The 114,310-nt window shown below is 65.7% G+C and carries 98 protein-coding genes and 1 pseudogene (1 of these 99 running past the window's edge); 57 read left to right on the forward strand and 42 right to left on the reverse strand.

All coding sequences use genetic code 11. The features are described from left to right. Positions 1-10 precede the first annotated feature (10 nt). On the reverse strand, positions 11-898 hold the full coding sequence (locus ACSYAO_RS10575) for a LysR family transcriptional regulator (RefSeq protein ID WP_006367409.1): 888 nt from the start codon (positions 896-898) through the stop codon (positions 11-13). Between the two features lie 168 nt (positions 899-1,066). On the opposite strand from ACSYAO_RS10575, the gene ACSYAO_RS10580 reads away from it, so the two are divergent. Genes ACSYAO_RS10580 through ACSYAO_RS10595 form a run of 4 tightly spaced genes read left to right on the forward strand, consistent with a single transcriptional unit; the run spans position 1,067 to position 4,830 of the window. Beyond that, positions 1,067-2,296 (forward strand): MFS transporter, encoded by a 1,230-nt coding sequence (locus tag ACSYAO_RS10580; protein WP_049463415.1) that lies wholly within the window; start codon positions 1,067-1,069, stop codon positions 2,294-2,296. A gap of 11 nt (positions 2,297-2,307) precedes the next feature. After that, positions 2,308-3,294, forward strand: a complete 987-nt coding sequence (locus ACSYAO_RS10585; RefSeq protein WP_049463416.1) for an aldo/keto reductase — start codon at positions 2,308-2,310, stop codon at positions 3,292-3,294. A gap of 25 nt (positions 3,295-3,319) precedes the next feature. After that, positions 3,320-3,796, forward strand: coding sequence for a (R)-mandelonitrile lyase (locus ACSYAO_RS10590; protein ID WP_197655506.1), 477 nt, complete (start codon positions 3,320-3,322; stop codon positions 3,794-3,796). Beyond that, positions 3,793-4,830 carry an alpha/beta hydrolase gene (locus ACSYAO_RS10595; RefSeq protein ID WP_049422285.1) on the forward strand — a complete coding sequence of 346 codons (1,038 nt, stop codon included), beginning with the start codon at positions 3,793-3,795 and terminating at the stop codon, positions 4,828-4,830. The genes ACSYAO_RS10590 and ACSYAO_RS10595 overlap by 4 nt, the downstream gene beginning before the upstream one ends. Positions 4,831-4,852: 22 nt before the next feature. On the opposite strand, the gene ACSYAO_RS10600 is transcribed toward ACSYAO_RS10595, so the two are convergent. The 7 genes from ACSYAO_RS10600 to ACSYAO_RS10630 all read right to left on the reverse strand — a co-directional run bounded on the left by ACSYAO_RS10600 (position 4,853) and on the right by ACSYAO_RS10630 (position 13,845). Next, a complete protein-coding gene (locus tag ACSYAO_RS10600) occupies positions 4,853-6,736 on the reverse strand; it encodes a PepSY-associated TM helix domain-containing protein (RefSeq protein ID WP_197655507.1) in 1,884 nt (627 codons plus the stop codon). 46 nt (positions 6,737-6,782) lie between these two features. Further along, positions 6,783-9,239 carry a TonB-dependent siderophore receptor gene (locus ACSYAO_RS10605; RefSeq protein ID WP_262220574.1) on the reverse strand — a complete coding sequence of 819 codons (2,457 nt, stop codon included), beginning with the start codon at positions 9,237-9,239 and terminating at the stop codon, positions 6,783-6,785. Positions 9,240-9,347: 108 nt separating this feature from the next. Then, positions 9,348-10,391 carry a FecR family protein gene (locus ACSYAO_RS10610; protein ID WP_049463420.1) on the reverse strand — a complete coding sequence of 348 codons (1,044 nt, stop codon included), beginning with the start codon at positions 10,389-10,391 and terminating at the stop codon, positions 9,348-9,350. After that, complete coding sequence (locus ACSYAO_RS10615) at positions 10,388-11,074, reverse strand: RNA polymerase sigma factor (protein WP_197655509.1); 687 nt, start codon at positions 11,072-11,074, stop codon at positions 10,388-10,390. Before ACSYAO_RS10615 ends, ACSYAO_RS10610 begins: the two co-directional genes overlap by 4 nt. A 120-nt stretch (positions 11,075-11,194) precedes the next feature. Further along, positions 11,195-11,875, reverse strand: a complete 681-nt coding sequence (locus tag ACSYAO_RS10620; RefSeq protein ID WP_049463422.1) for a DUF3313 family protein — start codon at positions 11,873-11,875, stop codon at positions 11,195-11,197. A 265-nt stretch (positions 11,876-12,140) separates the two neighbouring features. Beyond that, positions 12,141-12,551, reverse strand: a complete 411-nt coding sequence (locus ACSYAO_RS10625) for a hypothetical protein (protein WP_049463423.1) — start codon at positions 12,549-12,551, stop codon at positions 12,141-12,143. 175 nt (positions 12,552-12,726) lie between these two features. Then, positions 12,727-13,845, reverse strand: a complete 1,119-nt coding sequence (locus ACSYAO_RS10630; RefSeq protein ID WP_223224614.1) for an AraC family transcriptional regulator — start codon at positions 13,843-13,845, stop codon at positions 12,727-12,729. A 346-nt stretch (positions 13,846-14,191) separates the two neighbouring features. Between ACSYAO_RS10630 and ACSYAO_RS10635 the strand changes: the two genes are divergently transcribed. The 5 genes from ACSYAO_RS10635 to ACSYAO_RS10655 all read left to right on the forward strand — a co-directional run bounded on the left by ACSYAO_RS10635 (position 14,192) and on the right by ACSYAO_RS10655 (position 21,221). After that, on the forward strand, positions 14,192-15,280 hold the full coding sequence (locus ACSYAO_RS10635) for an efflux RND transporter periplasmic adaptor subunit (RefSeq protein ID WP_223224615.1): 1,089 nt from the start codon (positions 14,192-14,194) through the stop codon (positions 15,278-15,280). After that, positions 15,277-18,324: an efflux RND transporter permease subunit gene (locus ACSYAO_RS10640; RefSeq protein ID WP_049463425.1), complete on the forward strand. Its 3,048-nt coding sequence runs from the start codon at positions 15,277-15,279 to the stop codon at positions 18,322-18,324. Before ACSYAO_RS10635 ends, ACSYAO_RS10640 begins: the two co-directional genes overlap by 4 nt. Continuing rightward, positions 18,321-19,856, forward strand: coding sequence for a TolC family protein (locus ACSYAO_RS10645; RefSeq protein WP_440566932.1), 1,536 nt, complete (start codon positions 18,321-18,323; stop codon positions 19,854-19,856). The genes ACSYAO_RS10640 and ACSYAO_RS10645 overlap by 4 nt, the downstream gene beginning before the upstream one ends. 76 nt (positions 19,857-19,932) lie before the next feature. Beyond that, positions 19,933-20,508 carry a TetR/AcrR family transcriptional regulator gene (locus tag ACSYAO_RS10650; protein WP_223224617.1) on the forward strand — a complete coding sequence of 192 codons (576 nt, stop codon included), beginning with the start codon at positions 19,933-19,935 and terminating at the stop codon, positions 20,506-20,508. A gap of 119 nt (positions 20,509-20,627) precedes the next feature. Next, complete coding sequence (locus ACSYAO_RS10655; protein ID WP_239684317.1) at positions 20,628-21,221, forward strand: TetR/AcrR family transcriptional regulator; 594 nt, start codon at positions 20,628-20,630, stop codon at positions 21,219-21,221. 9 nt (positions 21,222-21,230) lie between these two features. Here the strand turns inward: ACSYAO_RS10655 and ACSYAO_RS10660 are convergent, their stop codons facing one another. From ACSYAO_RS10660 to ACSYAO_RS10670, 3 genes are all read right to left on the reverse strand, one after another. Further along, a complete protein-coding gene (locus ACSYAO_RS10660) occupies positions 21,231-22,535 on the reverse strand; it encodes an NADH-quinone oxidoreductase subunit D (protein WP_049463453.1) in 1,305 nt (434 codons plus the stop codon). A gap of 244 nt (positions 22,536-22,779) precedes the next feature. After that, positions 22,780-23,187, reverse strand: a complete 408-nt coding sequence (locus tag ACSYAO_RS10665) for a Rap1a/Tai family immunity protein (RefSeq protein WP_080356587.1) — start codon at positions 23,185-23,187, stop codon at positions 22,780-22,782. A gap of 32 nt (positions 23,188-23,219) precedes the next feature. Beyond that, the gene (locus ACSYAO_RS10670; RefSeq protein ID WP_049463433.1) at positions 23,220-24,233 is read right to left on the reverse strand and encodes a LacI family DNA-binding transcriptional regulator; all 1,014 of its coding nucleotides are present in this window, start codon (positions 24,231-24,233) and stop codon (positions 23,220-23,222) included. A gap of 157 nt (positions 24,234-24,390) precedes the next feature. On the opposite strand from ACSYAO_RS10670, the gene ptsP reads away from it, so the two are divergent. The 4 genes from ptsP (at position 24,391) to ACSYAO_RS10690 (ending at position 30,903) form a co-directional block, all read left to right on the forward strand. Further along, a complete protein-coding gene (gene ptsP / locus ACSYAO_RS10675; protein WP_049463436.1) occupies positions 24,391-26,901 on the forward strand; it encodes a phosphoenolpyruvate--protein phosphotransferase in 2,511 nt (836 codons plus the stop codon). Then, a complete protein-coding gene (gene pfkB / locus ACSYAO_RS10680; protein ID WP_049463437.1) occupies positions 26,898-27,854 on the forward strand; it encodes a 1-phosphofructokinase in 957 nt (318 codons plus the stop codon). The genes ptsP and pfkB overlap by 4 nt, the downstream gene beginning before the upstream one ends. 74 nt (positions 27,855-27,928) lie before the next feature. Next, positions 27,929-29,635 carry a PTS fructose transporter subunit IIC gene (locus ACSYAO_RS10685; RefSeq protein WP_049463440.1) on the forward strand — a complete coding sequence of 569 codons (1,707 nt, stop codon included), beginning with the start codon at positions 27,929-27,931 and terminating at the stop codon, positions 29,633-29,635. A gap of 14 nt (positions 29,636-29,649) precedes the next feature. Continuing rightward, on the forward strand, positions 29,650-30,903 hold the full coding sequence (locus ACSYAO_RS10690; RefSeq protein ID WP_049463443.1) for a carbohydrate porin: 1,254 nt from the start codon (positions 29,650-29,652) through the stop codon (positions 30,901-30,903). A 75-nt stretch (positions 30,904-30,978) separates the two neighbouring features. On the opposite strand, the gene ACSYAO_RS10695 is transcribed toward ACSYAO_RS10690, so the two are convergent. Together ACSYAO_RS10695 and ACSYAO_RS10700 are read right to left on the reverse strand one after the other, a co-directional pair. Further along, positions 30,979-31,506, reverse strand: a complete 528-nt coding sequence (locus ACSYAO_RS10695; RefSeq protein ID WP_049463444.1) for a DUF6622 family protein — start codon at positions 31,504-31,506, stop codon at positions 30,979-30,981. Between the two features lie 88 nt (positions 31,507-31,594). Further along, positions 31,595-32,428 carry a S1 family peptidase gene (locus tag ACSYAO_RS10700; RefSeq protein WP_197655512.1) on the reverse strand — a complete coding sequence of 278 codons (834 nt, stop codon included), beginning with the start codon at positions 32,426-32,428 and terminating at the stop codon, positions 31,595-31,597. A 189-nt stretch (positions 32,429-32,617) separates the two neighbouring features. On the opposite strand from ACSYAO_RS10700, the gene ACSYAO_RS10705 reads away from it, so the two are divergent. Continuing rightward, positions 32,618-32,896 (forward strand): hypothetical protein, encoded by a 279-nt coding sequence (locus ACSYAO_RS10705; RefSeq protein WP_049463454.1) that lies wholly within the window; start codon positions 32,618-32,620, stop codon positions 32,894-32,896. Between the two features lie 31 nt (positions 32,897-32,927). On the opposite strand, the gene ACSYAO_RS10710 is transcribed toward ACSYAO_RS10705, so the two are convergent. Further along, positions 32,928-33,797, reverse strand: coding sequence for a methylenetetrahydrofolate reductase (locus ACSYAO_RS10710; RefSeq protein ID WP_414574382.1), 870 nt, complete (start codon positions 33,795-33,797; stop codon positions 32,928-32,930). Further along, entirely contained in the window at positions 33,797-34,711 is a 915-nt protein-coding gene (locus ACSYAO_RS10715; RefSeq protein WP_049461154.1) for a LysR family transcriptional regulator, read from the reverse strand. Before ACSYAO_RS10715 ends, ACSYAO_RS10710 begins: the two co-directional genes overlap by 1 nt. Positions 34,712-34,886: 175 nt before the next feature. Here ACSYAO_RS10715 and msuE point away from each other — a divergent pair, with 175 nt between their 5' ends. Genes msuE through ACSYAO_RS10730 form a run of 3 tightly spaced genes read left to right on the forward strand, consistent with a single transcriptional unit; the run spans position 34,887 to position 37,577 of the window. After that, positions 34,887-35,468, forward strand: coding sequence for an FMN reductase (gene msuE / locus ACSYAO_RS10720; protein WP_049461152.1), 582 nt, complete (start codon positions 34,887-34,889; stop codon positions 35,466-35,468). A 58-nt stretch (positions 35,469-35,526) separates the two neighbouring features. Further along, entirely contained in the window at positions 35,527-36,504 is a 978-nt protein-coding gene (locus tag ACSYAO_RS10725) for a DUF1852 domain-containing protein (RefSeq protein ID WP_049461150.1), read from the forward strand. A gap of 38 nt (positions 36,505-36,542) precedes the next feature. Further along, on the forward strand, positions 36,543-37,577 hold the full coding sequence (locus ACSYAO_RS10730; protein WP_049461148.1) for a methionine synthase: 1,035 nt from the start codon (positions 36,543-36,545) through the stop codon (positions 37,575-37,577). A 55-nt stretch (positions 37,578-37,632) separates the two neighbouring features. Here the strand turns inward: ACSYAO_RS10730 and ACSYAO_RS10735 are convergent, their stop codons facing one another. From ACSYAO_RS10735 to ACSYAO_RS10745, 3 genes are all read right to left on the reverse strand, one after another. Then, a complete protein-coding gene (locus ACSYAO_RS10735; RefSeq protein ID WP_049461146.1) occupies positions 37,633-38,661 on the reverse strand; it encodes an SEL1-like repeat protein in 1,029 nt (342 codons plus the stop codon). 114 nt (positions 38,662-38,775) lie between these two features. Next, complete coding sequence (locus ACSYAO_RS10740; RefSeq protein ID WP_223224618.1) at positions 38,776-39,297, reverse strand: hypothetical protein; 522 nt, start codon at positions 39,295-39,297, stop codon at positions 38,776-38,778. A gap of 24 nt (positions 39,298-39,321) precedes the next feature. Then, positions 39,322-39,534 carry a hypothetical protein gene (locus tag ACSYAO_RS10745; protein WP_049461143.1) on the reverse strand — a complete coding sequence of 71 codons (213 nt, stop codon included), beginning with the start codon at positions 39,532-39,534 and terminating at the stop codon, positions 39,322-39,324. Between the two features lie 245 nt (positions 39,535-39,779). On the opposite strand from ACSYAO_RS10745, the gene ACSYAO_RS10750 reads away from it, so the two are divergent. Further along, positions 39,780-41,027: an arsenic transporter gene (locus ACSYAO_RS10750; protein WP_049461141.1), complete on the forward strand. Its 1,248-nt coding sequence runs from the start codon at positions 39,780-39,782 to the stop codon at positions 41,025-41,027. 26 nt (positions 41,028-41,053) lie between these two features. On the opposite strand, the gene ACSYAO_RS10755 is transcribed toward ACSYAO_RS10750, so the two are convergent. Continuing rightward, the gene (locus ACSYAO_RS10755; RefSeq protein WP_223224619.1) at positions 41,054-42,205 is read right to left on the reverse strand and encodes a serine hydrolase domain-containing protein; all 1,152 of its coding nucleotides are present in this window, start codon (positions 42,203-42,205) and stop codon (positions 41,054-41,056) included. A gap of 104 nt (positions 42,206-42,309) precedes the next feature. Next, on the reverse strand, positions 42,310-44,103 hold the full coding sequence (locus ACSYAO_RS10760; RefSeq protein WP_440566940.1) for an ABC transporter ATP-binding protein: 1,794 nt from the start codon (positions 44,101-44,103) through the stop codon (positions 42,310-42,312). Here ACSYAO_RS10760 and ACSYAO_RS10765 point away from each other — a divergent pair. From ACSYAO_RS10765 to ACSYAO_RS10780, 4 genes are read left to right on the forward strand one after another with little or no spacing between them, the layout of a single operon-like run. Beyond that, positions 44,076-46,466 (forward strand): TonB-dependent receptor plug domain-containing protein, encoded by a 2,391-nt coding sequence (locus ACSYAO_RS10765; RefSeq protein ID WP_223224620.1) that lies wholly within the window; start codon positions 44,076-44,078, stop codon positions 46,464-46,466. The genes ACSYAO_RS10760 and ACSYAO_RS10765 overlap by 28 nt on opposite strands. 6 nt (positions 46,467-46,472) lie before the next feature. Next, positions 46,473-47,936, forward strand: coding sequence for a DUF3526 domain-containing protein (locus ACSYAO_RS10770; RefSeq protein WP_049461133.1), 1,464 nt, complete (start codon positions 46,473-46,475; stop codon positions 47,934-47,936). Continuing rightward, positions 47,933-49,288: an ABC transporter permease subunit gene (locus tag ACSYAO_RS10775; protein ID WP_049461131.1), complete on the forward strand. Its 1,356-nt coding sequence runs from the start codon at positions 47,933-47,935 to the stop codon at positions 49,286-49,288. The genes ACSYAO_RS10770 and ACSYAO_RS10775 overlap by 4 nt, the downstream gene beginning before the upstream one ends. A gap of 12 nt (positions 49,289-49,300) precedes the next feature. Further along, positions 49,301-50,011: an ABC transporter ATP-binding protein gene (locus ACSYAO_RS10780; protein WP_049461129.1), complete on the forward strand. Its 711-nt coding sequence runs from the start codon at positions 49,301-49,303 to the stop codon at positions 50,009-50,011. Here the strand turns inward: ACSYAO_RS10780 and ACSYAO_RS10785 are convergent. The 3 genes from ACSYAO_RS10785 to ACSYAO_RS10795 form a co-directional block, all read right to left on the reverse strand. Continuing rightward, the gene (locus tag ACSYAO_RS10785) at positions 50,008-51,849 is read right to left on the reverse strand and encodes an asparagine synthase-related protein (protein WP_049461127.1); all 1,842 of its coding nucleotides are present in this window, start codon (positions 51,847-51,849) and stop codon (positions 50,008-50,010) included. The genes ACSYAO_RS10780 and ACSYAO_RS10785 overlap by 4 nt on opposite strands. An 11-nt stretch (positions 51,850-51,860) precedes the next feature. Further along, positions 51,861-52,562 (reverse strand): lasso peptide biosynthesis B2 protein, encoded by a 702-nt coding sequence (locus tag ACSYAO_RS10790; RefSeq protein WP_049461126.1) that lies wholly within the window; start codon positions 52,560-52,562, stop codon positions 51,861-51,863. 75 nt (positions 52,563-52,637) lie between these two features. Continuing rightward, positions 52,638-52,799, reverse strand: a complete 162-nt coding sequence (locus ACSYAO_RS10795) for a hypothetical protein (protein WP_162292259.1) — start codon at positions 52,797-52,799, stop codon at positions 52,638-52,640. A 205-nt stretch (positions 52,800-53,004) separates the two neighbouring features. On the opposite strand from ACSYAO_RS10795, the gene ACSYAO_RS10800 reads away from it, so the two are divergent. The 3 genes from ACSYAO_RS10800 (at position 53,005) to ACSYAO_RS10810 (ending at position 55,087) form a co-directional block, all read left to right on the forward strand. Further along, positions 53,005-53,931 (forward strand): hypothetical protein, encoded by a 927-nt coding sequence (locus ACSYAO_RS10800; protein WP_049461125.1) that lies wholly within the window; start codon positions 53,005-53,007, stop codon positions 53,929-53,931. A 133-nt stretch (positions 53,932-54,064) separates the two neighbouring features. Continuing rightward, the gene (locus tag ACSYAO_RS10805) at positions 54,065-54,187 is read left to right on the forward strand and encodes a hypothetical protein (RefSeq protein WP_256200927.1); all 123 of its coding nucleotides are present in this window, start codon (positions 54,065-54,067) and stop codon (positions 54,185-54,187) included. 45 nt (positions 54,188-54,232) lie between these two features. After that, positions 54,233-55,087, forward strand: a complete 855-nt coding sequence (locus ACSYAO_RS10810) for an AraC family transcriptional regulator (RefSeq protein WP_100437629.1) — start codon at positions 54,233-54,235, stop codon at positions 55,085-55,087. 58 nt (positions 55,088-55,145) lie between these two features. Here the strand turns inward: ACSYAO_RS10810 and ACSYAO_RS10815 are convergent, their stop codons facing one another. Then, complete coding sequence (locus ACSYAO_RS10815) at positions 55,146-56,150, reverse strand: extracellular catalytic domain type 1 short-chain-length polyhydroxyalkanoate depolymerase (RefSeq protein WP_149908506.1); 1,005 nt, start codon at positions 56,148-56,150, stop codon at positions 55,146-55,148. 221 nt (positions 56,151-56,371) lie between these two features. Between ACSYAO_RS10815 and ACSYAO_RS10820 the strand changes: the two genes are divergently transcribed. Genes ACSYAO_RS10820 through ACSYAO_RS10835 form a run of 4 tightly spaced genes read left to right on the forward strand, consistent with a single transcriptional unit; the run spans position 56,372 to position 63,284 of the window. Next, the gene (locus ACSYAO_RS10820) at positions 56,372-58,534 is read left to right on the forward strand and encodes a TonB-dependent receptor (protein ID WP_049461119.1); all 2,163 of its coding nucleotides are present in this window, start codon (positions 56,372-56,374) and stop codon (positions 58,532-58,534) included. A 32-nt stretch (positions 58,535-58,566) separates the two neighbouring features. Next, positions 58,567-59,445, forward strand: a complete 879-nt coding sequence (locus ACSYAO_RS10825) for an alpha/beta fold hydrolase (RefSeq protein ID WP_049461116.1) — start codon at positions 58,567-58,569, stop codon at positions 59,443-59,445. Beyond that, on the forward strand, positions 59,442-59,918 hold the full coding sequence (locus ACSYAO_RS10830; protein ID WP_049461114.1) for a MaoC family dehydratase: 477 nt from the start codon (positions 59,442-59,444) through the stop codon (positions 59,916-59,918). Before ACSYAO_RS10825 ends, ACSYAO_RS10830 begins: the two co-directional genes overlap by 4 nt. Positions 59,919-59,954: 36 nt before the next feature. Then, complete coding sequence (locus tag ACSYAO_RS10835) at positions 59,955-63,284, forward strand: hybrid sensor histidine kinase/response regulator (protein WP_049461112.1); 3,330 nt, start codon at positions 59,955-59,957, stop codon at positions 63,282-63,284. A 4-nt stretch (positions 63,285-63,288) separates the two neighbouring features. On the opposite strand, the gene ACSYAO_RS10840 is transcribed toward ACSYAO_RS10835, so the two are convergent. Continuing rightward, the gene (locus tag ACSYAO_RS10840; RefSeq protein WP_049461109.1) at positions 63,289-63,963 is read right to left on the reverse strand and encodes a response regulator transcription factor; all 675 of its coding nucleotides are present in this window, start codon (positions 63,961-63,963) and stop codon (positions 63,289-63,291) included. A gap of 129 nt (positions 63,964-64,092) precedes the next feature. Here ACSYAO_RS10840 and ACSYAO_RS10845 point away from each other — a divergent pair, with 129 nt between their 5' ends. Then, positions 64,093-65,739, forward strand: a complete 1,647-nt coding sequence (locus tag ACSYAO_RS10845; protein ID WP_049461108.1) for a fatty acid--CoA ligase — start codon at positions 64,093-64,095, stop codon at positions 65,737-65,739. A 144-nt stretch (positions 65,740-65,883) separates the two neighbouring features. Here the strand turns inward: ACSYAO_RS10845 and ACSYAO_RS10850 are convergent, their stop codons facing one another. The 3 genes from ACSYAO_RS10850 to ACSYAO_RS10860 form a co-directional block, all read right to left on the reverse strand. Continuing rightward, a complete protein-coding gene (locus ACSYAO_RS10850) occupies positions 65,884-66,375 on the reverse strand; it encodes a hypothetical protein (RefSeq protein WP_049461106.1) in 492 nt (163 codons plus the stop codon). A gap of 179 nt (positions 66,376-66,554) precedes the next feature. Further along, positions 66,555-67,298, reverse strand: coding sequence for a FadR/GntR family transcriptional regulator (locus tag ACSYAO_RS10855; RefSeq protein ID WP_049461104.1), 744 nt, complete (start codon positions 67,296-67,298; stop codon positions 66,555-66,557). Between the two features lie 102 nt (positions 67,299-67,400). Further along, entirely contained in the window at positions 67,401-70,292 is a 2,892-nt protein-coding gene (locus ACSYAO_RS10860; RefSeq protein WP_149908507.1) for a TonB-dependent receptor, read from the reverse strand. A 241-nt stretch (positions 70,293-70,533) separates the two neighbouring features. Here ACSYAO_RS10860 and ACSYAO_RS10865 point away from each other — a divergent pair, with 241 nt between their 5' ends. Genes ACSYAO_RS10865 through ACSYAO_RS10890 form a run of 6 tightly spaced genes read left to right on the forward strand, consistent with a single transcriptional unit; the run spans position 70,534 to position 78,544 of the window. Beyond that, positions 70,534-71,973 (forward strand): polysaccharide lyase 6 family protein, encoded by a 1,440-nt coding sequence (locus ACSYAO_RS10865; RefSeq protein WP_049461100.1) that lies wholly within the window; start codon positions 70,534-70,536, stop codon positions 71,971-71,973. Further along, positions 71,970-74,198, forward strand: coding sequence for an oligoalginate lyase (locus ACSYAO_RS10870; RefSeq protein WP_049461097.1), 2,229 nt, complete (start codon positions 71,970-71,972; stop codon positions 74,196-74,198). Before ACSYAO_RS10865 ends, ACSYAO_RS10870 begins: the two co-directional genes overlap by 4 nt. Next, positions 74,195-75,499, forward strand: a complete 1,305-nt coding sequence (locus ACSYAO_RS10875) for an MFS transporter (RefSeq protein ID WP_049461096.1) — start codon at positions 74,195-74,197, stop codon at positions 75,497-75,499. Before ACSYAO_RS10870 ends, ACSYAO_RS10875 begins: the two co-directional genes overlap by 4 nt. A gap of 60 nt (positions 75,500-75,559) precedes the next feature. After that, entirely contained in the window at positions 75,560-76,312 is a 753-nt protein-coding gene (locus ACSYAO_RS10880; protein ID WP_049461094.1) for an SDR family NAD(P)-dependent oxidoreductase, read from the forward strand. 14 nt (positions 76,313-76,326) lie between these two features. Continuing rightward, on the forward strand, positions 76,327-77,514 hold the full coding sequence (locus ACSYAO_RS10885; protein WP_049461092.1) for a GDSL-type esterase/lipase family protein: 1,188 nt from the start codon (positions 76,327-76,329) through the stop codon (positions 77,512-77,514). 10 nt (positions 77,515-77,524) lie between these two features. Next, positions 77,525-78,544, forward strand: coding sequence for a sugar kinase (locus tag ACSYAO_RS10890; protein ID WP_049461090.1), 1,020 nt, complete (start codon positions 77,525-77,527; stop codon positions 78,542-78,544). A 12-nt stretch (positions 78,545-78,556) separates the two neighbouring features. On the opposite strand, the gene ACSYAO_RS10895 is transcribed toward ACSYAO_RS10890, so the two are convergent. From ACSYAO_RS10895 to ACSYAO_RS10905, 3 genes are all read right to left on the reverse strand, one after another. Continuing rightward, a complete protein-coding gene (locus tag ACSYAO_RS10895; protein ID WP_157805904.1) occupies positions 78,557-78,709 on the reverse strand; it encodes a hypothetical protein in 153 nt (50 codons plus the stop codon). A 48-nt stretch (positions 78,710-78,757) separates the two neighbouring features. Beyond that, positions 78,758-80,209 (reverse strand): S41 family peptidase, encoded by a 1,452-nt coding sequence (locus ACSYAO_RS10900; RefSeq protein ID WP_049461088.1) that lies wholly within the window; start codon positions 80,207-80,209, stop codon positions 78,758-78,760. Positions 80,210-80,296: 87 nt separating this feature from the next. Next, positions 80,297-81,871 carry a S15 peptidase family protein gene (locus tag ACSYAO_RS10905; RefSeq protein WP_049461085.1) on the reverse strand — a complete coding sequence of 525 codons (1,575 nt, stop codon included), beginning with the start codon at positions 81,869-81,871 and terminating at the stop codon, positions 80,297-80,299. A gap of 152 nt (positions 81,872-82,023) precedes the next feature. Between ACSYAO_RS10905 and ACSYAO_RS10910 the strand changes: the two genes are divergently transcribed. Continuing rightward, entirely contained in the window at positions 82,024-83,328 is a 1,305-nt protein-coding gene (locus ACSYAO_RS10910) for a hypothetical protein (RefSeq protein ID WP_414574383.1), read from the forward strand. Between the two features lie 288 nt (positions 83,329-83,616). Next, positions 83,617-84,357, forward strand: a complete 741-nt coding sequence (locus ACSYAO_RS10915; RefSeq protein WP_049461082.1) for a DNA/RNA non-specific endonuclease — start codon at positions 83,617-83,619, stop codon at positions 84,355-84,357. A 77-nt stretch (positions 84,358-84,434) separates the two neighbouring features. On the opposite strand, the gene ACSYAO_RS10920 is transcribed toward ACSYAO_RS10915, so the two are convergent. Beyond that, positions 84,435-85,472 (reverse strand): zinc-dependent alcohol dehydrogenase family protein, encoded by a 1,038-nt coding sequence (locus tag ACSYAO_RS10920; protein ID WP_134951284.1) that lies wholly within the window; start codon positions 85,470-85,472, stop codon positions 84,435-84,437. Positions 85,473-85,588: 116 nt separating this feature from the next. Between ACSYAO_RS10920 and ACSYAO_RS10925 the strand changes: the two genes are divergently transcribed. Both ACSYAO_RS10925 and ACSYAO_RS10930 read left to right on the forward strand, forming a co-directional pair. Next, on the forward strand, positions 85,589-86,518 hold the full coding sequence (locus tag ACSYAO_RS10925; RefSeq protein ID WP_049461078.1) for a LysR substrate-binding domain-containing protein: 930 nt from the start codon (positions 85,589-85,591) through the stop codon (positions 86,516-86,518). Between the two features lie 34 nt (positions 86,519-86,552). Beyond that, the gene (locus ACSYAO_RS10930) at positions 86,553-87,248 is read left to right on the forward strand and encodes an HAD family hydrolase (protein WP_049401501.1); all 696 of its coding nucleotides are present in this window, start codon (positions 86,553-86,555) and stop codon (positions 87,246-87,248) included. A 7-nt stretch (positions 87,249-87,255) separates the two neighbouring features. On the opposite strand, the gene ACSYAO_RS10935 is transcribed toward ACSYAO_RS10930, so the two are convergent. From ACSYAO_RS10935 to ACSYAO_RS10950, 4 genes are read right to left on the reverse strand one after another with little or no spacing between them, the layout of a single operon-like run. Beyond that, on the reverse strand, positions 87,256-87,486 hold the full coding sequence (locus tag ACSYAO_RS10935; protein WP_049461076.1) for a hypothetical protein: 231 nt from the start codon (positions 87,484-87,486) through the stop codon (positions 87,256-87,258). Next, a complete protein-coding gene (locus tag ACSYAO_RS10940; protein WP_049461074.1) occupies positions 87,483-87,908 on the reverse strand; it encodes a VOC family protein in 426 nt (141 codons plus the stop codon). Before ACSYAO_RS10940 ends, ACSYAO_RS10935 begins: the two co-directional genes overlap by 4 nt. Before the next feature lie 10 nt (positions 87,909-87,918). Beyond that, the gene (locus ACSYAO_RS10945) at positions 87,919-88,380 is read right to left on the reverse strand and encodes a helix-turn-helix domain-containing protein (RefSeq protein WP_049401498.1); all 462 of its coding nucleotides are present in this window, start codon (positions 88,378-88,380) and stop codon (positions 87,919-87,921) included. Beyond that, positions 88,377-89,303 carry a LysR substrate-binding domain-containing protein gene (locus ACSYAO_RS10950; protein ID WP_049461072.1) on the reverse strand — a complete coding sequence of 309 codons (927 nt, stop codon included), beginning with the start codon at positions 89,301-89,303 and terminating at the stop codon, positions 88,377-88,379. Before ACSYAO_RS10950 ends, ACSYAO_RS10945 begins: the two co-directional genes overlap by 4 nt. A 91-nt stretch (positions 89,304-89,394) precedes the next feature. On the opposite strand from ACSYAO_RS10950, the gene ACSYAO_RS10955 reads away from it, so the two are divergent. The 5 genes and pseudogenes from ACSYAO_RS10955 (at position 89,395) to ACSYAO_RS10975 (ending at position 92,219) form a co-directional block, all read left to right on the forward strand. Beyond that, positions 89,395-90,435 carry a hypothetical protein gene (locus ACSYAO_RS10955; RefSeq protein ID WP_049461070.1) on the forward strand — a complete coding sequence of 347 codons (1,041 nt, stop codon included), beginning with the start codon at positions 89,395-89,397 and terminating at the stop codon, positions 90,433-90,435. Then, on the forward strand, positions 90,432-91,313 hold the full coding sequence (locus ACSYAO_RS10960; protein WP_049461068.1) for a TolB family protein: 882 nt from the start codon (positions 90,432-90,434) through the stop codon (positions 91,311-91,313). Before ACSYAO_RS10955 ends, ACSYAO_RS10960 begins: the two co-directional genes overlap by 4 nt. Before the next feature lie 68 nt (positions 91,314-91,381). Continuing rightward, positions 91,382-91,450: pseudogene (locus tag ACSYAO_RS10965) on the forward strand (hypothetical protein); the annotation flags it as partial. Positions 91,451-91,495: 45 nt separating this feature from the next. Then, complete coding sequence (locus tag ACSYAO_RS10970) at positions 91,496-91,918, forward strand: hypothetical protein (protein WP_223224624.1); 423 nt, start codon at positions 91,496-91,498, stop codon at positions 91,916-91,918. After that, on the forward strand, positions 91,911-92,219 hold the full coding sequence (locus ACSYAO_RS10975) for a DUF6958 family protein (protein ID WP_049461064.1): 309 nt from the start codon (positions 91,911-91,913) through the stop codon (positions 92,217-92,219). The genes ACSYAO_RS10970 and ACSYAO_RS10975 overlap by 8 nt, the downstream gene beginning before the upstream one ends. Here ACSYAO_RS10975 and ACSYAO_RS10980 read toward each other — a convergent pair whose 3' ends face one another. Beyond that, the gene (locus ACSYAO_RS10980) at positions 92,220-93,575 is read right to left on the reverse strand and encodes a sigma-54 interaction domain-containing protein (RefSeq protein WP_049461062.1); all 1,356 of its coding nucleotides are present in this window, start codon (positions 93,573-93,575) and stop codon (positions 92,220-92,222) included. It lies immediately after the preceding gene. A 396-nt stretch (positions 93,576-93,971) separates the two neighbouring features. Here ACSYAO_RS10980 and ACSYAO_RS10985 point away from each other — a divergent pair, with 396 nt between their 5' ends. The 6 genes from ACSYAO_RS10985 (at position 93,972) to ACSYAO_RS11010 (ending at position 99,382) form a co-directional block, all read left to right on the forward strand. Next, positions 93,972-94,502 carry a hypothetical protein gene (locus ACSYAO_RS10985; RefSeq protein ID WP_049422221.1) on the forward strand — a complete coding sequence of 177 codons (531 nt, stop codon included), beginning with the start codon at positions 93,972-93,974 and terminating at the stop codon, positions 94,500-94,502. After that, positions 94,499-95,116 carry a hypothetical protein gene (locus tag ACSYAO_RS10990; RefSeq protein WP_049461059.1) on the forward strand — a complete coding sequence of 206 codons (618 nt, stop codon included), beginning with the start codon at positions 94,499-94,501 and terminating at the stop codon, positions 95,114-95,116. Before ACSYAO_RS10985 ends, ACSYAO_RS10990 begins: the two co-directional genes overlap by 4 nt. 43 nt (positions 95,117-95,159) lie before the next feature. Continuing rightward, entirely contained in the window at positions 95,160-96,476 is a 1,317-nt protein-coding gene (locus tag ACSYAO_RS10995) for a hypothetical protein (protein ID WP_049461057.1), read from the forward strand. Between the two features lie 99 nt (positions 96,477-96,575). Further along, a complete protein-coding gene (locus tag ACSYAO_RS11000) occupies positions 96,576-97,280 on the forward strand; it encodes a C39 family peptidase (protein WP_032127221.1) in 705 nt (234 codons plus the stop codon). 13 nt (positions 97,281-97,293) lie between these two features. Continuing rightward, positions 97,294-98,043 (forward strand): hypothetical protein, encoded by a 750-nt coding sequence (locus ACSYAO_RS11005; RefSeq protein WP_049461055.1) that lies wholly within the window; start codon positions 97,294-97,296, stop codon positions 98,041-98,043. A gap of 46 nt (positions 98,044-98,089) precedes the next feature. Next, the gene (locus ACSYAO_RS11010; protein ID WP_049461053.1) at positions 98,090-99,382 is read left to right on the forward strand and encodes a transporter; all 1,293 of its coding nucleotides are present in this window, start codon (positions 98,090-98,092) and stop codon (positions 99,380-99,382) included. A gap of 12 nt (positions 99,383-99,394) precedes the next feature. Here ACSYAO_RS11010 and ACSYAO_RS11015 read toward each other — a convergent pair whose 3' ends face one another. Further along, the gene (locus ACSYAO_RS11015) at positions 99,395-100,750 is read right to left on the reverse strand and encodes a hypothetical protein (protein WP_134951522.1); all 1,356 of its coding nucleotides are present in this window, start codon (positions 100,748-100,750) and stop codon (positions 99,395-99,397) included. A 222-nt stretch (positions 100,751-100,972) separates the two neighbouring features. Between ACSYAO_RS11015 and ACSYAO_RS11020 the strand changes: the two genes are divergently transcribed. The 4 genes from ACSYAO_RS11020 (at position 100,973) to ACSYAO_RS11035 (ending at position 105,680) form a co-directional block, all read left to right on the forward strand. Beyond that, complete coding sequence (locus ACSYAO_RS11020; protein WP_049461049.1) at positions 100,973-102,112, forward strand: SPFH domain-containing protein; 1,140 nt, start codon at positions 100,973-100,975, stop codon at positions 102,110-102,112. A gap of 20 nt (positions 102,113-102,132) precedes the next feature. Then, on the forward strand, positions 102,133-103,485 hold the full coding sequence (locus tag ACSYAO_RS11025; protein ID WP_049461047.1) for a membrane protein: 1,353 nt from the start codon (positions 102,133-102,135) through the stop codon (positions 103,483-103,485). After that, complete coding sequence (locus ACSYAO_RS11030; protein WP_049461045.1) at positions 103,482-103,739, forward strand: hypothetical protein; 258 nt, start codon at positions 103,482-103,484, stop codon at positions 103,737-103,739. The genes ACSYAO_RS11025 and ACSYAO_RS11030 overlap by 4 nt, the downstream gene beginning before the upstream one ends. 276 nt (positions 103,740-104,015) lie before the next feature. Continuing rightward, a complete protein-coding gene (locus ACSYAO_RS11035) occupies positions 104,016-105,680 on the forward strand; it encodes a tyrosinase family protein (protein ID WP_149908509.1) in 1,665 nt (554 codons plus the stop codon). Between the two features lie 53 nt (positions 105,681-105,733). On the opposite strand, the gene ACSYAO_RS11040 is transcribed toward ACSYAO_RS11035, so the two are convergent. Together ACSYAO_RS11040 and ACSYAO_RS11045 are read right to left on the reverse strand one after the other, a co-directional pair. After that, positions 105,734-106,630, reverse strand: coding sequence for a tyrosine-protein phosphatase (locus ACSYAO_RS11040; protein ID WP_049461041.1), 897 nt, complete (start codon positions 106,628-106,630; stop codon positions 105,734-105,736). A 17-nt stretch (positions 106,631-106,647) separates the two neighbouring features. Then, positions 106,648-108,936 carry a TonB-dependent receptor gene (locus tag ACSYAO_RS11045; protein WP_065428845.1) on the reverse strand — a complete coding sequence of 763 codons (2,289 nt, stop codon included), beginning with the start codon at positions 108,934-108,936 and terminating at the stop codon, positions 106,648-106,650. A gap of 123 nt (positions 108,937-109,059) precedes the next feature. Between ACSYAO_RS11045 and ACSYAO_RS11050 the strand changes: the two genes are divergently transcribed. After that, positions 109,060-109,701 (forward strand): TetR/AcrR family transcriptional regulator, encoded by a 642-nt coding sequence (locus tag ACSYAO_RS11050; RefSeq protein ID WP_049461037.1) that lies wholly within the window; start codon positions 109,060-109,062, stop codon positions 109,699-109,701. 435 nt (positions 109,702-110,136) lie between these two features. Next, on the forward strand, positions 110,137-111,846 hold the full coding sequence (locus tag ACSYAO_RS11055) for a PAS domain S-box protein (RefSeq protein ID WP_149908510.1): 1,710 nt from the start codon (positions 110,137-110,139) through the stop codon (positions 111,844-111,846). A 77-nt stretch (positions 111,847-111,923) separates the two neighbouring features. Here the strand turns inward: ACSYAO_RS11055 and ACSYAO_RS11060 are convergent, their stop codons facing one another. Both ACSYAO_RS11060 and ACSYAO_RS11065 read right to left on the reverse strand, forming a co-directional pair. Continuing rightward, on the reverse strand, positions 111,924-113,867 hold the full coding sequence (locus ACSYAO_RS11060; RefSeq protein WP_049461034.1) for a MacB family efflux pump subunit: 1,944 nt from the start codon (positions 113,865-113,867) through the stop codon (positions 111,924-111,926). A gap of 2 nt (positions 113,868-113,869) precedes the next feature. Next, positions 113,870-114,310, reverse strand: partial view of an efflux RND transporter periplasmic adaptor subunit gene (locus ACSYAO_RS11065; RefSeq protein WP_049461169.1) — the final stretch only. Its footprint extends 741 nt past the window's final position; 441 of the gene's 1,182 nt are visible here — the last part of the coding sequence; the start codon falls outside the window, past its right edge; its stop codon occupies positions 113,870-113,872.

A 114,310-nucleotide genomic window follows, 5' to 3' on the forward strand; every position in this document is an offset into this window, starting at 1 on the left:
CAACATCGACCTAGACCCGCAATGCCTCGAGCACCAGGCTGAACGCCGGGGATGGCTGCCGTCTGCTCGGGTAATACAGATGATAGCCGGGGAACAGCGGGCACCAGTCCTCCAGTACCCGCACCAGGCGGCCGCTTTCCAGATGGGGTGCCAGCTCATCAACGGGCAGATGCACCAGGCCCAGGCCATCAAGCGCGGCATCGACCATGTGCGGTGACGTGCTGAACACCAGCGGGCCATCCACGCGCACATTGATCTCGCGACCCTTCTTCTCGTACTCCCACACATACAGTCCACCGCTGGTGGGAAGACGGATGTTGATGCACCGGTGACCAGTCAGATCGCCCGGCACCTTCGGCATTCCGTGCGCAGCGAAGTAGCCCGGCGTCCCTGCGGTGGCCATGCGCAGGCGTGGGCCGATGGGCAGGGCGACCATGTCCTTGTCGATGGATTCGCCAAGGCGAACACCGGCGTCGAAGCGGTCGGCAACGATGTCACGCAGTGCATAGCTGACGTCGAATTCGATGCGGATGTCCGGATAGCGGTGCAGCAGCGGCATCAGCTTGGGCAGCAGCACCGTGCGCAGTACGTGGTCGCCGCTGGTGATCCTGACCTGCCCGGCTGGCGTGTCCCTCAATGCAGTAAGTGCTTCGAGCTCCATCTCGATGTCGTCGAAGTGGTTGCCGATCGACTGCAGCAGGCGCTCGCCTGCCGTGGTCGGCGAAACGCTGCGCGTCGTGCGGGTCAGCAGCCGGATGCCGAGACTCTCTTCCAGGGTCTTGATGGCCTGGCTCAGTGCGGACTGGGTAACCCCGAGTACACCTGCCGCACGGGTGAAGCTGCCCTCCCGCGCTACGGTCACGAAAGCCAGCAGGTCATTGAAGTTGCGTCGTGCCATGCGTGCAGTGTGTCACAGGGATTGATTAGCGCAACTAATTGACCCATTCGAAATTGATTATCTAATCAAACGCCAGCGTGTGGTCCAGACTGGCGCCCTCCCCTACCACGGGAGGTCCGGCCGCCGGAGCCTTCCGCCGTCATCGTCCTTCTGGGCCTGGAAACCTTCATGAGTTCACTCAATCTCCCCCCGACCGGGGCGAGCACGGCCGCGCCTGTCCGCTCGGCATCCCCCAGGGAATGGGGTGCCGTGCTGGCCCTGTCACTCGGCGCCTTCGCGCTGGTCGCTTCCGAATTCATGCCGGTCAGCCTGCTGACGCCCATCGCCACCGACCTGCAGGTCAGTGAAGGCCAGGCAGGCCAGGCGATCGCGGTGTCCGGTGCATTTGCACTGGTCACCAGCCTGTTGGTCTCGCCACTGGCCGGGCAGCTGGACCGCAAATGGCTGCTGCTGGGCCTCACCACCGCGATGATCCTCTCGGGCACGCTGGCGGCAATGGCGCCCAGCTTCCCGGTGTTCATGCTGGGCCGTGCGCTGATCGGCGTGGCCATCGGTGGCTTCTGGGCCATGTCGGCCGCCACCGCCATGCGCCTGGTTCCTTCGCACCAGGTGCCCCGCGCACTGGCCATCGTCAACGGCGGCAACGCGCTTGCCACGGTCATTGCGGCGCCGATGGGCAGTTACTTCGGCGCCATCATCGGTTGGCGCGGTGCGTTCTTCTCGCTGGTGCCGGTGGCTGTGGTGGCCCTGTTGTGGAAGATCGCCGCGCTGCCATCGATGAAGGCGACCGCCGGGCGCGCTTCCTGGAATGTGTTCGCGCTGTTGAAGCGCCCGCCGGTGGCTTGGGGCATGGCGGGCGTGAGCCTGTTCTTCATGGGCCAGTTCTCGCTGTTCACCTACCTGCGCCCGTTCGTGGAAGGCACGCTGCACGTATCACCTTCGACGTTGTCGCTGTTGCTGCTGTTGATGGGTGCTGCGGGCCTGGCCGGCACGCTGTTGATCGAGCCCTTCGTGCACAAGGCACTCTTCCGCACACTGGTGCTGCTGCCCGCACTGATGGCCGTGGTGGCGGTGTGCATGATCCTGCTCGGCAACACGCTGCCGAGGGTGGCGGTGTTGTTCGCCCTGTGGGGCCTGCTTGGCACGTCGGCGCCCGTGGCCTGGTGGTCGTGGCTGGCCCGCACCCTGCCCGATGACGGCGAGGCCGGTGGCGGCCTGATGGTAGCCGTGGTGCAGATGGCCATCGCCATCGGTGCGACCGTGGGCGGCCTGCTGCTGGACCACCAGGGCTACCGCGCCACGTTCTGGTTCAGCGCTGTCCTGCTGTTGGGCTCGGTGGTCACGTCCTGCATCGCTGCGCGCTCGGCGCAGCACCATCGCCTGCCTGTCCATACCTGAAGGAGTCCCCCATGCACTACACCTGTCTGGGCCGATCGGGCCTGAAGATCAGCCGGCTGGGTCTTGGCACCATGAATTTCGGCGAGCTTGCCGACGAGCCAACCAGTTTCGCCATCATGGATGCCGCCGTGGACGCCGGCATCAACTTCTTCGACAGCGCCGACGTCTACGGCGGACCGCAGTCGCCGGACATGGCGCAGGGCTTCGGCGTGTCTGAAGAGATCATCGGGCGCTGGCTCAAGCGCAGTGGCAAGCGTGATGGTCTGGTACTGGCGACCAAGGTGTACCAGCCGATGGGGCTGGGCCCGAATGATCGCCGGTTGTCGGCGTACCACATCCGCCGCGCCTGCGAGGCCAGCCTGCGCCGACTGCAGACCGACCACATCGATCTGTACCAGATGCACCATGTGGACCGGGCCACGCCATGGGAAGAAATCTGGCAGGCCATGGAACAGCTGATCCGCGAAGGCAAGATCACCTACGTGGGCAGCAGCAACTTTGCCGGCTGGGACATCGCCACCGCACAGGGCGTGGCCACCGCGCGGCACACCTTCGGCCTGGTGGCCGAGCAGAGCCTGTACAACCTGACCCAGCGCACGGTGGAGCTGGAAGTGATCCCGGCCCTGCGCTACCACGGGCTCGGCCTGATCCCCTGGAGCCCGATCGGCATGGGCCTGCTGGGCGGCGTGCTGAAGAATGTCGCCAATGGCCGACGCGCTACCCCGCACCTCCTGCAGCGTATCGAACAGCTGCGCCCGCAGCTGGAAGCGTATGAAGCGTTCTGCGATGAACTGGGTGAGGCGCCCGCCGACGTGGCGCTGGCCTGGCTGCTGCACAACCCGATGGTGACCACCGCGCTGAGCGGGCCGCGCACGGTGGACCAGCTTTTGCAGAACCTGAAGGCGCCTGCGCTGAAGCTCTCAGATGTTTCACTGGCTCGACTGGATGCGATCTGGCCTGGCCCCGGTGGCGAGGCGCCCAATGCCTACGCCTGGTAATCCCCCAACTCCTGGAGTACTCCCCATGTCCATGCTTCTCGGTACGTTGATATCCATGGCTGCGCCTGCGACCGGCGGCGGCCCGGCCAGCGATGATCTGAGCGTAACGCCTGCTGGCAGCGCATCGTCCGTGGCGGGCCCCGCTGACTACTTCACTGGCAACGTGCGCATCGATGGCGGGTTCCAACGCCCTGCGCCGGCACGCGTAGGAGGTGCAACGGTCACCTTTGAGCCCGGCGCACGCACGGCCTGGCACACCCACCCGCTGGGCCAGACCCTCATCGTGACCGCAGGCGTGGGCTGGGTGCAGCAGTGGGGTCAGCCACGCCAGCAGATCCGTCCGGGGGACACCGTGTGGATCGCCCCGGGCGTGAAGCATTGGCATGGTGCAAGTGCCACAGTGGCGATGACCCACATCGCGATTGCCGAGGCGGTGGATGGCAGCCCGGTGACGTGGCTGGAGAAAGTAAGCGACGAACAGTATTCGGAGATGCGCGAATGAAGACGCTGATGCTTTCTCTGGTCCTCGCGGCCATCCCCCTCACTGCAGTTGGACAGGACATGGCCCACGGCGCGGACAACTTCTATCGCAGCACCCAGCTCACCAGCGAGAAGGTGCGCTTCAACAACCAGTACCACATGCAGATCGTCGGCAATCTGTACGTACCGAAGAACCGCAGGCCTGGGCAAGCATTGCCCGCGATCATCGTGGGCCATCCCATGGGCGCGGTGAAGGAGCAGAGTGCGGATCTCTACGCACAGAAGCTGGCTGAACAAGGCTTCGTGACCCTGGCTATCGACCAGTCATTCTGGGGTGAAAGTGCGGGCGAGCCCCGCAATGCAGTTGCGCCGGACATCTATGCCGAGGCCTTCAGTGCAGCCGTCGATTACCTGGGCACGCAGCCACAGGTGGATCGCGAACGGATCGGCGTGCTTGGCATCTGCGGCAGTGGCAGTTTCGTGATCAGTGCGGCCAAGATCGACCCGCGCATGAAAGCCATTGCTACCGTCAGCATGTACGACATGGGCGCTGCGAACCGCAGTGCCCTCAACCGCTCGCAGAGCGTCGAGCAGCGCAAGGCCGTGATTGCTGCTGCCGCGCGCCAGCGTTGGGTCGAAGCCGAGGGCGGCGCCGCACAGTACACCTCCGGCACGGTGCATAGGCTTGAGGCAGATACTCATCCGATCCAGCGCGAGTTCTACGATTTCTACCGCACTTCGCGCGGCGAGTTCACGCCGACTGGTTCATCACCGCAGCTCACCACCCACCCGACGCTGACCAGCAACGTGAAGTTCATGAACTTCTATCCGTTCAACGACATCGAGACCATCTCACCGCGTCCGATGTTGTTCATTGCGGGTGATCAGGCGCATTCAAAGGAATTCAGTGAGGAGGCCTACCGGCTGGCGGGACAACCGAAGGAACTGCTGTGGGTGAAGGGTGCAGGCCATGTGGATCTGTACGACCGCACCGATCTGATTCCGTTTGCAGCGCTGGGGGCGTTCTTCCGGAAGAGCCTGGACGGAAGCATGTGACAGGCCAACGCCCCCCCTGGCCTCACCCCGTCCGCAGCATCGCCACCAGCAACCCCATCAGGGCACTCCCCGCCGCCAGACTCAGCCACACCCTCCCAACACTGCGGGCACTGAAGACGCCCGCAGCAACGGCAATGAACAGCACGAACCCCAGCAGTGAACTGGCCAGGACCGAAACGGACGTCCTTACCCCCACCAGCGCGGGCAGCAACAACGCCAGTGCCGCAGCGGTAACGGCGGTGAACACGTAGCCGCCCAGCGAGGCGGCCAGCACACGGCTCGCCACCTGCCAGCGATAGGCCGCTTCCCGCCCGGCCGGAGGCTTGGCCGTACGCGCCGCCTCCGGTGCCCGGGGCCAGCGGCGCTGCAGCATCAGGGCCATTCTTGCCAGCATCAACCCGAATGCCAGTGCGACCAGCTCCACGCCGGCCTGCTGCCACGCGCCCCGCTGCAGATACATCAGCAGCCCCTGCCCGGTGGTTGCCATGTTCACCAGCGGCAGCGCCAGGCACAGTGCTGCAGCCAGCCACAACTGCTCGATCCAGGCCAGGCGCGGTGGGCGCCACAGCGCGTGCAGCACCGAGGCAGCGCAGGCAGCAAGAAAAATGCGTATTTCCCATGCGCTGCGATCGCTCATTCCCAATGGCAGCAACCGATTGCCATGCAGGTAGACGATGCTTGCCAGCGCCACCCCGGCCAGCGATGCCACGTTGAAGGCTTCCACGCAGCGGTAGATGCCCGCCGTGGCCGCGCCGAACTCATGCTCGCTGCGCTTGCGCCGCTTGATGGAGAACAGCAGCGTGCCGATGGCGATCATCGCCGTGCCCAGCAGGCCGCTGATGAAGTACAGCCACTTCATCGGCCAGCCGCCGAAATCGGCCTTGTGCAGTGCTTCGATGGTTTCGTGCACCTGTACGGCGCCAATGACATGCGGATGTGCACCATGCTGTTGCAGCAGCGCGCCGCTGGCAGCATCGAACGCCGCCCGGCTGGCCTCGGTCAGCAGATGCCTGTCTGCGCGCCCCACGGGCTTGCGACCGATCACCTCCACCACGCTGTGCACGGTGCCGGGCGCCTGGATCACGATCAGTGCCGGTGGCTGCCCGCTGATGGCGTGCGCGCGTGCCAGCAGTTGCTGCAGGTCCGGCAGTTGCGCGGTGGATACCAGGATGCCTGGCGGAGCTGGCTGCACAGGCGCCAGCTCGGCTTCGTAGCGCGCATAGGCGTCATCGGCATCGCCATAGGCCGCATGCACCGGCCACGGCAGATAGCTGCTGTAGAAGAAGGTCAGCCCGGTGTAGCCGATCATGAACAGGAACGGCAGGGTCAGCACGGCACTCAGGTTGTGCGCATCCAGCCAACTGCGCTGTCCCTTGCCCGGGCGGAAGGAGAAGAAGTCCTTGAAGATGCGTTTATGCACCACCACGCCGGACACCAGCGCCAGCAGCATGCAGGCCGTGATCCAGCCGACCAGCCAGTAGCCGGCCATGCCGCCGTGCAGGGTGTAATGGAAGGACATGAAGTGGCGCCCGCCTTCGGTTTCCCGAAGACGAGGTGGAGGCTGTGGCATGCCGGTGCCGGCATCCACCCAGCGTTCGTGCGCAGTGCCGTCGCCATCCTCCCATGACAGCTCCAGCGGCCAGCCGTGCTGCGCAGGCCAACGGATCTGCCATGCCCGGGCATCGGCGGCGTTGGCGGCCAGCCAGTGCTGCGCACGCACCGCCTGCGTTGCGGTGTCCACCGCTGGCGAGGAGACCGACACGGGGCCGGCCTCCATCCATCGCGTGATCGGCTCGCGGAATACGCTGAGCGTGCCGGTCAGGAAGATCGCGCACAGCAGCCAGCCACAGGTAAGGCCGCACCACGTGTGCAGCCACGACATGCTCTGCCGGAAGCCTGCCTTCATGCCTGCCCCGTGGCGGGCAGGCCGTTGCCCCGCCGGTTGCGGAAGATCACAGCGAGCCGCGCAGCGTCAGCATCACGTTGCGGGGTTCGCCGAAGAAGTTGCCGCGGCGGATCTGGCTGATCATCGCGTAGTAGCGCGTGTCGAACAGGTTGGCCACGTTGAGGCCCACGCTCCAGCGCGGATTGATCCGGTAGCCGGCACGCAGGTCCCACACGGCTCGTCCTGCTGCACCCATGCGCCAGTCCGGGTCGTCGTAGGCCGGATAGGAGTAGCTGCTCTGTGCCGATACACCCCCGCCCACGGAGAACGCGTTCCACTTGCCGGGCAGCTGGTAGGACGTCGACAGGCGCAGCAGGTGGCGGGGCGTCTCGGCGCTGATGGTCGCGCCCTCATCGTCGCGGCTGGTGACGTGGGTATAGCCCGCCATCATCTGCCAGCCCGGCGCCAGTTCGCCGCTGGCCTCCAGCTCAAAGCCCTTGCTGCGCAGCTTGCCGCCATTGCGGTAGCAATCGGACGACGCCAGCGAGCCACGGCAGCTGCCCGGGTCGGATTCGTCCACCACGGCGTTGCCGGTCTTGCGGATGGAGAACACTGCGGCGGAGACATTCAGGCGGCCATCGTTCAACTCACCCTTCACGCCCAGCTCGTAGTTGGCGCCGATGGCCGGATCCAGCACCGAGCCGGACGCGGTGACGTACGAGCTCTGCGGCTGGAAGGTATCGGCGTAGCTGGCATAGACCGACCATTGCGGACCCAGGTCGTAGACAAGGCCGGCGTACGGGGTGAATTCGTGCTTCTGTTCGTAGTCGCGGCTCTTGGCGCCGGTGAAGCCATCGCTGGACTGGTACTTCACCCAGCTCAGCCGGCCACCCAGCGTGAGGTGCAGCGGTTCTGCCAGCTGCAGGCGCAGGTTGCTGTACACGCCGCTCTGCTGGGCGCGGGCGTTTTCTGACCAGTCCCACGCGGGCTGCAGCGGCTGCGCGATGGCGCTGTGGTCGGGTGCGTAGACATCAATCGGCACGTCGATGGCCAGGTCCGCCGAGCTCTGGCGGGTACGCTGGCGCGACCACATCGCGCCCAGCAGCAGCTGATGGCTGCGGCCGAAGGCGTCGAAACTGCCGGTGGTGTGCAGGTCGATGCCATCACTACGCACGCGCGAGCGGTTGAAATAGATGTCATAGAAGCGCGAACCGATGCCGGTGGCGCGGTCCACCCCGCCCAGCGGAACCGCGACACGCTGGTCCAGGTCCGACTCGGTGCGGTTCACCGACAGGCGTGCCTTCCAGCGTTCGTTGAAGCGGTGCTCCGCCTCTGCAAAGGCTTCGTCGACGGAGCCCTCCTGCCGATTCCAGTCCTGGATGAGCGAGGTGGAACGCTTGATGTCCAGCGCACCGCCATCGGTGTAGCGCGGCAGGCCGAACAGCCAGTAGCCGTCGGTGTTACTGGCCTGATGGCGCAGACCGAAGGTCAGCGTGGTATCCGTGCCCAGATCGGCATCGATCACCCCATAGGCCACCGGCGTCTTCGATGAGGTGCCCCGCTGGAAGTAGTCGCGGTCCTGATAGGCGGCGACCAGTCGGCCGCGCACGCTGCCGGTAGCATTGAGCGGGCCACCGCCATCCACCTCGACGCGGTAGTTGTCCCACGAGCCCACGGTTGCGGCCAGATCCAGATGAGCCTGGTCGCGCGGGCGCTTGCGCACCATGTTGATCGCCCCGCTGGGGTCGGCCGCGCCGAGCATCATGCCACCGGCACCGCGCAGCACTTCAACCCGTTCCAGCACGGCGGTGTCGATCGGCAGCCAGCCCACCGGGGCATAGACAATGCCGGCCACGCCATCGACCAGATAGTTGCTGTCGTCCACGGTGAAGCTGCGGATCGAGAACTTGTGGTTGCCGAAGTTGCGGGCGGTCGTGGTCACGCCGGTGGTCTGTGCCAGCGCTTCGTCCAGCGTGGTGAGGTTGCGGTCGTCCAGCTGCTGGCGGGTGATCACGCTGACCGACTGCGGGGTCTGGCGGATGCTCTGCCCCAGCTTGCCCAGGCTCAGCTCACGTGCCGTGTAAGCGCCATCGCTTGGGGCATTGGCGGTGACGTTCACCGTCTGCAGGGTGGTCTGGGCCTCCTTGCTGCGCGCAGGTGTTGCTGCTTCCTGCGCCAGGGTGAACACGCCCGGACGGGTGGCATTGACACGCACGCCACTCCCCTCCAGCAGGCGCGCCAGTGCCTCCTGCGGCGTGTAGCTGCCGGTCAAGGCCGGGGCGCGACGGCCCGCCACCGCCGATTCGCTGAACAGCACCTGCTGCCGGGACTGCTCGGAAAAGCGGCGCAGTGCGGCATCCAGCGGTTGCGCCGGAATATTGAACTGCACGCGCGCAGCCGGCTGCGCCTGTGCGATGGCTGGCCCTGCCAGCGCGCTGGAAATGCACAGCGCCAGCAACGGCAGCCGCTTGGCGTGTACCCCCGTAGAGAACGCGCCAGCAACAAGTGCGCGCTTGATCTTCATGTACCCCATTACCGCTCCATCATGCTTGGCCGCTACTGGCCTCACTGGGGTAAACGGAAAATGGCGATGGGGTGGGAACCCGCGCCGGAAGAAATTTTCGTTCCGGCGTCAGCGGGTGACAGGCCGTTCGTCGATGCGATAGCCGCCCTGGGCAGTGCGGGTCACCTGCACGGGCAACAGATCCGGCAGCGCTTCCAGGAAGGTGGCCGGGGCATCGGTGGCTGCGTAGCCGGAGACCGGCAGGAACTTCAGCCCTGGCTGGCCCAACGTGACGGGATGGCCCAGATACTGCCCGACCTCCTGCGCCACTTCGTCCAGCGGGGTGCGCCGGAACACCAGGCGCCCGTTGCGCCAGCCGCCAATGCTGTCTGCGCTGGCGGCAATGGAGCGGTAGGCGGCTGTAAGCGTGGTAACGGCCAGGCCTTGTTCAGCGTGCAGGCTGACCGGCGCGGTGCCTTCGGCGCGATCCGGCTGTACCCGCACGTGCCCATGCAGCACCTTGACCACGACTTCGCCCGGCCCATTGCGCACATTGAAGGCCGTGCCGACCACCGTCACCCGGCTGCGCTGGGCATCGACGGTGAAGGGCCGGTCGGCCGCCGGGGCGACCTCGAAGTACGCCTCGCCCTGGCTGAGCACCACTTCCCGACGGGATCGATAGAAATGCACCGCCAGCGTGCTGCGTGCATTGAGTGAAATCCGTGAGCCGTCCGGCAATTGAAGATCGCGTATCTCGCCCGCACCGGTGGCCACGTCCTGTACGTAGCTGGGCGCGGTGTACCAACCGTAGCCGACGTACCCCAAGGCCAGCGTCGCCACGGCCGCAGCCGCCGCAACGCGTGGCAGGCGCCACGACCGTGCACGCCGCGCCGCCCTGCCCCGCCGTGGAGCGGCAGGTGCAGGTACTGCTGGGGCGATCACCGCATGCGGGTCCGAGGCCAGCACGGGGCGCGGCAACTGGCCGAGGTCGTGCCAGGTTCTGGCCACGTCGGCGAACGCCTGTCGGTGCGCTTCGCTCTCGGCCAGCCAGTGCTGCAGGGCCGCCTCTTCTTCCGGTTGCCAGTCCGCATCCTGCCGCCGCACCATCCACGCGGCGGCCGCCTCATGCAGGGCAAACGGGTCGGAACCTGCGGCAGAAGGGAGATCGGTCATCGGCAGGGAAAATCAGCATCGATGGCAGGCGCCAACGCCTCGCCCGCATTGATCGGGCGATGCAGTTCCTGCATCTGTGCCAGAGATGCATAGCGTACCCGCACTTCGCAGTAGGCAACCGCTCGCGACAGATGCTTGACCACCATGCGGCGGGAGATCTGCATGCGAGCGGCAACGTCCTCCTGGGTCAGCCCATCGAAGCGGCAGAGCACGAATGCCTCGCGTTGACGCTCGGGCAGCTCGGCCAGCGCTTCTCGCAGGCGCTCCAGGCGCTGCCGCTGGGCGCTGAGCTGCAACGGGCACTGTGATTCATCGCTGGCGATGGCTTGGCCCGCATCCTCGGCATCTGCCAGCGGCAGCGTCTGGAGACGGCGGCCTGCGGTGTGCTCACGATATTCATCGGCCACGGTGTTCATTACCGTCCGCCGGAAATAGGCGCCTTGCTGGTCGCACGAGGCCAGTGCAGGGTTTGCCGCCAGCCACTTGACTGCACCGTCGTGCAGGGCGTCCTCACCGTCCGCACCTCTGACACGCGCAAGGCTGCGCAGAATGGGCCCGCGCCAGCGGGCATAGGCTTTCGCAAGGAGGTTCCCGCCCATTGGCGAGGCGTCTTCCGGAATGCCCGCCTCCGTGGACGAGGCCCGATCCGCGTTGCTGCCCGTGCCCCGGCCTAGCGTGGACACATCACCCTCAGGGCAAATGCCTGCGGTCTGCACAGGTGGGGCGGGGAATTCACGTTGGGAGCCGGAGTTCTGGCCGCCATAGGCGGCGGAAGGGGTGGGATGCCGCAAGTGTAGTGAGAGTCATTTGCAATTGGAACTCCCTACCCCCTCCCTTTCCTGCAGCCGCGGTTCGGATGAGGCCTGGGAACCGGGGTGAAGCGCACGGCAGTTGCGCCCTCCGGGAAGCTGCCGTGATCGCACCATTGGCGCGATGAACTCCACCGCCTCAATCGCGAACCGGCCTGCAAGCGCCTTGGCGTGACCGTCCAGGGTGTAGCTTTTCCGGATGTCCCTCATATCGGCTTCGTCGGCGAGCAGCAGCAGTGCTACCTGCCTGCCAGTGCCTGCGTCGGTCGCCTCGATCTCGAGGGAAAGCTGCCCCTTGCTCACCGGTCCCATCAGGACGGATGTGGCAATGTTCAGGCCGACAGACACCTCCTTCACCGAGGTAATCCTTGCAAGCAGCAACAGCCCCGTTCCCGGCCGCCCTGCCCTACTCCAGCCCAGGCGCCTGTCGATCTGCCGCTGCAGCTGACTGCTTACGGCAGCCTTGAGGCGATCACCGACGCCCGGGCTCAGCGTTGCAGCTACCTCTGGCATCAGCAGGACGGGGGCGAGAGTCACCGTCTGGAAGTGCCCGTGCGTGCTACCCGCTGGCACGATCTCCATCCGACGCTCCCCGTGGATGCTGAGACCTGCATAGGTCCTGGCCTGGTTTGACCTGACCACATGCACCGGACTGCATGCGGCCAGCAACAGCATTCCCATTCCTGCGAGGAGCCGAGGAACCCGCCGCCACAAGCTGCCTTTCGCTACGCGTCCGGAACCGGATGTTCTGGCCAGAGTGGCAGTTCGATCGCCGCCTGATGAATGACTACGGCAGCAGGGAATTGCAGAGTGCATGACTTTCGCAGGTTGAGTGGAACGGAATCAATCGAGGTCGAACATCCCCCATGTGCGGGGCTCGCCTTGGCCGGTCCGGAATGCCTGGCCCGACGATTGCAGGGTGTCGGCAGGATGTCGGCAATCACCAATGCAGCATGTGCTTCGGATCGAACAGCACGCACGACACTGCCATGATGATCACGACAAGCACCGCGAATCCTGTGGCAATGGCGCCTCTGAGAAATCCAATCCGGATGAGGATGTGCTTCAACAGGGCCACCTCGCCAAGCAGCAGGACAAAGAGAAGTCCTGCTTGTGCTGCGGCAAGCAGCGCATAGACCAGTGCCCAGCACCCCCATGCGATGGCCGCCACACGAATGACGGACGCCGGAACGTCCATCAGCAGCCCCACCACGATCAGCATCGTCACCGCAATGATGATCGTGCGCATGTTCTCAGCCACGTTCTTCAACGTGGCGCCCTCCCGCGCCAATCGATCGACCTCAAGGAATCTCGCCGCGAGTTTCGATTCAAACAGCCGTATGCGCTTCATGGTTCTATCCAGGTGAAGGAGGGGTGGCTGGAGAGGACTGCACACGCACTGGTGCAATGGACTACAGACGCGCAACCACCACCGGCAGCACGGCCCGGCGGCAGCCCCGACGTCATTGGGTGGCCCGGTCTCTACCGATGGCTACCCGCCGTGCTGGAATCAGGGTGGATGCTGTCTACCTGGATTCCCGGAACTCGGTTGGCAGGCAACCCGCCCAACGCTTGAATGCGCGGCGGAATGCACGGGCGTCGGAGTATCCAACCGCGTCTGCAACCTCGGCGATGCTCAGCTCTGAGTTCAGCAGGAGATCGCGGGCCCGCTCATACCGGGCCTCATCGCGGAGTTCCCGATAACTCGAATCCTGGCGATTGAGCCGGCGCCTGAGCGTTCTCTCGCTTACATTGATCAGGCTTGCGAGTTCGCTCTGCCGGGTGGTCGTCTCGATGTCGCACCGCAGGTGGCTCGACAGCGATTCGACAATTTCATTGCGCACGCCCCGCATTGGCAGCAGCGTGTCGAGCTGGTCGCGTACGATCTTCGAGTTGATCCGGTCGAAGCCTGGCAGCCGCACACTCAACCAGTGTGAGTCGAAGGTCAGGCGGTTGATCCCTGCATCAAAGCGCACCGGGCACTGGAAGAACCGCCGGTAGACGTCCGGATCGGAGGGCTTGGGTAGGGAAAAGTCGACCCGTAGCGGTGCAAAGGAGGGGCCAATTAGGTACCTGCTGACGGCGACGAACCCAGCGAATGCATCCTCCACAAGAACGGATTCCAGCTGGATATCAAAGCGCCGGAATCGGACCTCCATCCGGATTTCACGACCCGCTTCCTCGATCGTGTGAATCAGCATGGCGCCGATTGCCTGCTGGTGGCTGAGCCCATAGTTCAGGGCTTCCCCATAGGTCTCGCAGGTGAGCATCGCCAGGCCGGGAACACCCCAGGAGATGGGTGTCTGCCGGGCTCCCAGGGCGAGGCCCAATGCAGGTTCGTCCAGCAATCGTTCTGCGCGCATGAACAGCTTGCGCATCTGTCTGTAGGACAGCCTTACATCTCTCATCGAGAGATCGCGGTACGTGAAACCAAGCCCGCGGCACAGCTCTTCCGGCGAGAAACCCCGTTCTTCAACAAGCCCAAGGATGGCCCTGGCTCCGGTCGGCACGATTTCTGCGATCTGCGATTCGTGCGTTGAGCCTGGATCGTCGGAGGGGTTCAGAGACGTCGCGTCCAACGCGAGTTCCTCACCGGGCTCACGCCAGTCCATGGAGGTCGGCAGATTCTTGGAGATGGCAGCCATCACGTTTCGAAGGGGCGTTTCGCAGTCCCCATAGTCATCCCGTGGGGGACTGATTTCAATGCAGGAGACCGCGCGTGGCCTAAACGGCCCCCCGCGTGTCCGGTAATGCTCCTGATGGGTCCGGATGATGATCCAGCGTCGATGTGACTGACTGGCTTCAGGTGGGACTGCGTTGTCCGGATGGCCGCTTTGAGTGCGCCGCCTGTCCCAGATGACCTGTACGAGCCCCGGCATGTCCGGAAGTGTCCTGTTCGTGGTCCAGGTGTCCCCCTAAATTTACGCCGCCTGCAGACCTGACCACACCGCGCTGGTCTGTGGAACTGACCACCCATACAAGGAATCGAACGTGAAAACCCATATGACCTGGTCATTGGTGCCTCGTCTCAGCGCGCTGGCCATTGCCCTGTCCGCGATGACGGGATGTTCCGATACACCAGAGAGCGGGACGGCAGAAGCCCGCACCGCGTATGTCGCCTCCGTTCGACAGGCTGCTGGCGATCAGCGCGCTTACATCGGCACCGTGCGTGCCACGCAGCGAGGACAGCTGTCCTTCCCGGTCTCCGGAAAGGTCTCCGCGGTACTTGTTGAACCGGGTGACGTTGTACGCAAGGGACAGGTGCTTGCTCGACTGGATCCGGTCCCCTTTGCAGCGCAGGAGGCGTCCGCTGCCGGCGACGTCGCACGCGCGCAGGCCGCACTGGACGAGGTCCAGCGACGCGTCGAGCGACTGGATGTTGCGCAGAAGGCTGATGCGCTCAGCCCGGCGGAGATGACCGCCGCGAAGGCCGAACTGGCGGCTGCGAATGCGGCCGTCCGCAATGCCCGCGCGCAGCACGAGCTCGCCGGCTGGTCGCAAGGCGAAGCCACGCTGAAGGCAACGTTTGACGGAGTCGTGGCTGCCCGAAACGTTGAAGTTGGACAGTCCGTGGGCCCCGGCGCTGTCGCCATCCAGGTCGATGGTGCGGGCCGCGAGCTGTCTGTCGCGATTCCGGGCACTGCTCCCCTGGCTGTTGGGCAGGTGGTCAACCTGATCAGCGGCTCGGACACCGTGGAGAGCAAGGTGCTCCGTGTCGACGGCCGCGTTGATGCAGGCGGCGTGCGTACCGCATACATCGCAGTGCCCGAGGCGGCGACCGTGGGTTCGACCTGGTCGGTCCGGATCACTGGAACGGATACAGGCCCAGCCAGGCTTCAAGTGCCATTTCGGGCTGTACTGCCGTCTGCCGTTGGCGGCAAGGGCCAGGTGCTTCGGCTGGCAAAGGATGGCAAGACGACCGAGCTGGCGGAAGTAGATCTGGGTCAGTATCACGGTGACTGGATCGAGGTGAGCGGGCAGATTTCCGCCGGTCAGCGCGTCGTGGTTGCGGGTGCCAAGGCCATCCGCCCGGGCACGCAGATCAAGCCTGTCGACATGAAGATGGGATCAGAACAATGAGCCTCTCCTCATTCTCATTGGCGCGTCCCCGCCTGACCCTGCTGGCGATCGTAGCGATCGTCCTCACCGGCCTCATTCTGGCGCTCGACTTCCCGTCCACTGAAGAGCCTCCCATCACCATTCGCACGGCGACGGTACTCAGCTTCATGCCGGGCGCCGGCGTGGACCGGGTCGAGCAGCTGGTCGCTCGCCCGATCGAGGAGAGCATTCGTGGCATGCCGGAGGTCAAGCGGATCCGGACGACTGTCCGTCCAGGCTTTGCGTTCACCTACGTTGATCTCTATCCCACCGTGGAATCGGAGAAAATTCCCATCGTGTGGCAACGGTTGCGCTCACGCATGGGGGACATCCAGAGCCAGCTTCCCGAGGGAACGATTGGCCCGGTCGTGGACGACGAATTCGGTCGGGTTGCGGTGATGACCATGGGCCTGACCGGCGATGGCTATAACGCAGGCGAGCTCCGGGCAGAAGCCCGCCGCCTGCGCGATGAACTGTTCCGGCTGCCCGGGGTGGAACGTGTCTCGCTGCACGGCGTGAGGGACGAGCAGGTCCAGATCATCCTGGACGTGCCTTCCCTGGCTGCGCGTGGGCTCAACCCCAATGTGATTGCCGATGCGGTTTCCAGGCGCAATGTGATTGCGCCGGCGGGCTACGTCGAGATCGGAGGTTCGGAGATCACGCTCAACGTGAGCGGTGACGCCGACAACCCCTCCCAGCTGAAGAGCACGCCGATACCGCTGCCGAAGGGTGGCTCGGTGCCGCTGGGTGCCCTTGCGCGAGTGGAACGGGTGACCCAGGACCCGCCGATGACGGGTGCATTCGTCAATGGCACGCCGGCCGTGGTGATAGCGGTCTCCATGGCGCCAGGACTCAACGTAGTCAGCTTCGCCGATCTGCTGCGCGGCGACGTTGAACGGCTTTCGGAAACGCTGCCGGCCGGCATGCAGCTTGTCCAGATCACGGATCAGGCCGAGGTTGTTTCTACCCAGCTGCTGCGTGTTGCCAAGGTTTTCCTGGAGACCCTGGCCATCGTCATGGCGGTCGTCGTGCTGTTCCTTGGAATGAGGACCGGCCTGATTGTCAGCGCCATCGTGCCGACCACGGTGCTGGGGACGATGGCAATCATGAAGATCCTGAACATCGATCTGCACATGATCTCGGTGGGTGCAATCATCATTGCCCTGGGCCTGTTCGTTGACAACGCGATCGTGGTTGCCGAGGACATGGAGCGGCGGCTCTCGCTGGGTGAGTCGCCGGACCAGGCTGCCGCTCACGCAGGCAGCACGATGTTCGTGCCGCTTCTGGTTTCTTCGCTGGCGATCATCCTCGCGTTCATGCCGCTGGCCATCTCCAGCACGGAAACCGGCGAGTATCTGCGCAGCCTCGGCATCGTGATGGCCATCGCGCTGCTGTTGTCGCTGGTCATCGGCGTTACCCTGATTCCGCTGCTGTGCAAGTACTTTGCCCATCATCATGCCGAACTCAGCCGCACCGCACGCGCGGTCGAGCGGTTGACGGGCTGGTACCGCGGCAAGGTCCGCTGGATCCTGGGGCACAAGGCCATCTACATCGGCGTAATGGTTGCACTGCTGGCAACCTCCGGCTGGTTGTTCACCACCGTCCCCAACGAGCTCATGCCGCCGTCCGAGCGCCATCAGCTGCAGATGGCCATCGAGCTGTCCCCGGATTCCAGCCCGGCCAATACGATGGCGGTTGCTCACCAGATCAGCAAGGTACTGGCCGACGAGAAGCTCGTTCCGGAGATCTCCAGCCACGCCCTGTACATGGGCGATGGTGGCCCACGCTTCATTCTGGCACTGAATCCCCCTACTCCCGCAGGACACCGCGCGTATGCCGTGCTGTCACTTGCGAAGGGCGTCAAGCATGAAGCGGCCATTGAGCGGCTGCGTTCTGTGATGGCAACACACTTCCCGGATGTGCGGGTGGAGCCCAAGCGGTTCTCGATGGGGTCTTCGGATGCCGGCGTTGCGACGTTCCGCATCTCCAGCAGCGACGGCGCACATCGGATTGCCGCCGAGAAGCTGCTGCGCACGCTGCAGGACACGCCGGGGATGGTGGATGTATCCAGCGATGCCGAACGCCAGGTTGTCCAGCTTGATGTGGACGTCGATCAGCCCAAGGCCCAGGCCGCAGGCATCAGCAGCGCGGACATCGCCAAGAGCATGGACATGCTGCTGACCGGCGCAACGATTTCCCGCTATCGTGAGGGCGACACCGTTCTCCCGGTCATCCTCCGCGGAGAAGCGGCACTGCGCACGGATATCGGCCAGCTTGAGGCACTCCCGATCCAGAAGGCGGATGGCAGCGGAAGCGTGCCCCTGGGCCAGGTGGCCAAGCTTCGGTTGGCGCCGCAGCTGTCTTCAATCCAGCGAGTGAACCAGATGCGCGCGGTCACCGTGCTTGCAAAGAGCTCCGAGCTGACGGCCCAGGGGATCGCGGACAAGGTCGAGCCACTTCTTTCCGAATTCCGCAAGCAGGGCGTGCGGGTTGAACTCGGTGGCGAGATCGAAGAAAGCAAGAGTGCCAACGAAGGCATCGAGAAGCTGCTCCCGCTCTGCCTTGCTGCCATGTTCCTGTTGTTCGTATGGCAGTTCGAGAGCATCCGCAAGAGCCTGATCGTCCTGGCGAGCATTCCGTTCGTGGTCATCGGCGCGACCTTGGCACTCAAGCTGAGTGGCACCAGCCTGACCTTCATCGGAACACTGGGGCTGCTCGCACTTGCCGGCATCATCGTCAACAACGCGATTCTGCTCATCGATGCGATCGACGAAGGCCAGCGCGATGGCTTGCCTCCTCTCCAGGCCATTGAAGAGGCTGCAGCAAAGCGCCTGCGCCCCATCGTCATGACCAAGATGGTCTGCATTCTCGGCCTTGTCCCGCTGCTGCTGTTTGGCGGCTCCATGTGGACCAGCATGTCGATCGTGATGATCGGCGGCCTTGCCCTTGGAACGCTGATCACGCTGGGTCTCATTCCAGCGCTGTATGCCGCGCTCTACCGCATTCACCCGGCCGAGGAGGCATGATCATGTCTATTGGAAATCGAGTTGCCTGCCTGTCGATTGCTGTGCTTGTAGCCCTGTCTTCTGGCTGCGCCTCTGTGGCTCCCAGGACCGAGATCCCTGACGCCGCAGCCCGGCATCATGTGGGCCAGGCCCCCACGCCGGCGGCGCTGGACGCGGATGTCCTGCCCGGGACGCCCAACAGGCAATGGTGGAAGGACTTCTCCGACCCCAACCTGGATGCGCTGGTCAGCCTGGCCATGCGCGGGAATCATGACCTGAAGTCTGCCCTTGCCGCCGTGGTGGAAGCGCGCGCACTGGCAGGCGCAGCGCGCAAGGACTATCTGCCGAGCGGTGCGCTGCAGGTCAAGGCCGAAGCCATGCAGTCCGCCCAGATCGAAGCGGATCCCTATCGCCAGGATCTTCCCCGCCCCCCTTCCCAGAGACTGCTGTCCGCCGGACAGATGTTCTCCTGGGAGCTGGATCTGTTTGGGCGCATTGGCACCGCCGCAGCCATGGCCGATCGCAAGGCCGATGCCGCGGCGGCTGACGCGAGATCAGCTGCCGCAGTGCTCCAGGCCGAGGTTGCGAAGAACTACTTCCTGCTCAGGATGGACCAGATCAACCTGTCCTCTCTTGAGCGGGAGGTTGAGCTGAGCAAGGCGCGCGTTGTGCGTGTGAAGGCCCGGTATGCGGCCGGGCTGGTCGATCGCAGGGAGGCACTTGCGGTCGAATCCGAACACGCCGAGCTGGTGGCGCAGGAGGCAGCAACCGCTACCCGGCTGCAGGCGGACAGGGCCGCATTGGCGGTTCTTGCAGGCCGCTCGCCGACCGCGCAGGATGACGCCTGGGAGGCGTTGCTGGCCCCGGCTCCACTGCCGGCCCCACCGGATCTTGCATCGCTTGCGCAGCCGACCGACCTCCTGGCGCGGCGGCCAGACGTCGCCAAGGCCGATGCACTACTGCGAGCAAGCCTTGGCAACGTCGTACTCGCCGAGCGCGCGCACCTTCCGCGCCTCACGCTGAATGTTTTCGGCGGCATCCTTGCACCGTTCGGTTCGCTGGGCGATTCCAGTGCAAAGCGCTTCTCGGCCGGCCCGGAGCTTCAGTGGGAGTGGCTGAGCTTTGGCCGGAAGAAGGCCAGGGAGGAAGCCGCTCGCGCCGGCAGTGATCAGAACTGGCATGCCTTCGAGCAGACCGTGCTGACGGCGCTGAAGGAGAGTGAGGACTCCCTGCATGCGTGGACGAGTTCCCAGGTCAGGATGCAGCAGGCGGTAAATGCCGAGGCACTCAGCAGCAGATCTTCGGCCTATGCCTCTTCCCGCGTGGACGCCGGAATCGAGCCGAAGGATGCCGGCCTGCAGCAGCAGGCGCTGCACGAAAAGGCGCGCAGAGAGCTTGCGGCGGCACAGGCCAGGCTGCTGATGGCCCACGTGCAGGTGCAGCTGGCGCTGGGGGCATGGCAGCCCGAGAAGGGGGACCCTGAGATTGAAATCGGCAGGCCCATCGCTTCCCGGAAGAGCGCCGAAAGCGAAGCATCCGCGGCGCATCACTGACTGGCTCGAACGGCAACCCGCCAGGCCGTACCGGCCTGGCGGATCGTTCGTCGCCCGCTACATGAGGAAAACTCTCTTGAACGCTACCCACAGTTCGTCCGTGCGTGTGCCCGGCATACTCATCCGCGAAACGGCAGCGCTTATCGTCCGCAATGGTCGGTCTTCGGTGACCGTCAGTGAGATTCTCGAATGCTCGGGCGTCAGCCGTGGCGCGATGTTCCATCACTTCTACTGCAAGCAGGATCTCATCGACGCCACTTTCTCGTGCTGGCTGCAGAACTTCAATCAGGATGTGGAACGGAGAATGCGTGCCAACGGGCTCCGCCCCGGCGCATTCACCAACGCCTACGTGGAATCGGTGGTCGAGGGCTGCAGGCGGCACGACGTTGCAATGCTCTCGGCCCTGATCATCCGTCTGGACCTGACCCAGGTATCCGCGTCGCAGTGGATCGAGTGGATGAAGAAGAAGCTGGCCACCGAGCCGTCCGAGGCCGACGATCCCGCGCTGAAGTCCGCGCGTCTCGCCGCCGATGGTCTGTGGCTTGGCTCACTGTCCTGCCCTGCCCCCGCCAATGAACCGAAGATCGACATTCAAACGCCGCAGATCCCGGTGCAGCGCTGTGGCCACGGTCCGTCCCATCGCCTTGTCTAAGGACGCTAAGGACGCGCGGTCGCGCGCTCATCGAACAGCAGGGATGCAACCGTGCCATGGCTAGAAGAACCAGGGAGGACGCACACGCCACGCGTGAGAGGATCCTCGATGCCGCACTGGTGTGCCTTCTGCGCCATGGGCCCGCGGGCGCCACGCTGGAGCTGATCGCCACCGAGTGCGGCTATTCGCGCGGCGCGATCTACTGGCACTTCGGGTCCCGTCAGAACCTGCTGGGTGAACTTTCCGCGCGAGGGCGGCCAGATGCACCCGAAGGACTGCGGGAAGCCGCCATCCGGCAGTGTAATGACCCGTTCAAGCTTCTGTTTGCGGACCTGGTCAGGGTATTTGATCACACGCGCCGCACCCCACGCGTTCGCCGAACGGTTGAGCTTCTGCTGCGCTCTGGTGCATCACATGAGCTGGGCGGCATAGGCGACGTGCTCGCGGCGTGCGCGATGCCGGAGGTCCGCATGCTGGAGCTTGTATACCAGCGTGCAGGAGCACTGGGCCAGCTCCGTGAGGGCGTTGATACAGCCACTGCGGCGCGCAGCCTTCATGCGATCGCGGTCGGTGTTCTGCTGGGATCAATCCTGGAGCCCGGCATCCTCGACCTGGAGATGGGCGGGGCACGCACCGTGGAAGACCTGCTCAGGCTGCACATGGCTGCTCCCTTCGCGGCCGCCGGAGCGTGGCTCAGCCCATGTGTGGGCTGAGCCGGTTCCTCATCGATCCACTTCGCCGAACACAATGTCGTAGGTGCCAATCATGGCGACGACATCCGCCAGCATGTGGCCCCTGACGATTTCATCCAGAGAAGAGAGATGAGCGAAGCCGGGAGCACGCAGGTGCACCCGGAACGGCTTGTTGGCGCCATCGGAGATCAGGTAGCAGCCGAACTCGCCCTTGGGCGCCTCGACCGCTGCGTAGGTCTCACCTGCCGGCACCTGGTAGCCTTCGCTGAAGAGCTTGAAGTGATGGATCAGCGCTTCCATGTCGGACTTCATCTCCTGCCGGGACGGCGGCGCCACCTTGAAGTTCTGGACCATCACCGGGCCGGGGTTGGCGCGAAGCCAGTCGACACATTGGCGGATGATGCGGTTGGACTGCCGCATCTCCGCGACACGGCACAGGTAGCGGTCATAGCAGTCACCGGCGCTGCCGACCGGAATGTCGAAGTCAACGGCATCGTACTTCGCGTAGGGGCGCTTCTTCCTCAGGTCCCACGCCACGCCCGAGCCTCTCAGCATCACCCCGGTCATGCCCCAGTCCATGGCCTGCTGCGGGGTCACAACGCCAATGCCCACCGTGCGCTGCTTCCAGATTCTGTTGTCGGTGAGCAGGGCTTCGTACTCATCAATGCGGTTTGGGAATTCGCGGGTGAAATTCTCGATGAAATCGAGCAGCGACCCTTCTCTCGCGGCGTTCAGCCGCCGCAGCTCCTTCCCCTTCTTCCAGCGTGACTCCTTGTACTTCGGCATCTGGTCAGGCAGATCACGGTACACACCGCCGGGCCGGTAATACGTGGCATGCATTCGAGCGCCGGATACCGCCTCGTAGCAGTCCATCAGCTCTTCGCGTTCCCGGAATGCATAGAGCATCACGGCCATGGCGCCCAGGTCCAGCGCGCCCGTTCCGATGTTCATGAGGTGATTGAGGATACGGGTGATCTCATCGAACATCGTGCGGATGTACTGTGCCCTGATGGGCGCCTCGATTCCCAGAAGGGTTTCAATCGCACCTACGTAGGCGTGTTCATTGCACATCATGGATACGTAGTCCAGCCGATCCATGTAGCCGATGGACTGGTTGAAGGGCTTGGACTCCGCCAGCTTCTCGGTACCCCGGTGCAGCAGGCCCACATGCGGATCCGCGCGCACAACGGTCTCGCCATCCATCTCAAGCACAAGGCGCAGTACCCCATGTGCCGCAGGATGTTGGGGGCCGAGGTTCATCACGTAGTTCCGGATCTCGGTATCCCGCCGATCACCGCGCACGGGAGCGGGGCCGCCCGCCGTCGTCCGCTTCATGTTCATCCAATAGCTTCCGTAGTCCGAACGCATTCAGCGGAAGTGCTCAATGCTCCAAGCGTCGATGCTACTTCGACGTGGAAGGCCGGTTATGGACTGCTTGGTCTGGAATGTGGAGCGCTGGGATTGTTCCCGAGCCGAAGCAATCTGCAGTCAAAACGCGGATTTTCTCGACGGCGGCGCTTGCTGCCAACCCCCGGTTGCGGGGGGAACAAGCCTGGCAAATCACTTCAACGAGGCTGGGTCAATTTTCCCTGGACTGTCCGATGCCACCGTGCAATGCCCGGCGTTCGCAAGGAAACGCTGTTCGCAGGCCTTCCACAACCAGCGAAGAAGCATTCTGTTGCAAGCGCTCCTGGGGCAATTGCTGAAGATGGGAGGTGACACGATCGGCCAGTTCATGTGGACGGATCTGGCCTTGGCCGCACCACTGGCCACGACTGGTATCGGCAGCACCCTGGATGTAGGCATTGGCACGGGCGATGGACAGACTCCGGCACTGTTCGCTGGCACAGAATCCGTCAGCCCCTTTTCCCTGCAGTAGCGTGATCAGCTCCGCGCCGCTCACAAGCCAGGTGCGCTTCGGTGGTGATGTCTCCGCAAGCAAGGATCCGGTCAGGAAGCAGGCTCCAAGCATAAGCAGCCGAATCATGCGACGACCCGCCTGTCGGCCTTGATGTCCTCTCATGCCTTGGACCTTGGTTGTCGTCCTTCTGGATTCCATGCAGTTGATCCCCTCACCACGCACCGGCCCGTCATCACCAGCCGGCGTACCGGCAGCTCCGGCGCGCGCAGGCGCTCAAGCAACAGCGACATCGCAGCGCGCCCCATCTCTTCGACCGGCTGTTCGATCACGGTGATGCCCGGCTCGACCAGTTCGGTCCAGCGTTCGTTGTCAAAGCCCGCCAGCGCCAGCGCGTCCGGAATTGCCAGGCCTGCACTGCGGGCGGCCTTCAACGCTCCCATGAGCAGCAGGCTGTTGCTGGCGACCAGCGCCTCCGGCCGCGATGGGCCAGCCAGCCACTGTTCGACCGTTGCAATGGCCGCTTCAGCCGTAGGTTCAACCTCGCGGTAATCCGGCTGAAGCCCATGTGTACGCATCGCAGCGAGATAGCCGTCGCGACGTTCGGCTGCGGTGGTGCTGGTGCTGCCGAACAGGCCGCCGATGCGGCGATAGCCACGCGCGACCAGATGCTCGACCAGGCCCGCCATCGCGGCCGGATTGTCGAGCACCACGCTGTCGATCGACCCGCCGGGTGCGGCGCGGTCCACCAGCACCGTCGGATAGTCCAGTGCGAGCCGCTCCAGCCGCCCCACCGTGGTCCGGGTGGGCGCGAAGATCAGTCCGCTGATGCGCTCCTCGTGCATCAACTGCAGATACAGCGCTTCGCGCTCGGGGTCCTCGTCGGTGTTGCAGAGGGTGACGCGCAGGCCTTCACGATAAGCCATCTCCTCCACCGCTCGGATCAGCGCCGTGAAGAACGGGTTGCGGATGTCCGCCACGATCAGCCCGATGATGCCGGTGTGCCGGGCACGCAGGCGCCGTGCCTGCAGGTTGGGGTGATAGCCGGTCTGGCGGATCGCCGCCTCCACCCGGCCACGCACGGCCTCGCTGACCGGGCCGCCGCCGAGCACGCGCGACACCGTGGACTTGGAGACCCCCGCCACGCGCGCGACGTCGTTGATGCTGATGCTCATTGGAACCGTTCCCGGAAACTTTCACTGTTCGAGGCCGGATGGCCATTCAGGACAATGCTAACGCCAAAGGACTATTGGCTTTTTGTGCAGTGCACATTGAAATGATCAGTGGGAACGTTCCCAATACGCCACAGCACCCCCCTTCCCGGAGCCCGCCTTGCAGCCCTTGACCTCCCCAGCCCCCGTCAGCCGGGAATTGATCCGCCTGGATGCGCGGGCACTCGACAAGGCCGACGCCATCGCCCAGGTGGCGCAGATGCTGGTCGCTGCCGGCTGCGTTGCGCCGGGTTACGAGGCCAGCATGGGGCGTCGCGAGGCGTTGGCGAACACCTTCCTCGGCCATGGCGTGGCCATTCCGCACGGGCTGGGCGAGGATCGTCACCTGGTGCGCCGCGATGGCATTGCCGTGCTGCAGTTCCCGCAAGGCGTGGAGTGGAATCCGGGCCAGGTCACCCGCCTGGTGGTCGGCATTGCCGCCCAGTCCGATACCCACATCACCCTGCTGCGCCGGCTGACCCGCCTGATCCAGGATGACGCAACGCTGCAGCGCCTGTTCACCACGGCAGATGCGAGCGAGATCATCAGCGCGCTGACCGGCGATGTTGCGACCACGGCCCCCACTGTGCCGGTGACTGACCTGGCCGAGCGTTTCGACTGGACCATCGCCTATCCCAACGGGCTGCACGCACGCCCGGCCACGCGCTGGGCTGAAACAGCGCGCGGCTTCGCGGCCCGCGCACAGGTCCGAGCGGGCGATCAGGCTGCCGATGCCAAGAGCCTGGTGGCGCTGCTGCAGCTCGGGTTGCGCCATGGCGACGCGGTCAGCGTGTCTGCCGAGGGCGCCGATGCCCCTGCCCTGTTGGCCGCACTGCGCAAGGTCATGGACGGGCTGGTGGCACAGGAAAGGGCCGATGCCGAGCGCGCGGCGCAGCGCAAGGCCGCGCCGGTTGCGGGCTGGAATCCGCCCGACGCACAGGCGGCGATCGTCGGCATCGGCGCCAGCCCAGGCCTGGCGATCGGCCCGGTGCATGTGCTGGCCAGCACGCATGCCGACGTTGCTGACCGCCCCACCCCGCTCGGCGAAGGCGGCGCACGCCTGCAGGAGGCGCTCAGCCGCACCCGCCAGCAGCTGGCCGCACTGCAGGACGACACCCAGCGCCGGCTCGGCGCCTCGGATGCGGCAATCTTCAAGGCGCAGGCCGCGCTGCTCGACGACACCGATCTGATTACCCGTACCTGCCAGCTGATGGTCGAAGGCCATGGAGTTGCATGGTCCTGGCACCAGGCCATCGAGCAGATCGCCTCCGGCCTGGCGGCACTGGGCAACCCGGTGTTGGCCGCGCGCGCGGCCGACATGCGTGACGTGGGCCGGCGCGTACTGGCGCAGCTTGATCCGTCTGCGGCGGGTGGCGGCCTTGCCGACCTGCCTGCACATCCTTGCATCCTGCTCGCTGCTGATCTGTCGCCGTCCGACACGGCCAACCTCGATACCGGCCGCGTGCTCGGCCTCGCCACCGTGCTGGGCGGGCCGACCTCGCACACCGCGATCCTCTCGCGCACGCTGGGCCTGCCGGCGCTGGTCGCCGCGGGCGCGGAGCTGCTGACGATCAGCGCGGGGAGCGAGGCGATCATCGATGGCAGCAGCGGGCGCCTCTATCTGTCTCCTTCCGAGGCCGATCTCGCCTCGGCCCGTGCGTGGATCGCCGAACAGCAGCAGATCCGCGAGCGTGAAGCGGCGCAACGCGCGCAGCCGGCACAGACCCCTGACGGCCACCGCATCGACATCGGCGCCAACGTCAACCTGCCCGAGCAGGTGCCACTGGCACTGGAGCAAGGCGCGGAAGGCGTCGGCCTGATGCGGACCGAGTTCCTGTTCCTCGAGCGCGGGAGCACGCCCAGCGAGGATGAGCAGTACGCCACGTATGTGGCAATGGCCAAGGCACTCGACGGCCGCCCGCTGATCGTGCGTGCGCTTGATATCGGTGGCGACAAGCAGGTCGCGCACCTGGGGTTGCCGCGGGAGGAAAATCCGTTCCTCGGCGTGCGTGGTGCGCGCCTGCTGCTGCGCCGCCCCGACCTGCTGGAACCGCAGCTGCGTGCGCTGTATCGCGCGGCGAAGGACGGCGCACGCCTGTCCATCATGTTTCCGATGATCACCTCGGTGCCGGAGCTGATCGCACTGCGCGCCATCTGCGAACGGTTGCGCGCCGCGCTCGAGGCACCCGAAGTGCCGATCGGGATCATGATTGAAGTCCCCGCCGCTGCGGCCCAGAGCGATGTGCTGGCCCGCCATGCCGACTTCTTCTCGATCGGCACCAACGACCTGACCCAGTACGTGCTGGCGATCGACCGCCAGAACCCGGAACTCGCCGCCGAGGCCGACAGCCTTCATCCGGCCGTGCTGCGCGCGATCCGCGCCACGGTGGAAGGTGCACGCCTGCATGGGCGCTGGGTTGGCGTCTGCGGCGGCCTGGCCGGCGATCCCTTCGGCGCAATGCTGCTGGCCGGCCTGGGCGTGGACGAACTGTCGATGACCCCGAACGACATCCCGGCCGTGAAGGCACGCCTGCGTGGCAACGCGATGACCGATCTGCAGGCATTGGCCAATAGTGCACTCGACTGCGAAACCGCCGAGCAGGTACGTGCGCTCGATGGAGTGCGCGCATGAGCGCCCGCGCCGTCACCGTTACCTTGAACCCGGCGATCGACCAGACCGTGCGGCTGGCGCACCTGCAACCGGGCCATGTGCATCGTGCCCGCAGCACCCGCGACGACGCCGGCGGCAAGGGCATCAACGTGGCCGCCTGCCTGGCCGATTGGGGTGTGCCGACCACCGCGCTGGGCGTGCTCGGCGATGGCAACGACGGCGTGTTCAGCGCACTGTTCGCCGAGCGCGGCATCGCAGACGCTTGCCTGCGCATTGCGGGCCGCACCCGCACCAACATCAAGCTGGTCGAAGAGGCCAACGGCGAGACCACCGACATCAACCTGCCCGGCCTGTCACTGCGTGATGCCGATCTGGACGCGGTATCGCGCCGACTCGACGCCCTGCTCCAGCCGGACCTGCCGGTGGTGCTGTCCGGCAGCCTGCCGTCCGGGCTGCCAGCCGATGCATGGGCGAGACTGCAGGCGCAGGCGAGCGCCGCCGGTGCGCGCGTACTGCTGGATACCAGTGGCGACGCGCTGGCCGCGGCGTTGAGCGGCGCACAGGGCGCACTGCCCTACGCGATCAAGCCCAACCGCCACGAACTGGAGGCCTGGACCGGTACGCCGCTGCCGGATCGCAGCGCCCTGCGGGCCGCAGGCCACGCCTTGGTTGAACGCGGAGTTGCGCTTGTGGCGATCTCGATGGGCGCCGACGGCGCGTTATTCATTGATCGCAGCGGCGCCCTGATCGCGCGACCGCCGCGACTGGCACGCGGCAGCACGGTCGGTGCTGGCGATGCCATGGTCGCCGGCATCGCCGCCGCCTTGCTGGAGCCCTCCCTGGATCTGACGGGTTGCGCCCGATTGGCGACGGCGTTCTCGATGAGCCGGCTGGAGAGCGGCGACGCGCGACGACTGGACCCGACGCAGGTGCGCGCGTGGACCGGCGATGTACTGATCGAGCGGTTGGATTGAAACCCCTGCAGAGGGAGCTGCGGCTGGCCCGCCCCCTCCCGCAAGGACGAACCCGAAGAATTCCAGGAGTGCCCATGCAAGCTTCCACCGTAGTCATCGCCGCAGGCGAACGCAGCATCGAGGCGGTTCTTGCCGCCGAAGCGCTGCGCCGCGCCGCCCGCCAGCAAGGCGCTGAACTGGCGATCGAAATCCGCAGCGACCAGGGCGTGACCGGGGCACTGCCCGCCACGCAGGCCGCCGCCGCAACGCAGCTGCTGCTGGTGGGTGACGGCGAGGCGGATGCCGCGCGCTTCGGCAGCGCCCAGATCGTACGCGCCAGCCTCGGTGAGGTGCTGGACGACCCGCTTGCCGTGCTGGCGCAGCTTGCCGCGACGTCCGGAACCGCGCCCGCCGCGGACGCCAGCAAGCACATCGTCGCCGTTACCTCCTGCCCGACCGGCATCGCCCACACGTTCATGGCGGCCGAAGGCCTGCAGCAAGCCGCCAAGGCATTGGGCCACGCGATCCGGGTGGAAACCCAGGGCTCGGTCGGCGCGCAGGACGCATTGAGCGACGAAGAAGTCGCTGCCGCCGACCTGGTGCTGATCGCCGCCGACCGCGAAGTCGATCTGTCACGCTTTGCTGGCAAACGCCTGTTCAAGAGCGGCACCAAGCCGGCGATCAATGACGGCCAGAACCTGATCCGCAAGGCGCTGGCCGAGGCCAGCGTGCAGGCGGGTACGGCAGCTTCAGGCCGCACCACCGAAAAGGCCAGGGCCACCGGTCCCTACAAGCACCTGATGACCGGCGTGTCGTTCATGCTGCCGTTCGTCACTGCCGGTGGCCTGCTGATCGCACTGGCGTTCGCGCTCGGCGGCATCTATGCCTTCGACGATGCACACAAGGGCACGCTGGCCTGGTCGCTGTTCCAGATCGGCGCCAAGTCCGGCTTCATGCTGATGGTGCCGGCGCTGGCCGGTTACATCGCCTACTCCATCGCCGATCGCCCGGGTATCGCGCCGGGCATGATCGGCGGGCTGGTGGCAGTCAACATGGATGCGGGCTTCATCGGCGGCATCCTGGCCGGCTTCATCGCCGGTTACGGTGTGCACTGGATCAATCGTGCGCTGCGCCTGCCGCGCAGCCTGGAAGGCCTCAAGCCGGTGCTGATCCTGCCGGTGCTTGGCACGTTGCTGGTCGGCCTGTTGATGATGTATGTGATCGGCACGCCGGTCGCCGGGTTGCTGGCCTGGTTGACCGACTGGCTGCGCGGCATGCAGGGCAGCAGTGCGATCCTGCTGGGCCTGCTGCTGGGCGGAATGATGGCGGTGGACATGGGCGGGCCGGTCAACAAGGCCTCCTACGCGTTCTCCACCGCACTGATTTCCAGCCAGGTCTACACGCCGATGGCTGCGACGATGATCGGCGGCATGACGCCGCCGCTGGGCATCGCGTTGGCCACATGGCTGTTCAGCAACCGCTTCACTGCCGAGGAGCGCGGCACCGCTGGTGCCGCGGGCGTGCTCGGCCTCAGCTTCGTGACCGAGGGCGCGATCCCCTACGCCGCACGCGATCCGTTGCGCACCATTCCGGCGCTGATTCTCGGCTCGGCCGTGGCCGGTGCGATCTCGATGGCCGCAGGTGTCGAGCTGAAGGTGCCGCACGGTGGTGTGTTCGTGCTGCCGATCCCGAACGCGGTCACCCACCTTGGCGTCTACCTGCTGGCACTGGTGGCCGGCGTGGCCGTCACCGCTGTCGCGCTGCGCGTCCTCAAGAAGCCGGTCACGGCTCCCACCCTGTAAAAGGAACCTCGCCCATGACCTGCTCTTCCCGCCGCCTGTTGCCGGTAGCGATCCTGCTGGCCCTGCCGTCCGTGGCCGCAGCCGCCGACGCGAGCGACGTCCTCACCCCCAAGCTGGCGTACACCGGTGAAGCGGCTGCCACGCTCGACGGCGGCAAGCGCAGCGGCACGGCGTATGCCGGCCAGCTGATGTTCGGTGCCGACGTGAACCTGGACGCTGCGTTTGGCTGGCGGGGCGCGACGATCAAGGCCTACGGCATCAACCGCCATGGCACCAACCTGGCCAACAGCCGTACTGGCAACAGCACCTCGGTGCAGGAAATCTACGGCGGCCAGGGCACGCGCCTGGCCAACCTGACGCTTGAGCAGAAACTGCTGAACGACCGTTTGGTGCTGGAGGCCGGGCGCAGCGTCGCCAACATCCATCACCTCGGTTCGGAGCTGTGCCAGTACTTCCAGGGCAATTCGGCCTGCGGCAACCCGACCTACGTGTTCCGCACCAGCAATTTCACCTGGTGGCCGGTATCGAGCTGGATGGCCGATGCCACGGCCTGGGTGACGCCCGATGTCTATGTGCGCGTCGGCGCCTACCAGGTCGATCCCAGCCAGGCGGAGGATGGCCAGCACGGCCTGAAGTGGAATACGAACCAGGCCACCGGCTGGATCGTGCCCTACACGCTCGGTTGGCGCAGCCCTGCTTCGGCACGACTGAAAGCCCGCTACGAACTCGGTGGCTGGCAGGACAACTCGACCTATCTGGATCCGCTGCGAGATGCCAACGGCAGCCCGGCGCTGCTCAGCGGGCAGGACTATGCGTCCCGTCGCGGCCGATCCGGTGCGTTCGCCCGCTTCGAGCAACAGCTCACCAGTGATGGTGGCGGCCGCGGCCTGACCCTGTTCGGTGCGGCGCTCAAGGGCACCTCCGGCCAGTTGATCGAGGATCATTTCCTGCAGGCTGGCATGGTGCAGAAAGGCACGTTCACCAGCCGGCCGCAGGACAGCATCGCTTTCGTTGTGACCCAGCAGAAGTACAGCAGCATCGCGCTGGAGAACCTGCGCCTTGCCCGCGCCGCGGCCGGCGGTAGCGGCACGCCGCACGGGAGCCAGGTGATGATGGAACTGAGCTATGGCATCCAGCTCACCCCACAGCTCCGGGTCGCGCCGAACCTGCACTACATCGTGCATCCGGACCAGTTCAACGAACCTGCCCGCCAGCGGGACCTGCCGAATGCGTTGATTGCGGGCATGCGGGTTGATTGGAGTCTGTAGGGACAAGGGGTGCCGGCCACCGGCCGGCACTACCCTCTGGGGCTATTAATGTGACGCGTCACGACGGAGCTGGTTTCAGCCTGCCACCCCAACCCCTTTACCTGCCTCACCCAGTCGCAACGAGGCCAGATAGCGGCAGTACTTGCCGATGAAGAGGCCGGTGAATCCGCCTGCCAGCAGCAGGTAGGCGGCGCTGAAGCCGGCGTTGGCGGTCAGCGACGGCGACACCGCAAATGCGACTTCGAAGCCGTACTTCACCAGGAAGGTGATCAGCAGCAGCGGCAGCAGGCTGAAGTGCGCGTTGCGCCAGAGCTTTCCGGTAGCGCTATCCAGGGTCAGCTTCACGTGGCCCAGCAGCAGCCATCCCAGTGCTGCCCCGGTGCCGATGCCGACCAACCACTCGCCCCAGGCGGTCAGCGAGGCGCCGAAGCGATGACTGATCGACCACGCGCCCCACACGGCGAACAGGACGGGCACGATCGCCAGCTTCTGTAACGAAGTCTCACCCGGTTTCATGGCGGCGATGCCACGCGTGACCAGGAACGCCAGGAGCAGCCAGACCCAGATCGGCGTCTGCGTGGTGAGTTGCTGGAGCATGTTCATGAGCGGTCGCCTTGGTGGTTGGTGGCGAGGTGCCCTCGCCTTGGCGCCCACTATTCGCTTCCGCCCGGGTTGCAGCCAGTGACAGCTGTCAGTCTTCGGGTGTTACTGGGCGGTAATCGGGCGCACTCAGGACGCTCTCGATCCAACCCACATAGCGCGATACCCGAACGTTGTGCACCACCTGCCCGTAGAAGCCGGCCTCAAGGGCATGCTCGGGAACCGCGGTGATCCAGGAGCCCAGCCCCACCAGCTGCCAGACGCCGTGATCCTTGATCACCAATGGGCCGCCGCTGTCCCCGTTACCGAGCACACCTTCGAGCGGCAGGCCCTGTGGCGGGGCATCGAACCGATACCAGAGATAGCGATCATTGCCGCCGGTAATCGCGTTGTATGCCCGCCGCAGCGTAGTGCGATGCGGTCCGCCCGGCACCAGTCCCATCGCACCATTGCCAGTGGCGCCCTTCCCGATCAAGGCGGCGATCTGCGTGACCTCGGCGCTGCCGCGATACAGCGCCACGGGCTGCACGTCGCTCACTGGGGCTGTGAGCCTGATCAGCGTAATGTCATCCGATCCGGCCAGGAACGCGTGGATCTTCGCCGGGCTTCCCGTTGCCATAGCCTCATTGCCCAATGCGTCAGGCATTCTCCTGTAGCCGGGGTGCACGAACACGCGCTCCACGCCGTAGCCCCTGCCGTTGATGGCGATGGCCAGCCCCATCCCTTCCATTGGTGCGGCATGCGCTGCCGTCAGCACCCACTGTGGGGCGATCAGAACGCCCTGCCCTTCCCCGGGCATGTCGGCCAGGGCGGGAAATTCTGATCCCTCGATCCGGTAGCGGGCATCGTCCACGTCGTGGCGGATGACCACGGCCCCGGCAGCGAGCGGCAGCGCGGCAAGCGCGAGGAACAGCCAGCGGATCATGGGTGTCTTCATCCTTGCGGTCAGTCGCTGCAGCCTAGCCGAACCCCTCCCGCGAAGGGAAAACGTCCGACCAACCTCACGTATTCGACGACGAATGCGGCAGAACCGGCCACGAAACCGGGGCGGCCACGGGCCTTTAACAGCCTGCCTCTATGCTGGGACCTCATTGCAGACCCACGAGGTATGACCATGACCAAGCTGCACACCCTGATGTTGACCGGCTGCCTGTTGGCACTGAGCCCCCTGGCCTCCGCCGAGACCGTGAACCTGACCAACAGCGCCGACGGCGCCAATCGCGATGCGGGCATCGCGGCGGTCAAGAAGAAGCTGCAGGACGCGTGCACCGACCGCAAGGGCTCGCCCGATGCGGCTTCGTTCGAAGTGGTCGTCGAGAAGACCAGCGAGAACCCAAACGTACCCAAGCCGTACTACGTGGACGGCAAGATGAAGTGCGAACTGCCGGGCTGAAGGGCCCAGCCACGCGATCATCGATAGAGCATCAAACGCTGGCGGCCGACGTGCGCCGCCGGTACCGCTCTATCCAGCCCAGTGATGGCGCAATGCCACCGAACGGGAAGAAGTGCGGGCTGACCGGGCCATGGGCGTCCGTCAGCCCACTCAGCAGGCGATCCATGAACACCTCCGGCCCTGCCGTTCCCAGCAGCCGGCCGATCGAGATGCCGTACCGCGCCAGCATCGATGCACTGGCACCCACGCCGCACATCGCGGCGTAGCGCGCCAGCCGCGCAATGCTGGCCGGGCCCGGCACGCCCACCAGTACCGGAACCGTGATGCCACGGGCGCGCAGCGCATCCAGCCAGGCCAGCACGATATCGGCATCGAAGGCGAACTGGGTGACGACCAAGGGGGCCATGCCGCGCGCTTCGATGGCCTGGCATTTACGCCCAAGCACCTCCCAGCGATCGTCAGCGCTCATCACCGGGTGGCCTTCCGGGTGCCCGCCGATACCAACGACCTTGATCCCGGAGTGCTCCAGAAGACCGGTCTGGATGATTGAAGCACTGTCGGCAAACGGCCCGGCGGGTGTGGCCAGGTCACCCGCGACCAGCAGGCAGCGGGTGATCCCGGCTTCGCTGGTGGCGCGCTCCAGAAAGCGCTCAAGCGCTGCGTGCGAGCCGATGCGGCGGGCGGAGAGATGCGGCATCGGCGCGAAGCCGAGCTCGCGCACCGTGCGTGCGGCGGCCAGGCGTGCATCGTCGTCCTCGCTGGCCAGCCAGGGAATGGAGATGACCGTGCCGCGCCGGATGCGGGCCGCCTCGGCGCGCAGTGCCGGCCTGGCCTTCGCGCTGACTTCCAATGAAAAGGCGTTGATGAAGGCGTCCGCCTGCGATGAGGTACCGGCCGGCATCAACGCGCTCCGCCCACATTGCCGGCAATCGGCGTGCTGTTACGCGCCAGTTCGACGAAGGCCTGCAGGTAGTCGATACCGGTATCGGCCTCGCGCGCGCCCAGGTAGATCTGCTTGGGAATGCCCTTCGCCCCCAGGCGCACCGGCACCACGTCCATGCGTGCGGCATATTCCTCCACCAGCCAGCGCGGCATGGCGGCCACGCCACGGCCGCTGGCCACCATCTGCATCATGATGTCGGTGGTTTCGATGGTCTTGTGGCGCCGCGGCGTAATGCCGGCCGGCAGCAGGAACTGGTTGTAGATATCCAGGCGCTCGAACGGAACCGGATAGCTGATCAGCACTTCCTGGCCGAGCTGGCGCGGCTTTACGTGGTCCACCTTGGCCAGTGCATGGTCCTTGGCCACCACCAGCACCTGCTCGTAGTCGAACACGGGCACGAACTTCAGGCCCGGCTTCAGCAGCGGATCGGGCGTGACCAGCAGGTCGATCTCGTAGCCGAACAGCGCGCCGATACCGCCGAACTGGAACTTCTGCTTGACGTCCACATCCACGTCCGGCCAGGCGGCCAGGTAGGGCGAGACGATCTTAAGCAGCCACTGGTAGCACGGGTGGCATTCCATGCCGATGCGTAGCGCGCCGCGCTCGCCCTGGGCGAACTGGCCCAGCCGCTCTTCGGCCAGGTCCAGCTGCGGCAGCACCCGGTTGGCTACCGCCAGCAGGTACTGCCCGGCCTGGGTCAGACGCAGGCTGCGGCCTTCGCGCAGCCAGACATCGGTGCCGAGCTGCTGCTCCAGCTTCTTCATGCTGTGGCTCAGGGCTGACTGGGTCAGGTTGAGCACGCCGGCGGCAGCGGTCAGCGAGCCCTGCTGCTCGACCTGCTGCACGATGCTGAGGTGGATCCGTTCCAACATGACGATGAATGCCGCTCATGGATTGGTGAAGTAATACCATTTTACGTCATGGAAGGGCATGACTAGGATCGGGTCATGCCTTCGGTTGCCTGCCAGCCCGGTCACCTCGCCGGCCTGCAGGACTGCGCCCCCGCAGATTGCCCGAAGGAGCCCCTCCCCTGCTGAAAGCGAACAGATGACCCGCCCCCTCCGTATCGTCGCCGTTTCCGGCGGACTGCAGCGCCCCTCCAGGGCTGCAACCCTGGCCGAGCACCTGCTGGACCTGATCGGCGAGGACGTTGCCTGCGAGCCGCACCTGATCGAGCTGGGCGAACTGGCGCCGCAGCTGGCCGGTGCGCTGTGGCGCTCGCAGCTGCCCGAGGCTGTGGAGCGGCAGCTGGTGGCCGTTGAACAGGCAGACGTACTGGTGGTGGCCACGCCGGTCTACCGCGGTTCGTACACCGGCCTGTTCAAGCACTTCTTCGATTTCATCCACCAGGATGCGCTGGTCGACACCCCCATCCTGCTGGCCGCCACCGGCGGCAGCGAGCGGCACGCACTGGTGATCGATCATCAGCTGCGGCCGCTCTTCAGCTTCTTCCAGGCGCGCACCCTGCCCCTCGGCGTCTACGCCACCGACCGCGATTTCGCCGAGGGCCGCGTGCACAACGACGCTCTGATCCAGCGCGCACGGCTGGCGGTGCAGCGGGCGATGCCCCTGCTTGCCCTGTCCCATCGCATAGCGCCTGCCACTGCCGAGACCGCTGCAGTCCTTTGAATGCCGAATGCCAGCGACCCGCATTCGGATGTCACCCCCGCAACCCGGAACGCCGCCCATGACGACCGAGAACTTCACCTTCAGCATCACGCGCATCCCTTTCAACGAGGACTACCAGCCCGCTGACGGCACGCGCATCACCACCAACTTCGCCAACCTGGCTCGCGGCGAGTCCCGCCAGGAGAACCTGCGCAACACGATCAGCATGATCAACAATCGCTTCAACGACCTGGCGCACTGGGACAACCCGAGTGCGGACCGCTACGCCGTTGAGCTGGACATCATCTCGGTGGAGATGCACATCGATGGAGCCGACGGCAGCGATCCGTTCCCGCTGATCGAAGTGCTGCGGCCGACCATCGTCGACACGCGTACCGGCACGCGCACCGAAGGCATCGTCGGCAACAACTTCTCGTCCTATGTGCGCGACTACGACTTCAGCGTGGTACTGCCGGCCAGCAACGAGGGAAAGGCCACCTTCGGCATTCCGGAAGGCTTCGGTGATCTTCACGGCAAGCTGTTCCAGCACTTCCTGGAATCGGAGGCCTACCGCGCCAATTTCAGCAAGGGGCCGGTAATCTGCATCAGCGTCTCCAGCAGCAAGACCTACCATCGTACCGAGAACCACCATCCCATCCTGGGCGTGGAGTACCGGCAAGGCGAGTTCTCCCCCACCGACCAGTACTTCGACAAGATGGGCCTGCAGGTGCGCTATTTCATGCCGCCGGGCAGTGTTGCGCCGCTGGCCTTCTATTTCCGCGGCGACCTGCTGGGCGACTACTCGAACCTGGAACTGATCGGCACCATCAGCACGATGGAGGCCTTCCAGAAGATCTATCGCCCGGAGATCTACAACGCCAACTCCGTGGCCGGCAAGGTCTACCAGCCCAGCCTGAAGCACCAGGACTACTCCTCCACCCGCATCGTCTACGACCGCGAAGAGCGCAGCCAGCTGGCGGTCAAGCAGGGCAAATTCACCGAAGAGCACTTCATCAAGCCGTATCGCGCCGTGCTTGAGCAGTGGGCTGCCCGCTGATTTACCGATTCTCCATTCGCCCCAGGACACAGAACGCAATGTCGACGAAGAAACTGCTCCCTACCTCCACCGCCGGCAGCCTGCCCAAGCCCTCCTGGCTGGCGGAGCCCGAAAAGCTCTGGTCGCCCTGGAAACTGCAGGATGAAAGCTTGACCGAAGGCAAGCAGGATGCCCTGCGCCTGTCCCTGCAGGAACAGCAGCACGCCGGCATCGATATCGTCAGCGACGGTGAGCAGACCCGGCAGCACTTCGTTACCACCTTCATCGAGCACCTCAACGGCGTCGATTTCGAGAAGCGCGAAACCGTGCGCATCCGCAACCGCTACGACGCCAGCGTGCCGACCGTGGTCGGCGCCGTGAGCCGCCCCACGCCGGTGTTCGTGGAGGATGCGAAGTTCCTGCGCCGGCAGACCACGCAACCGATCAAGTGGGCCCTGCCCGGCCCGATGACCATGATCGACACCCTGTACGACGCGCACTACAAGAGCCGCGAGAAGCTGGCCTGGGAATTCGCGAAGATCCTCAACGAGGAAGCGAAGGAGCTGGAAGCCGCTGGCGTCGACATCATCCAGTTCGACGAGCCCGCCTTCAACGTGTTCTTCGACGAAGTGAACGACTGGGGCGTGGCCGCACTGGAGCGTGCGATCGAAGGACTGAAGTGCGAGACCGCCGTGCACATCTGCTACGGCTACGGCATCAAGGCCAACACCGACTGGAAGCAGACGCTGGGCTCGGAGTGGCGCCAGTATGAAGAGTCGTTCCCGAAGCTGCAGACCTCCAACCTCGACATCATCTCGCTGGAATGCCACAACTCGCACGTGCCGATCGACCTGATCGAGCTGGTGCGCGGCAAGAAGGTGATGGTGGGCGCCATCGACGTGGCCTCCAGCACGGTGGAGGCGGCCGAGGAAGTGGCCAACACTCTGCGCAAGGCGCTGCAGTTCGTGGATGCCGACAAGCTCTACCCGAGCACCAACTGCGGCATGGCGCCGCTGGCCCGTGACGTGGCACGGGGCAAGCTGCGTGCGCTCAGCGAAGGGGCCAGGATCGTGCGTGAGGAGCTTTCGGCGTAGTCGCTGAAAGAGATCAGCGTCCGGACCTCTGTGCGGGGTCCGGACGCATCGGCACTCAGCGCTTGCGCGCGCGCCGCTCGGGGCACTGCTTCGGATCGAACAGATCGTAGGTCTGCTTGATGGCCAGATTGCGGATCGCCCTGCGGTTTCCCTGCGCTGCAGCCTCACAGGTCCAGTAGATATCCTCATCCTGGTCCTTGGGCACCCCACGCCCGATGGAGTACAGGTATCCCAGCTCGGCCTGTGCAGGCGCGTAGCCCGCCATTGCCGCCTTGCGATACAGGTCGGCGGATCGGGCCTCATCCTTCTCTACGCTGATACCCTTGGCATACATCAGGGCGAGCCTGGTCTGCGCCTCCACATCACCGCCATCGGCAGCCGCTGTGAGTGCTTCAACCGGGCCAAATGCGCCGGGCGTGTCCATCTCGGCACACCACACCTCGTTCTCCTTGCGATTCAGGCACAGCTCCAGACGGGCCTCCTTGACTCCCGCTAGGCCGAGCTCCTGCACGGCTGCCCTGGCATACCACTGCATGGCCTGGGCCTCGTCTTTCGTGAGGCCGGCGCGTCCCTTCTGATAGAGATTGGCAAGGCTGTACTGCCCGGCCGGCGAGCCGAGTTCAGCGGCTCGGCGGAGCCACAGGACAGCTTGGGCATCATCCTGCTGCGGGCCCAGGCCCTGCAGGTACATGATCCCGAGATCGGACTGTGCGTCCGCATTGCCCTGATCGGCAGCCTTGCGTACCCAGTGCAGGGCCTGAGCGGAATCCTTCGGCACGCCATTGCCTCGCAGATACAGCACACCCAGCATGGACTGTGCCGGCGCATAGCCCTGATCGGCCGCCTTGCGGTACCAGTCCGCTGCCTTCGCTGCGTCCCTGTCGACGCCTGCGCCGCGCAGATACCTGTCCCCAAGTTCATTCTGGGCTTCCGCGTTGCCGGTCTTCGCCGCAGCCATCACGCGATCCCGCTCGGCTGCGTTGTCATTGCCAAGCGCAGGCGTGCTGCAGGCCAGGGCAGCCAGTCCCGCACAGAGTGCGACGCGCCGCAGGGCGCCAATCCATTCTTCCGTGAACGTCTGCATTCTTGATCAACTCCAGATGGATGCCGCAGGTAGACCCGGCAGGTGCCTTGATCAGCAAGTGATCGGGGCCGGGGGCGGCATTATAGGTGCGCGCAGGACCACGTGGCCGAGGTTCTATCTGGGTAGCGGGCGTGCCTGCTCCTGCGCTCGCGACATCGCAGGGGTCCGTCTCAGCGCCAGCGCCTCCTTGATCCGGCCCATCTCGCGCGACCCGGCCTCGGCCAGGCGGCGGGCCTGCTGCCGCTGCTCCCGCGTGAGCGCGGAAGGTGGTGGAGTACCGGTATCTACCAGCCGCGCCACCGCATCGCGCAACCGCAACTGCGGGCAGAGCCGGGCGGCACACCAGCGCTCGGCGTAGCGCTTGGCCTGGCGAGCATTCACGGCGGCCACGACCTTGGGCTGGGGTGATTTCCGCGCGTCGAGGAACAGGCGGACACCGCGCACGGCATGCGGCACGACGTTGGCCACACAGCGGCCGTCCCACCACAGGTCCCAGCGGTCACCGCTCTGCACCCAGCCGGAGGGCCGGGTAGCGGTCATGAAATCGGGAGGGCTGGAGGGTGAATGCATGGCCCGAAGAATACGGTCGGCCGTCGCATGGAATGAGATTGCGGATTTGCGCTGGCGACCTCTCAACGCTTCTGCCGTAGCGAAGCCCTCTCACCACGCTGGGCCGAGCAGCCTCTCCACCTCGGTTTCGAGCTTCTTTGCGGCTTCGGCCTGCGAGGCCACCTTGATGCACAGCCCGGACTGCGCGGGACCCGGAGTCAACTGGTAGCGGTTGATGGTGCCGCCGCCGTCGCCATCCAGCTCCACCCGGGCCACCAGGGTTCGGCCGTTGGCATTGAAGATCCAGTCCCGGTATTCGGACATCGTTGATTCCATGCGTGACACTTTGAGTGGCCTTCACTCTAAGCGGAGCGACGGTGAAGAGCGCCCGAAGAAAACGTTCGCGGAGCGTGGGTGCCGGGGGCACGCGGCAAGCAGACAAGCATGGGCTGGGCTCCACAGCTCGGGCGCGGCTCACGGAGTATGATGCCGCCTTCCCCGAACTGCCATGATTGCAGCGGGCGCGCTCCTGCGAGGTACGCGTCGGCGCCGCTGAGACACCCCGCCCGATGCTCGTTTCCTACTCCTCTTTCCTCATCTGGGCGGCCGTGGCCGTTGCCACCGTAGGCCTGCTGTTCCGGCCATTCCGCATTCCGGAGTACGTGTGGGCACTGGGGGCTGCTCTTCTGCTTCCACTGCTGGGAGCGGTGTCGTTCGGCACGACCTTGCACGCAGTGGCCGAGGGCCGCGATGTCTATCTGTTCCTGGTCGGCATGATGGTGCTGGCCGAGCTGGCCCGGCGCGAAGGCCTGTTCGACTGGCTGGCGTTGTACGCGGTCCGCCATGCGGGAGGCTCGGGACGACGCCTGTTCGACCTGGTGTTCCTGGTCGGCACGCTGGTGACCGTGTTCCTTTCCAACGATGCCACGGCGGTGGTGTTGACCCCGGCGGTCTACGCCGCCTGCAAGGCCGCCCGCGCCAACCCCCTGCCCTATCTGTTCGTCTGCGCCTTCATCGCCAATGCGGCCAGCTTCGTGCTGCCCATTTCCAACCCGGCCAACCTGGTGGTGTACGGCCAGCACATGCCCCCCTTGATGCAGTGGCTGGCACAGTTCGCGTTGCCGTCACTGGCCGCGATCGGTGCCACCTATCTGGTGCTGCGCTGGGTGCATCGGCGCGAGATCGCGCAGCCGCTGGTGGCGGCGCCGGAGCATCGCCCGCTGACCGAAGCCGGGCGTCTGAGCGCGCTGGGCGTGCTGTTCACCGGCACCGTGCTGCTGGTGACGTCCGCACTGAATGGCCCGCTCGGCCTGGCCACGTTCTGCGCAGGCACGCTGAGCGTGGCAGTGGTGGCGATGCGCCAGCGGCGCAGTCCGTTGCCACTGCTGCGCCATGTGTCATGGGGCGTACTGCCGCTGGTGGCCGGCCTGTTCGTGTTGGTGGAAGCAGTGGCGCAGACCGGCGCCATCCAGTCAGCAGCCAGCGCGTTGCAGGCCGTGGCGCAGACTTCCCCGCACCAGGCCAGCTGGCTGGCCGGTGCCGCGGCCGCGCTGCTGAGCAACGTGGCCAACAATCTGCCGGTCGGCCTCGCCGCAGGCTCGCTGGGCCAGATGGCCGATCTGCCGGCACAGACCCGCGCCGCATTGCTGATCGGCGTGGACCTGGGCCCCAACCTGTCGGTGACCGGCTCATTGGCCACGATGCTGTGGCTGGTGGCGCTGCGCCGCGAGGGCGAGCATGTCAGCGCGCTCGACTTCCTGCGCGTCGGTGCGCTGGTGATGCCGCCTGCGCTGATCGGGGCGCTGTTGCTGCTCTAGTCGGGCGCTGCCGGGCGCCACCCGGACTATGGGGTCTCGCTTGCAGCAATCTTCCCGACCAGGGCATCGATCGCCGCTTCCATGGCATGCGCGGTCTGGTCGCCACTCTGGTTGGTGATCACGAAGATGCCCAGATCGTGCTCCGGCATGATGTAGATGTAGCACTGTGAGCGCGGTACGCCACCGTGGTGGGCATAGTAGACGCCCTTCTGGCGATCGCCGGCGACGATGTTCCAGAAGTAGCCGATGCTGAACTCGTCGTCGAATCTGGCCAGGGCGCGATGCGATTCCTTTACCACCGGCCCATTGGCCAGTTGGAACTGAAGGTACTTCACCATGTCCGGGACGGTTGCTTTGACGTTTCCGGAAGCGCCCCATGGCAACTGCGGCATCGGCGTGGTCGGTACGGGATTGTCGCTGTGATAGCCGGCCGCCAACCGCGGCGCTTCGGCATCATCCAGCCTGATCCGGAGGCCGGTCATCGCCGCGGAGTCGCTGAAGAAGCCACGCAGCAGTGATGCGTAGTCGGTCTTGTAGGCCACCTCCAGAACATGCGCCGCCAGCTCGGTCCCTGCGCTGGAGTAGGCGTATTCCTTCCCTGGCATCCGCGGGATCTGCACGGCGTGCAGGTCCCGGAGGAAATCCGGCTTGCCGTAGTGCGCGTAGAGCGCATTGAGTTCGCCCGGCGTGCGGTGATCGGTAAAGTCCTCCAGTACCGTGTTCGCGCGCTCCGGCAGCATGTTCGGCAGGCCACTGGTGTGCGACAGCAGGTGGCGGACGCGGATGGGTTGGCCCTGGTACTGCAGGTTGGGATAGTCGCCCTGCAGGTACGTGCGAACGTCATCCTCCAGGCCGACCCTGCCTTCCAGCACCGCATTGGCCATCAAGGTGCCGGCCAGCGTCTTGCTCAGTGAGCCGATCTCATAGAGCGTGGCATCGGTCGGCGCGCCGGCTGTACCGGCCACCATGTCGCCGCGATGGCGGATGAAGGTCCTGCCCCGGTACACCACGCCAATGGAGGCCGAGTGCAGCAAGGGCTGCTCGATCAGGGTCTGCGCAACCTCGTCGATCTCTGCCCCCGGTTCCTTCGATGGCGCCTTCCCGCCCGTGCATCCGGCACCAAGGAGTACGACGGACACGACGAAGGCATGAAACCAACGTCTGTTTCGAACGGTCATCGAAGTGGCTTCCATGCGTTGGCGCTTGAAGGGCGATCAGGAAAGAGCGCTCACGATAGCCGATTGTCGAGACGAACAGGCTGGCTGCGGAGCGCCTCCTGGCCCTAAGCATCGCCCCCGAGATCAATCACCCGGTCAGTCGGGCTCACGATGCCCCACCGATGGGTGATGGCCACCACGGTTACATCGTTCGCCAGTGCGCGGATATGGTCCATGATCTCGCGTTCGGTGGCCTCATCCAGCGCGGAGCTTGCCTCGTCCAGAAACAGGATCGCCGGCTCGCCATACAGTGCACGGGCAATCGCGATGCGTTGGCGTTCCCCGCCGGACAACTTCAGGCCCCGCTCGCCCACCGTGGTTTCCAGCTCCTCGGGCAGCGCCTCGATCAACGGTAGGATCGCAGCCTTGCGTGCGGCATGCCGCAGCCGATCATCATCACGCGCGCGCCCGAGCAGGATGTTGTCGGCCAGGCTTTCGTTGAGCAGGATGACATCCTGCGGAACCACCGCGACAGCGGCATGCCAGGCCGCACGGTCGATCCGGGACAGGTCAAGCCCATCGACCAGGATCCGGCCACGCTGGGGATCGATCGATTTCAGGGCGAGCTTGAACAGCGTCGACTTCCCTGCCCCGGTCGGCCCGATCAGGAAATTGATGCCGCCACGTTCGGCCTCGAAGGACACATCGCTTACCCCGCGACCGTTGCCATAGCGGTGGCTGACCCGCTCGAACGCCAGCCGGCCGCTTTCACCCGCAAAGCGCTGGGCATCGGCCACCTGCTGCTCCTCGGGCGCCGCCCACAAGGTGGAAAGCGGAGCCAGCATGCTCCACGAGCGCGCGACGTCATCGATCGAACGGGCGATCATCTCGAACGGCATGTTGAGCTGGAGCAGCAGCAGATTGAACAGGACGATGTCGCCGACGCTCAGACCGCCGCTCTGGTAGCGCGGCAGCAACAGATGGAAGGTAACGATGAACTCGACCGCCAGGCCGATGCCCAGCAGCGCAATGAAGCCGATCCGCTGTAGTACGTAGGCGCGCCAGCTGTCGCGCACCTCCTGGGCCTTCTGCTCGAAGCGCTGCACCATCCAGGCGCTGCCGCCGAACTGGCGCAGCGTCTCCATGGCATTCATGGCATTGCCGACGAAGCGCGCGTTCTGCTGGCCGGCCTCGACCGCAGCTTCGCGATGGATGCGTGCGCGCCGGGTAGCGATGGCGGAAAGCGTGACGGCTACCGTGCCGTAGGCCAGCACGATGGCCACCACCTGCAGGTTGATCAACGCACCCAGCGTTATCAGCGTCAGCAGGATCTGCAGCGCACTGGGAATGAAGGCCACCAGCCCCAACTGCACCACGATCTTCAGCGCGCCACGGCCTTTCTCCCCTGCAACCTGCAGCTCGGCGGCGTTGTACTCCAGGAAGAAGCTGTTGGTCTTCTTCAGCAGACGGGCGAAGTAGCGGGTACTGGTGATGAAGCCAAGATTCTCGCCACTGAGGAACGACAGGTACTGCACGGTGTTCTGCAGGGCGCTGCCAGCGCCAAGCATGACCGCATACAGCAGGAAGCCGCCCGCGAGAGCGCCGACCCCGTCGATGGGCAGACGGTCGATCAGACGTGAGAAAAGATAGGGCGCCGCAACATTGGCCAGGCTGGACAGCACGACACTGCCGGCGATGAGCAGCAGCAGCCTGCGGTCAGCCTTCCAGTACGCGCCCAGGATTTCAGCGACGGGCGGCGGAACAGCAGTCTTCTTCATCGGCCTGGTTCCGGCGTGGACTCCACCCCACAATGATATGCTATAACATATCCATTCAGGAGCGACGTAGCCACGTCGCAGGCCACTTTCGGATGGGATCGATGGACCGGGGAATGACGAACGTATCCGCTGCCATGCCACGCGCGCTCATGGCCCTCAGTATTGCCGCTGCACTGCTGGCCAGCCTGCCCGCACTGGCCCAGAACCCCGGCGATGCCCGGCGTTCGCGGGCCGCAGGCGTAGCACCCGAGGCGCCGACCGCCACCCTGGACAAGGTGCTGGTGGTCGGCAGCAACATCCGCGATGCCATTGGCGGCGGCGCCTCGCCGATCATCGTGATCGACAAGGAGGCCATCGACCGCACCGGCGTGGCCACCGTGCAGCAGCTGTTCGAGAAACTGCCGCAGAACTTCGGCGGTGGCGCCAATGGTGCCAACGTCGCCAACCTTGGCGTCGACCGCGATACCGGCAACAACTTCGGCCAGGGCACCGCCATCAACCTGCGCGGTCTGGGAACCGGCACCACGTTGACCCTGATCAACGGCCACCGCGTGACCTCGTCGAACCGCTACCAGTACGTGGATGTCTCGCTGATACCGCTGAGTGCGGTGGAACGTGTGGAGATCCTCACCGACGGTGCCTCGGCCATCTATGGCACCGATGCGGTCGGCGGCGTGGTCAACATCATCCTGCGCCGCGACTTCACCGGGTATGAGACCGCTGTGCGTTACGGCGCCGTGACCACCGGCGGCATGGAGGAATACCAGGCCTCGCAGTCGGCAGGCTGGTCGTGGGATGGTGGCCATGTGCTGGCCAGCTACGAGTTCCTGAAGCAGGGCAACCTGCCGGCGGTGGACAAGGATTTCTCGAAGAACGTGCGGGTCAAGCCGTACGACCTCTACCCCGGTTCGAAGCGCCACAGCCTGTACGTGGACGGCGTGCAGCAGCTCAGCGATGTGCTGACCCTGAACGTGACCGGCTCGTTCGCCAAGCGCGAGATGGACACCACCATTTCCGGTACGGCCGACGAAACCCGGTTGTTCCCGCATACGCGCCAGTTCGACCTGTTCGCCGGCCTGACACTGGACCTTCCGCGTCAGTGGCAGGCGCGCCTGGATTCGGGGTTCGGCAGGAGCGATGTGTCCTATCAGCGCACCACCATCACCGGCAGCTCGGCCAGTACGGCGCCACCGACCGATACGAACTCCGAATCCCGCTACCTGGATGTGGTCGCCGACGGCGAGTTGTTCAGCCTGCCCACCGGGCCGATACGCGCGGCGTTCGGCGCGGGCTACCGCCGCGATGGCTATGAGCTGATCGATCATCGCGGCCTGGAAAAGCCACTCGACCTGCATCGAACGATCAGGTCCGCCTTCGGCGAGCTCAACATCCCGCTGCTGAAGGACATGCCGGGCGTACGCAGCCTGTCCTTCACTGCGGCAGCGCGCTATGACGATTACAGCGATTTCGGTTCCACGCTGAATCCCAAGCTCGGCCTGCTGTGGGAGGCGACCCAGGGGCTTTCGTTCCGTACCAGCTATGGTCGTTCCTACCGGGCGCCGGTGTACCAGGACATGCAGTTGAACAACACCGTGGTGGTGGCGAACGTGCCCAATCCGAGCGCAGCCAACGGCAACACCATCCTGATGATGCTCTCCAATGGCAATCCCGATCTGGGCCCCGAACGGGCCAAGACCTGGACCGGCGGTTTCTCGTTCGCGCCGCCGTCGCTGCCGGGGCTCAAGATCGATGCGAACTACTACCACATCGAATACGCCGACCGTATCGGCAGCGGCTTCGGCGGCAGCTTCCCGTCGCTGTTCCTGCAGTCCACCGCACCTTACGCAGACATCCTGACCACCAATCCCACGCAGCAGCAGATCCAGCAGGCACGCCAGTTGGGCGTATCGGGGCTGGGCCTGTTCGTCTCGCGCGTGGGGCCGTATGCGTTGCCGCCAGGCATGGACGAAACCAACAGCCAGGTGATCCTCGACAACCGCTTCCGCAACAACGCCTTCACCCGGCAGCGTGGTGTCGACTTCAGCGGATCCTATGGCTTCGATGCCGGCCAGACCCACATCGGGCTGAACCTGGCCGGGCAGTACATCATCGAGTCGAAGCGGCGCGTGACCAGTACGTCGCCCGAGGTGGATGCGGTGAATTCGGTGTACTACCCGGTGGACCTCAAGATGCGCGGTGGCATCGCGCTGAGCCGGCAGCAGGCCGCGGCGGGGATCTTCGTGAACTACGTGGACAGTTATCGCGACCCCGCCAATGTCGCCCGGCCCCACGTCAGCTCCTGGACGACCGTAGATCTGAACCTCGCCTACCACTTCGGTGCATCGGCGGACCCGCAGCGTGGCACATCGCTTGCGTTCAACGTGCAGAACCTGTTCGACCGGGATCCGCCGTTCATCGTCAACAGCATCAACACCGGCTATGACCCCACCAATGCAACAGCGCTGGGTCGCTTCCTGTCCATGACGCTGACGCACCGCTGGTAAGCCGCCATGCGCGCCGAAGCCCCTGCCCTGTCCCGGTCCGTCATGGCCATCCAGCAGGCGTTTGCTGTTGCGGCAACCCAGCTCACGTTGATGTGGCGCGAGCGGCGCGTGCTATGGCTCGCCCTTGCCCTGTTGCTGATTGCGGGAGCATCGGTGCTCAGTGGTGCTGCACGCCTGACCCTGCAGGCGCAGGAGCGCCAGGCAATGAGCGAGGAAGAGGCGCGGCTCTGGGACAGCCAGGGCACAATCGACCCGCATAGCGCCGCACATGTGGGGCGTGCCATTGCTGCCCCTGTGCGGCCACTGGCTGCACTGGACCCGGGGCTGACGGACTACCTGGGAACCTCGGTGTTCATCGAAGGCCACGCGCAGAACCCGGCCCGGCACCGTGCCGTGGATGGTGGCACCGCACTCAGCCGCTTCGAGGGTTTCTCTGCGGCGTGGGCGCTGCAGGTGGTGGCGCCGCTGCTGATCATCCTCGCCGGGTTCGCCACACTGTCCGGCGATGTGGCCCGCGAGACGCTGCGCCAGGAACTCGGTACCGGCGCCTCGGCCGGCGTGCTGATCTGTGGACGCTTGATTGCCCTGGCGGCCGCCTCGCTGCTGCTGGTGATGGCCATGCTGCTGATCAGTCTTCCGGGGCTGTCCATCCAGTACGGCGACGCCACGGATCTTGCCGCCCTGCTCGCACTGGCGGCCGCCTACCTGCTCTATCTGCTGGTGTTCTGTGCACTTACCGTGGGGGTGTCGGCACTTGCCGGCTCGGCACGGACGTCACTGGTCGTGCTGCTCGGCTTCTGGGTGGTGTCCACGCTGCTGCTGCCGAGGGTGGCGCCTGCGGTTGCCGAATCCCTGTACCCGACCCCTTCGGCACCGGCGTTCAGGACCGGCGTGACCGAAGAAGCGGAGAACGGCGCGGATGGCCATGACCCGGCCGACAAACGACTTGATGCCTTGCGGGCGGCGTTGATGGCACGCTACCGGGTCGACAGCGTTGACGACCTGCCGCTGAACTTCCGCGGCGTGGCGCTGGAGTTTGCCGAGGCCAACTCGACGCGCGTCTACAACCGCCATTTCGATCGCCTGCATGCCACCTACCAGCAGCAGGACGCCACCCAGCGCCTGTTTGGTCTTGCCTCGCCGACGCTGGCGCTGCAGTCCTGGTCGCGCGCCTTCGCCGGCACGGATTTCCCGGCGCATCTGGCGTTCCTGCGCGGCGTGGAGGACTACCGTTATCGGTTGATCCAGGCACTCAACCAGGAAGTGAAACTGCACAAGGCACCACAAGGCGGGAAGCACGTGGCCGACATCGCCGGCATCACCCGTTCAGTGCACTACCGGCCGCCGCAACAGACCCTGGCCGGTACCGCTACCGCGCAGCGCGGAAATCTCGTCATTCTGCTGGTCTGGCTGATGCTGGGTTGCGTGGTGGTGCTCATCTCCGCTCGGAAGCTGGGGAGATCGCCATGAACGTTGTGTCGATTGCCCGCTATGAGATCCGCCGATTGCTGCGCGATCGAGCGCTGCCGGTGCTGCTTGTCCTGCTGCTCGGGCTGGGTGCCTACGCCGCGTGGAACGGCCGCGCATGGGTGGACCAGCGGGAGGCGGCCATCGCCCTGATCAAGCAGGAAGAACAACAGACGAAGGAACGCAGCCGGGCATTCGTCGGCAAGGCACCCTCGGTGCTGCCCCGCACTCAGCCGGTGCTTGCGCCTGCCGCCATGGCACCGCTGTCGATCGGCCAGGCAGACGCCTACCCCTACACCGCCGATGTGGTCGCGCTGGGCGATCCGACCCAGCTGCTCAAGCACGTCTGGGCCGACATCGGCAATCCAGCGGCACGGGCTGCGGGACGATTCGACCTCGCCTTCGTCATCGTCTTCCTGCTGCCGCTGGTCATTCTCGTGGCCACCCACGATCTGTGGTCCCGTGAGCGCGAGCGCGGCATCGCGGCGCTGGTGCTGTCACAGCCGGTGTCGGCAACGCGCCTGCTGGTGGTCAAGGTGCTGGCCCGTGGCCTGATGGTGCTGCTGCCCGCACTGGCCATCCTCCTGGCGGTGACGATCGGGGCCGGCGCGCGCAGTCCTGCGGGCCTGGCCATGCTGGCCCTGACCGTCCTCCTGTACGGCGCGTTCTGGCTGGCCCTTGCACTGCTGATCGGCTGCCTTGCCCGGCGCACCACCGAGGCGGCCATCGCCGCCGGCGCGCTGTGGCTGCTGATCGTGGTCATGGCGCCGTCGCTGGCGCTGGCCACGGTGAATCTGATCGCGCCGCCGCCGTCACAGATGCAGTTCGCCACCGAAGTAAAGGCGATGCAGTCCGACATCGCCACGCGCCAGCGGCGCGAGCATGCGACGTCGGCGCCAGTGAATTCGCCGTCCCCCGTCATCTCCGACACTGTGCGCCAGGCCTACGCCGATCGGGTTGCAGCTGACCGGGAACTGGAACGCCTGATCGCCTCGCATGCGCAGGCCGAGGCCGCACATCGCCAGGTTCTGGACAAGGTGCGGCTGCTGCTGCCGGCCGTCGCGACACAGGACGCGCTCGACCGCATCGCAGGCTCGGATGCCGACCGCGCGCTCGACTTCCAGGGACAGGTCCACTCCTTCTGGCAGGCGCGGCGGCTGTTGCACAAGGCCTATCTGGATCGTGACGCGCCGCAGACCTTCGAAGAGTACGACACCCTGCCCCGCTTCCAGTTCCACGAAACAGCCGTCGTCGCCCAACGTGGTGTCCTCGCCGATCTCGCCGCACTGATCATTGCCACCCTGCTTGTCCTGCTTGCAGCCGGTGCATTGCGCAGCCGGCTGGCAACGCCCTGAGGAGACGTCCACATGCTGTCTGCAAAAAGCCTGGTCATGGAACACGGTGCACATCGGGCGCTGGATGACGTCAGCTTCGAGGTGAAGCCCGGCGAGATCTTCTGCCTGCTGGGCGCCAACGGCGCCGGCAAGTCGACCACCATCAAGCTGTTCCTTGGCTTTCTGAAACCCACCTCCGGTGCGGCCGAAGTGGACGGTCTCAGTGCGCACCAGCAGCCGCAGGAGGTACGCCGGCGGCTGCTGTACATCCCCGAGACCGTGGCGCTGTACGACGAGCTGACCGGCTACGAGAATCTGGACTACTTCGCCCGCCTGGCCGGTGTCGAGGAACGCTCGCCAGCGCGGTTGAAGGACGCACTCAGGTCCGCCGGCCTGGCGACCGACGCATTCGGGCGACGCGTGGGCCTCTATTCCAAGGGCATGCGGCAGAAGGTCGGCATCGCACTGGCCATCGTCAAGGAAGCCAGCGCCCTGTTGCTGGATGAACCCACCTCGGGCCTGGACCCAACGGCGTCAGCCGAATTCCATGAGTTGATCGTGCGGGAACGCGATCGCGGCACGGCGATCCTGATGGCCACCCACGATCTGTTCCGCGCCCGGGAAGTGGCGACCACGATCGGCCTGATGCGGGCCGGCCGCCTGCGCAGGACGCTTGATGCCAGCACGATCACCGCGAACGATCTTGAGAGCCTGTACCTGGAAGAAATGAGCCGCAGCGCCTAGGCCACGGCGGCCGCCTGCGCGCCACGCTGGCCGGACCAGCGCCGCAGCCACGCTTCGATGTTGATCTGCGGGCCGAAGATGCCGAGAACCTGCGACGAGTGGTCCGGGCCGACCTGCTGGATGCCCGCGTCGGCCAGCGCGCTGTCGAGATAGCCGCGCCTGGCCAGCATTCCATCGACCAGCAGATTCCTGATGAACTGCTGGTGCCCTTGGGTGACCGCCACGGAGTGATCATCCAGATAGGATTTCACCTTCCGCGACAGCAGCACCTCCGGCAACAGGCCTTTCATTGCACGCCGCGCGATGGTGCGGTCTTCCGCGTCCGCGATGAGCAGGTGCAGCGGAATGCGCGCGAACAGTTCGACAAGCGGCTGCGCACTGATCGGCGATACGCCATGCCAGTGGCCCGCACCTTCGAAGGGATCAAGGACGCTGGTCGGAAACACCATGCGGCCGATATGGGCCAGCTTGTAGGGTGACACGTGATGCCCCTGCGCCTGCGCGTGCCGCAACCAGGCCGGCTGCAGGCCATCCTGCTCGGCGCGGTCCACCCGCACCCATGGGCAGGGTTTGCCCCAACGGCCATTGATGCTGCCTGGCCGCTTGAGCAGACCATGGACCATCGCATCCTTCAGCACCCCGTACAGTGAATCGCCGGACTGCGCGGTTTCGAAAGCGACGCGGAAGAAATTCCGGTCGATGCCGCGCCGCCAGGCGTAGTCGATCGCAGCGGCATTGCCCTTGAAACGCAGGAACACCGCATCACCGCCAACACCGGTGAACTGCACGGTGTCACCGTCGAAGGCCACGTCACGGCGGTGGAGAAGATAGCCGGAACAATGCGCCGGCCGGGCTGTACGCGGGAAGGTCATGATCTCTTCCAGCGCGCAGTGAGGTTGCCTTCGGTACTCGATGTATTCGCAACGCATGCCCGAGGAATCACTGGCCCCTTGCACTGCCATCCGCGCGAACAGCCGTTCGTCGGCGCCGATGCCCTCATCGTAGTGGTGAACACACGTCACCTGCGGTGCCGACGGCGCTTGCAACAGGCCGGCCAGGATGATCGAGGAATCCAGCCCGCCTGACAGCTGCAGCTGGATGCGCCGGTGCGGGCTGGCCAGTGCACCGATGCAGCCCAGCAGCGTGGAACGCGCCAGCGACACGGCTTCCTGAAGATCTTCGATCGGCGCGTCGCGGGCCAGCCGCACCACGTCCCACTGGCAGCGCCGGCCCACCGGCTCACCATTGCGGATTGAAACCGCTTCGCCCGCTTCGACCGCCGTGACCTCCTGGAAGCCGGTCTGCAGGCCATCACGAAACGGGTACAGCAGCGAGTACGACAGGAAGGACCAGTCAACGCTGAATTCACGCAGACCCAGCATCAGGCAGTCTTCCATGTTGGAGAAGACCAGCGTCAACTGGCCCACCGTGGTCATGTAGCACGGGATCTCCGCAGTGGGATCGCGCAGGACGAACCAGCTCGACGTTTCCTGCTGGAAGCCGAACGCCACGTAGCGGCCCCAGTAGTGTTCTACGATGCTGCGGCCCTGGCTGCTGCAGGCGGCGTCCGCTGTGGCGGGATCCAGGTTCACGCAGCAAGGCACTTTGCCTTCGCCGAACGTTTTGTGAAACAGCTTGCCCAGTACCACCAGCGCGTTCGAGCGATTGCATTCGAAATAGCCGTGGTTGTCGCTCTGCACATGGATCGCCGCGCCATTGTCGTTCAACACGCAGGCGATGCCGGGCAGCCTGGCGCCGATCCTTTCCACGATGCGTTCCGCCTGCGCCGTCGCGGATTCCGAGTGGGTGTTCCAGAGCACGGCAATGTATCGGTACATGGCAGGTTTCGTTACAGCACCAGGATGGGAACCATCCGGCGCAGGTTGAAGGGAATGTCGGTCAACACCTGATCGCCGTGCTGCAGCCAGCAATGCGCGGCGAACGGCTGGGTTCTGACCGCGAACACCCAGGCCGGAACGATGCCGTAGTTCGACAGGAATCCGCGCATCGCCAGGCAGTAGAGAAAGCACTCATCGGTTTTCCTGAAGGCCAGGGGCCGAAGCCAGTCGAACACCCGCACCCGCAGGGCCAGTTCTTCAGCGCCTTCCGGCCTGCTGTGGCCGCGATCCGCCCGACGGCGCACGGCCGACACCGTGGAACTGAAAGGAAGGAACGTTCTGCTGCAGGCGGCATAGGCGCACGAGGCGATGAATCGACGCAGGTCACGCGCCATGATGGGCGGACGGCCTCGCGGCGCGCCTTCGCGCGCCCAGTACCGAGGCAGCGCAATGGCAGGGCTGGCAGCGGATTTCCCCTGCTGCGGATCCGCGGTGATCAGGCGGCGGTCGATCAATGCCTGCAGAAGCTTGGGCGTGCTTGCGTCATCGGACTGCAGGGGCCAATCGAGAACGAGCTTGCCAAGGCCTGCGGCGCCGCGTTTTTCAAGGGAAAGATACTTTCCCGTGGCCTGGTCCAGAATCACCATCGCATCGCCGGTGACACAGACGTGGGCGTGCTTTGACAGGAAATACGGGGCGGCAGCCTGCTCCATCATGCGCTCCTGCGCCGGAACCGGAGAAGCGGTGCATGCAGGGCATGCACCGCAGATGCGACATTGCGCGGTAGATCAGGGCGACGTGGTCGGGAACACGCCATCCCACAACGTGCCGTGGTTGTGCGCCTTCGTTTCCGAAACCACCGAGCCCAGCTCGATCAGTTCGCCACCCATGCCCTGATCCTCAGGGTTCTGCTGTCCTGCCACTACACCCAGCTCAATCAGCTCGTTCATGAACATCTCCTATCGTCAGTGGATGTACCCGCGCATTGCGTTGGATCGCGTTGCATTGGATACGGAGCAGCCAAGCCACCATCGCCGCGACATTGCAGGGCGATTGCCGCCAAGGCACCTGAATGTTACGATATAACATCTTATTTTGGCGTGACGAATGACGCCAGCGGGCCGTTGTAGATACGACCTACGAGAGGCGAGAGGGATGAGTAGCGAGATCAGAGACGACGGCCTGGATCCCACGCTTCTGCTGAAGGGGATGTTTCCCCTGCCGAAGCTCATCCGCTTCGTACGGGAGCGTTGCCCCCCGGGACGCTTCGACGAGGCTGCGCTGGTGGAGGAATGGCGGACGGCACGTGCCGAGGTGCTGAGGCTGCAGCAGGAAGAAGCCGGTGAGGCCGACGCCATCAATGTCCATGCGTTGGCGGATGAGATGCTGCCGCTGGCTGAGCAGACGCTGCGACAACCCTCGATGCACCGCATGACGAGTGTTCTGCCACGCAGTTGGCAGATGGTCGAGATCGATCGACTGGTGATCTTCCAGGAGTGCATCAACCTGCGTCACATCGATCAGTTGGCGGCATCCCTGACCGCCTCGCCCACCGCGCAGGAGGTCATGCAGCTTGTCGCGCGCAGCGGCGGCCATGCACATCCGGAAGTGCGCTTCACCCAGTCCGATGGCAGCTACACCTTCGCGTCCACCTCGAACGACCTGCGCTTCCTCGATGTGGCGACCCTCGATCCGGCTGCCATCGCCGACTACGAGCCGTTCGGCGCAGCCAGCCACGCCGTCGTCATCTATCTGGGTTTCAGTGACAACCTGATCAGTGCCACCCGGTTTGGCAAGCGCATGGTGCTGACCAATGGCTCCCATCGCCTGTACCTGCTGCGCCGGCTCGGGTTCCGCCATGCGCCCTGCCTCGTCACCGATGCCTCCGACAGCGACCTCAGCGAGGTTCTGCTGCCGGCGGCGGTCAAGCAGGATCGCGGATTCTACCTGTCTTCCCCGCGTCCACCGCTGTTCAAGGACTATGTCGATCCTCGCCTGACCTGCGTCGTGCCGGTCACCCGCAAGCACTACGCTCTGAGGGCCAAGCTCGACCTGCAGAGGCTCACGGTTCCGGCCTTGTAGGCCAGGCTGTCCAGCCGCTTCGATGTCGTGCGGTCGATATGGCCGGATTGGTGAATCACCTGGCGGAACTGTCGAATGACGGTCTCCGGCCCGCCGAATACGCTTCCCCTCCTCGGTTCCAGAGGATGCCCGCATGAATGACACCGCCCCCGCCACTGAAGCAACACACAGCAGTCTGCCCATCATTCACGTCCTGATGGGATTCATCTGCGTCTGGCACCGACATGAACCCGGGCAGGCCCGTGATGAGGAGTGAGGCACGCTGTGGCGCCCGGCCGACCAGGGTTGCGCAGGTGCAGGCGTGACCAAGGCGGTTGCCGGGCGCAATGACGTGGGCGCCGATTACCCGGATCGGGTCGCGCAGACGGTCATGGTGTTCGAACTGGACCCGATCCCGGATGCGTGGGAAATGGACTTTCATTCGCATCGGAAAGCGCAGCTGCTGGTGGCCACGCATGGCCTGATCACGCTGGAGTCGCCAGCCGGCCTGTGGGTGGTGCCGCCGCAGGGGGCGATCTGGATTCCCGGCGGGTTGACCCACCGCGCCAGCAGCAGCGGAAAACCCCATGGGTTCGTCGTGTTCGTTAATCCCGAGGCGGTTCCGGGATTGCCAGCCCACTGCTTCGCGATGGCGATCACCCCGTTCATGCATGCCCTGCTGCAACGCACCGCACGCCTGCCGCTGCAGTACGAGGACGGCAGCGCCCATGCCCGGCTGATGACCGTGCTGTTGGATGAGCTTGCTGCGGCGCCGCCGGAGTGGCTTCACCTGCCCATGCCTTCCGAGCCGCGACTGCGCACCCTGGCCAATGCCATGCTGGCTGCACCGGCCGAGCGCGCAACGCTCGACCTGTGGGCCGGCCGGATTGGAATGAGCGAGCGCAACATGTCCCGCCTGTTCTGCGCTGAAACCGGATTGAGCGTGAGGCGCTGGCGGCGGCAGATGCATGTGATGGTTGCCCTGCCGATGCTGGCAAGGGGCAGGACGGTGCAGTCCATTGCCGATGACCTTGGCTACGACAGCGCTGGCGCCTTCGTGACCATGTTCCGCAAGGCGGTCGGCGCCCCGCCCAAGCGCTTCCTCGCCGAACGCGGGGCCTGGCTGCAGGCGCCCGACGCAGGCGATCAACCGCGGGCGTGGCCCGCCTGCGGTTGATCGTGCGCCCGGCGGCTGGCAAGGGCACGCCCAGGCTGCGCCCGGGCGCAGCGATCACTCAGCGCTGCTGATCCTTCAGGAACAGCCAGGTGATCAGCGTGGCATCCGGCCCCTTTGGGTCGGTGAACGGCAGGCCGGACTGGCTGCCGCTCCACGCATGGCCCATGCCCTGCACCACATAGTGCTGCACCAGCGTCCTGCCACCGTAGGCGTAGGTATCCACCGTATACGCACGTCCACCCGGCACCTGGCCGTGATAGGTGCTGGTCGGCACGTACTTCACCGAGTCGTTGTCCAGGCCGTCGTCGGCCAGATCGTTGGTCTGCAGGAACTGGCGCACGGCCTGCTGGCCGTTCAACGGATTGACGGTGAGATCGGCGCTGCCATGGAACACCAGCACCGGCAGCGGTCGGGGCGACGGCGATCCCGAGCACTGCCAGGCCAGACGGCCATTGCTGTCCGGCGAATAGATGCTGCCGGCCAGCAACGCATAGGCGCTACCGGAAATCGTGGTCGCCCCCTTGAACATGCCACCGGAATGGATCGCGCCGGCAGCGAACACATCCGAATAGCAGGCCAGCATGATCGAGGTCATCGCGCCGCCCGCGGAAATGCCGGTGACATAGACCCGGTGCGGATCCACGCTGTAGCCCGCTTTCACCTTGTCCACGATGCCGGCCAGGATCGAGGCTTCGCCGCTGTCGCGGGCCTGGTTGATCGGCAGCTGCCAGTTCCAGCAGCGGGCCGGATTGGAGGTGACGTTCTGCCGGGGGTAGACCACGATGAACCCCTCAGTGTCGGCCACATCGTTGAAGCCGGAGGCCTCGCCCATCAGGTTCGGCCCGGTCACACAGCCGTGCAGCACCAGCAGCAGGGGCAGTGGCTGGGCCGCGTCGTAGCCGGCCGGCACCCAGACCTGGTACTCGCGGGCGCCGAACAGATTGCCGTACAGGCCGATATCCCAATGACCGGCCGGGCCAGCGGCAACCGCGCTGCCCGCCATCGCCAGCCAGCTGCACGTCACCAGCAGTACCGCCTTGATCGAATCGATTCCGGATTTCATGGCCAGATCCTCGTGCGTGAGTCGTGGATGAAGGAGTACCGGGGACCGCTTCCGGTTGGGGGCGCGCCCAGTATCCGCATCCACGGGCCGCTGCCGACTGGACCTAGGTCCACTCGCTGCTGGCCCAAGACACCGCTAGCCTTGGCTGCAGGGGTGGCAATGGGCCATCCGCACGCTCATGCCTGGGGGAGGACCGAATGAAACGGAATTGTTTGAGTCTCATGATCGGCGCGCTGCTGGCCACGGGGCCGGTACTGGCACAGGAATCACCGACGGCAGGCAGATCCGCTTCGCCGACCAACCTGGACAGCATCAAGGTCACCGCGCGCAAGCGTGAGGAAACCCTGCAGGAGGTGCCGGTTGCAGTCACCGCCTTTACCTCCGAGGCGCTGGACAAGATGAATGTCCAGGACATCAGCGACCTGGACGCGCAGGTGCCGAACCTCACCATCTACGCCGCCCGTGGCGCCAGCAGCACGGTCACCGCCTACATCCGAGGCATCGGCCAGTCCGATCCCACCTGGGGCGCCGATCCGGGCGTAGGCATCTACCTGGATGACGTCTACATCGCGCGCCCGCAGGGTGCGCTGCTGGATGTGTTCGATGTCTCGCGCATCGAGGTGCTGCGCGGCCCGCAGGGCACGCTCTACGGCAAGAACACCATCGGCGGCGCGATCAAGTACATCTCGCGCGGCCTGCCCACCCAGACCGAGGGCTTCGCCCAGATCACCGTGGGCAACTACAGCCAGCTGGATGCGAAGGCGGCCATCGGCGGCCCGATTGGCGGCGCCGACAGTGGCCTGCGCGCCCGTGTGGCGGTGGCCAGCATGAACCACGACGGGTTTGGCGAGAACACCTTCAACGGCCAGCCGGTCAGTGACAAGCAGATCAATGCCGCACGACTGAACGTCGGCGCGTACGCGGGCGATGACTTCGACGTGCAGTTCGCACTGGACTGGATCGATGACCAGTCCGGCATGCGCGGTTCGAAGATGCTGGCGCCCAATCCGTTCCTGCGCGCATACCCGCCGATGGACAGCCGCTATGACATCCGCTCGGGCATGCGCAACCTCAACAACGTGGAGAGCAAGGGTGCCTCGGCCACGGTGAACTGGCGGCCGAACGAGGACATTGCGCTGAAGTACGTGGTCGCCAAGCGTGAATCGGACAGCGAGGCCAACATCGACTTCGATACCGCGCCGGTCAAGCTGGCCGACGTGGGCGGCACCTATCACGACGACCAGGTCAGCAACGAGGTGCAGTTGAACTACGATGCCGGCGGCCGCGTGCGCGGCGTGGTCGGCCTGTACCAGTTCAGTGGCGAGGCCGGCGGGCAGATCCAGAACAACTACTTCAGTGCGCAGTTCGCCGACAACCAGGGCAAGGTGTTGACCGACAGCATCGCGCTGTACGCGGACTGGACCTTCGACCTGACCAGCAAACTCAAGCTGGATGTAGGCGCCCGTTACACCGACGAGGACAAGCGCGCGATCGTGCTGAACCGCCTGTACGCCGACCCGGCCTTCAGCCGCCCGGTAGCGGTGACCGCGGACTTCGACAAGAAGACCAACTTCAAGAACGTCTCGCCCAAGGTCTCGCTGGACTACCAGATCACTCCGGACATCATGGTCTACGGCCTGGCCACGCGTGGCTTCAAGTCCGGTGGCTACAACATCCGCGCCAACGCGGTGGCCGTGCCACGCTCGGCCGAGCCGTTCGATGACGAGACCGTGGACAGCTACGAGGTCGGCAGCAAGATGGCCTTCCTCGACCAGCGCCTGTTCCTCAATCTGTCGGCCTTCTACAACAAGTACAAGGACATCCAGTTGTCGGTGTTCACCGGCCTGGATACCAATGGCGATGGCGTCGATGACTCCTTCTTCGGTGATTTCACCAATGCCGGCGCAGGTACGGTCAAAGGCCTGGAAGTCGAGTACCAGTACCTGCCCAGCCAGCACTGGCTGATTTCCGGCAACCTGGCGTGGCTGGATACCAAGTACGACGAGTACATGGATCGTGGCGTCAATGTGGCCAGGCAGATGAAGTTCACCAATGCACCGGAATTCTCCGGTGCGTTCAACGTGGAATACCGCACCGAGCTGGCCAACGGCAGCAACCTGTCAGCGCGGGTGAGCTACAGCTATCAGAGCGAAGTGTGGCCGACCACTGATCTCAGTCCGGTGATCCGCCAGCAGGGTTACGGGCTGGTCAATGCCGGCGTCATCTGGCGCCTGAGTGATGCGTGGACCTTCTCGCTGCAGGGCACCAACCTGGCCGACAAGGAATACCGCACCACCGGCTACAACATCCCGGCGGTCGGCACGCTGATTGGCTTCTATGGTCCACCACGCCAATATAGCCTCAGCGTCCGTTACGATTTCTAGCGCATCCGTTACGATCTCCAGGAAGCTTCTGCATGACGCAGTCTTACGACGACCTGTACTGGAACAGCAATGATGGGTTGCGCCTGCACGCGCGCGACCATGCACCCGATGCGGGGCAGGCAGCGCGTGGCACGGTGGTCTGCATTCCCGGGCTGACCCGCAATGGCGCCGATTTCGATGCGCTTGCCGATGTGCTCACCGCCGAGGGCTGGCGCGTGATCGCGGTCGACCTGCGCGGTCGCGCAGGGTCGGAACGCGCATATGACCCGTCCAGCTACAACCCACGTGCCTATGCGGATGACATGGTTGCGCTGCTGCGCTCGCAGAACATCGCCAAGGCGGTATTCGTCGGCACCTCGCTGGGCGTGCTGGTGACCATCACCCTCGCCTCGCGCGCGCCCGAGCGGATCGCGGGCGCAGTGCTCAACGATGCCGGCCCCAAGGTGCCGCGTGAGGCGCTGGCACGGATCGGCAAGTACGCCGGCAAGCCGGTGCCGCCGATGGACCTGGTGCAGGCCACCGCTTACGTGGAATCCATCGGCAAGGCCGCGTTCCCTCGCTTCAGTACCGACGACTGGCGGCAGATGGCGGTGCGCACCTTCCGCCCGCGCAGCGATGGGCTGCTGGAGCTGGATTACGATCCGGCCGTGATCCGAACGACACGTCCCTGGCTGCTGTGGTTGCTGCGGCCGGTGCTGTGGCGTGCGGTTCGTGGGCTGACCGCACGGGTGCCGGTACTGGTGGTGCGCGGTGCGCTGTCCGACATCCTGCCGGCCGATGTCGCGCGGCAGATGGCGGCCACCTCGGAAAGTGCCCGCCTGGTGGAAGTGCCGGATGTGGGCCATGCGCCGATGCTGTCCGAGCCAGAGGCACGTGACGCGATCCTGACCTTGCTGGAGCGTGTGGCGTGAGTGCGGAGAGCAATCTGCCTCCCGCGCTGCAGGCGTTGCAGCAGTGGGCGGCCAGCGAGCGGGTGAGTGGCGTGACCCACGTGGACCAGGCGCGCATCGATGCCTTTGCCGACGCCACCGGCGACCACAACTGGATCCACGTCGATCCAGGCCGCGCGCAGACGCAGCTGCCGGGCGGGCAGACCATCGCGCACGGTTTCCTGCTGCTCTCGCTCACCGTGCAGGACGATGTGGCCGCCCTCGCTGGCTTCCCCGGCATCGCCCATGTGCTCAACTACGGCCTCAACAAGGTCCGCTTCCTGGCGCCGGTACCCAGCGGGTCCGGGGTGCGGGTGCGCTCGCAGCTGCTGTCACTGGAGGCGCGCCAGCCCGGCCAGTGGCTGCTGACCCAGCGCAAGGCCGTCGAGCGGGTTGCCGATGGCGAGCTGGCACTGGTCGCTGAGCAGCTGTCACTGATCGTGGTCGTCCCCTAGCACCCCCCTGCCCGGTTCTCTCCCTACACTGGAGCGATGTTGACGCCCTCCATCGTCCTCTTCGCCTGCATTGCATGGACCGCACTGCTGTTTGGCGTGGCGCTGTGGGGTGAGCGCCGGGGGCACCGGCTTTCGAAGGCATGGCCGCTCATCTACGCGCTGTCGCTGGCCGTGCACTGCACCGCGTGGACCTACTACGGCGCGGCCTCGCAGGGACTGCAATGGGGTTTCCCGATTCCACCCACCCTGGCCGGCATGGCGTTGATCTTTGCGTTCGGCCTGCCCTTCCTGCTCCGCCTGGGGCGGCTGGCCAAGCAGCACAACAGTGCCACCATCGCTGATCTGGTCGTCGCACGACTGCGTGCCGATCGCGGCCTCGGCTTCACCATCACCCTGGTGGCGCTGTTCGGCATCATTCCCTACATCGCCCTGCAGTTGAAGGCTGTCAGTCAGGGCCTGGGCGCGCTGCTGGGCGATCGTTTCGCGCCTGCTGCCGCGCAGCTGGACATGTCGTTCTGGTTCGCGCTGACGATGGCGGCGTTCACCCTGCTGTTCGGTGCACGCAAGGCATCGGCCACCGAGCCCAATCGTGGCATCGTGGTCGCCCTGGGGCTGGAGTCGGTATTGAAGCTGGTGGCGCTGCTCGCCATTGGCCTCTATGCGGCGCTGTCGGTGCGCCAGGCGGACACGCCGCTGCTGGAAAAGATGGCGCAGCTGCCGCCACCGGCCATCATGCCGGACTATCTGACCATGGTCGCGCTGGGCGCGATCTCCGCGTTTACCCTGCCGCACCAGTTCCATGTCGGCGTGGTCGAGCTGCGCCAGACCTCGGACCTGAGGACGGCGCGCTGGTTGTTCCCGGTCTACCTGCTGCTGATCGGGCTGCCGTCGGTGCCGATGGCGCTGGCCGGTGCCGCGCAGCTGCCCGCATCGGTGTCGCCTGACCTGTACGTGCTGGCGCTGCCGCAGGCCGGTGGCCACCACCTGCTGGCCTTGCTGGCCTATCTGGGCAGCCTGAGCGCCGCCACCGGCATGATGATCCTTTCGGGGCTGACCCTGTCGATCATGCTCGGCAACCATGGCTTCGGCTCACGGTTGCTGGACGGTATTGCCGGCGGTGCCGCGGCGGCCGACCTGCGTCCACGCGTGCTGGCCTTCCGCCGTGCCGGCATCCTCGCCGTGTTCCTGATGTCGTGGCTGTACAGCCGGGCGATGAGCGACACCGAGGCACTCAGCGATTTCGGCCTGATGTCCTTCACCGCCCTCTCGCAGCTGGCGCCGGCGGTCCTGCTGGCGGTGTATCGCCCGCGCACGCCCTCTCCGGCCATCATCGCCGGCATCGTGCTGGGGTCGTTGGCCTGGCTGTGGCTGGTGCTGCTGCCGATGGTGATCCCTGCCACGCCCCCAGCCTCAGGCCCCGATGACCTGCACTGGCTGTCCGTGGTCTCGCTGCGCCTGCAGTCGGGCCATATCGCCATCAGCATGGGCGCCAGTCTGGCGGTCAACCTGCTGACGGTTGCGCTGGTGTCGCGCGCGGTGCGTCCCTCGTTGCCGCGACGACGGGATGCGGTGGCAGCAGCCTCGCTGCGCAGGACGGCCGGACGCTTCCTCGGCCAGGAGCGGGCCCGGCAACTGATGGATGGGCATGCCGGGCAGCTGCTGGACGACGACCGGGTCATCACCATCGAACGCGAACTGAGCGCCGTGGTCGGCGCGGGCATGGCGCGCCTGCTGGTGGAGGCCGCTCGCGATGGCGGTGCCGCGCCCTTGGATGCGGTAACCCGTGCTGTAGGCGAAGCCACCCAGGCGCTGCGCTTCAACCAGCGCCTGCTGGAAGCGGCGCTGGAAAACATGAGCCAGGGCATCAGCGTGGTCGACGCGCAGCTGCAGCTGGTAGCCTGGAACAGCCGCTACGCCGCGTTGTTCAAGTTTCCGCCCGAGTTGCTGCAGGTCGGGCAGCCGGTGGTCAATCTGACAGCGTGGGCGCTGGCCGAACTGAAGATCGGCGACGGCCTTGGTGACTCTCGCGACAAGGCCCTGCAGCGTCGCGCCGCACACATGCGGCGTGGCACGCCGCATCTGTCCGAACGGATCTTCCCCGACAACACCATCGTCGAGATCCGTGGCAATCCAATGCCCGGCGGTGGCTACGTGGCCACCTTCACCGACGTCACCGCCTTCCGCCGCGCCGAGGAAGCGCTCAAGCGCAGCAATGAAACCCTGGAGCGCCGCGTACAGGACCGCACCGCACGGCTGGAACAGGCAGTGCACGAAGCCGAGCGCGCGAACGTTGCCAAGACACGCTTCCTGACGGCGGTGGGCCACGACCTGATCCAGCCACTGCATGCGGCGCAGCTGCTGACCGATGCGATGTCGCAGCACATCGAATCGGAGTTCCTCGACAGTTTCCTGCGCCAGATCCGTGGTGCGCTGGACTCCACCGACGACCTGCTGTCCGGGCTGCTGGATATCTCCCGTCTTGAGGCGGGCGGGCTGGTCGCCGATCCGCGCCCCTTCGCGCTGTCGACCGTCCTGGATCCGCTCGCGCAGGAGTTCGCGGTACTGGCGGCGGCGCGCGGCCTGCAGTTCCGCCATGTGCGGAGCCAGGCCTGGGTCCATAGCGACCCCCTGCTGCTGCGCCGGGTGCTGCAGAACTTCCTGGCCAATGCCATTCGTTACACCCGCCATGGCGGTGTGTTGCTCGGTGTGCGCCGCCAGGGACAGGCACTGCTGATCGGTGTGCATGACACCGGCCCCGGCATTGCTCCGGAGCAGCAGGCGGTGGTGTTCGAGGAATTCCACCGGGTCGATCGCAGCAACGGCCAGGGACTGGGCCTGGGCTTGACCATCGCACACCGCATCGCCGACCTGCTGCACGCACCCTTGCACCTGCGCAGCGTGCCCGAGCACGGCTCGGCCTTCTCGATCAGCGTGCAACGCGCAGCACCCCCTGCGACCCCGCGCAGCTCGCCGCCGGCAGTCGGCAGCAGCGCGCTCAAGGGAGTCCGCGTGCTGGTGGTCGACAACGACCCGGACGCATTGGAGGCGATGCGGCAGCTGCTGCTTTCCTGGGGTTGCGATGTCATCGCGGCAGGCCAAGCCGATGACATCGGACCGTCAGCGCACGAGGCGGCGCTGTGGCTGTTCGACTATCACCTGGATGATGGCGATACCGGTGTTGCGCTGTGGAAGCGGCTGGTAGGCATGCATGGGCCGCGTCCGACGGTGATCCTCAGTGCGGATGCCGGCAGCGAGACGCGCGAGGCGGTGCGCGGCGTTGGGCTGTCCCTGCTCAACAAGCCGTTCAAACCGTTGGCGCTGCGCTGGGCGATCAACCACCTGCTGGCGGCCAGCACCACGCCCTGACCGGTCAGGGCTCAGGCCGTTCTTCGATCTGCCGGGACGGATCGGCCAATCCCATTTCGTGCAGCACGCGGATGGCCTGCGCGCGGTTGCGCACGCCCAGCCGCTCCATGATGCGTGTCATGTGCGCCTTGACCGTGCGCAGCTGTACGCCCAGCCGGTCGGCAATCTGCTTGTTGAGCAGGCCCTCGGCCACCAGGCCCAGCACCTTGTACTGATGTGCCGACAGGCTGGCCAGGCGTGCGGCCAGGTCGGCATCCCTGCTGAACGTCGCCACCCGTGCCACCGGTTCGCGCAGCAGCGCCGGGATCCAGCGCTCGCCCTCCAGCACGGACTGCAGCGCGGATTGCAGCTCGTTCAAACCCGAGCTCTTGGGCAGATAGCCCGCGGCGCCAAGGTCGATGGCACGCCGGATGACCTGCGGCTCCTCGTTGGCGGAGACGATGATGATCGCCAGGCCCGGCTGCAACGCACGGATCGTGGCCAGCCCGGCCAGTCCGTGGTTGCCCGGCATGTGCAGGTCCAGCAGCATCAGATCGATCGACTGGTTCTCGATCACCTCCAGCACGCTGTCCAGCGAATCAGCTTCGCTGATCTGCAGATCGGCGACCGCCTCTTCCGCCGCGCGATGCAGTGCCGCGCGGAACAAAGGGTGATCGTCGGCGATGAGCAGGGTGGGCATGTCCTGGCGAGATTATCAAATCGGGTGCGCGCGCGAACAGGTACCTAGGTACGCTGGTGCAGCAGGAAGGGCTTGCTAGTGTAGTGCGGAGAAGGCCGGCGACCGCAACGCCGCCCACGAGGAAATGCCATGTCATGCGCCCCCACTCCCGATGCCAATGCCTATCCACTGCTGATCAAGCAGCTGCTGCTGATGCCGCTGGCGGTGAGCCCTGAACAGGAGATCGTCTACGGCGACCAGGTCCGATTCGACTACCGCACCCTGCAGGCGCGCATCGGCCAGCTGGCCGGCCTGTTGACCTCGCTGGGAGTCGGCCACGGCGACACGGTGGCGGTGATGGACTGGGACAGCAACCGCTACCTGGAGGCCTACTTCGCCGTGCCGATGATCGGTGCGGTGCTGATGATGGTGAACGTGCGCCTGGCCCCAGAGCAGATCGCCTACACGCTGAACCACAGCGGGGCGCGGGTGATCCTGGCCAACCGCGAGTTCCTGCCGCTGCTGGACGCCATCGACGAGCAGCTGCCGGACCTGCGCACGCGCATCCTGCTGGACGATGCAGGCGGTCCGCTGCCGCCAGGCTTCGCCACCGAGTACGAAGCGGGGTTGCGCGATGCCACGCCGATCGTCCGCTTCCCGGACTTCGACGAGAACGCCCGTGCCACGGTGTTCTACACCACTGGAACCACCGGGTTGCCCAAGGGCGTGTATTTCAGCCACCGGCAGCTGGTGTTGCATTCGCTGGCGGCGATGGCCGCGCTTGGCGGTGCACCCCGTCAAGGCCGCCTGCATCGTGACGATGTCTACATGCCCATGACCCCGATGTTCCATGTGCACGCGTGGGGCCTGCCCTACGTGGCTACGGCGATGGGCATCAGGCAGGTCTATCCGGGGCGCTACCTGCCTGCGACGCTGCTGGCATTGATCGCCCGTGAGAAGGTGACCTTCTCGCACTGCGTGCCAACCATCCTGCACATGCTGCTGGAGCATCCGGACGCGGCGCAGACCGACCTGGAGGGCTGGAAGGTGATCATCGGCGGTGCCGCCCTGCCGCGTGCGCTCGCGCAGCGTGCGCTGGCGCGGGGCATCGACATCTTCGGCGGCTATGGCATGTCCGAGACCTGCCCTCTGCTCACCATCGCCCAGATCGACGTGGACAGCGCGACCGATGCCGATGAGGTGCTGTCGCTGCGCACCAAGGCCGGCATACCGGTACCGCTGGTGGACCTGCGCATCGTCGATCCGGACATGAAGGATGTCGCCCACGACGGCATCGCCACCGGAGAGGTCGTCGTGCGCGCACCCTGGCTCACCCAGGGCTACCTGCACGATCCGGATGCATCTGCAGCACTGTGGGCAGGAGGCTATCTGCATACCGGGGACATCGGCAACATCGATGAATACGGCTACCTGAGGGTGACCGACCGGATCAAGGATGTGATCAAGACCGGCGGTGAGTGGATCTCCTCGCTCACCCTGGAGGACATCATCGCCCTGCATCCGGCGGTCAGCGAAGTCGCGGTGATCGGCATCGCCGACACGAAATGGGGCGAGCGGCCGTTGCCGCTGGTGGTCAGGCAGCCTGGCAGTGAGGTGACCGAAGCGGAGATCATCGAACTGGTCGCTGCGCGAAGCCGCTCGGGGGACATCTCACGGTATGCGATTCCGGAACGGGTCAGTTTCGTGGAATCGATCGAGCGGACCAGCGTGGGCAAGATCAACAAGAAGAAGCTGCGTGGGTTGCATGACCCAGCGACTGGCTCGGGCCGTGGGTGATCTCCGCCCGATCGCCGAGGTCAATGCTCGAAGGACACGATGCAGGGCACGCCAAAGTATGGAGCGGCGCCCCGGGACGATGATCTCCCGAGACACCACTGCTCTGCAGCAGACCTGGTTCAGCTCTGCCAGGACCGGTCACCCTCAGTCGATGCAGGGTCCCTTCGCAGCGATCTCCGTGCCGGATCCCTTCGCACCGATGCTGGCCGGGCCCTGGCATGCATCAAAGCTGTACTTGATCAGCTTCCACGCCCCACTCGACCACCGGTATGTCCACGACTCGGAAGCACCGCTCGGCAAGGTATTGGAGATCGAGATGACCTCGCCCTCCACACCACGTGCAGGCAATGGAACAGGCGGGCCCGCTGCACCGGCCGGCTTCAGGCTGCCAGCAGACTGATAGCTGTGCGAGATGGCCAGTTCGCCCGTCTGCAACGCCGGCGCGTAGGCGGGCGAATTCCGTTTGATCCAATCGACGATGTAGCCGGCTTCCAGCGAATCCGACGCGTACGTGGCCTTCGCAACTACAGTGGCGGTCGTGGTACCCGCGATCGGTCCTGCATTGACGCTTCCACCGGGGACTCCACTCAGTGCCAGCACCAATGGCAGCGCCGCGCCCAACAGCGAGAACTTCATACCCTGCTCCTTGTGTGTATGCAGCTTTCTCAACGGGCCGTCTATGACCCGGGGGGCAGTGTAGGCATTGCGGACAGGCTGGGCATCGGCGCAGTCATGCCCATTTCTCATATCCATCAGGCTTCGAGCGCGAGCTGCCCTGCTGAAGGTCGCAGCGCCGATTGTGTTGAACGCGGCGCTCAGATCCGCGTCGTTGCCATGAACCGTTCGCGGTCCTGCTGCGTACGGCGGCGGATCTCCTCCAGCGCCTGGCTTTCGGTCGCCTGCAGCATGGCTTCGAACAGGCGCTGGAAGTGATGGCGCATCGCATTGCGCGCGGCCACCGGATCACGCGAGCGCAGGGCTTCGAAGATCGCCATGTGCTCGTCCGCACGGCTGGCGCCATCATCATGGCAGACCCGGGCATAGACCTCGGTCACCCGCGGCAGTTCGCTGCGCATGCGCCAGATCTGCTGCACGAAGAATTCCACCACCGGGTTGCCGGAAAGCCGTGCGATGGCCAGGTGGAAACGGCGGTCGTACTCGCCGGCTTCCGCGTCACTCAGGTCGCGACGGCACAGCGCTTCGGCCAACGCCTGCAGCTCGGCAATACCGGCATCATCCAGATTGCTGGCAGCCAGAGCGGCGGCCTCGGCCTCGAATACCGCGCGGGCGGCGGTGAGGTCGAAGGCGCTGACATCCGGCAGACCGCCGGACGCCTGCGTCGGGCGCGGTTTCACATGCACGCCCGAGCCGATGCGGATGGCGATCCAGCCCTGCGCTTCCAGTGCGATCTCGGCTTCGCGGATGGTGACCCGGCTGACACCGAACCGTTCGGCCAGCTCACGCTCGCCCGGCAGCCGCGAGCCCGGCGGAAATTCGCCGTCCTCGATCAGCTTGCGGAGCTTGGCAGCGATGGTCTGGTAAAGGCGGTTGGCGGACATGCGGCTGACCCTTGGCGATTCCTTCCGGGTCCCTGCCCTGCCACCGCGGCCGGCAAGGGTCCGGTTGGAGCGACGGCGCGACCACTGGCCGCGCCGCCCTGTTCAGAACTTGTATCGTACACCGAAATACGCACGCCGCCCGTAGGTCACCACTTCGCGGAAGTTCCCATAAAGCGGCTGGTAGGCCACGCGCGGCTCGTTGGTCAGGTTCATCAGCTCCAGCGACAGCGACAACTGCTTGTTCACCCGGTAGCGCAGGCGCAGGTCCACGCTGGTGTTGTCATCGTAGTAGCGGTTCTGCTGCGCGGTGTTGCCGGTGAAGTCCTGGTAGTAGTGCGAGCGGAACTTGCCGATGGCCTGGATGTTGAAGCGCCCGACGTCCCAGTAGATCGAGCCGGACAGCACGTGCCGCGAGAAACCACTCAGGCCAGCCGGTGGCACGATGGCCGGAATGACCGTGCCATCGCTGGCCAGCTGCTCGCCCAGTCGCGAGTCCTGGGTCTGATAGTCGGCATCGGCGTAGTTGTAGCTCAGCTTGAAACCCAGCCCGTCGAACGGCTTGGGCAGGTACGACAGTCGATGGGTGGCGGTCAGCTCGAAGCCGGTCAGCGTGCTGTTCTCGTCGGTGGTTACCTGTTGCCGCACCGGTACGGTCACGCTCTGGCCGTCGATGGTGTAGGTCTCCGGCACCAGCGCAGTGGCGGTGCCGCCGTTGAACTGCTTCCAGTACACCGCGCCGGCCAGCATCGTGTCCGGGTTCGGGTACCACTCTAGGGAAAGGTCGCCGTTCCAGGACATCAGCGGCTGCGCGGCGGGGTTGCCGCTGGCGCTGATGTCATCCAGCGCGTCGGCCAGGCTGCCGTAGGTGGCATCACTGCTCACGTTGATGGTGCGCCCGGCACCCAGCGCGGCAATGTCCGGCCGTGACATCGCGCGATATGCACCGACCCGCAGCAACACGTCCGGGCGCAGCTCGAAGGCCGCGTTGAGGCTGGGCAGCAGCTTGTCGTTGCCCGCCTTGAACACCTGCGTGCTGTACTCGCCGGTGGGTTGCAGGCGGATGGTCCCGTCACCGTTGTCCTCGATGCGCAGCCCGGTACGCACGCCTTCAGAACGAACATCGGTCTTGACCCAGCGCAGGCCGAGGTTGCCGGTCACCGGCAAGCCGAACAGGGTGCTGCTGAACTCACCCATTAGATAGAGCGCGCGTGTCTTCTCGGTGATATCGACATTGTTCGGATCCTCGAAACCCGGATCCAGCCCGCTGTCGAGGCTGCCGCGGAACGACTGGTACAGGCAGTTCGGATCGAAGTACGCCCACGAGGAGATCGTGTTGCCGCTGGCGGCATCCATGAAGTCATCCTGCGGGAAGGGTGCACGGCAGGCCTGGTTGGCGGCGATGATCTTCGCTTTGTCGGCCGCCACGCGCTGGTCGTAGTCGGTTACCAGGGTGTTGTCGCGCAGGCGGTAGTCGGCCTGGCTGGCGCGCACGCCGCCCTTGATGCGGGTGAAGAAACCGGACTCCGGCATGAAGCTGGCATCGAAGCGGCCGGCCTTGATCCTGTGGTCATTCTCGGTGGCGCTGGAGGTCACCCGCGCCGCCCCCGTATAGCCGTCCCAGTTGTTGGGGTCGAAGTTCGGCGCCAGGGCAACACTGGGTACTTCGCCGTGCCAGTCCCAGTCATAGTCCACGTACCCGGTGGCACCACTGCTGATACCGGGCACGACGGCATTGTTGACGTCGCGCTGGTTGGCGCGCAGGCGCGTCATGCGCTCGCTGTCGAGGCGATTGGTGTGCGAGTAGGAAAGATCGGTAGACAGCTCCCAGGCCGGGGTCGGGCGCAGGATCAGGTTCAGGCCCCCCCCGGTGTATTCCTCGCCACGCCAGTAGCGGTTGGAGGTGGAATCAATCGAGGTGCTGCCGTGCAGGTGGCGCACGATACCGTCTTCGTCAACCTCGCGCTGGGTGATGCCGCGTCGTGCGTTGGACAGGCTCAGATCGCTGCGGTTCTCATACCAGTTGCGCTCGGTGTGCTCGAAATCGAGGTTCAGTTCAACCACATCATTTGGCCGCCACTGCAGTGCGCCGAACTCGCTCTGCCGGTCGTTGCGCTCCTGCTTGAGCCGGTAGATGCGGCTGCTCGGCACCAGGTAGTACGGCGCGCCGTTGGCGATGGCCTGCGCGGACACTTCGTTGCAGTTGGCATTGCCCACGTTCTGCGTGCCATCGCAGGCATACCAGGTGGAACCGCTGGTAATGCTCTCTTCCGGATCGGTGCCGTCCAGGCGCTGGAAGCCCAGCGAGATGCCCAGCTTCTGCCCGTTGCCGAACTCGAACTGATCGATGTAGCTGGCGGTGCCGCGATAGCCGATGCCGTCCTTGTCACGGTACTTGCTGTCGTACTCCGCCCAGCTGCCGCGCAGGTCCAGCTGCACTGCACGCTTGCCGTACTCCAGTGGGCGCACTGTTTCCAGGCCGATGGTGCCGGCCACGCCGCCTTCGATGATGTCGGCGCGCTGGGTCTTGTAGATGGCCACCGTATTGATCAGCTCGGCCGGGAACATGTTGAAGTTCACCGAGCGGTCGCCGCTGCCGTTGGTGATCTCGCGGCCATTGAAGTTGGTGCTGCTGAGGAAGGCGCCCAGGCCACGGATCGAGATCTCCGAGGCGCCGGTCTTGTCGCGGGTCGAGGCGGCGCCGGTCAAGGTCTCGATCGCATCGGCCAGCGACGGTGCCGGCAGGTCGCCGATGTCATCGGCCGAGAGCACGTCGGCGATGACCGTGTCGTCGCGCTTCTTGTTGATCGAACTCTGCATTGATTCGCGGATGCCGGTGACCTGCACCTGGTCCAGCGTGGTGGGATCCTGCCCTGACGCGTCCTTGCTGGACTGCGCCTGGGCCGCGGGCATGCCCGCCAGCACGGCAAGCAGCGCCACGATCAGGGGTGTGGGGGACAACGAGATGCTGTGCACTGCTCCGGCGGGTCGCCGCATGGTTTCCTCCTCCCAAAGGATCGCCTGCATGCCAGGCGTGGGACGCAGCTTCGGCACGGCGAGATGAAAATGTCAACCAATTGGTATGCGAATGTTCAAATGCCTTTCATCCATACCAGTTGAATGCAATTTAATGTGCTCATGCAGCATGACTTTGCGCGAAAGCTGGCTTACAACGGACCCGGAAGTGGTATGCAGACCCACCCTGAAACGACGGCCCGGCCGTCTCTGGAAGGATTTCATGCGCGTTCGTCCGCTTGCTCGACATCCGCTCAACAATCCATCACTGTTTTGCCTGACCACTGGTCTGGCCATGTGCCTGACCACTTCAGCGGCAAGTGCAGCCAGCTGGCTCGTCCACGATGTCGCTGAGTTCACTACCGCCGCCTCGGCGCTGCAGCCCGGCGATGAGATCGTGTTGGCTGACGGCACCTGGACCGACGCGCGGTTGCTGCTGAAAGGCCAGGGCACGGCAGCCGCGCCGATCGTGTTGCGCGCGCAGACCGCCGGCAAGGTCGTCCTCAGCGGACGTTCGGACCTGCGCCTGGCGGGCAGCTACCTGCAGGTGTCCAACCTGGTGTTCCGCAACGGCTATACGCCGGGTGATGCGGTGGTGGCGTTCCGCGAATCCAGCAAGGCGGTGGCCCGCCACAGCCGGGTGACCGGCCTGGTGATCGATGACTACACCAACCCCGATGCCAGCGACCAGGACTACTGGGTATCGCTGTATGGCAGCAACAACCGGTTGGATCACAGCCAGCTGCGCGGCAAGACCAACGCCGGGCCCACGGTAGTGGTGGTGCGCGATGCCACCCAGGGCCTGGACAATCAGCACCGCATCGACCACAACTGGTTCGGACCGCGCCCGGCGCTGGGCGTCAACGGCGGCGAAACCCTCCGCGTCGGCACCAGCGACACTTCGTTGAGCGATTCCAACAGTACGGTGGAGAACAACTGGTTCGAAGGCTGCGACGGCGAGACCGAGATCATCAGCAACAAGTCCGGCGGCAATACCTACCGCGGCAACGTGTTCTACCGTTCGGCCGGCGCGCTCACGCTACGCCATGGCAACGGCAACCGGGTGATCGACAACGTGTTCCTGGGCGACGACAAGACCGGCACCGGCGGCGTGCGCATCATCAATGCCGACCAGACCGTCAGCAACAATTACTTCGAACGATTGGCCGGCTCCAGCAACCGTTCCGCGCTGGCGGTGATGGACGCGCAGGCCGATCCGCCGCTGTCCGGCTATGCGCCGGTGGTGAATGCCACGATCAACCGCAATACCTTCGTGGACGTGGCGAAGATCAGTTTCGGCGTCGGCCATGATGAAGCCAAGGGCATCGTGGTCGCCGCCAGCAACAGCCGCTTCAGCGCCAACCTGATCGTCAACCGCACCAGCAGGAACCCGCCGAATGCCGCCAGTTCGCTGGCCGGCATCGACTTCAGTGGCAACGTGCAGTCACCGGCAGCCAGCACCGTATTCCCGGGCGGCGTAGAGGGGCGTGGCGTCAGCCTGCAGCAGGCTGCCAGCGGATTGTGGGTGGCCGCGCCCGCCCTGCCCGCCGTGGGCGCCGATCCTGCCCTGGCGATGACCGCGCGCGAGGCGACCGGCGTCGACTGGTATCCCAAGGTGGGCGAAGTTGCCCTGTCACGCACCCGCAATGGAGTTGATCGATGAGGTTGCAGCCGCTGTTCGTCTCCCTGGCCCTGGCCACCCCCTTTGCCCTGCTGCCGGCCGCGCCGCTGTTCGCAGCCCCCGCTGCCGCAGCGAGGCAGGCCGACACCGCGCCGGTGCTGGTGACCGCAGCGCAGTGGCAGCGGATGGCCAGCGAAGGCGGCCGCTACCCGTGGTTCGCCAAGGAACAGGCGCGCACGGAAAAATCGCTGAAGAAGATGATGAAGGCCGGCATCGACGTGCCGGTACCGAAGGACAAGGGCGGCGGCCGCACCCATGAACAGCACAAGCGCAACTACCAGGCCCTGATGGCGGCCGGCACCCTGTACCGGCTGACCGGCGACAAGGTCTATGTCGACTACGCGCGCGACATGCTGCTGCAGTACGCCAGGCTCTACCCCACCCTGGGCCCGCACCCCGAAGGCCGCGGACAGATTCCAGGCCGCGTGTTCTGGCAGGTGCTCAACGATTCGGTGTGGCTGGTCAACGCCATCCAGGGCTACGACGCGATCCGCGACGCGCTGTCCGCCAAGGACCGCGACACCATCGAATCGAAGGTGTTCCGGCCGATGGCTGAGTTCCTCGTCAGCGAGCCGAAGAACTACGACCAGATCCACAACCACGCCACCTGGGCGGTGGCCGCCACTGGCATGACCGGCTACGTGCTGCGCGACCCTGAGCTGGTGGAGAAATCGTTGCGCGGCAGCCAGAAGAACGATCAGTTCGGCTTTCTTCGCCAGATCGACCTGCTGTTCTCGCCCGATGGCTATTACGAGGAAGGCCCGTACTACCAGCGCTACGCACTGGCACCGTTCCTGCTGTTCGCCAACGCCATCGAACGCAACGAGCCGCAGCACAGGATCTTCGCGCGCCGCGACGGCGTGCTGCTGAAGGCCGTGGATGTGCTGGTGCAGTCCAGCTATGACGGCCTGTTCTTCCCGATCAACGATGCCATCCTGGACAAGGGCATCGATACCGAGGAACTGGTGGCCGGTATCGGCATTGCCTATGCGCGCACCGGTGACGACCGCCTGTTGTCGGTGGCCCAGCAGCAGAAACGCCTGCTGTTGTCCCCCGAGGGACTACAGGTGGCGCAAGCACTGGCCGCCAACAAGGCCAAGCCCTTCGATTACCGTCCGATGCTGCTGCGCGATGGCCCGGACGGCGACCGCGGTGGCCTGGCGATCCTGCGCATGAACGGCGAACGCGGCCAGGCGCTGGTGCAGAAGGACACGATGCAGGGCATGGGCCATGGCCACTTCGACAAACTCAACTGGCTGTTCTACGACAACGGCAATCCGGTGGTGACCGACTACGGCGCTGCCCGCTTCCTCAACGTGGAAGCCAAGCGGGGTGGCATCTACCTGGCCGAGAACCGCAGCTGGGCCAAACAGACCGTGGCCCACAACACCCTGGTGGTGGACGAACAGAGCCACTTCAAGGGCGACTGGAAGCGCGGCGAGGAGCATGCCCCGCAGGTGCGCTTCTTCCAGGCCGATGCCGATACCCAGGTTGCCTCGGCGACCATGCGCGATGCTTACCCCGGCGTGGTGTTCACCCGCACCCAGGCGCTGCTGCGCCACCCCGACCTGGGCCTGCCGGTGGTGCTGGACCTGCTGCAGGTACACGGCGGCAAGGCCGCGCGCTACGACCTGCCGCTACACTTCAACGGCCACATCGTCACCACCGGTTTCGAGGCAGAACACTTCCCTGCCCAGCGCCCGGTGCTGGGCAAGGACAACGGCTACCAGCACCTGTGGCTGGATGCACGCAGCACGCCCGGCAGCGAACCGCGTTCCCTGGCGTGGCTGCTGGATGGGCGCTTCTACACCTACCGATTCGGCAGCAGTGCGCCGGCACAGGCGCTGCTGGTGGAAAGTGGTGCCAACGATCCGGAGTTCAACCTGCGCCGTGAACCGGCCCTGCTGCAGCGCGTGGAAGGCCAGAAGGACGTGACCTTCTTCAGCGTGCTGGAGCCGCATGGCGAGTACAACGGCACCGCCGAGTACGTGCACGGCGCGGACAGCCGCATCAAGGACATCGTGCGCAGCCGGGGCAGCGATGCAGAGGTGATCGAACTGCGCCTGGCCAGCGGTGCACGCATCGCCCTCGGCGTGGCCGACGACAGCAGCGCCAAGGGCGAGCACAGCGTGAGCGTGGACGGCCATGCCTACCGCTGGAGCGGCAGCCATGCGCGCATGGACCGCAGCAAGGGTGACGGAGAATGAACGGCCCTGCCGTGGTGGCCAACCTGCGCAAGGTGCCGGTGCGTTCAGCCGTGCGCTGGTTGATCGTGGGCCTGATCGCCGTCGCTACGGTCATCAACTACATCGACCGCAATGCACTGGCGGTGATGTGGCCGGAAATCGCCAGGGAAGTAGGCGCGACCAAGGACGACTATGCCCTGCTGGTAACGGTGTTCATGCTGTTCTACGCCGCCGGCCAGTTCCTGTTCGGCCGCCTGTTCGACATGATCGGCACGCGCCTGGGGTTCGCCCTGTCGATCAGCGTGTGGTCGATCTCGATCGCGCTGCACTCGATCACCCATTCGATGCTCTCCTTCAGCCTGGTAAGGGCGATGCTCGGCATCAGCGAAGCGGGTGCGTGGCCCGGCGCGGTCAAGGCCAATGCCGAGTGGTTCCCTGCGCGCGAACGCGCGTTGGCGCAGGGCGTGTTCAACGCGGGTGCGTCGATCGGCGCGATCGTCTCCGCACCCGCCATCGCCGGCCTCTATCTGTGGCTGGGCTGGCGCGGCACCTTCGTGCTGGTCGGTGCGATCGGCTTCCTGTGGCTGCTGCCGTGGCTGTTTGTCTACCGCGCCGGGCCGGACAAGCATCCGTGGGTGAGCGATGCCGAGCGCCGGCTGATCCAGCAAGACCAGGCCGGGCAGCAGACAGAGGCGGCGCCCAAAGCCAGCGTGCGCGAGCTGCTGGCCCATCGCCAGAGCTGGGGCATGCTCGCCTGCCGCTTCCTGCTGGATCCTATCTGGTGGCTGTTCGTGTCCTGGCTGCCGATCTATCTCGCTGAAACCTTCGGCTTCGACATCAAGCAGATCGGCCTGTTCGCCTGGGTACCCTTCGTCGGCGCGATGCTGGGCAGCCTCAGTGGCGGCTGGCTGTCGGGTCGCATGATCCGCGCCGGACACAGCGTGGACCGCGCCCGCAAGCTGGCCATCACCCTGGGGTGTGTGATCATGGCCCCTGCCCTGCTGGGTGCGGTGCTGGCCAACCAGCCGCTGCTGGCGGTGCTGGCGATCGCTGCGGTGCTGTTCGGCTTCCAGGTAGCCATCGGCAACATCCAGACCCTGCCCGGCGACCTGTTCGACGGCCGTTCGGTGGGCACGCTGGCAGGCCTGGGTGGCCTGGCGGCGGTCGCCGGCACCTTGATCACCACCTGGCTGGTGCCGGTGCTGACCCGCCACTCCTACGCCCCGATCTTCATCCTCGTTGCCGCGCTGGTGCCGCTGTCGCTGGCTGCGCTGTGGTGGTGGACCGGACCTATCCAGAAGCTCGACCGTCGCGGCGGCTGAGCCTGGGTCTCCTTCTTGTCCAAGTACATCCATTCCCCCGCAAACCAAGGAGTTTTCCGCATGTCGTTCCAGGACAAGGTGGCCATTGTCACCGGTGGTGGCCGCGATATCGGCCGCGCCGTTTCGATCAAACTGGCTGCCGCCGGTGCACGCGTCTGCATCAACTACGCCCATGATGAAGCCAGTGCCCAGGAAACGCTGGCACAGATCCAGGCGGCCGGTGGCCAGGCCATCGTGCATCGCGCCGACGTCACCGATGCCGCCGCCGTGGCCGGCCTGGTCGCTGCGGTACAGGCCGCGTTCGGCGAGCGTATCGACCTGCTGGTGAACGTGGCCGGTGGCATGGTGCAGCGGCGGCCGCTGGCTGACATCGACCCGGCGTTCTTCCACGCCGTGATGGACCTGAATCTGACCTCGACCTACCTGACCACGCACGCGGTGGTGCCGCACATGCGTGACGGCGCGGCCATCGTCAACTTCGCCTCGCAGGCAGGTCGTGATGGCGGCGGCCCGGGGGCATCGATCTACGCCACCGCCAAGGCGGCAGTAATGACCTTCACCCGTGCCATGGCCAAGGAGCTGGGGCCGAAGGGCATCCGCGTGAATGCATTGTGCTGCGGCATGATCGCCACCCGTTTCCATGACGAGTTCACCAAGCCGGAAGTACGCACGGCCGTTGCTGGCGCTACCCCGCTGCGCCGCCAAGGGGCACCGGACGAAGCCGCCGACGCTGCCGTATTCCTGGCCTCGGATGCGGCGGCGTTCATCACCGGTGCGAATCTGGACGTCAACGGCGGCACCTACTTCTCCTGACTGGAATCCTGACCATGCAGCGCTGGACGCTCCTGCTTTCATTGACGATCTGTTCCGCCGCAGCTGCGCCTGGCGCGTTGGCCGCACCGGTCTGGGTCACCGCGTGGACCGCCTCGCCGGCACCGGACCGCAAGGATGGCACCGCCGAGGCCCCCGTACGGTTCGCCGCGCAGACCGTGCGCCAGGACATGCGCATCGGCAGCCGTGGCGACGCGTTGCGGCTGCGCATCAGCAACGAACTCGGCACGGCGCCGTTACGGGTCGAGGACCTGCGCGCAGGAGTGAAAAACGGCGATTCCGCCCCTCTGCCGGTAACGGTGGATGGCCGCGCGGTCATCGAGGTGCCGGTGGGTGCCGCGCTGCTGAGCGACCCGGTACCGATGCCGGTGGCGGCGCTGCAGGAGATCAGCGTAACGGCCTACTTCCCGCAGCCTACCCATCCCGCCGTGCGCCGCACCGAAGTGCGGGTAGCGGACGGCAGGAAGACATCGGTTGCCGACAGCGTGCGGCTGAGCTACCAGCAGAACGTGTTCTCGGCCGTGATGGTGCAGCGCGCTGATCGTCCCCAGGTGATCGTGGCACTCGGCGATTCCATCACGGAAGGTGCCACCGCCCGTCGCGGAACCTTCAACCAGTGGCCGGAGCGATTGGCGCAGCGCCTGCAGCAAGCCTGCCCGAACCGGTTCGTGGTACTCAATCAGGGCATCAGCGGCAACAAGCTGCTTGACCATGGCCGCAGCCACAGCGCCCTGTCACGATTGGATCGCGATGTGATCGCGGTGGCCGATGCCGATCAGGTCATCCTGTTCGAGGGCATCAATGACATCCGCCACGGTGGTGGCACGCAGCCGCTGCCTGGACGCAGTGCGGCGGACATGCTGCTGGGCTATCAGCAGGTTGCAGCGCGACTGCATGCGCACGGCATCCGCGCCTGGCTGGGTACGTTGACCCCATTCGGTGGTTCCGAGCGCTACGAGCCCGTGTCCGCAGCGACCCGCACCTCGATCAACCAGTGGGCACGCGGTGGGAAGACCGGGTTCGATGGCATCATCGATTTCGATGCCGCGCTGCGTGACCCGAAGGCCGTGGAATCGTTGCCCAACGACATCACCCGCGACCACCTGCACCCCAATGACGAAGGCTACCGGCGCATGGCCGATGCCATCGATCTGCGCATGCTGGGCTGCACCCCCACCGAATGAGAGAGAACCGATGAGCCGCGTCGTTTGTTTCGGTGAACTGCTGCTGCGCCTGGGCGGACCCGGTCGTGAACTGCTGCTGCAGACACCGCAGCTGCAGGTCCACGTGGGGGGCGCCGAGGCCAATGTGGCGGTCTCACTGGCCTGTTTCGGCCACGATGTGCAGATGGTCAGTACGGTGCCCGGCAACGCGCTGGGCCGGCATGCCGTGGCCGAGCTGCGGCGGCATGGTGTGGGCGTGGCAGGTGTGCGTGAAGTCGACCGAGACCGCATGGGCCTGTATTTCCTGGCCACTGGCGCGCTGCAGCGCGCCAGTGAAGTGGTGTATGACCGGGCAGGTTCGGCATTCGCCAACACTGCACTTGCCGACTATGACTGGCCAACGCTGTTGCGTGATGCGCAGTGGCTGCACCTTTCCGGCGTCAGTCCCGCGCTGGGTGCCAATGTGGCCGAATCCGTCTTGAGCGCTGCACGGGCCGCACGCAGGTCAGGCGTGCGAGTGTCCTTCGACGGCAACTACCGACCTTCGCTCTGGCAGCGTTGGGGCGGCAACGCCGCCGCCATCCTGCGGGAGCTGTTCGCAGAGGCGGATATCGTCTTTGCCGACCATCGCGATATCGAACTGGTGCTGGGACTGCGCTTCGCCGAGGACAGCCCCATCGCGCGGACCGAGGCGGCTGCAGCGGCCGCGTTCGCGGCCCTCCCGCACCTGCAGTGGCTGGCCTGCACCCAGCGCGACGTGGTGAGTGCAGATCATCACATCCTGGGCGCGCTGCTGTTGGGACGCGACGGTACCCGTGCGCAGGCTCCCTCGCGGCCATTGCCCGGTATCGTTGATCGCATCGGCGGCGGCGATGCGTTCGCGGCAGGCATCCTGCACGGGCTGGCGTCCGGATTCGATGCAGAGAGCACCGTGCGCTTCGGTCTGGCGGCAGGTGCGCTGAAGCACTCCATTCCCGGAGACTTCAGTCCCGTGCGCGAGGCCGAGGTCTGGGCGCTGCTGGAGAGCGAGCAGTTTGACGTCCGGCGCTGATCTCGCTCCGCCCTACAGGCCGCTCAGCCTGGCCAGCGGTACACGTACGCCGACCATGTACATCAGCAGCGCCACGCCGAGCAATGCACCGGGTGTCAGCATCCAACGACGGAAGGCTCCTGCCCGCGATGGCGGCCTGGCAGCGCTGGGTGGCGGGATGTTCATGCGATCCTCTCCTGCGGAATTCAGCCCTGCACGAGGTCCTGCGCGCACCTACAGCGTCAGCAGCCACGCTTCCAGCGCCCGGGTGTCGCGCATGTCGCCCGTATAGCGATGATCGGGCACGTGCGGTTCATTCGAACCACGTACCCGCCCACGGAACACCTTCATCGGCACCGAGATCCTGGCCAGCCCGCTGGGCAACCGCTCCGGCCGCACGTCCATGTACAGACTGTCGGCGGAGGTCTCGACGCCCACCTGCACCGCGCCCAGCCGCTTCCAGAGGTCCAATGCATCCAGGCAGGCCGAGCCACAGGAAGCATCGGCCACAACCAGGACCCTGCCCTTGCGCACAGGTCCGGCCTGGCTTGCGGCGAATGCTGGATCTGCGCTGGCCTCGGATGGCTCGCGCCACAAAGCCTCACCCCGGCCGCGAGCCTGCGCCATGCCTGCCGTCACCGATTCCAGCATGCGACGCAGCTCAGGCGACGCGTCGGGCGCCTGTTCCAGCTTCTGCAGGAAGCCGCGAAGCTGGGCGATGTTGCCCTCCGAGGTCCGCCACTCTACCCAGCTGCGGTCGGGCAGCGCGTCGACAGCGGCCCGGCCCCAGATCAATCGCGCCAGTTCGATGCTCCATTGCGAAGCACCGCCAGTGTTGCCACGCACGTCCAGCACCACCGTCGGTGCCTGCTGCAGCCCTTCGGCTTGCGGAGCAAGCTGTTCAAGCAGCGCGGTCAGTTCCTTGAAGTTCTGCTCCGCAGGGTCGGCATTGAAGCTGCTGGTGGTGATCCAGTAACTGCCATCGGGCATCGCGTGCCAGCCGTTGGGGGGACGGAAGCTGCGCCGGGTATCAGCCAAGCGCTCCTTGCGCTGTGCTGCCTGCAGCGGCTGCCACCGCAGTGCATAGGATGTCTCGCGTCCGCCCACCTGGAAAACGCAGGTACGCAATGCAGGCACGTAAGGATTGCCCTGTTCGAGCAGCACTTCACCGCCACCCTGGATGCGGCTGGCCTGCAGGTTCCAGCGCCCGTTGAAGTCACCCACCCGGCGTACAGCCAGCGTCTGCGCATCGATGCCATCGCAGGCCAGCATTCGAGCCCCCAGCGGCGGATGGCCCGGACCACCATCCACGGTCATGACCACCTGTGCGTCGCCATCGAAGCCGGTCAGGAAGCCGGGCCACTGCGTTGGAAGATCGGGAGCATCGGCAAGCGCATTGAGGCTGACATGGCCATCATTGAAGGAGGCCGCATAGCCCTTCATCGCCCACCAGTAGCCCGGGGAGCTGGCGACCCGTTCCGCGCGCGAGCGTGCAAGCGCCAGGGCATCGTCCAGCTGTGCGCCGAAACCAGGATTGCGCAGGTCCACGGCGCCCGGATGGCTGCCGCGCATGGCGGCGTCGGCAGCGTCCAGATCCTTCAACAGCGTATCCGACCAGTCGATCGGCGCGCCTTGCGCGGTAGGTGCCGCAAGCGCTGCACCGAGCAACAGCCATGCAATGACCATGGATTCTTCCCTTCCCCGGAACAAACGCCAGTCTCGCAGTTCTACTGCCTGACGTACCGCGCCCGCCGCAACGGGCGCGGCCTTCCATCAATGCAACGGCACCTTCAACACTGATGGCGCATTGGCCGGCGAACTGAAAGTCACCGTGCCACCCAGCTGGCTGATGCCCGCGTACCGCAGGTCCACGGTGTCCACCACCAGGGTCAGGCGGCTGCCGGCCGGAAGGTTCCAGCTGCTGGCTTCCAACCGCAGGTCGATGGTCTTCGCCTGCCCCGGCGTGGCACCACGCAGCGTATAGGGCTTGTGGCTGATCAGCTGGCCGTTGCCCAGCACATCCTCGGCGTACAGGTAGGCGTACAGCGTGGTGTTGGCGCGGCTGGGCGTGACGGTCAAGCGTACCTCCGGCGTTCCATCCAGGCGCTGCGCACTCCACTGGATCGGCCCCTGCCAGACACCTGCGGCGTTGCGGCCCACGAAGGGCACATAGGCACCGGGCGGCAGGTTGATCATCTGCAATGCACCGGAGGCCATCGCCACGCCGGAATTGGCGGCGGTCAGCAGCCCGCTGCCGATCCGGTAACTCCAGCCGGTGCTGCTGCCGCTCGCGACGAGGCCGCCCGTGGGCAGCAGAAGCCCTTTGGGTGCGCTCAGCGCATAGCTGACAGCGCCGGCATTGGTCGCCTGCCAGTTCGGATAGGTACTCCAGCTGCCCTTCTGCGATTTCAGCTGTACTGCAGGCTGGCGGTCGATGCCATTGGCTTCACCCTTGAGGTAATGGTCGAACCAGTCGCCCACCGAATCGTAGACCTCGTTGGGAACACCCAGAGCGCCAAAGGCTTCGTTGAGCGCATGATCGCCGTGGCGCAACTGCAACTGCTTGGGGCCTTTCAACCGGGTGAAGAAATCGACCAGCTGGCCCGGCGGGAACAGGCTGTCGTTGAAGGCGTTGGCGAGGAACACCGCTGGCTGGTTGGCGTTGATCTCATCGATGCTGGCCCCGGGGCTGCGCTGCGCCGCCACCGGCAACAGCGAATCCACCGCGCCCTGGTAGTTGCCGACCAGTACATTGCGATTGATGGTCGTCAGTTCCGGTCCCGGGCGGCCGGTGGCCAGGCCGGCTGCCACCAGCAAGGCGATGCCCTGCGCGCTGGGGGTGTCGTTGCTGTACAGCGAGGCCTGCAGATCGGCCCAGCCACTCAGCGCCGCCACGGCCTTGATGCGTGGATCGCGCGCCGCCGCCAGCAGGCTGGTGCCTGCGCCGTAGGAGATGCCCGAAACGCCGATCCGGGCGGGATCGGCCCGGGTGTTGTCCAGCGCCCAATCAATCAGGGCGCTGACATCTTCGACGGTGGCTGGCCCTGCGATGTCGATGCTGCCGCCAGACTCCCAGAAACCCCGCGAACTGTAGCTGATCACCACATAGCCGCGCCGCGCCAGCGACTGCGCCACCCCCACATACTCCACGCTGGGTACCGCCCAACTGCTGGGCATCACCAGCAGTGGATAGCGCCCGCTGCCCGCGTCCTGCGGTTCGATGACGAAGGCCCCGAGAGGCGTTCCATCCCAGCTGGGAATGGTCCGGTGGGTGGTCTTGACCGTAGCGGCCCAGGCGGTGGGCGCCAGTCCGGTCAGCAGGATCAACAGCAGCAATACCTTGCGCATCGTCGTCTGTCCCCGTCGGTGGTGGTGCAACGGGTTGGACCGTACCAGTGCGAATGGTGGGTGGCACCTTGCGACGCAACATGACGTTTGCTGCATTGCCGGCCTATGGGATCGATGCTATGAGAGCTGGGCCCCAAGGATGAATGGACGTCATGAGGTCACGCTTCCTGCTCTTCGCTGTACTGGCGCTATGTGCGCAACGAACCGTGATGGCCAACGAGCAGGCGTTCTCCGATGCGGCGGCCCGCGAGGTCTTCCGGCGCGCCGAACAGCTCTGCAACGGAGACCGGGGTCGATTGTGGGGTCAATCCCTGTGCGGGCCGATGATGCTGGTGGATCCAAAGAGCCGGCAGGTCATCGCCTCGCAGTCAGACGCACAAGGTGCGCTGAAGGAGCGCGGCAATGTGTTCGCAGGCCAGCTTCCGTCTGATGCGATCGTCGCCAACACCGCCGTGGACTGGTCCGGCACACGCTGGACGCAGCTGCTCTGGCCATTGCCGCAGGACGCGTCCCGACGCAGCACGCTGCTGGCTCACGAAATGTTCCATCGCCTGCAGCCGGCGCTGCCCATCATCGCACCGGCGGCAGGTGGAAACGAACACCTCGATACGCTTGAAGGACGCTACTGGCTGCAGCTGGAATGGCGCGCGCTTGCGGACGCACTCGAATCCACCGATGCAGTAGCGCAGCACACTGCGATGACGGACGCGCTCGCATTCCGCGCCGAGCGCTACCGCCGGTTCCCTGCGGCTGCGCAGGAAGAAGCGGCGCTGGAATTGAACGAGGGCCTGGCCGAGTACACCGGCGTGTTCGTCGGCAATCCGACGCCGTCGACACGTATCCAGGCGGCACTGCATGACCTTCGCGCACACGTGGGTGATCGCAGCTTCGTCCGCTCTTTCGCCTATGCCACCGGCCCGGCCTATGGCCTGCTGCTGGACCAGGCGGCACCTGGCTGGCGCGGCGACCTCGCCCACCAGGCTCGCGATCTCGGCACGCGTCTGGCCGAAGTGACGCAGGCCCCATTGCAGCTGGACGCGACCGCGCTGGGAGCGGCTGCCGCGCGCTATGACGGGCCGGAGCTGCACGAAGCCGAAACGCTGCGCGAGCAGCAGCGCCTTGCGCAGCTGGAACACAACCGTGCGCGCTTCGTGACAGGCCCGGTCGTGCGCCTGGATCTGCGCAACATGCGCATCCAGTTCGATCCCAACACCATGCAGCCGTTGCCAGGCCAAGGCATGGTGTATCCAGCAATGCGGCTGTCCGACATCTGGGGCAGCCTGGATGTCACCGACGGTGCGTTGCTGCAGAGCGACTGGAAGGTCGTATTCGTGCAGGCCCCGGCAAGTGCTGAACCGCCACTGGAGGGGCCGGGGTGGTCGCTGAGCCTGAAGCCGGGATGGTCGCTGGTGCCGGGAACACGCAAGGGCGACTACATGTTGAAGACGAACCCCTGACCACCGCTGCAGGCAGCGCGGCGTCCTAGCACGCCTGCGTTTCATCCACGCGCCACATGATCTGACACATCTCCAGTGCTTGCGCGCTGTCACAGCTTCGTCGTTTCGCCATTGACCGAAAGACGACAGCTTGTGACGCTTACGACACCGCACGGCCTCCGCGGCCCTGTCATCGCGGTCACGTCCCACGCATTCCGCACTACCCGACTACGCAGTGTCCTCACATGACCTCGCTCCGGCCCGGTCGTAGCGGACGGCTGCGCCCTGAACTTCTGCTGGAGAATCGCAATGCGCCTTGCAGGTTTCTTCTTCGCGTTCGTCCTCAGTACCTTCGCCGGTGCCGCCCAGGCCCAGGTCGTCACCCTCAACAAGGGCGGCTTCGTGCTCACCTACGACTGCAGCATCCACAGCGCCACCCGCTACGAATACACGCTCACCGCCGACACCGGCTCCGCCGCGCGCCCGTCCAGCTTCTACAAAGACCCGGACCTGCCGGCCGGCTGCCTCGGCCAGAACAGCACCGCGTCGTATGCCAGCATCCGCAGCGGCTATGACCGCGGCCATCTGGTGACCTCCAACCACATGGACTACAACGCGACCTACATCCGTCGCGCCAACTACATGACCAACATCGTTCCGCAGGTTTCCAGCTTCAATCAGGGCGTCTGGGTGAAGGCCGAGAACGTGGCCGAGTGCTACCGCGACATCGCGCCGGTGGATGTCTATGGTGGCGTGGTCTACGGCGACGCCTCCAACGACTACTTCCTTTCCAGCCACGGCATCCCGACGCCGGAGTTCTTCTGGAAGACCATCATCACCCGTGACCCGAACACCGGCACCGCCAAGGCGATCAGCTGGATCATTCCCAACGAAGCCAATCTGGGCAGCCTCGACAGCTATCTGGTGACCATCGCCGACCTGGAGGAGCTGCTGGGCGCCAGCTATGTGGCGATCAACGCGCCCGCTTCGTTGAAGAACATGCTGCCGGCCACCACCTGGCCGCAGCCGGCGGGCTGTGATCTGGGCTGATCCGCCAGGACGCCCGTGCGGTCGCGATTCCGGCCGCACAGGCGCACTTCGCCTGGACAGGTACGGCGCACTTGGATTCAGTGCTCTGCCACCTGCACCACCACTTTGCCGAACGGCCCCTGCTGCAGTGCTGCCAGTGCCGCAGGCAGGCCGGCGAACGGATGCACGCTGTCGATGACAGGCTGCAGGCGCTCGCGTTCGATGAAGACGTTCATCGCCTCGAAGGCCTGGCGATGGCCAACCGAAACCCCCTTCAGCGTCGCGCGGCGCAGCATGAGAGGAACCGCCGGCATGTGCAGGTCGGGATCCTCGAGGAAGCCGATCTGCAGGATGTGCCCGCCCACTGCGAGCGCCTCCACGCTCTGGGCGAGGTTGCCGCCTCCGAGCAGCTCAAGCACATGATCGACGCCCTGCCCTCCGCTCAGCTCCATCGCTCGCGCGCCCCATGCAGGATGTTGCCGCGTGTTGATCGACGCCCATGCACCCAGCCGTTCTGCAAGGGCAAGCTTGCTGTCACTGCGTGAAGTCACGATTACCCGGGCTCCCAGCCGCTGGGCGAACTGCAGCCCGAACAAGGAAACACCACCGGTCCCCTGCACAAGCACGGTCTGGCCAGGAGCGAGTTGGCCGGCCTCGACCAGTGCAAACCAGGCCGTCAGCGCCGCCACCGGCAACGTGCTGGCCTGCAGGTCAGACAACGAGGGGGGCGTAGCGACTGCCACGTCCTCCGGCAGCACCACATACTCCGCCAGCACGCCCGGCAGCGGACCGCCCAGGGACAGTCCGTGCTGCAGCATCTCGGGCGGAGGCGCGCCATCGAGCCACTGCGTCCAGAAATTGCCCATCACCCGCTGGCCAACGCTGAAGCGTCGCGCTGGGCTTCCGGTTTCGACAATGACGCCGGCCATGTCCGAAGCGGGAACAAACGGGTGTGGCAGCGGACCGGACAACAGTCCGCCGTCGATCACCAGGCGATCGCGGTAGTTGAGCGACACGGCACCGACCTTGACCAGTACCTCACCAGGGCCTGGCCTGGGAATGGGGCGCCGTACGCAGCGCAGGTGAGCAAGGCCCGGGGCATCGAGCTCCCAGACCTTCATGGTCGAAACAGACATGGGAAATCACTCATTGGCGCGCGGAAGTGCGCCAGGAAAGTCTATTGACGCATTGAGGTGTTCAGTGACGGGATATTGTCGATACACTGAATCCATAAATTCCCCAATTGACGCATATGACCAGCTACAGTGCGGCGCGCCTGCAGGGCATCAGTGTGTTCGTCCAGGCCGTGGACGCCGGCAGCTTCACCGCAGCCGGTCTGCGCATGGGGCTGAGCAAATCGGCCGTTGGCAAGAGTGTGGCCACGCTGGAGCGGCGACTGGGCACCCGGTTGCTGGATCGCACCACGCGCAGGCTGGCGCTCACTGTCGAGGGCGCCGAGTTCTACCAGGTCTGCCGGCGCATCCTGGCCGAACTGGACGAAGCCGAATCCAACGCAGCGTCGCGGCGGCAAGAGGTTTCCGGCCTGTTGCGGGTCAGCCTGCCGGTAGCGTTCGGGCAGCGCTGGGTGATGCCGGTACTGATCGGACTGGCGCAACGCCATTCGCGGCTGCAGCTCGATGTCAGCTTCACCGACCGCAGGGTTGATCTGCTCGAGAAAAACGTCGATCTGGCCGTCCGCCTGGGGCCGCTTGACGACAGCAGCTCGCTCTCTGCCCGGGCGCTCGGCCGCCAGCATGCCGTGATATGCGCTGCACCCGGATACCTGGCGGCACGTGGCGTCCCGGTGCGCGCCGAGGATCTTGCCGGACACGACTGCATCACCTTCGGCCGGCAGGGGCACGCGCTGCCCTGGACGGTGCCGGACGGCTCCGGCGGGCTTGTCCAGCACCGCATTGAAGGGCGCCACCGCATCAGTGACGGCGATGCGCTGCGTAGCGCATTGCTGGCCGGGCTGGGCATTGCAGAAGCGACCACCTGGCTGGTGGGGGACGCGCTGCGCAGCGGCGCACTGGTGGCCGTATTCCCTGCCACGGGTAGCGCGGGCGCGCCCCTGCATGCGCTCTGGCCTACCACCCGCGACCTTGCTCCCAAGGTGCGTGCCACAGTGGATGCGCTGGTCGAGGCGTTCGTTCCGTCTCCACCGTGGGAAAATACCCGCTGATCGCCCCCATGGCTGTTGTTTCAAGGAGCTGTAGATGTCCCGTTTCCCCTTCGACGCCGTGCTGTTCGACTGCGATGGCGTACTCGTTGATTCCGAGCCGCTGGTCGCTCGCGTGCTTTCGGAAATGCTGACCGAGCGCGGCTGGCCGCTGACCCCGGCGCAGGCCGGTGAGGTGTTCCTGGGCCAGTCCGTGGCCCATCTGGCCGGCCTGATCGAAGAACGCACCGGCAAGCCGTTCACCGAGGAATGGCTGGAAGAGTTCCGCCAGCAGCGCAACCGCGCGTTGGAACGTGACCTGGTTGCCATCCAGGGTGCGCCCGAGGCGGTGCGTGCGATCGCGGTGCTCACCGGCGGCCGGATTGCATGCGCGTCCGGCGCCGATCTGCACAAGGTGAAGCTGCAGCTGGGCAAGGTCGGCATCCTTGATGCCTTCGGGGCCCACGTGTTCAGCGGCCAGGACATGCCGCACACCAAGCCGCATCCGGATGTCTATCTGGCCGCCGCCGCTGCGCTGGGCGTGGACCCGAAGCGTTGCGCGGTGATCGAGGACACTGTTACCGGTGCAACGGCCGGTGTGGCCGCTGGCGCAACCGTGTTCGGCTTCAGTGAAGGCGGTCCGCACCACAGTACGCCGGAGGCCCTGCGTGCAGCGGGTGCACAGGTGATCTTCCAGCGCATGGAAGACCTGCCCGCCCTGCTTGCCGCCCATGCGGTCGACGCGGTCGCCTGACCTTGCCTCAGCCCGTAGCGCCGAGTGCGGCGCTGCGGCGCCTTCCGGCGTAGTGCAGCACGAACAGGTAAAGGCCGGTGAACAGTTGCAGGAACAGGGGTGGCAACGGCGAGTAGGTGAGCCACGCCGCAGGCTCGCCCTGTCCCATCGCGCGCACTACGAAGTTGGCGATCACCGCCAGGGTGAACACGATCGAGGTCCAACGGTGCACGGGCCGTGCCCAGCCACCGCGGCTCATTGCCGGCGCCTCGTCTCGGAGCGGGCTTCGATCATCTTCCAGCCATTGCCTGATGGATCGCGGAATCCGGCGTCCACGGCGCCATAGCGCTCGATCGGCTCCTGGGTGAATTCCACGCCCAGCGCCAGCCATTGCGTGTAGCACGCCTGGCAGTCATCCACGGCCAGCACCAGCGGCGGCATTGCGCCCTTGGCCACCAGCTGCTGCAGCGAAAGCGCGGTGGCCGCATCGTGGGTGGGCGGGCCAGGCACGAACAGGCCCAGCTGGAAACCGTCCTGGCCCGGGCTGCGTACCGTCAGCCAGCGGTAGCTGCCGTTGCGTACATCGGTACGCACTTCGAAGCCGAGCTTGCCGACATAGAACGCGAGCGCCTCATCCTGGTCGCGCACATACAGGCCGACCGTGTTCACAGTGTTCGTCATGGGACCTCCCTCAGGTGGGATCCACGTTAGCAACCGCCTCGCGGCGACGCTTCTCCAAAACTGCGATCTTAAGGTCCGGTCGCTGTGCGGCACGTGCGTGGCATTCCGGCACGCTGGCCGACGCCGCCTGGCCTGCACGCTCACGCTCACGCACATTGCCCGGGCTGTCACCGGTGATGTCACGGAAGATGCGGCCAAAGGTGCCCAGGCTGCTCCACCCGGTCTGCACGGCGATTTCGGTGACCGGCAGATCGGTGTCACGCAACATCGCCACGGCCCGTTCGATGCGCCGGCTGAGAAGATACCGGTGCGGCGGCAGCCCGAATGCCTGCTTGAACGAGCGGGCGAAGTGCGCCGGCGACACCGCACTGACCTCGGCCAAGCGTGTGACTGGCCATTCCTCATGGCTGGCCCGGTCCATCCGGTCCTTGGCACGCAGCAGGCGTCGCAGCAGTTCGGGGCTCTGGTTCACGGCGTCACCGCTTGCGCCAGATGATGGCGTGCTGCGTGCCGTGCCTCGGCGGCCTGTTCGACCAACCAGTCACGGAATGCGATGACCTTGGCGCTCCCACTCCGCGCCGAGGGCGCTACGAACCAGAAGCTGCGACCGTCGCTGGCGACACCCGGATGCGCCTGCACCAGGCGCCCGCTCTCCAGCTCGGCCTGGAACAGGATCGGCGAACCGATGGCGATGCCCTGCCCTGCGATCGCGGCACCGACATCCAGATGCTCGACGGCGAAGGGCGTGACCAGACTCCCTGGTGCCGGCGGTGGAAGGTGCCCGTGCGCGGCGAACCACAGGGCCCACCAGTCCGGCCGACCGAGCAGGGGAATCTCCAGCGCGGTGCTGCCCAGCCCACGGGCCGCCGGCAGCAGCGCCGGCGCACACAACGGCATGAAAACGCTGGGGAACAAGGGCGTGGCCTGCAGCCCAGGCCACTCGCCATGCCCGTTGCGGATGGCGGCATCGAAGTGGCCGGCGGCAAGATCCTGCGGCTCTGCCGACAGATCCAGTTCCAGCAGGAGCTGCCGATGGCGGGCGCGGAACGTACCCAGCCGCGGCGTCAACCAACTGGTGCCCAGCGTTGGCAGTACGGACAGGCGCAGTCGCGCCGCATCCATGCCAGCGGCGCGCATGAAGCTGGCGCGTAGTGCGTCGAATGCCCGGGTGGCTTCCTGCGCGACGCTGGCACCCACCACCGTCAGTTCCACGTGCTGTGCGTGGCGCAGGAACAGGCAGGTACCGGTCTGGGCCTCCAGCCGCCGCACGTGATAGCTCACCGATGCCGCAGTGGTGTCGAGCTCCTCGGCGGCACGCGCGAAGCTGCCCAGCCGCGCCGCCGCCTCGAAGGCGCGGATGGCGGCAAGCGATGGCAGCTGTCGTTGGGTGACCATAAGTGTGGCTTAGCCTGAGCCCCGATATCTGCGTGGTCAATCCCCTTCGTATCCGCAACGATGGAGGCACCTTCGGTAGGGGATCACGCATATGGATCGACGGCAGTTCCTGGTCACCCTGGCCGTCACGGCCGCGTCCGCCGCCCTGCCCTCCGGGTGGGCCCTGGCCAGCCACAGCGAAGACTGGAAATGGTTGCAGGGCAACTGGCAGGTCCGGCACCAACGCCTGCAGGAACGCCTGGCAGGTGACACTCGCTGGGAGTCCTTCACCGGCGCCAGTGCGGTCTGGCTGACCTTGGGCGGGCTCGGCACCATCGATGACAACATCATGGCGCTGCCTTCGGGCCCCTACAGGGGCCTGGGCGTGCGTGCATTCGATCCGGTGTCTTCCACGTGGTCGATCTGGTGGATCGATGGCCGCAACCCTGCCCATATCGAAGCCCCCGTACGCGGCGGTTTCAAGGGCGATGCCGGCAACTTTCGCGGCACCGACCGGATCGACGGACGCCCCATCGACGTGTGGTTCCGGTGGCACGACATCCACGGCGAGGAGCCGTGGTGGGAACAGGCATTCTCCGACGACGCCGGTGCGCACTGGGAGGTGAACTGGCGCAACTGGTTCCGCCGCACGGCTGCGGCCCCCTCGCCGCTTCCGAAGCTGCCGGATGCACCGGGCGATTTTGATTTTCTGGTGGGCCATTGGAACGTGCGCCATCGTCGCCTGCGCGCCCGACTGGCAGGCAGCGATGCGTGGGACGCGTTCACCGGCACCCTGCACAACTGGCCGGTACTGGGAGGATTCGGCAACGTAGGTGACAATCTGATGGACGTGCCAGGAGCCCCGCTGCGCGGCATGGGCATCCGCGCCTGGAATGCGGCTGAGCGGCACTGGCTGAGTTGGTGGCTGGATGGCCGGGAACCGACCCGGATCGGCGCGCCACTGCTCGGCCGTTTCGAGGCCGGTGTCGGTCGCTTCTTTGGCGAAGATCAGCACGACGGACGAGCGATCCAGACGCGGGTGATCTGGTCACGCATTACCCCGCGTTCGGCGCGCTGGGAACAGGCGGCCTCGACCGATGGTGGACGCAGCTGGGAAACCAACTGGGTCAGCGACTTCGAGCGGCAGGCATGAAGGCGCTGCTGGCCGTGATGCTGCTGGTGTCTGCATCGCCTGGCGCGTCTCCATCCAGGGTGTTGCAGATCGTCGGCCCGGCTGAGCGTTTTGCTCCGGGCGTTGCATCCACGCAGTACGACGAGATTCGACTGACCTTGAGCCCGGACGGAAAAACCGCACTGTGGTTCAGCCGCAACCGGCCCGGCGGTCCGGGCGGGTATGACATCTGGGTCTCCCGTAACGATGGGCAGCGCTGGCGGCCTGCGACGCCGGTCTCGTTCAACACGCCGGGACGTGACTTCGATCCCGCCTTTTCCGCCGATGGCCGCGTGGTGTATTTCTGCTCGGATCGAGCAGACGGCCAAGGCGGCGACGATCTGTATCGGGTCAGCGTGGGGAGCGACGGTCGATTCGGGGAGCCGGTCAATCTTGGCCCCGCAGTGAACAGCGCGGCCGATGAGTTCGCGCCGATGCTCTCACCAGACGCAGCCACGCTGCTGTTCTCCAGCAATCGTGCAGGCGGTGCGGGTGGCCATGACCTCTACGTCGCAGCGATCGTCCGTGGTGAGGCGCAGCCCGCGCGGCCACTGCCCGGAGACCTCAATACCTCGGCGCAGGAGTTCGATGCCACCTTCCTCGGGGATGGCCGTACTGTGGTCTTTGCCCGCGCTCTCGACTTCGGCAGCGCACCGGTGCGCCAGTTCATTGCTTACGAACGTGGAGGCCGTTATGACGCGGGCCATGCATTGCCCTCGCCCTTGAACGAGACCTCCGGCAACAGCTACGGCGCGATGCTGGATGGCTCGCAACCCGGCACGTTGACCTATTCGGCGCGGCGTGCGGACGGTGCAGGGTTGGACCTGTACCGCATCCACTACCGGATGAAGCGCCCTTGAAGGCGGATGTTGTCGATTCCCGGCGCCCCGGTTCGTCGAGAGGATGAGTACCCCAGGAGAAAATGCAGATGCCCTCCCAACAGTCCCTTGCCTGCGCCTGCGGCCAGGTCCGCCTGACCGCCACGGGCCAACCCATTGCCACCGTCGAATGCTGCTGCGACAGCTGCCGCAAGGCCGGCGCCATGCTGCAGTCGCTGCCCCGAGCACCCGAAGTACTGGGCCCGCACGGCCAGACGCTTTTCGTAATGCACCGCAAGGATCGCGTCAGCATCGACGCCGGACATTCCATGCTGCGTGCGTTGCGCTTGTCCAGCAGGGGCGGCAGCCGCCGCGTCCTGGCGGGCTGCTGCAATACGCCGCTGTTCCTGGAGTTCAGTGGCGGCCATTGGCTGAGCCTGTATGGCCTGTTGTGGCCCGCATCGGCAAGACCCGCCGTGGAGATGCGGACGATGGTCAGTGATCTTCCTGATGCGTCTGTCCTTCCGGACGATGTGCCGAACCTGCAGACCCGGTCGCTGCGGTTCCATGCACGGTTGATGCAGGCGTGGATCGCCATGGGCTTCCGCAGCCCACGCATCGAAGTCGCGGGAGATAGCCATGTCTGAGCCCGAGCGGATCGAGATCGAGAGCATCACCACGCCCGGGCACATCCAGCGCGTGGATCGTGCCAAGTATCTCGCCATGCGCCATGCCTTGCTGCAGGCCCTGCCTGCGCAACCGCCAGGGTTGACCGTTGCGCAGGCCAAGCAGGCGCTGCTGCCGCACCTGCCCACCGCCCTGTTCCCGGCAGGCGCCAGCGCCGGCTGGTGGTTGAAGGCCGTGCAGCTGGACCTGGAAGCCAAGGGCGTGATCGAGCGCGTCACGGGCAAGCCGTTGCGCCTGTTCAAGCACCTGGCGGCCGGCTGATCAGCGCTGCGCAGGCAGCTCCAACCGGTGCTTGCGGCACAGCCGATACACCGTGACCCGCGAGATCTGCATCTGCCGCGCGCATTCGGAAACGTTGTAGCCGGTCTGGCGCAGGGTCTGCAGCAGCACATCGCGCTCGGCCTGGCCCCGCGCATCGTGCAGCATCGCCCCAGGCAGGACCGCCACCGATGCGCCCAGTTCCAGGTCACGCTCGCTGATCAGCTCGCCCTCGGCCATGATCGCTGCACGCTGCACACGGTTCAGCAGTTCGCGTACGTTGCCGGGCCATTCGAAACGCCGCATGGCCTGCAGTGCGGCCGGCGCAAAGCCGCGTGCACGCACGCTGTGGCGCTGCCGGAAACAGCGCAGGAAGTGTTCGGCCAGCAGCTGCACATCGGCACCGCGCTCACGCAATGGTGGCATGAGCAGGCGCAGCACGTTCAGACGGTAGTAGAGATCGCTGCGGAACCGGCCCTGCGCCACCGCGTGTTCCAGCTCCACGTGGGTGGCAGCCAGCACTCTCACATCCGCCCGCAACGGCTGGCTGCTGCCGACGCGCTCGAAGGTGCCTTCCTGCAGTACACGCAACAGGCTGGTCTGTGCCTCCGACGGCAGGTCACCGACTTCGTCCAGAAACACCGTGCCGCCGTGCGCGGATTCGAACACGCCGATCTGCCGCTTGTCGGCACCGGTGAACGAGCCACGTTCGTGGCCGAACAGCTCCGACTGCACCAGGTTGGCCGGAATCGCACCACAGTTCACCGCAATGAAAGGCCTCCCAGCACGCCCCGACAACGCATGCAGCGCATGTGCGGCCAGTTCCTTGCCTGTACCGGTTTCGCCGGTGACCAGCACCGGCAGCTCCACCGGCGCGAACTTGTGCAGCACCCTGCGCACCGCATGCAGCGCAGCGCTTTCACCAATCAATGCGTGCGGTCCCTGCCCGCTGCAGGTTGCGTCGACAGGCGGATCATCTGCGTCGAACTGCTGGCGCATTGCGCAGACCAGATCCTGCAGGCCGAACGGCAGCGTGAAGCGGGCACGGCATCGCTGCAGCAACGGCAGCCAGGCCGCTGAAGCAGGTCCGGCACCCGGTGGCAGTACCGCCAGCCAGGGTAGATGCTGGTGCTGCTCGATCCACGGTACCAGCAGCTGCAGCGCGACCGCATCGAGGTGGCGCAGATCGAGCACGGCAAGCAAGCGATCGCGCCCGCGCAGGCCAATCGCCATGGCGGGATCGGGACGGATGCTGCGCACATACCAGCCTGCTGCCGCCAGCGCACTGCGCTCGTTCGCCAACGGCTCGCCAAACCAGAGCACGCAACGTGACGTTGAAGCCTCCGGGACCGCTGCCATGCTTCCCCCAGCATCCGGACACCGTCGGCGGACTGTCAGGCAATCACCGGCGTGCCGCCCCCCGCCGGGACCTCTACGGCCACCGGGGCGGCCTTTGTTGGGCGGATCCTAGCGCTTCCCTAAACGGCGGCGCAATGAGCAGTGCGTCAAGAAATTCCTGGCTGAAGCGGCACCGTTGCAGACCGCGACGCCACCTGTAACACGGATGCGACAGTCGCCCGCCGCCCTTGCCCTGCAGTGCCTGGGGCTTCGAAATCCCAACAATTCCACGACGTGCCTGTAACAGCGTGGCAGCAGCCCGGTCAGGTGCGGCACGGTGCCGACATTGGCCGGTGGGCACTTCGAAGTTGGCACGGTTGATGCGTGGTTCCGCCGCACCCATCGCGGGAGATCGGCATGGACGGCTCCACCCTGATTCGCGGCCTGGCCGCAGCACTGGCAGTGGCCCTGCTGTCGGTTGGCGCGGGCGCATCCGCATCCGGCGCCCGCCAAGGCGTGAAGGCACAACCGGGCGAGATCGTCCTGCTGCGGGATGTATCCGCGCGCCCGGCATATCGCATGGCACCGCCGGGCATGGCGCTGATTGCCGACCCGAAGCCGCAGCGCGAGATCGCCACCGCATTGGGTGCCGGCGGCACAACAACCGGCATGGACGAGTTGAGCGATGAGGACTATGCCGGCATGGGCGCCGGCCAGGCCGCGTCCATCACGGCGCCGGGTGGCACCACCGTTGAACGGGTCACCCAGCAGGCCCTGGGCGGCACGCTGGGCCGCAGTGGCGACGGCATGGTCGGCAGCAATCTGGGGGGTGCCATGAGTGGGCCGCTCGGAGCGGTCGGCAGCAGCACCCGCGGTATCGCCGATACCGTGCGCGGCGCACTGGCCCAGTTCCCGCTGCAGGGCACGGCCCCGGCAGGTGGAAAATGAAGGCGCTGCACAGGTTGCTTCTGCTGCTCGCTGCCGCGCCCTGGGCGACCCGGGCCGATGACTACAGCGGCATGCTCGCCTATCTCGACGTGGCCCGCATCGACGGCCACGCACTCGCCGGAACAAATGGCGCCATCGCCGTGAACCAGGCCGCCGGCGACCTCAACGTGCAGGCCAACCTACGGGGTATCGCCAAGGGTGATCGCGCCGACGTCGCGATCAATGCGCGGCAGCTGCAGCAGGGCAACCGCGTGCTGTCCGGGCCGCTGCAGGCCACTGCATTCATTGGCGGTGACGCACTGGCCGGTGCCAGTGGCATCGCATCCATCAACCAGGCCAGCGGCATCGCCAACACGACGCTCAACGTCGTCAGCGCGACGCTGGCCCGACAGGGCATACGCGAAACCGACGATACGGCCTTGGCCGCCGAGGGTTCCGCGTTGGCAGGGGGGCGGGACGACACCGGGCACGGCGTCGCGACGGGCACCCGCAGCGCAGGTGTAGCCAGCACCGCACTGCGGGGATTCGACGGGGTCCTGCAACTCAATCAGATCGCGGGCAACGGCAACGACACGGCCAACGTATTGGGCCTGGTCGTGCAGGACCGCCCGTGACAACCACCCAACCGATGCACCACCTGATGAGAGAGAGGGCACCATGAAAGCGACCGTCAAACAGACCATGCTCGCCATGGCGATTGCCACTGCCTCGACCGCCGCTGCGGCCAATGGCTGGGACAACCAGAACGCCAACGCGAACATCAATCACAACCACACCGTCAGCGAAACCCGCAACGACACGCACAATCACACCGACAACGACGTACGCAACCGCACCGTCAACGTCAATGTGCAGAAACACAGCAACATCCAGGCCGACGAACGCAAGGAAAAGAACAACCACGGCGTCGACGTGAACCTGGAGAAGGACCTGCGGCTGAGCACCGACATCAATTTCTCCGGCGACCCGAACATCACCGGCGACATCGACCTCGACTCGGCGGCCATTGCCGTGATCGACAACCGCCAGTCGATCAGCAACAACGTCACCAGCAACAGCCTGGTCACCAACAGTGCGTCCATCGGTGACAGCGTGGGTGCCGGCGCCTCGGGCAATCTCGGCTTCAACGTTGTCTCCGGCGACAACAACGCGCAGGACAATGCCGCGTCGCTGTCCGCTGCCGACGCGTCCTTCAGCTTCGGCATGGCCGACGCCGAGGTGTTCGTCAACCAGGCCGGCTTCGGCAACGCCACCATGAACTCCGGCGTCACCAACGCCGCAGGTCTCGGCGGCAACGCCTTCGGTGGTGCTTCGGGCAACATCGGCGTGAACATCGCCTCGGGCAACAACAACGAGCAGAAGAACGCGCTCGCGGCCTCGGTAGCGACCACCGCGGTGGCGCAGTCGAGCATCAGCTCCAACCAGGTCTCCACCGGCAACACGGTCAGCAATGCCGGCTTCGTGCAGTCCTACACGGATACCGTGCAGGTCGGCATGCGTGGCGGCGTCAGCGGCCTGACGCTGGCCTATGGCGCGGGCACCTACCGCGGCACCGGCAACGCCTATCAGATGGCCAACTACTATCTGGATACATGGAATGGCGAGCTGCCACATCCGGGTGGCAACAGCACCGGCCACATCGACCTGGACAACCAGATCCAGAACGCCACGATGAACCCCAACCGGCCGGGAGTGGGCGGCCTGGGCTTCGATACGCGTGAGAGTGGCACCAGCCAGTTCGTCGAACTGGGCGTGGCCGATCTGTACGCCAGCCTCAGCGGCACGGTCAGCACCACGCGCTGGGTGAACGTCAACGCCACCAACACCTCGGCGTTGTCCGGCAGTGCCTTCTCCGGCGCCTCCGGCAACATCGGCGTGAACGTTGCTGCGGGCACCGGCAACCTGCAGGCCAACAGCCTGGCCCTGGCCGTCGCCCAGCCCAGCACCGGCGGCGGTGGCGGCAGCGGCGAGTAAGCGCAACACCCCGGCCGTCCGCCAATGGCCGGGTCCCCGGGAGCCCCTGTTCCTCCTCCCCCTTGGGACAGGGGCTCCCCCCTGCTGCCGGAGAACGTGATGATCCGTTGCCGCCTCTCGATGCGCCTGCTGGCGATGCTGTTGCTGCTGGGTACCGCCTCCGCGTGGGCGGGCGAGGTGCGCTTCAGCGGCGTATTGCCCAATGGCGCGTTGCTGCAGCAGAAGGTGGAGAGCATGCAGGAGCGGCGCTACCGCAACGTGGTGCGGCAGCACACCGATTACAGCTGCGGGGCCGCCGCGCTGGCCACCATCCTGCGCCACGCCTACCACCTTGATACCGACGAGGCAACGGTGATCGAGGGAATGATGGGGGTCTCAGATCCCGCTCTGGTAGCCGAGCGCGGCTTCTCGCTGCTCGACATCAAGCGCTACGTGGAATCGCTGGGCATGCGCGGTCGGGGCTACCGCATCGATGAAACACGACTGCGCACCCTTCGCGTGCCAGGACTGGTGTTGATGGACGTGCGCGGTTTCCGCCATTTCGTGGTGCTCAAGCAGGTGCGCAACGGCATCGTGGAAGTGGCCGACCCGATCCTGGGCAACCGCAGCCTGGCCCTTCCGGAGTTCCTGGCCGCCTGGCCATCGCGCGCGGTCTTCGTGGTGATCGGCAGCGACTTCGATCGCAACACCGCTCTTCTGCAACCCAGCGAACGGCCAAGCGCCCGCGCGCTCTACGCGCGGCAAGGGCCGATCACCGATGCAGAACTGGTCGACTTCGGCTTCAGCCACGCCGACCTGTTCTGAAGGAGGTTCGACCATGTTCCGCCAACCGATGATGATGGCTCTGCTGCTGGCCTTCCCTTCCCTGCCTCTGCAGGCGGCAGAGGGTGCTCCCGGTCGCGGCCTGAAGGAAATTCCGGACCCGGAACTAAGCCTGATGCGGGGGCGCTACACCGTGGGTGGCAACAACGTTGCCTGGTTCGGGGTCACCATGGTGTCGCAGTGGCAGGCCAGCAACGGCGCGACGCTGCAGGGCAGCCTCACCCTGGGCATGGACTTCCGTGGTGGTGGCGCGCCGAAGCTGAGTTTCCAGCCCAGCGTGCATGTCACGGCCGCCGATGCGCCGCTGCCCGATACCCACGGACGCAGCATCGACAGCAGCGGCCTGGCCAACGCCAGCGGCCTGGTGCAGAGCGTGCAGGTGGCCGGCGATGGCAATGTCGCGCGCAACGTCACCACGCTGACCGTCCGCGAGGGTGGCGTGCCAGCCGTTCTCTCTGATGGCGCAGGCAACGTCACCGCGCAGCAGGCCGGCGCCAGCGCGACCGCCGTGCTGGAAGGCAACCAGGCACGCCTGCTGCTGCAGGTGGATGGCCAGGGGCTGGTGCAGCAGTGGATCCGCAATGGCAGCGTCGGCCAGGGTATCGCCCTCGCCGGTGACGGCCAGATCGCCAGTAACCAGCTGCGGCTGGAGCTGGTGCGCAACGCCGTGGGCAGCAACCTGCCGTTGAGCCAGAACGTGGCCCAGGCGATTGCGTTGAACCGCGGCATGGGGCCAGGCCAGTAACAGGGCCTGGCATTGGGGGAAACGCTCCACAACGCAGGACACCATCATGCACACCCTGATGAGGATCACCCCGTTGGCGCTGGCGGCGCTGGCGGGCACCGCCCTTGCCGCACCGCCGACGTCCGACGATGGCGCTGACGTGCAGGCCCTGGCCAATCAGCTGGAACAGCTGAAGGCCAACTACGCACAGGAAGTGCGGCGGTTGCGCGAACTGGACATGCAGGTCCAGGCCATGCAGGCGCGCTTGAGCGGGCGGGTTGGCCCGGTCACAGCCCCACCGGCCGCGCCATTGGCGCAGGCGGCCGCCGCCGCGGTCCCGCCGAGCAGCGAGGGCTACGCCAGTACCGCCGCCGAGGCACAACAGGCCAAGCAGGAGTCGCGGCGCAGCGTGGACGACGTGAAGCAACAGCAATCGGCCCTGTTCTCCCGCCGCTTCACCATCGAGAACAGCCTCACCTACGCCCGCTACGACCGCAAGCAGCTCACCCTCAACGGCTTCCTCGCGCTGGACGCCATTTTCCTCGGCAATATCGCCATCGAGAACGTGGAGTCCGACTCGCTGACCTACAACGTGGCGGCCCGCTGGGGTGTCAGCCCGAACCTGACGCTCAACCTGGACGTGCCCTACCTGGCCCGGCGCACCGTATACCAGAAGGGCGGCGCCGGCGGAGCAGCGGCCGCCATTGCACAGGAAGAGACCAACGGCAACGGCCTGGGTGATATCGGGCTCAGTGCGAACTACCGGTTGTTCGGCGAACGCGGCTGGCGCCCTGAGACCGTGCTTACCGTCGGCGTCACCGCCCCCACCGGGCGCGCACCCTACGGCCTGGACTGGAAGGTGATCGAGCGCGATGACGACGACTACATCCGCTTCGCCGTGCCGCGCGAGCAACCCACTGGCAATGGCGTATGGCAGGCCAACCTGGGCCTGTCGATGGTGAAGACCGCCGACCCGGCCATCCTGTTTGCCAACATCGGCTACGTGCACTCCATCCCGCGCGGGTTCAACGACATCGACAGTAATCCGGACACGGTGAACCCGGGCGATGTGAAGCTGGGCGGCTCGGTGTACTTCGGCGCAGGCGTGGCCTTCGCATTCAACGAGCGGACCAGCCTGAGCCTGTCCTTCAGTGACCGCATCAGCGCCCGCGCTTCCACCCGCTTCCAGGGCGGCAAGTGGATGAAGGTAATCGGCAGTGATGCCAATGCGGCATCACTTAACCTGGGCGTGACCTATGCGCTGAACCAGCACACCACGCTGGTGACGCTGCTGGGCATCGGGTTGACCCCGGATGCGCCGGACTTCACGTTGGCGTTCAAGATTCCGTACATGTTGTAGCCAGCTGGAGTCCTATTGCACGTGCGGCAGGCAGATCTGCGCAGAAGTGACAACTCCACATCCACATTCTGGCTGGGTTCCAGCGAGTGGAATGTACTTGTGGCCATGAAACTCGCCGCATCGGCCACAGCTATGTCTTGCATCCGTGCGAGTTACGAACCATCCGTTGTTCAGTGCGTCGGCGATGGTTTGGTCATGGGGCACGCTCGGATAGGCATTCTCATATGTCGAGAGGACCATGCGACCTGGCCCCCGCACGACTGGTGTAGCGCCGAGTTGAATCTTACCTCCGTGGTGTGGAGCGACTACAGCAGTTACATCAACGAAAACCCCTGGGGCGAATGAGCCGTAGTCCGCATCACCACACAGCACGGCGGCGGAATGTGCAGAATCAACCCTGAGTGCCAGCGAGCTGTTGTTCTTCAGGTAGCTCTGGGTGTTCGGTGAGCCGGCGGAGGGCGAACAGGACCATATTCCGATGCTCGCCCCTTGAATGTGGACACTCCCTTCAGGCCAGACGAAAAGTGAACCATTACTCGCTAGCGTCCGCAGGAAATGAATGTGGCTTCCCCAGTACAGAACACCCTCTGGCAGGCGGATCACCCACTTCCTTTGCAGGGCACTATCGCGATACTTCGGAGCTGTTTTCCAGTACTTTCCTGTTGAGTCCCAGGCCGCCCCACCGGACTCCACGGCAAACAACCAATGGTCCTGATCCAGATGAGAGAGCACGACTGGTTCAGCATCGTTGAACGCAAGCGGATTGAAATTGGCAAGCAGTGGTTTGGTTCTGGCCTTCAGCCCAATCGGGCGGCCAAAATCAAAGAAGAGGCGAGGATGTTCGTAGCGATCGACTACTGCGTTGAAGTTTGCCTGGCCTACATCATAGATCGCGATGCCATGAGGTGATCTCGCTTCTGCATTCTCCAGCAGTTCTCTGATGCCATCCTCACTCGCAGGCTTGCCGACGGAGAATCTGCCTATTTTTCCGCAGACCTCTACATCTTGAGGCGACATCTTCTCAATCGTCATGAACAGCTGCTCTCGCTCGCCGTCCCCACGATCGTCCAGAACGGCCGTTGACACCGGGATCGCCCCGTTGGAGGGAGTATCGGAGAGTGTGATCAGCTGGATCGTCTCATGCAGACGCTGGTCGGTTGCCCCCTTCCCCTCTTCCGCATATGCCAGCAGGAAATCAAGGGAGGGGAGATCCGCCTCTGGCTCCAGATAGTTCTTCGCTCTCTCTACCGGAATCGCATCAATGAGCAACGGCGCCCCTCGATCTTCTTCGCCTTCCTCTGGCCCGTCCAACTGTTCAATAAGCGCGTAGTACTGCGCACTACGCCCTTCGGATATGTTGCGTTGCATGCTCTGCACCCTCCTTGGCTAGGCCCGAAACAACGGCGACTGGGACGTCATTGCCCCTCCGCCGATTAGGCCCGGAGTCGGCGGCGGAATCAACGTCCGGACTATTACAGAGGTCCCACGTCGCCCATTCACCCACCGGCACCACAGCCGCCCCCGGCCACTGCTATATTCAGTCCAGCTCGGCAGGCATGGTGCCTGCCCTCGAATCACAGGGAGTTGGACATGGGTCTGGTACAGGCGGTGAAGGGTGCGGTCGGTGGTGTGCTGGCCGACCAGTGGAAGGACTTCTACACCGTGCCGACAGGCCTGCCCTCGACGGCGGCCCTGTTCGCGGCGGTGCCGCAGGGCACCAACGCCGGGCGCGGCTCCAACACCAGCGGCTCGTCCAACATCATCACCAACGGCTCGAAGATCATCGTGCCGGAGGGCTACGGCCTGCTGCTGTTCCAGGACGGCGCGATCACCGCGTTCGTCGCCGAACCGGGTGGCTACGAGTGGCGTTCGGACGATCTGAACTCGCAGTCGATCTTCGCCGGCGACGGCCTGGTCAGCACCTTCATCAAGCAGAGCTGGGAGCGCTTCAAGTTCGGCGGCCAGCCGGGCTCGCAGCAGGCGGCCTACTTCGTGTCGCTGAAGGAGCTGCCGGACAACCGCTTCGGTACCCAGTCGGAAATCTACTGGGACGACGGCTTCCTCAACACCCAGGTGGGTGCGGTCACGCGTGGCTCGTACACGCTGAAGATCGTCGATCCGATCCTGTTCGTGAAGAACTTCGTGCCGGCCAGCTACCTGCAGCCGGGCCAGGTGTTCGACTTCACCGACCTGGACAACGCCGCCGCCAGCCAGCTGTTCAATGAAGTGGTCGGCTCGCTGGCGCCAGCCTTCAGCCTGTATACGAACGATCCGGGCAAGGGCAACCGCATCACCAAGCTGCAGCAGGACTCGCTGGGCTTCGCGCAGAGCCTGTCGGCCGCCGTTGAACAGGGTTACCAGTGGAAGTCTGACCGCGGCCTGGCGATCGTCAAGACCGCCATCGTCTCGATCGAGTACGACGCCAACACCCGCGAGCTGCTGAAGACCGTGCAGCGCGCCGACGCGCTGTCCGGTTCGCGCGGCAATTCCAACCTGCAGGCCAGCGTCGCCCAGGGCATCCAGTCGGCCGGCGAGAACGGCGGCGCGGCAGGTCTGGTCGGTGTCGGCATGGCCTCGGGCATGTTCGGTGTCGGCGGCATGCAGCAGCCGGCCACCCCGGCTGCGGACGATCCGGTGGCCAAGCTGAAGAAGGCCAAGGAAATGCTGGACCTGGGCCTGATCACGCAGGGCGACTATGACGCCCTGAAAGCCAAGGCACTGGGCCTGTAACGGCAGGACGCACAACCAACATGTCCGATCCCCGAAACGGCCCACCGCCGCTGCCTGGATCCGCGCCCGCGACGCCGCCGCCCTTGCCGGCGGCGTCGTTGGATGGGCCCGGTTCGCCGCAGGACGTCCCTCCCCTGCCCGGCAGCTTCCCGCTGGACACCTCGAAACTGCCACAGGCCATCCGCGATGAAGTGGAAGCGCCCGATCCTGTGGCCATCGATACTTCGGCCAGCGAGCTGAAGGACGGCCTCAACCGCTGCCCGAAGTGCGGCGCCACCGACATCCGGCCCAAGGCCGGTACCGATATCCTGGTCTGCCTGTACTGCCGTCACGAATGGCATGGCGCACGCGTCGAGGAGGAGTTCGGGCTGGGCGAGGCCATCGACCAGCTGCGCGGCACCGTCATCGCCTCCGGCGCACGCGACATCGATGCCGACACCTCGGCGTTGATGACCTTCAAGTGCACGGGCTGTGGCGCAGAAGTCACGGTCAACACCGAAAGCACGATGACGGCGCGCTGCCACTGGTGCCGCCACGTCTTCGGCGTCAATGAGCAGATTGCCAATGGCGCGGTACCCGATGCGGTGCTGCCCTTCCACATCAAGAAGGACGATGCGGTCGCGCGCATCCGCCAGTTCGTCGACAAGCGCCGGATGTTCGCGCTGAAGGCGTTCAAGGACCAGTTCACCCCTGAAAACGTGGTGGGCGTGTTCCTGCCCTACATGATCGTCGACAGCAATGTCAGCGCTGCGGTGGCCGGCAAAGGCGAGATCAAGACCCGTGAGTACACGGTCGGCAGCGAGAAGAACAAGCGCACCCTCTACGACGCCGATGTCTACCAGGTCGAACGCCAGGTCGATTTCACCGTCGACGATCTTCCGCTGGAATCCTCGGCCGAGCGCGGCAACCTGGATACCCGCGCCAACACCAACAACATCATCAACACCATCCTGCCGTTCGATACCAAGAACGCGGTGAAATGGAACGCCTCCTACCTGGCCGGCTTCACTTCGGAGAAGCGCAACCTGGATGTGGAAAAGCTGCGGCCGCGGCTGGAAGACCAGCTGCTGTCGATTGCCCGCGCACAGGTGGAAGGCTCGGTGAAGCGCTACAACCGCGGCGTGCGCTGGGAGCAGGAACAGCTGGAGGTGCATGGCACCCGCTGGGTGTCGATGTACCTGCCGGTCTGGCTGTACTCGTACCATCAGCCTGGCAAGAACGGCGGCATGCTGCACTACATCGCGGTGAACGGCCGTACCGGCGAAACCATGGGCAGCGTGCCCGTGCAGCAATGGAAGATGCTGCTGGCGGCCCTTGCCACCGGCACCGTCATTGAAGCCCTCGCAATTGCCTTCCTGGTGGCATCGACATGAGCGACGACAGTGGCCTCTGGCTGTTGGCGGCAGGTCCGGCCGGCGCAACCGCGCTGTACTGGGCGTTGTACCGCTATTACCGCAACACCGACAAATCGCATTCCTTCGAGCACGAGACCGAAATCGAGGCGCAGCCCGTGACCGGTTCAGACCAGCAGGTGGGCCGGGTCACCGGCACCGAGGAAAAGCGCATACGCGGTGACAACGTGTACGAGTACCGGAATCGGGTGGCAAGGGTGAAACCCGACCAGTAGAGCCAGGCCATGCCTGGCTGATCGACAACGCAGCAACGACGACGGTGAACAGCTTCAGCCGGGCAGATGTGTACGCGCCTGCGACTGTGGCCTGCTTCGCAGATCAGCTTTGTTTGCCATGCCTATACTACCGCCGCTTCCACCCCGGCCATCGTTGCACCTGCCGGTGGAAGCGGCGGGGCTGGATGTCCCCGTCGGGCCGGCCGCCACGCTGCCGCCGGCCCTGCCAGTGATTTGTAACCCAACGCGGTTCAACCAATCACCAGGGGGAAGGCTATGCGCTACACACGTCGTGATTTTCTTGCCACCACCGCCAGCGCTTCATTGGCGTCACTGGTAGCACCCGGGGCCTGGGCCAGCGGTGCTGAGCCGGCCGGAAAGGCCGCGCAGGCGCGCTACCACCGCTACAACGTCACCAGCCCCGAAGGCCAGCGCATGCTGGCCAGCTACGCGCGTGGCATCAAGGCCATGTTGGCACTGCCGGCAGACGATCCACGCAACTGGTTCCGCAACGCCTTCGTGCATCTGATGGACTGCCCGCACGGCAACTGGTGGTTTTATGTCTGGCACCGGGGCTATGTCGGCTACTTCGAACAGACCATCCGTACGCTCAGCGGTGATCCGCAGTTCGCCATGCCCTACTGGGACTGGACCGAGCTGCCACGGATTCCCCCGGCGATGTTCGACGGCGTATTGACGCCCACTGACAGCGCCTATGCGCCGTATACGCGCAACCTGGCGGTCTTCACCCGGCTCATGCGCCCGGCGTTGCAGCGCTACTGGGACACGCTGGATGCAGGCCAACGCGGCCAGCTCAAGTTCCGCGGCTACCTCACTGCAGACGATGTCTGGAACGATGTGACCGGCTACAGCGTCGCGGAAAAGACCGGCATCTCGGGCAATGCGGCCTATACGATCACCTGCGGCGCCCGCTACCTCTGGCGCGAGAATCCCGGCTTCGATGCAAAGACCGCTTCGGCCGTGTCTCCCGACACCATCCACGCGGGGCTGTCGCCGGTCGAGTTCTACAACGACGATGTCAGCCGCAGCTTCACCAGCTCGCGTACGGCCTCGCACGTGGTGCAGCCTGACGGCGCCACGAAATTCTCGGTACTGGAAGGATTCCCGCACAACAAGGTGCACAACTGCATCGGTGGCGTCGGCGCGGTCGATCCCGGCCCCTACGGCAACATGACCAACTTCCTGTCACCACTCGATCCGATCTTCTACCTGCACCACGCCAACATGGACCGCCTGTGGGATGTGTGGAACCAGCTGCAGCAGTCCCGCGGCAAGCCGATCATGCCCATCAACGTCGACCAGCGGCGTCAGTTCATGAACGAACCGTTCCGCTTCTTCGTCGATGCACAGGGCAAGCCCGTTGGCGAGCGTCCGGCCAGTGCGTTCTTCTCCACCACGGCCTTCGACTACGACTACGTCTACGCGCGCCGCAACGACATGCTGGAGGCGGTCACGCTGCCAGCAGCTGCCGGCGCGGTGCGGCTGGTGCGCGGCACACGCTCCGATGGCGCCGTCCGCGTGGCTGTCCCCAATGAGGCGGTGCGCGCGCACCTGACCACATCGGGCCCGCGCCAGTTGATTGCCGAAGTGACCCTGGAGCGACCACGCGGTTTGAACAATACGCGCGAGTTCGACGTGCTGATCAATGCACCGGCGGGCACCGCCTCCGTGGCGGCCGACAGTCCGCACTACGCCGGCACCGTATCGTTCTTCGGGCCGACCATGGCCGGGATGGATCACAGCCACCCAACCACGTTCGCGGTGCCGCTGCCGCAGAAACTGGGGGCCCTGCAGGCACTGAATGCCGCCGATGGGGGAACGATCACGCTGGAGATCCGCCTGGTCGCATCGTCCGGCCAGGCACCGCAGACATTCCCGGTACTGGATGCCGCCATCCTGGTAGCACCGCAGCAGCCGTGATGACGCACGGCAGGTGCCGGGCTGTCCGGCACCTGCCTTCAGCCTGGCAGTCTTCAGCCGGCCTGCCCCAGCCGCACCTTCAACTGCTGGATCTCCTGCTCGCTCACTCCGATCGACTTCAGGTACCCTTCCGCACCACCATACTGGCTGTGCAACGCCGCCAGGAACTGCTCCATGTTGTCCGGTGCGGTACCGGCCATACCGGCCATCTTGCGGGCGATCTCGGGGTTCTGCTTGACCAGCGCCATGATCTGCGCGTTCATCGCGCTGTCCTTCGGCTGCCCTTCCAGGTAGTGCGCGGAGATCGCGTAGTTGTGCACGATCTCGGCCTTCGGCACGCCCGCCAGGTCCAGCAGCAGGCCAGCGATGATGCCGGTGCGGTCCTTGCCGGCCGTGCAATGGAACAGCACGGCACCGTCCTGCTGCGCGGCGATGCGCTGGAACACCTGCTTGAACTGCGGCTGGCTGTGGCCCAGCCACTGCACATAGGCTTCGCCCAGCGAATCCGGGAAACTGGTCATCATCTTCTGCAGGTCCATCTTCTCGGTGCCCATCAGCGAAATGCGCTGGTAGGCAAAGCGATCATCTCTGGCCAGCAGGTCCGGCGACTGCGCCTCTTCATCGGCGGTACGCAGGTCGATATCCAGCTTCACGCCGGCCGCGGCCAGGGCATCACGGTCGGCATCGGTGAGGCGGCCGAGGTCTGCGGTGCGCACGAACGCATCGGCCGGAATCGGACCGTGGCGGCCCTGCAGGCCGGCGAAGGTACGCACGTTCCAAGCGCCCTGCAGCGGGATCACGCGCTGCGCATCGGCAGCGACGGGCTTCACGTTCGCAATGGCCGTCGGCTTCGCGGCGGCGACCTGCGGCGCATCAGCGGCAGCAGCCGTCGCAGCCATCGGCAGGCTGAGCATCAGGGCCAGGACAAGTTCGGTAGAGCGGTGCTTCATGGAATTCTCCGTTCGAATCAGAAGTTGACGGCCATTTCCAGGCCGAAGGTACGCGGGTCGTTGAAGATGCCGCTCTGGCCCAGCGCCGCGCTGTTGATCTTGTAGAACAGGTGCTGCTCATCGAGCAGGTTGCGTGCCCACAACGAGAACGACATGGTGGTGCCAGTGCTGTTGACCGGCACATCCACCAGCGCCACCCGCGCGTTCACCACGAACGAGCTGTCGGTCAGCATCTGGTCGTACTCACTGGTGTAGTAGCCATCGGACCAGTTGCCGTCCACATGGAACTTCAGTGCCGAGAAGTTCGCGAACGGCACCAGGTAGTCGACCGACAGGCTTCCGGCGTTCTTCGGCGCCAGCAGCGGCTGGACCGTTACCTGCACCCCTGCACCGAACGGGTCCGTCGCGGTCTGCGCGTCGATCTTCGTATAGGCGTAGTTGAGGCCGAGAGTGAGGTTGTCCACCGGCATCACGTTGAACTCCAGCTCCGCGCCGCGCGACTTGCCATCGCTCAATGCATTGGTGGTGACCATGGTGGTGCGGGTCTCGCCACTGTTCGGGTCGAACGGCAGCGAGAAGTCCATTTGTTTGTGCGCGATGGTCGAATCGAACACCGCCAGGTTCAGGCGCGCACGGTTGTCCCAGAACTGCGATTTGAAGCCCAGCTCATAGGCCGTCACTTCTTCAGGACCGAACGCGCTGTAGTTGGTCGAGCGCGAGTTGGCACCGCCGGCCTTGAAGCCGGTGCTGTACTTGGCATAGACCATCGCGTGCTCGCCGAGGTCGTAGGCGATATTGACCATCGGGTCGAAACGGCTCCAGCGATCCTTGAACGCAAGGTTGGTCGCCGCACCATTGACGATGTACAGGCTGCCCTTCTTGTCATCGCGGGTATAACGGCCACCCGCTGTCAGGTGCAGCCGCTGCATCGCTTCCGGGGTCCACGTGGCCTGGCCGAAGACGCCCAGGCTGTCGGTCCAGGCCTTGCTGGCGCGATCGATGCGTACCCGCGAGAGATCCAGCGGGTTGGTCGCCGGATTCACGGTGTAGCTGTTGCCACCCGGCCCCCAGACCAGCATGTTCGGGGTCTGCGCATTGTCACCAGCGGTCTCGTGGTAATAGAACGCACCGCCCAGGAACTGCACCTGCGAGGTGTTGCCGATCAGCTGGAATTCCTGGCTGTACTGGTGCTGGTAGACCTGGGCCAGGCTGTAACGCCCGAAGGGTGTGCCTGCGCCACCATAGGCCGAAATCGCATCGACCAGCCCCATGTCGAACTGCCCCTGGGTGAGTTCACGGTAGGAACTGATCGACTTCAACTCCAGGTTGTCGTTCAGCGTCCACGACAGGTTCAACAGATGGCCACTGGTCCGTCCGATGTTGTCTTCCTGCGGCCCGCCCAGGATGGCGCTGTCGCGGCGATCCTGGCTGGCGCCGGCCTTCTGCAGGGGGCTGAGGTAGGCGCCTGGCACCAGCACCTGGGTGTGATATGGCGTGGTGGCATCATAGGAGCGATCGAACGCGTACAACAAAGAGAAGTCATCGCTCGGCTGCCACAGCGCACTCAGGCGGGCGCCGCGCTTGTCGTAACTGTTGAAGTCACGCTCGCCGCGCATCGGATTGTCGGTGGTGCCGCCACGCTTGGCCTGCACGGCGTCGATCTTGAAGCTGACATCGCCCACCTTGGGCAGATCCAGGTGCAGCGCACTGTTGTAGCCGCTGAAGTTGGACACGCCCGCGCTGACGTTGCCGCCAAACTCGCCGGTCGGCGCCTTGGTGACGATGCTCACCGCGCCGCCTTCGGTATTGCGGCCGAACAGCGTGCCCTGCGGCCCCTTCAGCACTTCGATGCGCTCCACGTCGTAGAGCATGCTACCCAGGCCCTGCGCGCGGCCCATGAACACCCCGTCGACGTAGATGCCGACGCCAGCATCGCGGGCCGGTTGGTTGGCGTCGCCGGAGGCACCGATGCCACGGATGCCGATGTTCAGCGCAGAACTGCGGGTAGCGAACGGCGTGACCCGCAGTGATGGGATGGAGCCATCGGACAAGCTGCCCAGCGAAATCGCGCTGCGGTCCTTCAGCGCTTCGGCATCGACCACCGATACCGAGATCGGGGTCTCCTGCAGGTTGGTGGCGCGTTTCTGCGCAGTCACCATCACCTGGTCAAGGGCGACCACGGTGCGCGCGGCATCGGCGGATGCCTCGGCGTCGGCGCTGGGACTGTCTTCGGCATGGGCCAGCGCCGGCAGTGCGGCGGCAATGGCGAGGGTGAGCAGCGGGCGGTGCAGCAGGGCGTGGCGCATCGGACTCATTCGCGGAAGGAGAAGGCCGGCGCAGTCTGGGAGGCGGGAATTACAAATGAATGACCGTTCATTCACACCTTTTGTGACGTACTATCCCGCCTCTGGACGCCCCGACTTCATGCAATGACGCCGAAAACCGCCGTAGCCGCACCCGCTGACGCCCCTGCCGCCGCCCATGCCGAAGCCCAGCGCCGGCGCATCCTCGACGCCGCCCAGAAGTGCTTCATCACCCGTGGTTTCCATGCCGGTTCGATCGGCGATATCGCTGCCGAGGCCGAGATCAGCCAGGGGCTGATGTACCGCTATTTCGCCAACAAGCGCGCCCTGATCCTGGCCCTGATCGAGCGCCAGCTGCGCCACGACCAGGCCTCGATCAGCGAAATGCCGGCGGCGTCCGATCTGATTGATGGGCTGCTGGAGTGCTACCAGCAATGGGCACGCGGCGAGGTGCTGCCGATCCACGGTAATGCCATCGCCAGCGTGGCCCTGTATGCAGAGATCAATGCCGAGGCGCATCGCGACCCGATGCTGGCCGAGGTGCTGCGTACCCATGACAAGCAGACCAGTGCCGCGATCCATGCCTGGCTGCGCCAGCGTGACGTCAATCTGGGCCGCGTCGTGGACGAAGAGCGGATTGCCAGCCGAACCCTGCTGCTGCGGCTGCTGGTGGAAGGTCTGGCGATGCGCGCCGTGCGCGATCCCGACCTGCCGCCGGAACGGGTGCGGGCGCTGCTGGCCGATACGATTGGTCGTGTGATGGAGTAGTGCCGGCCGCTGGCCGGCATCTGCAGTACCCCGGCGTCACGAAGTTGCCGGCCAGCGGCCGGCACTACCCAGCCTATGCGGCCCACCATTGCGGCTGCTGGCGGAACGCCCCGTGATGCGTGCGTTGCGCGTTGCGTCGCCTGCCGGCCAATCGACCGGTAATGCCGGCCGCTGGCCGGCATCTGCAATGATCCGGATGTCATGAGGTTGCCGGCCAGCGGCCGGCACTACCCCGTCGTTACCCCGTCGTTCGACACGCGCTGCATGTCCGCGACCGCCGTCACGTTTTGGCTCGACCCACGTGCGGCCCACCGAAACGCTGATGCCAACGCGTCACACCGGCATCACCCGACGCTGGCGATACATAACGCGGTACGCACTAGCGTAGTGCCCGACAGCCGAAGCCGCCCTCGCCACCCTGCCCTGAAAAGCGCCATGGACGAAGCCGAACGACTGCTTGAACTCGACCGCCTGCACCTGCTCGACACGCCGCCAGAGCCTGTTTTCGATGCGATCGTCGCCGCCGCGCGTGCCGCCACCGGCATGACCATGGGGCTGATCTCGGTAGTGGCCGACGAGCGCCAGTGGTTCAAGGCCAACATCGGGCTGGAAGGTGTCAGCGAAACCGCGCGCGAGATTTCATTCTGCACCCATGCCATACAGCAGGACACGCTGTTCGAGATTCCGGACGCGCGCCAGGACCCTCGCTTCTCCACCAATCCCCTGGTGACCGGCGGCCCGCGCATCCGTCACTACGCGGGAATCTCGCTGGGCTCGGCGCATGGCGCGCGCATAGGAACGCTGTGCCTGCTCGACCCGATGCCCGGCGTGCTGTCGCCTTCGCAACGCGAACTGATGGTGCATCTGGCCCGGGTCACCACCCAGGTGCTGGAGCAGCGCAGCACGCTGATGGCGCAGGTCGGCCAGGCCAAGGCCCTGCATCGCGAATTGAAGCGCAGCGAGGACTTCCTGGAGCGCACCAACCGCGCGGCCCGGGTGGGTGGCTGGGAAATGGACCTGGTCAGCAACGAGGTCCGCTGGACCCGCGAAACCAAGCAGATCCACGGCGTGCGCAGCAACTTCGAACCGACGCTCGAAACTGCGCTCTCGTTCTATCGCGAGGACAGCCGAAACATCATCCGCACGGCGGTGCAGCGTTGCATCGATGAAGGCACGTCGTGGGAGGTGCAGCTGCCGATGACCACCGCCGACGGACGAGCCATCTGGACCCGCGTGGTTGGAGGCCGGCAGCAGGTCGATGGCCGGCCGCGGCTGGTCGGGGCCATACAGGACATCACCGAGGAGCGCGCCGCGCTGGATGCACTGGAAGCCAGCGAAACCCGCTACCGGCGGTTGTTCCACTACAGCCTTGGCCTGATCTGCACCCACACGCTGGAGGGCGTGCTGACCTCGGTGAACCCAGCTGCCGTGCAGTCACTGGGCTTCGATGAGAGCTACATGATCGGGCGCAGCTTGTGCGACCTGATGCCGCCGGAGAAGCGGGCCGCGTTCAAGGCGTATCTGGAACGCATCGCAGTCAACCACACCGATGCCGGCGTCATCGAGCTGATCGCCGCCGATGGTACCCGGCATTTCTGGGCGTATCACAACGTGCTCGACAACGAGGCCACCCCACCCTACGTGCTCGGCCATGCGCAGGACGTCACCGCACTGCGGATGCAGGAACAGCAGTTGCGCGAGATGTCCTTCAAGGATCCCCTCACCCAGAGCTACAACCGCCGCTTCCTGCCCCGCCTGGACGAACTGATCGACCAGCCTTGGGCCTGCCTGATGTTCGATCTGGATCATTTCAAGCAGATCAACGACACCCAGGGCCATGCACGGGGTGACACGGTGCTGGTCGAGTTCGCCGCCTTCCTGCGCGCTCCACTGGGGTCAATGGAAAGCGTAGTGCGTATGGGTGGCGACGAGTTCATGGTGGTGCTGACTGCACCGGAACCGGGACGGCTGGCCGCGCTGGAGCAGTGGTATGCGCAGCATGCCGGGCAGTCACCCACGCCCTTCTCGCTGGGCGCGACCCATCATGCACCCGGCGAGACGGTGGCCGACACCCTGCAGCGCGCCGACAGCCGTCTGTATCGCGAGCGTGCACGCGTGCGCACGCATCCGCGCCCCTCATCCTGAGGCTGCTCCTGTGGAGCCAAAGGCAACGGCTCCTGCCGTTGCCTTCGGCTCCACAAATGCCCGCACCGGGCCTGCGCCTACTCCGCTGCCAGCGCCTGGATCGGGTCGAGCTGCGCCGCACTGCGCGCCGGGAAGTAGCCGAATCCAAGCCCGATCGCAGACGAACATGCCAGCGCGGCGAGCACCGGCCCCGCCGTAAACAGGAACGGCACACCCAGCGACAGCAGGCTGGACAGCGCCCCCACCCCGAAAGCGAACAGCACCCCCAGCACGCCACCGAACAGGCAGATCAGCACCGCCTCGATCAGGAACTGGCGCAGGATGTCGCCCTGCCGCGCCCCCACTGCCAGACGCACGCCGATCTCGCGCACGCGCTCCTTCACCGAGACCAGCATGATGTTCATCACCCCCACCCCGCCAACCACCAGCGCCACGGCGGCAATGGCGGAGACCAGCGCGGCCATGGTCTGGCTGGACTTCATCACCGCCTTGCGGATCTGGTCGGCGTTGTAGATGAAGAAGTCACGACGGCCATGCAACCGCTCCAGCTCGGCCCCCAGCGAGGCTTCGGCGGCGTTGGTGGGTACGTTGTCGCGCACGCGCACCGTGATGCTCTCCAGGCGCTCGCTGCCCAGCAGCCGCGAGGCCGCCGAGGTATACGGCACGTAGACCGTCGGGGTTGCACCGCCAGCGAACGCATTGGCCCCGACCACACCGATCACCTCCACCGGCATGCCGCCCAGCAGCACCGTGCTGCCGATCGGGCTGCCGCTGAACAGCGCTTTGGCCGCCTTCTGGTCGACCACGCCCACGGCACGGTGCGCGTCCACTTCGGCGTCGGTGAAGAAGCGGCCGGCCTTCAACCGCAGCCCACGCACGCGCGGCATGTCGGCGCCTACGCCCAGCACCTGGGTGTTGGCACGCCGATTGCCTTGCAGCGCCGCCACCGATCCGCTCAGGTTCGGGCTCACGCTGTCCACGTAACTCAGCGCCGCAAGATGGTCCGCATCGCCCACCACCAGGGTCTCGATCTCCGCCGAGCGCGGGTCACCGAAATCCGAGCCTGGGAAGATCTCCAGCGTACTGGCGCCCAGTTCGTTTATCTGTGATTCAACCTGCGCCTGTGCACCCTTGCCCAGCGCAACCACGGTCACCACGGCCGCTACGCCGATGATGATCCCGAGCATGGTCAGCAGCGTGCGCAGGCGATGGGCCAGCATCGAGCGCACGGCCATCCGCGCGGCTTCGCGAATCGCATCCATGCGTGCGCGGCGCTCGGTGACCGGTGACACGCCGCGTTCGGTCCCGGGTGTTTCAGCCACAGCACGCGATCCCCGCTCGCCGCGGTCGGTCACCACCCGGCCGTCGGCGATCTCGATCACCCGCGCCGCGTTGGCGGCAATCGCCGCATCATGCGTCACCAGGATCACCGTGTGGCCCTGTGCATGCAGGCGCTTCAGCTCGGCCATCACCTGCTGACCACTGGCGTGATCGAGCGCGCCGGTGGGTTCATCGGCCAGCACGATCGCGCCGCCGTTCATCAGCGAACGGGCAATGGACACGCGCTGCTGCTGGCCGCCGGACAGCTGGCTCGGCCGGTTCGCCATGCGTTCGCCCAGCCCCAGCGTTTCCAGCAGCGTGCGTGCACGGGCAGTGCGCACGTCCGCCTCCACGCCGGCATAGACTGCCGGCAGCGCCACGTTCTCGGTGGCACTCAGGTTCTCCATCAGGTTGTAGCGCTGGAAGATGAAGCCGAAATGCTCGCGGCGCAGGCGTGCCAGCGCGTCCGGCGCCATCTGCTCGGTGGCCTCGCCGTTCACCCGATAGCTGCCGTCGGTCGGCCGGTCCAGGCAGCCAAGGATGTTCATCAGCGTGGACTTGCCCGAGCCCGAGGGGCCGATGATGGCGATGAACTCGCCGGCATCGATGCGCAGCGAAACGTCCTTCAGCACCACCACCTCGCCGGCGGCGGAGCGATAGGCGCGCGATACGCCATGCAGTTCCAGCAGTGCGTCGGCCATGCTCACATCCCCAACAGGCTGGCGGCTTCCGGCTCAGCGCCGCTGGGCGCCTGGCCGACCACGACGTTCTCACCCTCGCGCAGGCCGGACAGGATCTGCACGGCGGTGGCGGTGCGCAGGCCGGTCGTCACCGCACGCTGCTGGGGGCGGCCCTTGGCATCGACCACACGCACGGTGCCGCGGTTGCCGTCCTTGTCATTCGACTCAACCAGCGCCGTCAATGGCACCTGCAGCGCGTTGGCAACCCGTGCCAGCTCCAGGGTCACCTTCACCGTCATCGAGGGCTTCAGCTTCAGGCCGGGATTGGCCACGTCGAACAGGCCGGCGTAGTACACCGCCTTCGGCGTCTGCGCAGAGCCACCCGCATTGCCGGTGGCGACGTCGGCAATCGAGGACGGCGCCGGTTCCAGCTGCTGCAGGTGGGATTCATAGCGGCGGCCGCT

It is taken from the genome of Stenotrophomonas sp. STK16_22 (genome assembly GCF_051984505.1).
GTDB classification, from domain to species: Bacteria; Pseudomonadota; Gammaproteobacteria; order Xanthomonadales; family Xanthomonadaceae; genus Stenotrophomonas; species Stenotrophomonas maltophilia_A.

Excerpts from the sequence above, each read along its gene's own strand:
- ACSYAO_RS10870 (WP_049461097.1), top strand. The coding sequence starts at position 71,970 with ATGAGGTTGCAGCCGCTGTTCGTCTCCCTGGCCCTGGCCACCCCCTTT.
- ACSYAO_RS10845 (WP_049461108.1), top strand. The coding sequence starts at position 64,093 with ATGTCATGCGCCCCCACTCCCGATGCCAATGCCTATCCACTGCTGATC.
- ACSYAO_RS10725 (WP_049461150.1), top strand. The coding sequence starts at position 35,527 with ATGACGACCGAGAACTTCACCTTCAGCATCACGCGCATCCCTTTCAAC.
- ACSYAO_RS10690 (WP_049463443.1), top strand. The coding sequence starts at position 29,650 with ATGACCTGCTCTTCCCGCCGCCTGTTGCCGGTAGCGATCCTGCTGGCC.
- ACSYAO_RS10780 (WP_049461129.1), top strand. The coding sequence starts at position 49,301 with ATGCTGTCTGCAAAAAGCCTGGTCATGGAACACGGTGCACATCGGGCG.
- ACSYAO_RS10735 (WP_049461146.1), bottom strand. The coding sequence starts at position 38,661 with ATGCAGACGTTCACGGAAGAATGGATTGGCGCCCTGCGGCGCGTCGCA.
- ACSYAO_RS10995 (WP_049461057.1), top strand. The coding sequence starts at position 95,160 with ATGAAAGCGACCGTCAAACAGACCATGCTCGCCATGGCGATTGCCACT.
- ACSYAO_RS10580 (WP_049463415.1), top strand. The coding sequence starts at position 1,067 with ATGAGTTCACTCAATCTCCCCCCGACCGGGGCGAGCACGGCCGCGCCT.
- ACSYAO_RS10980 (WP_049461062.1), bottom strand. The coding sequence starts at position 93,575 with ATGGCAGCGGTCCCGGAGGCTTCAACGTCACGTTGCGTGCTCTGGTTT.
- ACSYAO_RS10630 (WP_223224614.1), bottom strand. The coding sequence starts at position 13,845 with ATGGCTGCCATCTCCAAGAATCTGCCGACCTCCATGGACTGGCGTGAG.
- ACSYAO_RS10975 (WP_049461064.1), top strand. The coding sequence starts at position 91,911 with ATGTCTGAGCCCGAGCGGATCGAGATCGAGAGCATCACCACGCCCGGG.
- ACSYAO_RS10900 (WP_049461088.1), bottom strand. The coding sequence starts at position 80,209 with ATGGTCATTGCATGGCTGTTGCTCGGTGCAGCGCTTGCGGCACCTACC.
- ACSYAO_RS10645 (WP_440566932.1), top strand. The coding sequence starts at position 18,321 with ATGATCATGTCTATTGGAAATCGAGTTGCCTGCCTGTCGATTGCTGTG.
- ACSYAO_RS10960 (WP_049461068.1), top strand. The coding sequence starts at position 90,432 with ATGAAGGCGCTGCTGGCCGTGATGCTGCTGGTGTCTGCATCGCCTGGC.
- ACSYAO_RS10895 (WP_157805904.1), bottom strand. The coding sequence starts at position 78,709 with ATGAACATCCCGCCACCCAGCGCTGCCAGGCCGCCATCGCGGGCAGGA.
- ACSYAO_RS10625 (WP_049463423.1), bottom strand. The coding sequence starts at position 12,551 with ATGAAGCGCATACGGCTGTTTGAATCGAAACTCGCGGCGAGATTCCTT.
- ACSYAO_RS10710 (WP_414574382.1), bottom strand. The coding sequence starts at position 33,797 with ATGCCGGCCGGTACCTCATCGCAGGCGGACGCCTTCATCAACGCCTTT.
- ACSYAO_RS10915 (WP_049461082.1), top strand. The coding sequence starts at position 83,617 with ATGCGCCTTGCAGGTTTCTTCTTCGCGTTCGTCCTCAGTACCTTCGCC.
- ACSYAO_RS10970 (WP_223224624.1), top strand. The coding sequence starts at position 91,496 with ATGCTGCAGTCGCTGCCCCGAGCACCCGAAGTACTGGGCCCGCACGGC.
- ACSYAO_RS10575 (WP_006367409.1), bottom strand. The coding sequence starts at position 898 with ATGGCACGACGCAACTTCAATGACCTGCTGGCTTTCGTGACCGTAGCG.
- ACSYAO_RS10935 (WP_049461076.1), bottom strand. The coding sequence starts at position 87,486 with ATGAGCCGCGGTGGCTGGGCACGGCCCGTGCACCGTTGGACCTCGATC.
- ACSYAO_RS10685 (WP_049463440.1), top strand. The coding sequence starts at position 27,929 with ATGCAAGCTTCCACCGTAGTCATCGCCGCAGGCGAACGCAGCATCGAG.
- ACSYAO_RS10600 (WP_197655507.1), bottom strand. The coding sequence starts at position 6,736 with ATGAAGGCAGGCTTCCGGCAGAGCATGTCGTGGCTGCACACGTGGTGC.
- ACSYAO_RS11030 (WP_049461045.1), top strand. The coding sequence starts at position 103,482 with ATGAGCGACGACAGTGGCCTCTGGCTGTTGGCGGCAGGTCCGGCCGGC.
- ACSYAO_RS10765 (WP_223224620.1), top strand. The coding sequence starts at position 44,076 with ATGACGAACGTATCCGCTGCCATGCCACGCGCGCTCATGGCCCTCAGT.
- ACSYAO_RS11015 (WP_134951522.1), bottom strand. The coding sequence starts at position 100,750 with ATGCAACGCAACATATCCGAAGGGCGTAGTGCGCAGTACTACGCGCTT.
- ACSYAO_RS10890 (WP_049461090.1), top strand. The coding sequence starts at position 77,525 with ATGAGCCGCGTCGTTTGTTTCGGTGAACTGCTGCTGCGCCTGGGCGGA.
- ACSYAO_RS10750 (WP_049461141.1), top strand. The coding sequence starts at position 39,780 with ATGCTCGTTTCCTACTCCTCTTTCCTCATCTGGGCGGCCGTGGCCGTT.
- ACSYAO_RS10885 (WP_049461092.1), top strand. The coding sequence starts at position 76,327 with ATGCAGCGCTGGACGCTCCTGCTTTCATTGACGATCTGTTCCGCCGCA.
- ACSYAO_RS10585 (WP_049463416.1), top strand. The coding sequence starts at position 2,308 with ATGCACTACACCTGTCTGGGCCGATCGGGCCTGAAGATCAGCCGGCTG.
- ACSYAO_RS10840 (WP_049461109.1), bottom strand. The coding sequence starts at position 63,963 with ATGCCCACCCTGCTCATCGCCGACGATCACCCTTTGTTCCGCGCGGCA.
- ACSYAO_RS10640 (WP_049463425.1), top strand. The coding sequence starts at position 15,277 with ATGAGCCTCTCCTCATTCTCATTGGCGCGTCCCCGCCTGACCCTGCTG.
- ACSYAO_RS10990 (WP_049461059.1), top strand. The coding sequence starts at position 94,499 with ATGAAGGCGCTGCACAGGTTGCTTCTGCTGCTCGCTGCCGCGCCCTGG.
- ACSYAO_RS11025 (WP_049461047.1), top strand. The coding sequence starts at position 102,133 with ATGTCCGATCCCCGAAACGGCCCACCGCCGCTGCCTGGATCCGCGCCC.
- ACSYAO_RS10795 (WP_162292259.1), bottom strand. The coding sequence starts at position 52,799 with ATGAACGAGCTGATTGAGCTGGGTGTAGTGGCAGGACAGCAGAACCCT.
- ACSYAO_RS10730 (WP_049461148.1), top strand. The coding sequence starts at position 36,543 with ATGTCGACGAAGAAACTGCTCCCTACCTCCACCGCCGGCAGCCTGCCC.
- ACSYAO_RS10700 (WP_197655512.1), bottom strand. The coding sequence starts at position 32,428 with ATGATCCGCTGGCTGTTCCTCGCGCTTGCCGCGCTGCCGCTCGCTGCC.
- ACSYAO_RS10775 (WP_049461131.1), top strand. The coding sequence starts at position 47,933 with ATGAACGTTGTGTCGATTGCCCGCTATGAGATCCGCCGATTGCTGCGC.
- ACSYAO_RS10850 (WP_049461106.1), bottom strand. The coding sequence starts at position 66,375 with ATGAAGTTCTCGCTGTTGGGCGCGGCGCTGCCATTGGTGCTGGCACTG.
- ACSYAO_RS11045 (WP_065428845.1), bottom strand. The coding sequence starts at position 108,936 with ATGCGCCACGCCCTGCTGCACCGCCCGCTGCTCACCCTCGCCATTGCC.
- ACSYAO_RS10955 (WP_049461070.1), top strand. The coding sequence starts at position 89,395 with ATGGATCGACGGCAGTTCCTGGTCACCCTGGCCGTCACGGCCGCGTCC.
- ACSYAO_RS10610 (WP_049463420.1), bottom strand. The coding sequence starts at position 10,391 with ATGACCGATCTCCCTTCTGCCGCAGGTTCCGACCCGTTTGCCCTGCAT.
- ACSYAO_RS11000 (WP_032127221.1), top strand. The coding sequence starts at position 96,576 with ATGATCCGTTGCCGCCTCTCGATGCGCCTGCTGGCGATGCTGTTGCTG.
- ACSYAO_RS10705 (WP_049463454.1), top strand. The coding sequence starts at position 32,618 with ATGACCAAGCTGCACACCCTGATGTTGACCGGCTGCCTGTTGGCACTG.
- ACSYAO_RS10985 (WP_049422221.1), top strand. The coding sequence starts at position 93,972 with ATGGACGGCTCCACCCTGATTCGCGGCCTGGCCGCAGCACTGGCAGTG.
- ACSYAO_RS10880 (WP_049461094.1), top strand. The coding sequence starts at position 75,560 with ATGTCGTTCCAGGACAAGGTGGCCATTGTCACCGGTGGTGGCCGCGAT.
- ACSYAO_RS10865 (WP_049461100.1), top strand. The coding sequence starts at position 70,534 with ATGCGCGTTCGTCCGCTTGCTCGACATCCGCTCAACAATCCATCACTG.
- ACSYAO_RS10825 (WP_049461116.1), top strand. The coding sequence starts at position 58,567 with ATGACGCAGTCTTACGACGACCTGTACTGGAACAGCAATGATGGGTTG.
- ACSYAO_RS10755 (WP_223224619.1), bottom strand. The coding sequence starts at position 42,205 with ATGACCGTTCGAAACAGACGTTGGTTTCATGCCTTCGTCGTGTCCGTC.
- ACSYAO_RS10940 (WP_049461074.1), bottom strand. The coding sequence starts at position 87,908 with ATGACGAACACTGTGAACACGGTCGGCCTGTATGTGCGCGACCAGGAT.
- ACSYAO_RS10815 (WP_149908506.1), bottom strand. The coding sequence starts at position 56,150 with ATGAAATCCGGAATCGATTCGATCAAGGCGGTACTGCTGGTGACGTGC.
- ACSYAO_RS10905 (WP_049461085.1), bottom strand. The coding sequence starts at position 81,871 with ATGCGCAAGGTATTGCTGCTGTTGATCCTGCTGACCGGACTGGCGCCC.
- ACSYAO_RS11010 (WP_049461053.1), top strand. The coding sequence starts at position 98,090 with ATGCACACCCTGATGAGGATCACCCCGTTGGCGCTGGCGGCGCTGGCG.
- ACSYAO_RS11005 (WP_049461055.1), top strand. The coding sequence starts at position 97,294 with ATGTTCCGCCAACCGATGATGATGGCTCTGCTGCTGGCCTTCCCTTCC.
- ACSYAO_RS11050 (WP_049461037.1), top strand. The coding sequence starts at position 109,060 with ATGACGCCGAAAACCGCCGTAGCCGCACCCGCTGACGCCCCTGCCGCC.
- ACSYAO_RS11055 (WP_149908510.1), top strand. The coding sequence starts at position 110,137 with ATGGACGAAGCCGAACGACTGCTTGAACTCGACCGCCTGCACCTGCTC.
- ACSYAO_RS10745 (WP_049461143.1), bottom strand. The coding sequence starts at position 39,534 with ATGTCCGAATACCGGGACTGGATCTTCAATGCCAACGGCCGAACCCTG.
- ACSYAO_RS10860 (WP_149908507.1), bottom strand. The coding sequence starts at position 70,292 with ATGCGGCGACCCGCCGGAGCAGTGCACAGCATCTCGTTGTCCCCCACA.
- ACSYAO_RS11040 (WP_049461041.1), bottom strand. The coding sequence starts at position 106,630 with ATGAAGCACCGCTCTACCGAACTTGTCCTGGCCCTGATGCTCAGCCTG.
- ACSYAO_RS10855 (WP_049461104.1), bottom strand. The coding sequence starts at position 67,298 with ATGTCCGCCAACCGCCTTTACCAGACCATCGCTGCCAAGCTCCGCAAG.
- ACSYAO_RS10910 (WP_414574383.1), top strand. The coding sequence starts at position 82,024 with ATGAGGTCACGCTTCCTGCTCTTCGCTGTACTGGCGCTATGTGCGCAA.
- ACSYAO_RS10875 (WP_049461096.1), top strand. The coding sequence starts at position 74,195 with ATGAACGGCCCTGCCGTGGTGGCCAACCTGCGCAAGGTGCCGGTGCGT.
- ACSYAO_RS10950 (WP_049461072.1), bottom strand. The coding sequence starts at position 89,303 with ATGGTCACCCAACGACAGCTGCCATCGCTTGCCGCCATCCGCGCCTTC.
- ACSYAO_RS10620 (WP_049463422.1), bottom strand. The coding sequence starts at position 11,875 with ATGCTGTTGCTGGCCGCATGCAGTCCGGTGCATGTGGTCAGGTCAAAC.
- msuE (WP_049461152.1), top strand. The coding sequence starts at position 34,887 with ATGACCCGCCCCCTCCGTATCGTCGCCGTTTCCGGCGGACTGCAGCGC.
- ACSYAO_RS10835 (WP_049461112.1), top strand. The coding sequence starts at position 59,955 with ATGTTGACGCCCTCCATCGTCCTCTTCGCCTGCATTGCATGGACCGCA.
- ACSYAO_RS10800 (WP_049461125.1), top strand. The coding sequence starts at position 53,005 with ATGAGTAGCGAGATCAGAGACGACGGCCTGGATCCCACGCTTCTGCTG.
- ACSYAO_RS10665 (WP_080356587.1), bottom strand. The coding sequence starts at position 23,187 with ATGATTCGGCTGCTTATGCTTGGAGCCTGCTTCCTGACCGGATCCTTG.
- ACSYAO_RS10770 (WP_049461133.1), top strand. The coding sequence starts at position 46,473 with ATGCGCGCCGAAGCCCCTGCCCTGTCCCGGTCCGTCATGGCCATCCAG.
- ACSYAO_RS10820 (WP_049461119.1), top strand. The coding sequence starts at position 56,372 with ATGATCGGCGCGCTGCTGGCCACGGGGCCGGTACTGGCACAGGAATCA.
- ACSYAO_RS11035 (WP_149908509.1), top strand. The coding sequence starts at position 104,016 with ATGCGCTACACACGTCGTGATTTTCTTGCCACCACCGCCAGCGCTTCA.
- pfkB (WP_049463437.1), top strand. The coding sequence starts at position 26,898 with ATGAGCGCCCGCGCCGTCACCGTTACCTTGAACCCGGCGATCGACCAG.
- ACSYAO_RS10670 (WP_049463433.1), bottom strand. The coding sequence starts at position 24,233 with ATGAGCATCAGCATCAACGACGTCGCGCGCGTGGCGGGGGTCTCCAAG.
- ACSYAO_RS10920 (WP_134951284.1), bottom strand. The coding sequence starts at position 85,472 with ATGTCTGTTTCGACCATGAAGGTCTGGGAGCTCGATGCCCCGGGCCTT.
- ACSYAO_RS10805 (WP_256200927.1), top strand. The coding sequence starts at position 54,065 with ATGAATGACACCGCCCCCGCCACTGAAGCAACACACAGCAGTCTGCCC.
- ACSYAO_RS10790 (WP_049461126.1), bottom strand. The coding sequence starts at position 52,562 with ATGGAGCAGGCTGCCGCCCCGTATTTCCTGTCAAAGCACGCCCACGTC.
- ACSYAO_RS10605 (WP_262220574.1), bottom strand. The coding sequence starts at position 9,239 with ATGAAGATCAAGCGCGCACTTGTTGCTGGCGCGTTCTCTACGGGGGTA.
- ACSYAO_RS11020 (WP_049461049.1), top strand. The coding sequence starts at position 100,973 with ATGGGTCTGGTACAGGCGGTGAAGGGTGCGGTCGGTGGTGTGCTGGCC.
- ACSYAO_RS10695 (WP_049463444.1), bottom strand. The coding sequence starts at position 31,506 with ATGAACATGCTCCAGCAACTCACCACGCAGACGCCGATCTGGGTCTGG.
- ACSYAO_RS10785 (WP_049461127.1), bottom strand. The coding sequence starts at position 51,849 with ATGTACCGATACATTGCCGTGCTCTGGAACACCCACTCGGAATCCGCG.
- ACSYAO_RS10925 (WP_049461078.1), top strand. The coding sequence starts at position 85,589 with ATGACCAGCTACAGTGCGGCGCGCCTGCAGGGCATCAGTGTGTTCGTC.
- ACSYAO_RS10595 (WP_049422285.1), top strand. The coding sequence starts at position 3,793 with ATGAAGACGCTGATGCTTTCTCTGGTCCTCGCGGCCATCCCCCTCACT.
- ACSYAO_RS11060 (WP_049461034.1), bottom strand. The coding sequence starts at position 113,867 with ATGGCCGACGCACTGCTGGAACTGCATGGCGTATCGCGCGCCTATCGC.
- ACSYAO_RS10590 (WP_197655506.1), top strand. The coding sequence starts at position 3,320 with ATGTCCATGCTTCTCGGTACGTTGATATCCATGGCTGCGCCTGCGACC.
- ACSYAO_RS10715 (WP_049461154.1), bottom strand. The coding sequence starts at position 34,711 with ATGTTGGAACGGATCCACCTCAGCATCGTGCAGCAGGTCGAGCAGCAG.
- ACSYAO_RS10930 (WP_049401501.1), top strand. The coding sequence starts at position 86,553 with ATGTCCCGTTTCCCCTTCGACGCCGTGCTGTTCGACTGCGATGGCGTA.
- ACSYAO_RS10660 (WP_049463453.1), bottom strand. The coding sequence starts at position 22,535 with ATGAAGCGGACGACGGCGGGCGGCCCCGCTCCCGTGCGCGGTGATCGG.